Raw genomic sequence first — 115,343 nt, 5'->3', positions numbered from 1 at the left:
AAACCATGGAAGATATGATTGCAAAAAGGGAGAAAGGTAATTAATTATGTTTGAGACAAATGATCCCAAACAACCATTTTTCATTGCTAACAGGGTGGATATTTTTCCGAAGGATTTACGGGTTTTAATCAAATTATACCAGCCGCTCATAGGATCTCTGGCGCTGGCAGTTTATTTAAGCTTAAATGAAGACTACAATCCGCAAGCGATGCTCTCTGATGCCAAAGGTCTCTATTTTTTGCAGGAGCAAGCCGACTGCGATATCAAAAAATTATTTCCCGCGTTGCATAAACTTGAAGCTGTCGGTTTAATTGAAAGCCATTTGCTTGCTAACCAAATTATGGGTCAGGTTTTATGTTTTAAACTTAAAAGTGTTCCTTCCAGCAGTGAGTTTTTTACCACCGCACTTTTAGCAAGTTTATTAAAAGAAAAAGTGGGTGTTACAGCCTTTAATAAATTGAGCCATGAGTTTGCTAGAGAAACTAAGCAAAGTCAAAGCAGCATCAGTGGAATTAAGGAAGCACCTAACGTATCTGCATCCTTTATGGAAGTTTTTCATTTACCTGACCAAGAAGCAATTGATCCTTCTATTGATGTGAAAAAAGCTGCTAAAGAAAACAGTTCTGTTTCTAAAGCTTTTGCTACCGTCAATGATCAAGAGCATATTGACTGGGATTTTATGAAACAGCAATTTGAAATTTATCAAATCACGGGCAGCGAAATTGATCAGAATGAAGATGCTATTCGAGCTGTTATGCGCATGTACGGACTTTCCGAGCAAGAATTTGTTGATGAAGCAATACCTTGCTTACATGGTGATTATCATTTGAATATGCGTCAAATTAAGCAATCTATCGCTAACAGTATTCATGGAACTGATACGCGCCGGCATTTGCCAAAAAAAGAAGAACTAACAGACAAGCTTGTCAATAATAGTCACTTAAATGAAGATGAACAGCAGCTACTGCAGAAAGCTCAATCTGATACTCCAGCCCAGTTTTTGTATCATTTAAAAACTGAGCGGAATGATTTTGTTGATGCCAGTGAATATCAAGTGCTTGATAATTTATATAACGATAAGGGAATACCGGCAGAATTGCTTAACGTTTTGACTTATGCTTGTTTAAAAAGTGGTCCTAATATCTCTTTTCGCTTGGCAAATAAAATACTTCATGATTGGCTGCAACACGGGGTAAAGACTGCAAGTCAAGCCTTGGAATACATGGACAAGAGAAAAAGGGCACAAATGCAAAGAAGCAATCGGTATCATGCTTATACTGCCAGAAAAACGGTTGAAAAGGGCACTGACTGGAATAAGCAAAAGCCAAAGGTAAAATCGGATGTTTCCAGTGCAGAATTAAAAGAATTTTTCAAGAATTTTGAAGATCAAAACGGCATGAAGTAGGTGAAATAAAATGCAACCCATCAAAAAACTTATGGTTAAAGGACAAACAGCTAAAGCAGGTGAGGAAAGTACAGCTAAAATTAAGCAAAAAGTATTGGCTGAACCCAAAGTGCAACAATTTATCAGCCAGCACCAAGAGCAGCTTAACGACAGCATAATTGATAAAAGTCTGCCCAGCCTGTTTGAATTTTATCTTAGCCAACATAAAAAAGATCCGGTAACTCAAGGATACTATCCTGATTTAATTATGAATAAAAATGCCATTAGTCTCAAGTTTGTTCCTGAGGACAGTAAGCTGATTCATGATAGGGAAATTAGTATCAAGAAACACTTGCGCTTAATTAATTTACCTGAGGGATTGCATGATATTCGTTTGAGTCAAATTGAATTGACTCCGGCAAGAAAAGAAGTAATGACAGCTATTCAAAAGTTTTTATATCATTATGCGCGAGATATTCATCAAAAGGGCTTATATTTATCAGGTAATTTTGGTATTGGTAAAACCTATATATTGGCGGGACTGGCAAATCAGGTTGCTGCTATGAACAAATATGTTGTTTTTTTGCATGTTCCTACTTTCATTGCCAGTCTGGCAAGTCATTTTAATGATAATAGTTTGCAAGATGAAGTTCAAAAAATTGCAAATTGCGATTTATTAATACTTGATGATATTGGTGCGGAAAATTTGAGTCAGTGGTCACGCGATGAAGTTTTAGCGGTAATTTTACAAGCAAGAATGGATAATGTTTTGCCAACCTTCTTTTCGTCCAATTTTGCTATGAATGACTTAGAAGATCATTTTAAAGAGACCAAAAATGCCATTGAACCAGTAAAGGCTGCCAGATTAATGGAAAGAATACATTCTCTAGCCACTGAAATTGTAATTTCTGGGCACAACCGGCGGCATTAGTGATTAAAAAGTCTAGTTTGAATTTTTTTAATGAAAATATACTTGCATTAAAAAATTATTGGGTTATAATTAACTGCAATGAATGAACATGTTGTAATACGATTCAGAGAGAGAAGCATTATTCTGGAAGCTTCCATTAGTGTTACAACCCACTCATTCGTACCTGAAATTAAAAAATGGGTTGGATCCGTTATAATCTTGAACGAGATAGTCTGGAGTCCAGACTAAATTTTGGGTGGAACCACGTTAATTAACGTCCCAGTGCTTAACTGCACTGGGATTTTTTTATTTATTTGATTTTGGAGGAAAAAATGAGTTTTGCAATTACTTTGCCGGATGGTTCTAAAAAGGAATATGAAGATGCAGTATCAGTTTCTGCTTTAGCACATGACATAGGTACATCCTTAGGTAAGGCTGCTATTGGAGCAAAAGTAAACGGTCAAGTTGTTTCTTTGGACTACGAATTAAATAAAGATGCCGAAGTTGCAATTATTACAGACAGGGATGAAGCAGGCTTAAATATTTTACGGGCTACGGTAGCTTTTGTATTTGAAGCAGTTGCTAAAAAAGCTTATCCTGAGATTCATTTTGGTGAGCATGCGGCGAATGAAGATGGATTTTTGGTTGATACTGACAAGGAAAACCAGATTAAAGTTAACGAACTTCCGGAATTAGAGAAAGCAATTAAAAAGGTTATTAAAGCTGGAAATAAAATTGCATCTTCTTCCATGTCAAAAGCGGAATTATCTGAAATTTTTAAAGATGATCCGTATAAGAGTGAATTGCTAAAAGCAGAAAAAGATGAACAAATTCATGTATACAAGCTGGGAGACTTCATCGACTTTGGCTTCGATGCGTTACTGCCTAATACAGGAAAGATTAAGCAGTTTAAATTATTATCTGTTGCTGGTGCTTATTGGAAGGGCCAATCTTCTAACCCAATGCTTCAAAGAATTTCCGGTACAGCCTTCTTTAAAAAAGCTGACTTAGATGCCGATATTAAGCGTCGTGAAGAAATTAAAGAACGCGATCACAGAACAATTGGCCGAGATCTTGATTTATTCTTTGTAGATCCCAAAGTTGGAGCTGGTTTACCTTACTGGATGCCAAAAGGTGCCACGATTCGCCGAGTAGTTGAGCGTTACATCATTGATAAAGAGGTCGCTGACGGTTACCAACACGTTTATACCCCAGTGCTTATGAACGTTGACGCTTATAAAACATCAGGCCACTGGGCACACTATCGTGATGACATGTTTCCACCGATGGATATGGGTGACGGGGAAATGCTTGAGTTGCGTCCAATGAATTGTCCGTCACACATTCAAATCTATAAGCATCATATTCGTTCATACCGCGAGTTACCAATTCGCATTGCGGAACTGGGTATGATGCATAGATATGAAAAATCTGGTGCTCTATCTGGTTTACAACGCGTAAGGGAAATGACTTTAAATGATGGTCATACCTTTGTGACCTTAGACCAGGTTCAAAGTGAATTCTCTAAGATTTTGACTTTAATTCTGGATGTATATAAAGATTTTGACATTACCGATTACTACTTCAGACTTTCATATCGTGATCCGAAGAATACTAAGAAGTATTTTGCCAATGATGAAATGTGGGAAAGAAGTCAGTCAATGCTGAAAAAGGCAATGGATGATATGGGCCTTGATTATGTCGAAGCTGAAGGTGAGGCTGCATTCTACGGTCCTAAACTTGATATTCAGACTAAGACTGCTTTAGGTGCTGATGAGACCATGTCCACTATCCAACTGGACTTCATGCTCCCTGAACGCTTTAACTTAACTTATGTTGGTCAAGATGGTGAAGAGCATCGTCCAGTTATGATTCACCGTGGTATTGTTGGAACTATGGAGCGTTTCATTGCTTACTTGATTGAAATATACAAGGGTGCTTTCCCAACCTGGTTAGCTCCAGTTCAAGTTGAAGTAATCCCTGTTAACCTGGACGCTCATTCAGATTACGCTAAGAAAGTTCGTGATGAGCTCAATAAGAGAGGCTTTAGAGCTGAAGCCGACTTACGTAATGAAAAATTAGGCTACAAGATTCGTGAATCACAAACACAAAAAGTACCGTATACTCTTGTTTTAGGTGACAAAGAACTCAAGGACAACAGTGTTAACGTTCGCCGCTATGGTACTGAAGAAGAAGTAGCAAAGAGTTTTGACGAATTTATTCGTGAAATTGAACAAGATGTTAAATCATATTCACGCAATGAATAAAAGAGTAAAAGCTAATAAAAATAGTTTATATAGATGGCAGAAATAATTTGATAACTTAAACCATAATATAAAACCGCTAAAATTTGCACGTCGAGTAACAAAATGTAGTGTTGACGGGATGCACTTTTGATTAATTAATCAATTGATAAGAAATAGGTTGGATAGTTAAATTAAAACTGCTAAAAGGAGCATTAATTATGTCAATGGTAGAATTTCATGACGTGCAGAAATTTTATGGCAAATTTCACGCGTTGTATAATATCAATTTACAAATCGATAAAGGTGAAACTGTAGTTTTAATTGGACCTTCTGGTTCTGGTAAAAGTACACTTATTAGAACAATAAATCGGTTAGAATCAATTCAGGGTGGCAAACTGATAGTCAACAATCAGGATTTATCCAATCCCAAGACTGATTCAAACAGGTTGCGCCAAGATGTGGGAATGGTTTTTCAACATTTTAATCTCTATAAAAATAAAAATGTTTTGGAAAACGTCATGTTGGCGCCCAGAATTGTAAGTCATTTACCGGAAGACGAAAATAAAAAGCAAGCAATGCATCTGCTTGATATGGTTGGCATGGCAGATAAGGCCCAAAATATGCCGGCGCAAATATCCGGTGGACAAAAGCAACGTGTCGCTATTGCTCGGTCTTTAGCAATGCATCCCAAATTATTACTATTTGATGAACCAACATCAGCACTTGATCCGGAAATGATTGATGAAGTGCTACAAGTAATTAAAAAGGTAACATCAGCCAGCGATATGACTTCCTTGATTGTGACTCACGAAATGGGCTTTGCTAAAGAAGTAGCTAATCGCGTTATCTTTATGGATCAGGGTCAGATTGTGGAAGATGATGACAGTACATCCTTTTTTAAGCAGCCTAAAACAGATCGTGCTCAACAATTCTTAAGCAAAATAATAGCGCATTAAGATGGAGGGCATTATCATGAAAAAAATAATTTGCTCAATCTCACTATTAATAGGAATGTTCTTTTTATCTGGTTGCGGTAATAAAGTTGCCGATCAATCAGCTTTAAAAAATGTTCGTTCATCCAATACTATTACTTGGGCTGTTGAGGGTGATAAAAAGCTATTTAGTTTAATTGATATCAGAGATGATAAAGAAAAAGGTTTTGATATTGATATGGCTAAAGCTATTACCAAAGAAATTTTAGGTCCTAAAGGACAAGCTCGCTTTACTCTTGCCACTTCACAATCAAGAATACCTTTGCTGAAAAACGGAAATGTCGATGCGGTAATTGCCACCCTAACAATTACTCCAGAAAGAGCCCAAGTAATCAGTTTTTCTAAATCATATTTTCAGGCCGGTAAATCTTTTCTTGTTCCTAAAGGATCAGATATTAAAAAGCCCAGTGATCTTAATGGCAAAACTGTAATCGGGATCGTTGGCGATAACTCAGTTGAGGCTGTAAAGAAAGTTGCCCCCAGAGCAAGAGTTGTCGCTATGCAAGATTATGGTCAAGCAGTATCAGCTTTGAAATCTCATCAAGGCGACGCTTTGACCAGTGATAATGGTATTTTATATGGTCTAGCAGCACAAAGTCCTGATAGCCTTGAAGTAACTGGAGGAACTTATACTAAAGAACCTTATGGTATTGCAGTAAATAAAAATCAAGAACCTTTTCATAGAGCAATAAATCGAGCCATTGACAAGATTCAGAAAAGTGGAGAATACAATCGCTTAATCAAAAAGTGGTTCGGTCAAGTTCCTGGTTTTAACTATAAGGAGATGTATATTAAATGATTCGGATCTTCAATGATTTTAGTAGTCAACTATTCGCAGGGTTTGGCTGGACTATTTTATCAAGCTTGTTAACACTAGTATTTAGTCTGATTTTTGGTATTTTATTGGCTCTATTAGAAGTTATTCCGAATAAAATAACTAATAGGATTGGCAGGATTTACGTTGAAATCTTTCGTAATATTCCATTATTGATTATCGTAATGTTCTTTTATCTAATAGTACCTAAATATTTTGTTCAAATTGACGGTTTCACCGCTGGAACTATTGGTCTGTTCCTATATACCTCAGCTTTTATTGCGGAAATTATTCGTTCAGGTATTCAGTCGGTATCTCAAGGTCAAATGGAAGGTGCCAGGTCAACCGGTATGACTTATAGTCAGGCTATGCGTTATGTAATCTTACCTCAAGCACTTAAGATTGTTATTCCACCGCTTGGTAATCAATTTGTTAATTTAATTAAAGATTCTTCAATACTGGCTTTTGTCGCAGGTTTTGATTTAATGTATCAAGCCAATGCAATTGCATCTGTAACTTTTGATACATTTAACAGCTACTTTGTAATCGGCATATTATATCTGGTAATTACTATGCCACTAAGTTATTACATGCGGCACTTGGAAAAGAAAATGGCGTAGGGAGGCGACTTAAAATGCAAACATGGATTGATGCTCTATCATGGTTAAACTTTGGTTTTTTGTTAAAAGGTCTGGCTGTTACACTATTTATTTCGGTTTTTGCAATTGTATTGAGTTTCATTTTAGGTTCAGTCCTAGGAATAATTCGCTATGCTAAGATTAAATTTGTTTCGGCAATTGTAGGTTTTATTATTGATTTAGTTAGAAATCTGCCTTTATTATTAATTATCTTTTTTACATATTTTGGCCTACCAAATATTGGCCTCAGGCCAGGGGCAATTTTATCAGCAATTATTGCTATGACAATCTTTGAGTCCAGCATGATTGCAGAAATTGTCCGCTCTGGTATTCAATCAGTAGCAATTGGCCAAATTGAAGGAGCCAGATCAACCGGGATGACATTTGTGCAGTCATTATGGCATGTGGTTTTGCCACAGGCATATCGGCACATGATACCTACTATTATTGGACAGTTTGTTTCTTTAATTAAGGATACTTCTTTAGCAACTATTATTGTTGTCCCTGAACTTATGCAACATGCGCAAGTCATCTATGGTCAAAATGCTAATTATATTGTGCCAATGTTTGCGGCTTTAACGTTTTTATATTTTATCATCTGCTTTACATTATCTGTAATTGGTAATAAACTTAATAAGCGTTTAGTATAGATAAAGCAAAAACTTTATTTTGAGATTTATCTTATTGACACGTATACTGAAGACGAGTATAATCATTTTAGTTGAGAACAAGAAGAAGCTTCCCGCTTCTCGCCTAAGTTAAGTTGACCTCTAGGCTGATCGATATTTTCTGTTGATTAAGGGCGGGTAAAGTTTACCCGTCTTTTTCTTGTCCTCAGATTAACACGGAGGTGAAGAATTATTCCAAGGAATTTGATATTGAACGATCAAATTCGCGCTCGCGAAGTTCGTTTAATTAATGAAGATGGTGAACAAGTTGGTGTTGTTACTAAAACTGAGGCTTTACGCCAAGCAAGTGTTGCAAATTTAGATTTAGTTCTAATTTCGCCTAATGCCAAGCCACCTGTTGCTCGTATCATGGACTATGGTAAGTACCGTTTCCAGCAACAAAAGAAGGTTAAAGAGTCCCGTAAAAAGTCTAAAACGGTCAGTGTCAAAGAAATCCGTTTAAGTCCAACGATTGAGGGTAACGATTTTAACACTAAGTTAAAACATGCGCGTAAATTTATCACTAAAGAAGGTGCTAAAGTACGCGTTTCGATCAGGTTCAGAGGTCGAGCAATCACTCATAAGGAACTAGGTCGTGAAGTATTGGAAAAAATGGCTGAAGCTACATCCGATATTGCTACTGTAGTTAGCAAACCTAAGATGGAAGGCCGTTCAATGTTCTTAATGCTCGCTCCGAAGAGTGACAAAAATAATTAGTTAATTTGGAGGAATTAGAAAATGCCAAAAATGAAAACCCACCGCGCTTCTGCTAAGCGTTTTAAGAGAACTGCTTCTGGTCAATTAAAGCGTCATCACGCTTTTACCGGCCACCGTTTCCATGGCAAGACTAAGAAACAACGTCGTCATTTGAGAAAGGCTGCAATGGTTTCACGCAGCGACTTGAAGCGCATCAAACAGATGCTCTCTCAAATGCGTTAATTACATAAATCAAACGATATTTAGGAGGAATTTTAGATGCCAAGAGTTAAGGGTGGAACAGTTACACGTAAACGTCGTAAAAAGATTATGAAGCTTGCCAAGGGTTACCGTGGCGCAAAGCATATGCAATTTAAGGCCGCAAGTACACAGTTATTTGTATCTTACAGATATGCATTTCGTGACAGAAGAAGACGTAAGAGCGACTTCAGAAAGTTATGGATTGCCAGAATCAATGCTGCAGCAAGACAAAATGATATTTCATATTCTAAGTTAATGCACGGCTTGAAATTAGCTGGTGTTGATATTAACCGTAAGATGTTAGCTGATATTGCTTATAACGATTCAAAGACCTTTGCAAAATTAGCAGAAACTGCTAAGAAGGCTTTAAATTAACCAAAATAGCGCTTATGGCGCTGTTTTTTTATGTCAAAATTTAGCACTTGCAGCTGATAATTTGGTATATTAAACTAGTGCAATGGATATAGATGAAGGGAATTTTGCATGTTATTCAGACCACGCTACACGATTGATACAATTTATCATTTAAATACTGCTGAGCTGCATAAAATGGGCATCAAAGCTGTTTTTTCAGATTTAGATAATACTCTTTTGGCTTGGAACGAGTTTGAAACTGCAGAAAAAATGAATAGTTTCAATAAGAAGTTAGAGCATGCTAAAATTAAGCTTGTTGTGATTTCTAATAACAATGCTGAAAGAGTGGGTAAAGTATTGAATCCTTATCATATAGACTTTGTTGCCAAATCCCAAAAACCACTGCCTTTTGCGATCACCCGCAAAAGGAAAAGTATGGGTTTAAGAAAAGAACAAGTCATGATGGTAGGTGATCAGTTAATTACTGATATTCAGGCAGGAAATCTAGCTGGGGTAGAATCGGTGTTAGTAAAACCTCTTATTGAAACTGATAAATGGAATACCCGAATTAATCGTTTTTTTGAAAAAATTATTTTTTTCCTTTTGGGCTTGTCACATCCCGTTAAATTTAAGGAGACTATCAAAAATGGATGACCAAATTATATGTATTGGTTGTGGTGCTGTTCTTCAATCTGATAATGTAGAAGAAGCCGGTTATCTTCCGGCTGCACGTTTAAAGCAGGCAAGAGAAAGCAAAGATGAGGATAATGACGTTTATTGTCAACGTTGCTTTCGTTTGCGTCATTATAATGAGATTATGCCAGTCAAAGCGGACAATGATGACTTTTTAAAGTTATTGAATTCGTTAGCAGAAAAAAAAGCTTTGGTCGTTAATGTGGTAGATCTGTTTGATTTTACTAACTCTTTGCTTTCGGCTCTCAAGCGCTTTATAGGTAATAATGATTTTATTTTAGTGGGCAATAAATTTGATCTCTTTCCCCAGAATTCTCGTCAAAGCAAAATTAAAGATTGGATGAGGCAAGAGGCTAATAGAATGGGATTATACCCTAAAAAAATCTTTTTGGTCAGTGCTAAAAATAAAAAGAACTTGCCGGAATTAATAAGTTACCTAGATCATAATTCCCGAGATCAAGATGTCTACTTTGTCGGAACGACTAATGTTGGAAAGTCAACTCTTCTTAATGCTATTATTGAGCAAATGGGTGATATTCAAAATTTGATTACTACTTCACGTTTTCCCGGGACCACGCTTGATAAGATTGAAATTCCGCTAACGAATGGTCACTTTTTAGTTGATACACCAGGTATTTTGACTAAGAATCAGTTGGCCACGCACTTAAACACCCAGGAACTGGAGTTAATATCGCCTCAAAAACAGCTTAAGCCGGTTACTTTTCAGCTTAGTCCAGGAAACAGTTTATTTTTGGCTGGTCTGGGCAGAGTTGACTATTTAAAAGGAAAAAAAGCAAGTTTTACAGTTTATGCAGCACGCGGATTGTATATTCACAGAACTAAAACCGAAAACGCAGACAGCTTTTACGAAAAGCATATTGGTGAATTACTTAGTCCACCTGCAAAAAGTGATAAGCTGCCTCTTTTAAAGGGTCAGGAATATCATACTGGTAGTAAAAGCGACTTGCTTTTTGGCGGAATTGGTTTTATTACAGTTCCTGCAGATTGTTTAGTTAAAATTTATACACCTGGTAAAATCGGACTGGGTATTAGACGAGCTTTAATTTAGAGGATATAATGATTGCTATTGCAAAAAATTATCAAAAAACACCTACTGTGGCTGTAGCGGAAGAAAAATTGACACCTAAAAAGGGTCGCCAGATCGGAATTTTTGGTGGCACTTTTAATCCTATTCATATCGGCCATTTAATAGTGGCTGAACAGGTATTGACTAAATTACACTTAGATGAAATTTGGTTTATTCCTACTAATGTGCCCCCGCTAAAAAATGAACCCAGTGTTTCTGCTCAAGATAGGGCAAATATGTTGGAGTTAGGTACTCAAGACAATCCCCGTTTTCAGGTAAAACTGTTTGAATTATATCGTGGAGGAGTATCTTATACTGTAGACACATTAAGATATTTACGTGAAACTCAGCCTGAAAACCATTATTACTTGATCATGGGTAGTGACCAAGTCAATAATTTAGGTGAATGGAAGGAACCGACAAAGTTGGCTCAATTAGCAACCTTAGTGGGTGTTCAAAGGGCTGGTTATCCTCAGAAAGCAAAATTGCCGATGATTTGGGTTGATTCTCCAGCTATAGATATTAGTTCGACTTTGATTAGACAGACGATTGCAATTGGAGGTTCAATCAGATATCTGGTACCTGATACAGTTAGAAATTATATTCATAAAAAGGGTTTATATCATGACTGATTTAGTATTTAAGAAAACATATTCTTCTTTATCAAGTTCTGAAATTATTGCTAAGGAAAAGAGCAATATGACTGCTGACCGCTTTGAACACTGTATAGGAGTCAGTAAAACTGCACGTAAATTGGCCGAGCTTAACCACTATGATGTAGATAAGGCAGCTTTAGCCGGGTTTATTCATGATTATGCTAAACAAGTTGCAGTTGATGAATATCGTGAAGTGATTAAAACACAAGGCTTCGATCAGGACCTGTTAAATTGGAATCGGAGCATTTGGCACGGCATTGTTGGTACCTATTTTATCCAAAGAGATTTAAAGATTAATGATCCGGAAATACTAACTGCAGTCCGCAAACATACTACTGCTGACGTTGAAATGACAACTTTAGATAAAATTGTGTTCATGGCTGATTATATTGAACCAGGCAGATCATTTCCAGGTGTTGAAGAAGCGCGTAAAATAACTTATGCTAATATTAACCAGGGAGTTGGCTACCAGTTAGCACACACTCTTAAATTTTTAATTGATAAAAGGAATAAAATCTATCCCCGTACTTTAGACGCATATAACGTTTGGGGTATTAATGAATAAGGAGAAAAATGACTAGCAAAGAATTATTGACTTTTACTTTAAAAGCAATTAGCGACCGTCATGGAGAAGATACAGTAGCTTACGATATGCAAGGACATAGTATTTTAGCAGATTATTACGTAGTTACTAGTGCGGGCTCAAACAGACAGTTGCACGCAATAGCCAATGCAATTATTGACGAAGCTCACAAACATAATTATTATGATTACCGTGTTGAAGGTACGAGTGAATCCAACTGGCTTTTACTTGACTTGGGCGGTGTTGTCGTAAATGTTTTTACTGAAGATGCTCGTGATTTTTATAATGTTGAAAAATTATGGGTCAATGGTAAAAAATTAGAATTAAAGGAAGATTAGCTAACCATGAGTGTAGTTGGGATCATTGCAGAATATAATCCCTTTCACAGTGGGCATGAATTCTTAATGAATCAGGCTCGTTATATAGCTGGAAGCAAAGACCCGATCATTGTCGTCATGTCTGGAAATTACGTTCAACGCGGCGAAATGGCAATAATGGATAAGTGGACTCGCGCCCAGACAGCACTTGCTAGTGGCGCTGACTTGGTATTTGAACTGCCATTTTCCACTTCAGTTGAGCCTGCAGATTTATTTGCACTCGGCAGCATCGACCAATTGGTAAAAGTGGGCGTTACTGATTTAATTTTTGGAGTTGAAGATGCTACTCAAAATTATGCTTATTTGGGTAGTAAAATTGCGGAAATTCCTCAAAGTCACATGGACTTTAATGATTACAGTCAGACTTATTCAACTCAATATAATCAGATGGTAGCACGTGAAGTTGGTCATGAAGTTAGTGAACCTAATGCGATTTTGGCTTTAGCTTATGCAGTAGCCAACCATAATTTAGGTACTCCTCTAGTTTTACATCCAATTAACCGCATCGGAGCAGGTCATGACGATGTTTTACAAAGTAATAAGGTAGTTCAAAGCGCAAGTGCAATTCGCAATATGATTTTGCATAATGAAGTTAGTTCTACATTAGAAGAATGGATGCCTAAAAAAGAAGTAAAATTACTTTTTAAACAAAAAAATTATCCCAATTGGAATCTGCTGTTTCCATTTTTAAAATACAGGTTAGAATCCTCTTCAATTTCAGAATTGCAGAATATATATCAGATGAGTGAAGGCCTGGAATATAAAATGAAGCAGGAGATACATACTGCACAAACATTTACTGAGTTTTTACGTAGAGTAAAATCGAAACGGTATACGTATTCACGCTTGCGTCGACTAAGTTTATATACTTTGATGAATGTGACCCAAGAGGATATGATTGACAGCTTTAATCATGAATCACTTTTGCTATTGGGATACAGTAAAGTAGGTAGGAAATATCTTAAACGGATTAGAAAAGAAACACCTGCAGATATCATTTCTAAAGTTGATCAGAAAAATACTCAAAGTGGCTCAATGAGGCTGCAACTTCGGGTTGATCGCTTCTTTGAGCAACTGCTGCAAGTGGATCAAAACTTTGGCCGTCGTCCATTGGAGGTCTAAATGTTAAAACTGAATTATTCGCAGATCAAATATAGTAAGGAACCTGTAACTCATATTGAATGCGATTTGCAGGTAGCAGATGATTTTATTAAGCGAAGTCATGGTTTAGTCTATCGAGTTGATAGTGTTCTACTGACTGGAGATTTATTTTATAATCAACCATTTGTCACTGGCAATTTTCAGGTACAGGCAGATATTCTGGTACCATCCAGTCGCAGCTTAGATCCTGTTAAGTTTAAAGAAGATTTTCATTTTAGTGAAAATTATACAGATGTTGAGATAGCTAAAGAAGAGATTGATGAGAGTGATATTCCGATTGTCAAAGTCGAGCACGAAGTTATTGATCTGCAAAAAGCAATTGAGGATAACATTTTACTAAATATCCCAACAACAATTTTAACTACCAAAGAGCAAGAACAGGGCATTTATCCTGAAGGAAAAGGTTGGAGAGTCATTTCGGAAAAAGATTTTAATAAAAAGAAAGATGATCAAATCAATCCTGCTTTTGCTAAATTAAAAGATCTTTTTAAAGAAAATAATGAAAAGATTCATAACGGAAATAATGATAATTAAATTAGTTAAAAAATCAGTATTAGCAAAATGCTGGTTTTTAATCTTGTTTTAAAAGCACTTTTAAAGTATGCTTTACTTGTTAATAACAATATAAATTAAATTAATCAAAATTAAATTTTAAAAAGGATGAATAAAAATGGCAAGAATCTTAATTGTTGAAGATGAAAAGAATTTGGCACGTTTCGTTGAGCTGGAACTAAAACACGAAAAGTATGACACAGTTGTTGAAGGCAACGGACGCAAAGCTTTGGACTTAGCGTTAAAAGAAGACTTTGATGCGATTTTGTTAGACTTGATGCTGCCTGACCTGAATGGCTTGGAAATAGCACGCAGAGTGCGTCAGGTAAAGAGTACTCCTATCATAATGATGACCGCCCGTGATTCCGTCATTGATCGCGTTTCGGGTCTTGATCATGGCGCTGATGATTATATTGTTAAGCCATTTGCGATTGAAGAGCTTTTAGCTCGTCTGCGTGCAGTTTTACGCCGAGTAAAAATTGAAAAAGATGCTTCGGATGATTCGATAGAGAAAAAGGTTGTAAAGTTTAAAGATCTTACTATTGAAACCGCAAATAGAATTGTTCGCCGTGGTGATGGCAAAGCAGTGGACCTAACTAAGCGTGAATATAACTTATTAATGACTTTAATTAAGAATAAGAATAATGTTGTCAGCCGTGACCAATTGCTCGCTAAGATTTGGGGCCCCGGTTCAAATATTGAAACTAATGTTGTAGAAGTTTATGTGCGTTATCTGCGCAATAAAATTGACGTTCCCGGTAAGCAATCATATATCAAAACAGTTCGGGGAACTGGATACATGGTAAGAGATGAGGACGATGAAAAGGAATAAAAACCAAAAGAAAAAGGAGACCAAACACTCATCTCTGGTCGTGAGATGGGTAACTGTCGTGGCTTTGACAATTATGGTCTCTTTTGTTGTGTTTTCTGTAATAATATACTCATTTGTGGGCCAGCAATCCATGGTGCAACAAAAGCAGACTTCAAATGAAATGATATCTAAACTTAATAGTACTTTGACACGGATTCCAACTGAACTGCAGATAGCTAATGTTTCTTTTGCTCTCACACCGTCAGCTAGAGAAGTAATGAGAGGTAATCCTCCAATTAGATCTTACCAACAGGGCAATAGAGCTTTCAATGATGACCTATTATCTTCATTAACTAATCCTGATTTAAATGTAGTAGTTTATAATTTACACGGAGAAGATGTTTTTGATAATGGCGGTAAAATCCCTGCTTTTAAAAAGTTTCGGGATGATTATAAAATGTCACGTGTCACTAAAAGTCGCAAACAGGAACTACTAACTTATCAAAAAGTGAGATCAGCTAAATCCGGTAAAATCACAGGCTATATTATTGTTGAAAATAAAATGTCATACTATAACGGCCTAATGAAGGATTTGTTAAAGTGGATGGTACGGATTTCATTGATAGCCGTTGTATTGTTCACATTAGTTGCCTACATAATAGTGCGCGATATTGTCAAACCTGTTAAGGAAATGTCCCATGTTGCTTTGGAAGTAAATGATGATCCTAATAGTACTGCTAGGATCAGGGATTTTCACCGTCATGATGAATTGCAGGAACTGGCGGTTTCATTCAACCAAATGCTTGATCGTATGCAACGCTATATTGATCAGCAAAAAGAGTTTGTGGGAGATGTTTCTCACGAATTACGCACACCTGTTGCTGTTATTGAAGGACATCTAAATATGCTGAAGCGTTGGGGTAAAGATGATCCCCAAATTTTAGCAGAATCTATCGACGCTTCTCTGCAGGAAGCCAAAAGAATGCAGCATCTTATCCAGGAAATGCTGGATTTAACTCGTGCGGAGCAGATTAATGTTCAGTATCCTAACGCAGTTACCAAGGTTTCAGAGGTGTTAAAACGAGTGGTTGGTGATATGTCTTTGGTACACAAGGATTTTACTATCAGGTTAGATATGGATGATCTGCCTCAAGATACAGAAATTCAGATTTACCAGGGGCACTTGGAACAACTCCTTGTCATATTAATTGACAACGGTGTTAAATATTCTACGGATCGTAAAGAAATGAATGTGTCGGCTGGCTTGTCACAGGATGAAGTTCATATTATAGTGCAAGACTATGGCGAAGGAATTTCCAAAAAGGAACAAAGTAAAATCTTTAACCGCTTTTATAGAGTAGATAAAGCTAGAACCAGAGAAAAGGGCGGTAATGGCTTAGGTTTATCAATTGCTCAAAAATTAGTTACTAGTTATCATGGTAAAATTAGCGTCGATTCTGTTGAGGGACAGGGTAGTCAGTTTATGATGGACTTCCCGGCTCTTTCGAAATCTCAGGCTGAAAGGCTGCGCAAGCGCGAAGAAGCGGAAAAAAGCAAAAAATAAAATAAATAAAAAAGACCTGTAAGTCTGTTATAATGCTTGTCGAGTTACAAACATACCATGACATCTACAGGTCTTTTTTGCTATTTATCAGTTAAGGTCGTTTTTGTTGCTTACCTTTGTTACGATTACGTAAGGATTCATGCAATTCTTTGGTTTCTTCAGTTTGCACTGGAGAACTTACTTGTGAATTAAGCAATTCATTAACTTTTTCTTTAGTCACTACTTCAGTAATAGGTTCCCGCTTTAATTCTTCATCTACTTCTTTTTTAACTTTTGGCGTGATGATATATGTTACCAGCAATTGCTGAATAATAGAGAAAAAGTTGCCGGCAGCCCAATAGAGGGCAACGGAACCTGAAACGGAAAGACAGATAAAGAGTGTCATAATAGGGTTCATGAGCATCATTGACTGCATCTGCTTCTTTTGTTCTTGGGGAATTCCCACCAATGAAAGATATCCTTGTGCAAAAGCAAAAATTGTAGCAAAAATCGTAACTGAAATTGATCTGCTACTTAAGGAGATACCGAAAAATGACGAACTAGCCAAGCTCTTGGAATACATTACAGCATCATAAATACCAATCATAATAGGGAACTGGATAATCAGTGGCAAACAACCCATCCCACCGGTCAGAGATAAATGGTTTTTAGAGTAGAGTTCTCGCTGCCAACCTGCCAAGGTCATTTGTTGATCCTGATTCAGATCCTTACGTTTCATAGTATCCTGAATTAATTTCATCTGCGGTTGTAAACGAGACATTTTCTCTTGTTGTGTAGTTGATTTCTTTTGTTGATTAAGCATTAGAGGCAAAAGAATCATTCTAACTACAAGGGTCATTAAGATAATAGCCCAGCCAGCTCCATTTGCTCCACCTATGATATTGGAAAAGTAGAGCATGATATTTTGCATAGGCTTGCCGATAAACTTATAAATTGACCCATATATAAAGCCCGTCGGTGGCTTATTAGCTCCGCCACTCTGTGCACAAGCAGTGACAATTAGCATGACTGCCAAACAAATAGCAATTAATCCGATATATTTACGAAATTTTTTCATTCAACTCACCCAATTATTATTTTTTTGCCAATAACTAATATAATACATGAAAACCAGTTATTTTGCCCACTTTTATCAGTTTTTCTTTCTTGATAGTTGAAATTCGGGCAAATTGCGAAATATTTTTGGGTAATTCAGAGCAAAACTGATTGACTCTGTCCAGTTCAGCTTGTAAAGTAATTGTGACTGTTTCATCGCTGTTATTGCGCACGTTTCCATCTAATCCCATCTTTTTAGCAAGGTTTAAAACGCTCCAGCGAAAGCCAACTCCTTGAACGATGCCTGAGATAGTTAATTGCCAGGTTTCTCTTGCTTCATTGGTCGGATTGCTTTCTCTTTTAATTTTATGTTTGTTAAAAAATCCCATAATAATCCTTCCTATACTGCTTCCTTGATTTTAACATTTTAGCAGCTTCAAATTAAAAAATATATTGATAAAAACGAAAGAAGATTTCCAGATGCTAGAACAAATAAGTTCGGTAAACAATAATTTAATAAAAGATTTATCTAAATTAAAACAAAAAAAGTATCGCCAGAAAAACAATTTATACTTAATTGAAGGTTTTCACCTAATTGAAGAAGCACTCAAAGCAGGAGAAAAATACCTTTATCTGCTAGGAAGTGCTGCGGCAATCACTAAAATTAAAGAAAATTTTCCTGAAGTAATAACCAGTAAGAAAACTTTTATCATAAATTCGGCTATTGCTCATCACCTTTCTAGTACCAAAAATTCGCAGGATATTTTTATGGTCTTAAAAATTGCCCAACCTCATGACTATCAGGTTAATTTTGGCAAGTGGGTTCTTTTAGACCATTTGGCTGATCCTGGTAATGTAGGTACCATTATCAGGACGGCAGATGCTGCTGGCTTTGATGGTGTTGTTTTTTCTCCTGCAAGTGTTGATATCTACAATCCTAAAACTCAAAGGGCAATGCAAGGAAGTCAGTTTCATGTTAAATTAATTATGCAGGATCTAACAGAGGTTATTAAAGAAATGCAAGATAATTCGATACCTGTATATTCTAGTATGCTGGATAAAAATGCTAAGCAATTGTCTCAGTTTAATAAGGTGCCCCAATTAGGTTTGGTTATTGGCAACGAAGCTCATGGTGTTACTTCAGAAATAGCAGAAATGAGTGATGAAAAGTTATATATTCCTATTAAGGGCAAAGCTGAATCTTTAAATGCAGCCGTAGCTGCGGGTATTATAATCTATTATTTTGCTTAACTGCTAACACTTGTTTTTAGTAAGTATATTTAATATAATAAAAGACAAAGTTAAGCTTTCCTGTGGGAGGACGATATCATGACTCAAGGTATTAAGGACAAACGCTGTGCGGATTGTGGTGCTCCTAATTACGAATACTGCGAACATTTTATTAACGCATTCAAAATTATTGGCAAAAAGTGGAATGGACTAATCATTAGTTCTTTATGTGCTGGTGATTATATGCGCTTTAAAGACTTGGCTCAATGTGTATTGCCTTGCTCTGATCGTGTTTTGGTTGAAAGACTGAAGGAGCTGGAAAAGGAAAATATTGTTAATCGCTCCGTTGATAGCAAAACAAAGATTATCTCTTATAGTCTGACCAAGAAAGGGGCAGAGTTAAAACCTGTTTTCGATCAGATTCATGGTTGGGCTGATAAATGGGTTTAATTTCGCATATTCGCTTGCATGTTTTTCCAAAAAGTTATATTCTATTAACTAATTACAAAGAGTAAGACTAGTAGCAGCAATCATTTAGTCAGAGAAACTTTTTTATTGAGCTGAAAGAAAAGTTTAAACGGAACTGTGAATTTCATCTTACTAGTAGAATCTAATCCATTCCGGTATTCACCGTTAGCGAAATTGAAAGTGTGGACATTTTTGTGTCCAAACTAGGGTGGTACCGCGAAGCTTCGTCCCTTTTGGGATGAAGCTTTTTTGTTTGATTTGAAAGGAAAATTTTTATGGACTTGTTTGACAGGTTAAAAGAGCTGCGTGAAAAAGGTCTGGTAGAGATCGATAAGGCTAAGAACGAGGAAATGTTAAATGATGTTCGCGTTAAATTAACTGGTCGCAAAAGTGAATTAACTGAAATCCTCCATTCAATGAAAGATATTGATCCCAGTGATAGACGTGAAGTAGGACAACGTGTTAATAAATTACGTGATCTTTTTAACAGCAAGCTGGATGATGCTAAAACAGAGATAGTTGAGGCATTAGTAGAAGAGCAGTTAAACAAAGAAAAAATAGACGTTACGTTACCCGGACGGGAAATGCACCTTGGTATTAAGCACCCAATTAATATTATTTTGGATGACCTGGAAAAATACTTTATTGGTATGGGTTATGAAGTTGTGCAGGGACCTGAAATAGAAACTGACCACTACTGCTTCGAAATGATGAATTTGCCTAAAGACCATCCGGCAAGAGACATGCAGGAAACTTTCTACATTGATTCTGATAACTTATTGCGCTCTCAAACTTCAGGTGACCAAGCACGCGTTTTAGAAAAACATGATTTCACTAAAGGACCGCTTAAAATGGTTGGACCCGGAAAAGTTTATCGTCGCGATGATGATGATGCCACTCACTCACACCAATTTATGCAAATGGAAGGTTTAGTAGTGGACAAAAACATTACGATGGGCGATTTAAAGGGAACTCTAGAACTAATGGCCAAGCATGTTTTTGGTCAAGATCGCGAAACCCGCCTTCGTCCTAGTTATTTTCCTTTTACTGAACCTTCTGTAGAAATGGACGTTTCCTGCTTCAATTGCAATGGCGAGGGCTGTTCTATTTGTAAATATACAGGGTGGATTGAAGTTTTAGGTGCCGGAATGGTTCACCCTAACGTGATAGAAAATGCTGGAATTGATTCCGATGTATATGGCGGTTTTGCTTTTGGTGTAGGATTGGATCGTTTCGCTATTCTTAAATATGGTATTGATGACATTCGTGATTTTTACACAAATGATGTCCGTTTCTTAGAACAATTCAGTAGGGAGGAAAGATAATGCTAGTTTCATACAATTGGCTAAAGGATTTTATTAAGTTGGACCAGGATCCTAATGATTTGGCTGAAAAAATAACTCGGACAGGTGTTGAAGTAGCAGAAGTTAAACACCCTGAAGATGGTATGAAGAAGTTGGTAGTGGGTCATATTATTGACTGCAAACCAATTTCTGGTACGCACTTAAATTTAACTCACGTTGATGTAGGAGAAGCAGAACCATACCAAATTGTTTGCGGAGCTCCTAATGTGGCTGCCGGAGAAGATGTTGTGGTAGCTTTACCGGGAGCTAGAATTGCCGATAATGTTAAAATCAAGAAAACTAAATTGCGGGGCAATGAATCAAACGGTATGATTTGTGGCTTACAAGAAATAGGTTTTCCAGATAATTTGGTACCAGAAAAGTACACGGATGGTATCTATGTTTTTCCTCAAGATGCGGGAATAAAACCCGGAGATTCAGCTTTTGAACTACTGGGAATGGATGACTATATTTTTGACTTTGACATTACTCCTAACCGTGCGGATACATTGTCAATGGAAGGCTCGGCGTATGAAGTTGGCGCCATCACTGATGTACCGGTTAAAGTTGAAGACGTAGTTGTTAAAGAAGATGGCCCAAATTGGACCAACGATTTTACTGTCGATGTTGATTCCCAGCTTGCACCCAAATTTTACTTGCGCAAAATTAGTAATGTCAAAATTGCTGACAGCCCTCTATGGCTCCAAAGACGACTTTGGAATGCGGGAATAAGACCTATTAACAATGTGGTTGATGTGACCAACTATATTATGCTTTTAACCGGTCAACCGATGCATAGTTATGATGCGCGCGCTTTTAAAACAAACAAACTAGTAGTTAGAAAAGCTGCTAAAGATGAAAAACTAACTTTGTTAAATAACAAAGAAGTTGATCTTGATCCTAACGACATTGTCATCACCAATGGTGAAGATGTGGTAATGATGGCTGGGGTGATGGGAGGTCTTAATTCAGAAATTGAACCAGACACTACAGATGTATTGTTAGAATCTGCTATTTTTGATCCTACTTTAATTAGGAAAGCCGCTCTGCGCCATGCCAATAGAACAGAAGCCTCTAGTCGTTATGAAAAAGGCGTTAATTGGAATGCCACTACCAGGGCGTTAGATATGGCTGCGCTTCTTTTACGCAATGATGCTTCTGGGACAATTAATGAAGGCGTCATTACAGGCAGTTCTGAAAAACGTCAACCAACAAAAATTACTACAACAATCTCCTATATTAATAAAGTGTTGGGTACTGAGATCTCCTCTGCAGAAATTGCTGCCATTTTTGCCCGCTTGAATTTTAAAATTGAAATTAACGGTGACAATTTAGTTGTCGACGTACCCGCAAGGCGCTGGGATATTGCTATTCCTGCTGATCTGGTTGAGGAAGTAGGACGTTTATACGGCTATGATAATATTAAGTCTACCCAACCGGTCCTAGCAGAAACACATGGCGGCTATTCTAAAAAAGAAGAAACTATTAGACGTATTAAAAATGTAGTTCAAGGTCAAGGCTTAATTGAAGCTATTTCCTATTCATTAACCTCGCTTGAAAAAGCAATTGGCTTTTCCAAGGAACCTAAAAAGCCCGTTGAAGTCCAAATGCCTTTAAATTCCAATCGTTCAACTTTAAGACAAAACTTAATGACGGGTTTGGTCGATGCCGCGAGCTACAATATGGCACGTAAGCAAAATCAGTTAGCAATTTTTGAACAAGGACGTGTCTATGATTTTGAAAATAACAAATATAATGAGCATGAACATTTAGCTGCACTGTATAGCGGTAACGTTTATTTTGAAAACTGGCAGAATGATAATGAAAAAATTGATTTCTTTTATGTTAAAGGTCAATTGACTAATCTGTTCTTAGCTCTGGGAATTAATTTGAATGATGTTGAATACCGGGCTGAAGTAATCATGTACATGCATCCTACTAGAACAGCCGGCATTTACATTAAAAACAAATATGTGGGCATGATTGGTATGCTGGATCGTCCAGTGACCCAATCTAATAAGGCAATGAAAGATAGCGAAATTTACGGCTACGAATTGAATCTTGATGACATTATTCCGTTAATTCTTAATCCGCAGACTACAGCTCAAAGCGCTCCTAAGTTTCCTGCAGTTGAACGCGATCTGTCAATTTTAGTAGATAAAGAAGTAACCAATCAAGCTGTTGAGGATGTTATTAAAGCAAATGGTGGAAAATATCTCTATAACCTCCGTATTATTGATGTCTATCGCGGTTCTCACATTGCTGAAGATAAAAAGAGCTTTGCTTATCGTTTAACATTTCTCAATGAAAATGACACATTAACTGATGAAATCGTTAATAAAGCAATGAATTCTATTGATGCTAGCCTCGAAAAACAACTAAAAGTAGAAATACGTTAATTATTGACATTAAACGTTTAAGTGAATATCATAGACCAGTGCAAAAAGAATTTTAACTTTAAGGAGTACAAAGTTTTATGCCTGAAAAATCATATCCGATGACTGCTGAAGGTAAAGAAAAACTTGAAGCAGAATTAAAAAATTTAAAAGTAGTAAAGCGGCCAGAAGTAATTGAAAGAATCAAGGTTGCCCGTTCTTATGGCGATTTATCCGAAAACTCGGAATATGATGCAGCCAAAGACGAGCAAAGCCATCTTGAAGACCGCATTAGCGTTGTTGAAGACATGCTTAAGTACGCTCATGTTGTAGATGCTAATGCCAGTGATCCTGATGAAGTTGCTGTAGGTAAAACTGTTACCTATACTGAAGTTGGTGAAGATGAACCGGAGACATATACAATTGTTGGTAGTGACGAATCAGATCCAATGAATGGTAAGATTTCTAATGATTCACCGATTGCACAAGCAATTTTGGGTAAGAAAAAAGGTGAAACAGTAACTATTTCAACACCTGGTGGCAAATTTGATGTAGTAATCAATAAAGTTGAAGAAAAATAACTAGTTTGACAGAGTTATTTTAGCTAAGGCTTATAAAAACAAAAAGACCAGAACAGTTAGCCTTCCACAAGAGAAGCGGTAACCGTCCGGTCTTTTTTACTTTTAAATTTAATGACTAGTAAAGTAGCGGTAGTCCTTGCTTTTATCAAAGATAACACCACGAGCATTTTCACCGTTAGAAATTGAAAATTGGGCTTCTGGATATTTTTCATGAACTTTGTCTTCTAAGAAGTTACGCAACATTTGGTTATTGGCGAGTACAGAACCAGTCAGTGCAATTTTCATTGGCTTAGGTTCTTCATACCGGTCCATTCCGATTGTAATATCTCTTGCAAGCAGTTCAGCTTGCTCTTTTATTACAGCCGAAGCAAAAGGATCACCTTTATCAGCTAATTGTGCCACGCTCACAGCCATTGAGGCAAAATCAGAATTGCTGGTTTTATAAAACTTGGCAGTAGCATCATTTAAATTATCGACTTTAAACAGTTTATTAAACATGCCAATTAATTCGTTGTCTTCTCGTTTATCCCAACTAAGTAAAGCAGATTTTAAAGCACTTAGAGAGATAGCATAGCCTGAGCCTTCATCACCTAAAATGGAACCATAGCCACCCGTGGTGATAATGCTGCCATGCTGTAAGCCATTGAAAACGGAACCAGTACCAGCAATAACCAGACCACCATCTTCTCCTTCAAGGCCATTATAAAGAGCCAGGAGAGAGTCGGTAACTGCTCTGGTTGGCAGATTATCAACCTTGGCAGAGATTTCAGCGGCTACTTCTGGCGCGTGACCGATAACTGATAAACCAGCCATTCCACAGAGAATCCGTTGACAATCTCCATCAATTTCATCAACTAATTCGTTTATTGCTTTTGTGATGTTAGTAATGGCATTATTATAGTCCGTATTTACTTGTCCAGGACCGGCTTGAGCCTCTGCCAGTTTTTGCCCCTTTAAGTCATAAGCTATTGCTGTAGTATGCGTTCCTCCAGCATCAACTCCAATAAGATATTTAAGTGTCATAGTCTGATCTTCTTTCTATATTTTATCCCACTTTTATTTTATTACATTTAGAAAAAATACTGAAGATTTTTCGAAAAAGTATTTGTGTGCAGTTTTGGCTTTTCTGGTCAATAAGTATTCTATCTTAAAGTTTTTCCAAAACGTTACCATCTCAATAGATTTGTACTCTAGTTTTTGTTAAAATTACACTAGTTTAGTGAGGTTGAGGCTAAGTGAATTTTTTCAAGAAAAAACTGAAAACTAAAAATAATAATGCCAAAAAACAAGCTTCTACTCCAATCAGAATGAAGATAATTTTGGGTATCATTTTTGTTCTTTTTGCGGCTTTGATTGGACAGCTGGCTTATTTACAAATAGGTTATGGCTCACGCTTTAAAGCTGAAGTACAAAAATCTAATTCGGCTATAGTTTCCAGTCAAGTTCCCCGCGGTGTTATGTATGACAATAAAGGCCGTGTACTGGTAGGAAATAAGGCTAAAAATGCCATTACGTATACCAAAAGCGTTTCAACTACAACTGAGGATATCTATGCAATTTCCAACTCTCTTAGTCATTATATTTCTATCAAGGATGAGCAGCCGACTGAACAACAAGTAATTGATTATTATTTGGCAAATAAGGAAAATAGTGCAAAAGAATCTGCCAAAGTTCCTAAATCCGTCAGAGCTACTCAGGATGACAATTTAATTAATCAAAAAATCCAAGAACAGGTTACTGCAGAACACATTAAGCTGAATGCACGTGAGAAAACAGCAGCTTTAATTTATAATAAAATTTCTGGTGCTTATACTCTTTCTACAATCTATATTAAAAATAATCATTTAACAGATAAAGAAATTGCGCAGGTGGGTGAGCACCTTTCAGAGCTTCCTGGTGTGGGTATTGGAACTGACTGGCAAAGATCTTATCCTAATGGTTCGTCTATTCGCAGTATTATTGGTTCTGTATCAACAGAAAAAGCCGGCTTGCCTAGTGATAACTTACAATATTACTTAACAAATGGTTATTCGCGCAATGATCGGGTAGGCACATCGTATTTGGAAGAAAAATATGAACCCCTACTCAAAGGAACTAAATCAACCAGCAAAGTTTGGACTAAGAATTCAGGAGATATTGAACAGTCAAAAGCGGTTTATTCCGGGCAGGCTGGGGCAAGTTTAGTTTTGACCCTTGATGCTCAATATCAAAAACAGGTTCAAAGTTCATTAGAAAAAATCTATGCTTCTGCCATTGGGTCAGGTGCCGCTCACTATTCAAATGGTGCATATGCCATTGCTATGAATCCTAAAACTGGCGCAATTTTGGCTATGGCGGGAATCAGTCGTGACCCTAAGAAAAATAAAACTACCAATAATGCACTAGGCGTTATTAATCAATCGTTTGTCATGGGTTCGGCAGTTAAAGGCGCAATGGTAAGTGGCGGATTAATAAATAAAGTAATTACTCCTACCAATAATGTAATGCCTGATACCCCTGTTTATTTACCTAGTACGCCTGTCAAAAAGTCAGTATATCCAATTGGTACTTTTAGCGCTTTAGACGCTGAAACTGCCCTAGAAGTTTCCAGTAATATTTACATGATGCATTTGGCAATGAAATGGGTTAATGCGTCTTATGTTCCTAAAATAAAGATCACTATGCCTCAAACAGCCTTTGAAACTTTGCGCCATAATTTTAATATGTTTGGTTTGGGTCAAAAGACTGGAATTGATTTACCAGGGGAAATATCAGGTATTCAAGGTAGATCTTTCAACGATCAGGGATTAGTTCTTTCAGGTTCTGTACTTGACTTATCATATGGTAACTATGATGCTTATACACTTATCCAAATGGCACAATATGTTTCAACGATAGCCAATGGGGGCTATCGCATGCAGCCTTATGTGGTGCAGTCGGTTGGTAGAACCGCAAATAATGGCAAAAAAGTTTATATTGACTATAACAAAAAACCGCAGGTACAATTACGCATACCTTGGACTCAAGATGAGCTTAACATCATCAGGCAGGGCTTCTGGCGTGTTGTTCATGGTACAAATTCTTGGGGTACCGCTCATAAACTGAAAAAAGTAAAACCATCTATTTCGGGAAAATCGGGAACAGCCCAAACATTTTATTACGATCCTGATAATCCTAATCAGAAAAATCCACCAGAACTAGTCAATGCTACTTTTGTTGGTTATGCACCGTCAAATAACCCTGAAATTGCTACAGCTGTGATTTTTCCCGGGCTGGATCCCAAATTGGAAGGATCCTATACATTACAAATGACCAAAGCTATGGTACAGGACTACTTTAAATTACATAAAAAATAGAATTTTGTTAATATTACTGGTAATAATAATAGAAAAATGCTAAGATAATACAGTCAGAATAAAAGCGTAGGTGGTGAAAGAAATGGCAGATAACATCATTTTGGAATGCACCGAATGTGGCGATAGAAGTTACTTATCTAAGAAAAACAAGCGTAAGCATCCGGAACGTTTAAGTTTGAAGAAGTATTGCCCAGTAGAAAGACATACTACTCTTCATCGTGAAACTAAGTAATAAACTAATATAGTAGGAGCCTATGCTCCTGCTATTTTTTATATGGAAGAATCATGACAAAAAAAGAAATAAGACAACAACAAATTGAAAAGTTGAGCGAATTTGCTGAATCGGCAGAAAAAGATGCTGAAGATCAGGTTTTGCTTAAAAGTATTATGAACTCTGAGATCATTAGTAATTGTCAAAGCATTGGCATAACCTCCTCCTTGAGTTATGAAGTTGACACTTCAGGTTTGATTGCTCAGTTATGGGATCAAGGTAAGGACGTTTACTTAGCACGTGCAAATGATAATGCTGAACGTACTCAAGATTTTATCTATTATAGTTATATGACGAAATTAACCAAGTCAAAATTTGGTGTTGAAGAAGTAAATGAGCCGAATGCTCAAATCAACAATGATTTAGATTTGATTATTGTTCCTGGACTAGCCTTTGCATTGGATTCACATCAACGTTTGGGATTTGGCGGAGGTTACTATGACCGTTTTTTGTCAAAGCATCCTAATTCTAAAACGGTAGCTTTGGCCAATTCCCAGATGATTTTTAAGACAGCCTCCTGGAAAGTGGAAGCGACCGATATAGCTATTCAAACAATTATTACTCCGGAATCCATTCTAACGAATTAATTGAGGCTATAATGAATCAGCGACAAAACTTGAAAAGTTGTTACATAACCGTCAGTATATTAGCCGTCCTTTTACTAGTATTTTTAATTGAAACGGCCATTGGTGGTTCAGAAAATATTTATGTCCTCATGAAAATGGGAGCCATGAAGAATGATGCCGTGGTCATTGGTAATCAGTGGTGGCGTCTGTTTACTGCCCAATTTTTGCATATGGGAATTATGCATCTGGTTTCTAACGCGGTCATGATCTATTACCTTGGGATGTATATGGAAACCATTATTGGTCATTGGCGCTTTTTAATAATATACCTTCTTTCTGGTATAGGTGGTAACTTATTAAGCTTAGCCTGGGGCAGTGATAATGCTATTAGTGCCGGCGCTTCAACAGCCTTATTTGGATTATTTGGTGCTATGACCGCAATTGCTTTGCAAAATCGGTCCAATCCTATGTTGGTTTACCTTGGCAAACAATCATTTTGGCTGGCTTTAATTAATATAGTAATTGATTTGTTTGCACCTAATATTGATATACCTGGTCACATTGGCGGATTCGCTATGGGATTTTTAGTTGCAGTAATTCTGGGTGAAAAAACGTTAAGGCAATACTCAGTTAAAAAACGTGTTATCGCTCTTTGTTTACTAATTATTTATTGTGTAGCAACTGTCAGGATGGGCATGGTAATCAATTTATAATGAAAACTTTGTATGATGTGCAGCAACTTCTTGAAAAATATGGTATTTTTGTTCATGTAGGCAAAAGAATCTGGGACATTGAGTTGATGGCACTTGAACTTGACAACATTAATCATTCACACTTAATTGACCAGCATGATTATTTAGTCGCTAAATTAATATTGCGACGTGAATATGAGTATGAAGAACGCCACAATAAAGATAAGCATAAATATTAGATTGTTTATGTGCAGCAGTTTTTAAAATTTTAGTGGGAGAAATACAACTTATGTCATCTTTTTTACTTATTCTAGACGTAGTTTTAATTGTTATCATATTAGCTTTTGTGGCAGTTTGGCTATGGAATAAAATACAAACTAAACGCTTGGGTAATGGAGATTTAACCAACGAAGAATTTAATAAAGGAATGCGTAAAGCGCAAGTGGTAGATTTACGTGAAAAAGCTCCTTTTAAACGAAAACATATTGATGGAGCCAGAAACTTGCCTTACACAATGCTTAAATACCAATATACTGAATTGAGAGCAGATTTACCTGTTTATTTGTACTCCGACTCTTTATCAGTTACTTTACGTGCTGCCAGATTTTTACAAAAAAAGCATTTTTCTTCAATTAAATGGTTGAAGAATGGTTTTGATGAGTGGGATGGACGCACCAAGAAATCTAAATATTAAATAAAAAACATGTTTGTTGCACTGATCAAACGTGTTTTTTCTATGTTATTCATGAATGAGAATGTGATTATGCAAAAAGTTTTAGCTCTCGTCGGGCCGACAGCTATTGGTAAAACTGCTTTGGCAATTGAGCTTGCTCAGAAAATTAATGCTGAAATAATTTCAGGTGATTCCATGCAGGTCTACAGAGAGGTCGCAATTGGAACCGCTAAGGCAACTCCTACAGAACAAAAATTAGTACCACATTATTTGGTCGACACTCAAACAATTTTTAAACCTTATTCAGTAGTTGATTTTGTCACGCAAGCAGAAAAAGCTATTGAGCAAATAGTGCAGAAAAATAAAGTGCCTTTGTTGGTCGGTGGCACTGGCTTTTACGTTAATGCTTTGCTTAATAAAATGCAATTAGGTGAGCCGAGTAAAGAAAGTGCAGCTATATCAGATAAATGGCAGGACTACTTAAATAAAACTGATCAGGCGGAGCTTTGGCGAGAACTAAAAAAACGCGATCCAGTAGCTGCTCAAAAAATTCCGTTAAACAATTCACGTAGAGTTTTAAGAGCTTTAACGGTAATTGATCGTACAGGACATAAGTTTTCAGAACAACAGGATAAAATTGAACCGCGATACCAGTATTTTATTATTGGATTAAATTCTGCACGTCCAGAAATTTACTCTAGGATTAATAAACGTGTTGATCAAATGATGGACGAGGGCTTACTTGACGAGGCCCGTTTTGTCTATCAAAATCGTGACCAAGAATATACTATTTTACAGGCTATTGGCTATAAAGAATTTTTTCCTTATTTTGCTGGTCAGGATAAACTGGAAAATTGTATTAAAAATTTAAAAAAAGCTTCAAGAAGATATGCTAAAAGACAGCTGACATATTTTCACCACCAGTTACCGGTTTACTGGTTTGATCCTTTAGCTGATGCAAATTGTGTGCAAGAGATTTTACAGAAAGTTGAGGAATGGTTAAATGAATAATTGGCCAAAAGAATTACAAGAAATTGTAAGTGATATTGATAAAAAGATTGAGCCGCAGCTGGCAAAAATTGAGCAAAACATTCTTTTTAATCAAAATAAAGTTTTGCAGGCGTTTAAAGATAAAGCAGTAGCAGAATCGGATTTGATTGGCAGTACCGGTTATGGCTCCGATGACAGTGGACGAGATAAACTTGATCGTATTTATGCCCAAATTTTTCATACGGAAGATGCTTTAGTACGTTCACAGTTTGTTTCTGGTACCCACACTTTGGCTACAGCCATGGCTGGTAATTTATTGCCAGGTGATGAATTAACGTACTTAACCGGTATGCCTTATGACACTTTGCAACAAGTTATCGGAATTGCCGGTAATGGCAGAGGTAGTTTAAAAGCATATGGAGTAAAATTCTCTCACGTTGATTTATTACCTGATGGCAGCGTAGATTTTGTTTCAGCCCGCAAATTACTTGCAGATCATCAACCTAAAATGGTAGTCATCCAGCGTTCACGTGGTTATAATACTAGGCCTAGCTTCACTATCAGTAAGATTAAGCCGATGATTGCTATGATTAGGGAGGTTTCACCTAAGAGCATTATTTTTGTTGATAATTGTTATGGGGAATTTTCAGAAAAACATGAACCTACAGAATATGGTGCTGATTTAATGGCAGGCTCTTTAATCAAAAATGCTGGTGGTGGTTTAGCCAAAATTGGTGGTTATGTTGTTGGTAAACATGAGTTAATTGAAAACACAGCGGTCCGTCTTACAGCTGGTGGAATAGGTAGAGAAGAAGGTGCCAGCTTAAATAACAATTTGGATTATTTTGAAGGCTTGTTTATATCTCCGAGCGTTACTGGCAATGCCATTAAAGGTGCAATTTATGCGTCTGCACTTTTAGAAAAGATGGGCTTAGAAGTTTCTCCTAAATGGGATGAAGACAGAACCGACTTAATTCAGACTGTTATCTTTCATAATAAAGATAAAATGATTAGGTTCGCTAAAGCTTTACAGGAAAACTCGCCCATTAATTCATTTGTGGATCCGATACCAAGTAATGACACCGGTTATGAGGATCAGGTAATCATGGCAGATGGATCCTTCGTTGAGGGTGCCAGCATTGAATTTTCAGGAGATGGCCCAATCAGGCCACCATATGCTTTATATATGCAGGGTGGATTGACCTATGCCCATGTGAAAATAGCGATTACTAATGCAGTTAACGAATTATTTTTTCAAAACAAATAATAGATAATCATAAATGTAAAGTAAAACTTTGGTAAAGTTTTAATATTTTTTGTTAGACCACTTTACAATGATTTAATCATTTGCTAATCTTATATCTAGTTTTAAATGAGGAATATAATTCCAATTAAGACTATACCAATTATTGTATGATTTTTTTAGGTGGAGAAGCATGACAAAGAAAATTTCAGCAGACGACATCAGAAAAAGTGTAGCAGAGGAAGATGTCAGATTTATTAGACTAGCTTTTACAGATATTAACGGAACTCTTAAAGCGGTTGAAGTTCCAAATAGTCAGCTAGACAAAGTTTTAAGTAATGATGTCCGCTTTGATGGTTCTTCAATCGACGGATTTGTTCGTTTGGAAGAAAGTGATATGATATTATATCCTGATTTTTCCACTTGGTCCGTTTTACCTTGGGATGACAGCGCAGGTGGTAAAATTGGCTGTTTAACATGTTCAGTTCATACCACAGATGGTAAACCTTTTGCTGGAGATCCACGAAATAATCTCAAAAGAATCATTGGCCAGATGAAGGAAATGGGTTTTACGGCTTTTGACATTGGTTTTGAAGCGGAATTTCATTTACTTAAACTTGATCAAAACGGCAACTGGACTACAGAAGTTCCTGATCATGCATCATATTTTGATTTAACTTCAAATGATGAAAGTGCGAGCTGCCGTAGAGATATTGTTGAAACTTTAGAGAGTATTGGTTTTGAAGTAGAAGCTGCTCACCATGAAGTTGGAGACGGTCAGCAGGAAATTGACTTTAGGTTTGATGATGCTTTAACAACGGCTGATCGTGTTCAAACTTTTAAAATGATCGTACGAGAGATTGCCAAACGACATGGTTTGTTTGCGACATTTATGGCTAAGCCTTTACAAGGCCAAGCAGGAAATGGCATGCACACTAACATGTCATTATTTAAGGGTAATCAAAACGCCTTTTATGATGAAAACAACGAGTATCATTTATCAAAAACGGCTTTGTACTTCTTAAATGGTATTTTGGAACATGCTCGTGCAATTACAGCTGTCGGTAACCCCACTGTTAATTCTTATAAACGTTTAATTCCTGGTTTTGAGGCACCGGTATATATTTCTTGGGCTTCAAAGAATCGTTCACCAATGGTTCGAGTACCGGCTGCTGGTGAATTGAATACTCGTCTTGAAATGCGTTCAGCTGATCCTACTGCCAACCCATATTTGCTTTTGGCTGCTTGCTTAAGTGCTGGTATGGCAGGAATTAAGGAAGAAAAAATGCCGATGGAACCAATTACTTGCAACTTATTTACTTTAAGTGAAAAGCAACGTAATGAAATGGGGATTAAACCATTGCCTTCGACTTTGCATAATGCCCTTAAAGCATTTAAGAAAGACAAGTTAATTCAAGACGCTTTAGGAGAACATTTAACTCAAAGCTTTATTTATTCTAAAGAATTGGAATGGTCCCAATATACTCAAACGGTTTCTGACTGGGAAAGAAACCGTTATATGGGTTACTAAACTAACTTGCTCTAGTATAGAAACTATTTCTGAATCTGGGTAATAAATTAATTAAAGATCTTTATGTCAAGCTATGGTTAGCTTGGCATTTTTGTTTTGACAGTTTTTATAAGCAACCTGCTTAGCGGATGAATAAAAAAGCTAATAAACTAGCATTAAACGCAAAATAATATATTCATTATAAACTGTTGGAAAAATCAAATGAATTTAAGTGATAAAATAAATGAGTTAGGTTTTAAGTATAAGAGGTAAAAATGGTAAAAAGAAAAAGAATATATACTAAAGACGTAATATTAGTTATGGCAGCTTCGTTCTTTTTTATGTTTAGTACTATGTTTGTAAATCCTTTAATCAATGGTTACGCCAAAAGTTTAGGTGCTAGTAGTGCTTTTGCGGGGATAATTGTGGGAATTATGAGTATTGCTGCGATGTTTTTGCGCCCGATTGCTGGTAATTTAACGGATAGATTTTCCAAATATCGTTTATCCTTTGTTGGGGGAGTTTTAATTGTAGTCGGAGTAATTGGCTATGTGTTGGCGCCTACAAGCAGTTGGCTACTTCTTTTTCGTTTAATTAATGGTTCGGGCTACGTTCTTTGCACCGTTTGTATGACTACCTGGCTTGCTTTTTTGGTACCGCGTGCTCATGTCGGTCAAGCAATGGGATTTTACGGCTTGATGAATGCTCTGGCCATGGCTATCGCTCCAGCGTTAGCAATTAATATTTATCAAAAAACCGGGTATCGGTTAGCGATTATTGCTTCCGGCATTTCTGCCTGTTTGATGGTCATTATGATTCAGTTTGTAGGAAATAAAGCAAAACCGCAAAATATTAATAAATCTCAAACACAGAATTCATTACTGCACATTAAAATTATTCAAAAAAATGTATTGCCCATAGCAATGCTTACTACCTTATTTGCTTTTCCTTATTTCGCCACTCAGGCAGACCTTGTAACTTATGCTGAAGAGCAGCATCTTAATATAAATGTGGGCTCGTACTTTCTAATATATGCCGTAGTATTATTGCTTATTAGAATTACACTTAAAAATCTGTTTGATACTGTCAAATTCGGTACCTGGTTCTGGGTGAGTGTTGCAGCTACCTTGATATATCTTATTTTATTGGCCACAATGAAAAATAATTTTTTAATGAGTCTGGCGGCCGCTTTTATGGCAGTAGGATACGGTTTAATGTATTCTGTTTTGCAGTCAACTGCAATGCTTTTGGCACCAATTAGTGAGCAGGGCCTAGCAAGTAGTACATTTTACTTGGGTCTAGATATTGGTATGGCCTTTGGTCCGATAATCATGGGCTTTGTGAATGATTTGTTACCGGCTAAATATTTTTATTTGGTGCAATTAATCTTAGTACCATTTATGATATTGATCTATTTACATTACCGTACGCGTCTAAACAGTGCAATTAGGCATCATTAAGTTAAATTTTGAATAAAAAGAAACTGACTAAGCTTGTTTTTTGTGCAAACTTAGCCAGTTTTTAATGCATGTTAAAATATTGAAACTACTTTTTACTGAAACTTTTCACCCCATGCCCAAGGGTCTTCATGCCAAGTTTTTAAAGCTTCATATTCTTTGGCATTTATATAATTCTTTTCTTTTTCTTTTTGCAGCAGTTCTGGGTATGTTAATAGCGGACTATAATCAACACCGGCTTGAGCAAAATTAGCTGTGGTATCCTTTAAATAATAGGTGAATATTGAGCTTACCCCGATCACATGACCACCCTCTTTTTCAGTGGCTTTCACTGCGTTAATAACTGATCCACCGGTAGTAATTAAATCATCAATTAGAACAATCCGATCATTTTCAGTAAAAAGACCTTCGATTTGCTTACCCTTACCGTGATCTTTGGGCTTTGGCCGTACATAAATCATTGGTAATTTTAATTTAGCAGCAACCCATGCAGCATGAGGAATGCCAGCCGTCGCAACCCCGCCAATGATACTTACATCTGGATACTTTTCTTTAATAAGAGCTGCTAAATCTGAGGCAATCCAGTCGCGTAAATCTGGATAAGAAACCGTTAATCTTAAATCTGTATAAACAGGTGATAGCATTCCACTTGCATAAGTGTATGGCTTGTTAGGGGATATTGTTATAATCTTTTTCTCAACTAATTTGTTGATGATTTGATCTTGATACATTATTCAAACTCCTTTTTAATTTCATGATATATTTGAGCAGGATTTTTTGCTTGGGTAATCGGACGACCAACTACAATTGCGCTGGAGCCAAATTCTTTGGCTTTCTGTGGAGTTGCAATCCGCTTTTGATCATCATTAGATTTATTAGTTAATCTAATTCCTGGTGTAACGTATAAAAAATCAGAGCCTATTTTCTTTCTCAGATTTTTCACTTCAAGCGGTGAGCAGATCACGCCATCAGCTCCGGCTTTTTTGGCGGTTTGGGCTAAGCTGACAACTTGTTCAGGCATGGACAAAGAACAATTTTGCTCAGTAGACAGGACTTTTGCAGTAATTGAAGTTAGTTCTGTTACTGCTAGTAACTTTGGCACTTCACTACCTTGGGCTGTGCCATCTTTTAAACCGTTCTTGGCGGCAGTGATCATTTCACTGCCCCCTAAAGCATGAATGGTTGTGCAGTAGACACCCAAATGCGCTATCTGTCTTGCAGCTTGGTATACCGTGTTTGGAATATCATGTAATTTAAGGTCTAAAAAAATGTGGTAACCTTGTTTTACAAGGCTGGTAACTAAACCTGCGCCATAATGATAGTAAAGTTCCATGCCGATTTTTAGGTACGTTTCCTCGGGCCGACCCAGATTTGCCAGTAACTTTTGCACTTCTTTTTGGTTATCATAGTCCAAGGCCACAAATACTGCTTTTTTCATTAAAAACCTCCACGAAAAAAAGCCTATTTTGGTACGAGAGTGCATCAAAATAGACTAGCTAAAATTTGAGTCATGTTTTCAACTTGCGGTCTCTCTGTACCGTTTAAAGTTTATCATCATTGAGATTACCATTTTTATTTAAAAAATACAACCAAATTTTATTTTAAAAGGTTAAAAAATTGTGTAAAATATAGCCAAAATAATTGTACTGACAGAGAGCTTACATTTTGGGAGGATAAAATGACCAATATTAGTGTTAAATTACCCGGTCTTAACTTAAAGAACCCGGTAATGCCGGCAAGTGGCACATTCGGATTTGGTGACGTACCAGCAGCAAAAAAATTTGACTTGAATGAGTTAGGGGCGTTAGTTATAAAAACTACTACCCCGAAATCTCGCTTAGGTAATCCGCAACCGCAGATTGCGGTTTTGGATAAGGGCGTTTTAAATTCGGTTGGACTGACTAATCCAGGAGTAGATAATGTTATTGGTAATAAATTACCGGCAATCAAAAAACAATTTCCCCAACTTCCTTTGATTGCCAGTGTCGGTGGTGAAAGTAAAGAAGGCTATATTGAAGTTGCGCAAAAACTATCGCAGTCCAAAATGGTTGATGCCCTGGAAATTAATGTATCTTGTCCTAATGTTGCTCAGGGTGGAATGACCTTTGGAGTTCATCCCGAATTAGTTGCGGAATTAACTGCTGCTATAAAACAGGTTGTTAACTTGCCTATTTTTGTCAAGTTAACACCAAATGTAACGGATATAACCGCAATTGCACAAGCTGCTGAAGCAGGCGGCGCGGATGGCTTATCACTGATCAATACGATAACCGGAATGCGCATTAACATTGAAACGCGTAAACCTCTTTTGGGAAATAATTATGGCGGTTATTCTGGTCCCGCTGTTAAACCAATTGCCTTATACCAGATTAATCAGGTAAGAAAAAATACCCAGTTGCCCATCATTGGTATGGGTGGCATTAGCTCAGCCGAAGATGTAGTGGAATTTATGCTGGCTGGTGCTAACGCAGTCGAAGTAGGTAGTGCGCATTTTAAAGACCCTTTGGCTTGCCCGCATATTGCACACCAATTGCCGCAGCTTTTAGAGAAACTCGGAGTCAAAGATATCAATGAACTGGTAGGACAGGTTGAATTCAATTAATAAACCCGACTTGTCAATATGCAGCTTTACTATTGACAACTATTGCTTTAGCAAGTATATTTAAATAGATGTCCTTTTAAGTTAGTCCCGAGAGGCTAGTAAGGAAAGCTCAATTAAGTATTGACTTTTACGAAACGCTTAGTCTCAGGCAGATTAAGTGTTTTTTTATGGGCAAAGCACTAGTAGGAGAATAAAGATGACAAAAGAAATTTGGGACGCATCTGCAATGAAAAGAGCGCTAACCAGAATTACTTATGAAATCATTGAGCGCAATAAAGGTACTGAGAATTTAGTTCTTATAGGAATTAAAACTCGTGGTGTTTATTTAGCTCAACGAATTCATGATCGAATTGAAAAGCTTGAAGGTGTTGATGTACCACTAGGTCAGCTTGATATTACCTTATATCGTGATGATCGTCATGATGCATCATTGAAGCTGGATCCTGTTGTTAACTCTAAAGAATTAGGTGTTGAAATTAGTAATAAGCACGTAATTTTAGTTGATGACGTGATTTTTACCGGTCGAACGATTAGAGCAGCTATGGATGCTTTGATGGACAAAGGCAGACCTAGTTCCATTGCTGTTGCTGCTTTGGTTGATCGCGGTCATCGTGAACTGCCAATTCGAGCAGACTTTGTTGGTAAAAATGTTCCAACTTCTTCACATGAAGAAATTGCAGTCCATGTAGAAGAAATTGATAATAAAGACAATGTAGAATTAAAACCATTGCCGCAATAAGAAATCAATTCAACCGTTTAATTGGCTCCAGAGAGGGTCAGAAGGGTTTGAGTTTATTTTGTTGAGTCATCGACTGAACTAGAGACCCTTTTGTAAACCTGGAGCTAAAAAGCTTCAGGTTTATTTTTGTGGAAAGAGTAAAAAATGAAAAATAGCAATTTTGTAACCTTAAAATCATTTGTCAGTGTCGAAAATTTAACTGTAGCAGAAGTAGGGGCGCTTATCGAGCGCGCAGAATATTTTAAAAATGGTGGGGCGCGCCCGCATTTAACTCAACCGGTTTATGTTACTAATATGTTTTTCGAAAATTCAAGTAGAACACATACCAGTTTTGAAATGGCGGAAAGAAAATTAGGTTTGACGGTCATTCCGTTTGATGCTGCTCATAGTTCAACCCAAAAGGGTGAAACTCTGTATGATACTTCTTTAATTATGGCAGCACTGGGAATTGACCTTGAGGTTATCAGACATTCGGAAAATGAATATTATGAGAAATTAATACATCCAAATAAAAACCAACACCTTAATATTGGTGTGATAAATGCTGGTGATGGTAGCGGTCAGCATCCTTCACAGTGTTTACTTGATATGATGACAATCCACGAACATTTTGGTCATTTTAAAGATCTCAAGGTAGCCATAGTAGGAGATATTACTAATTCAAGAGTAGCTAAAAGTAACATGGAACTTTTAACCAGGTTAGGAGCAAAGGTATATTTCTCAGGTCCTGATTATTGGTATGACAAACAATATGACAAATATGGTGAATATCTGCCGATAGATGAATTAGTTGCTCAAATGGATGTAATGATGTTGTTGCGGGTGCAGCATGAAAGACATGCAGGAGATCCTAACGAAGCCAAATTTGATGCTAAAAAATATCATGACAAATACGGAATTAATCAGAAACGCTATAACGCTATGAAAGATGATGCCATTATTATGCATCCAGGTCCAATTAACCATGATGTTGAGCTTAGTGGCAATTTGGTCGAAGCTCCAAAGTGTAGGTTCGTGCGTCAAATGGAAAATGGGGTCTTTATGAGAATGGCAATGATTGAAGCTGTTATGCGGGGACGCAATTTAGGAGGATTATCCTAATGGCAACAGTTATTAAAAATGGTTACATATACACTGGCGGAGAAATAGTCCATAGCGACCTTTTAATCAAAAATGGTGTGATTGCCGCAATTGGCAATAATTTAACAGCTGAAAAAGAGATTAATGCACAAGGAAAACTAGTTAGCCCTGGTTTAGTTGATGTTCACGTTCATTATCGAGATCCTGGCCAAACTGAAAAAGAAGACGTCCGAACTGGCTCATTGGCAGCAGCACATGGCGGTTTTACTACAGTCTGTACAATGCCTAATGTAGACCCCGTTCCTAATACTCCTGATTTAATGGCAAAAATGGTCCAGAATAATCACAAAGCTGGTTTAGTCCATATTTTGCAATACGCACCCATCACAGTTGATGAGGATAGTAAAGAAATTCCTGATTATGCTGGGTTAAAAAAGGCTGGTTGTGTTGCGCTAAGTAATGATGGTAAAGGAGTGCAGGATGCGCAAACTATGTTTTTGGCAATGCAAAAAGCTCGAAAAAATAATTTGCTGATAGCTGAGCACGCTCAGGATGATTCTCTTTTTAATCATGGCGTTATGAATGATGGGCCAACAGCGCGGCTACTTAAACAGGAGCCAATTACTGAGCTGGCAGAGACTACTCAAATTGCGCGTGATCTTTTATTGGCAGAAAAGACTGGGGTTCACTACCACGTTTGTCACGTTTCCACTAAAACAAGTGTTGAATTAATTAGAATTGCTAAAAGTCATGGTATTAATGTTACCTGTGAAGTGGCACCTCATCATCTTTTATTGGGGGAAGAAAATATTGGTAAAGATGATAGCAATTTCAAGATGAACCCACCTTTAAGAACCAGGGAAGATCAAAAAGCACTAATAGCGGGATTACTGGACGGTACGATTGACATGATTGCGACTGATCATGCACCACATACTGCAAAGGATAAACAAGGTGGCTTCAAAAATGCTGCGTTTGGTATTGTAGGCAGCGAAACAGCCTTTAGTGAGCTTTACACCAAATTTGTCAAAACTGGTACTTTCACATTACAGCAGTTATTAAATTGGTTGACAATCGCTCCAGCCAAGGCCTTTGGTCTTAAAAAGGCAGGAAGAATAGCAATAAATCAACCAGCTGATATTGCCATTTTTAATCTTGATCAAAAAGCAGCTATAAATAGTTCTGACTTCAAATCCAAAGCAAGAAACACTCCTTTTAATCAAGATTTAGTATTCGGTCAAACGGAATTAACAATGGTTGATGGCAAAATTGTTTTTCAAAGGGAGGAAAGTAAATGAGATATTTAATTTTGGAAGATGGCAGCATTTTTGCAGGTGAAGGTTTTGGCGGAGATCGGGTAACCAAAGGTGAAGTCGTTTTTACCACTGGTATGACCGGCTATCAAGAAGCAATCACGGACCAGTCTTATGCCGATCAAATTCTGGTATTTACAAACCCATTAATTGGTAATTATGGCATTACGCTAGCTGATTATGAATCACTTGAGCCGGGAATAAAAGGGGTGATTTGTCACCAAGTTGCGCGCTATCCCGACAACTGGCGCATGCAGACTACTCTGCCCGCTTTTCTTAAGAGCTTAAATATTCCGGGAATTCAGGGAATTGACACCAGAAAATTGGTTAAAAAACTGCGCGCGCACGGCACAATGAAGGGTCAAATCTGCGATTCTAAGGAAAATGCTGCTGCAATTGCTGCTGATTTAAGAGCAAATAAAATTACTGCAGGAGTAGTTAAGCGCGTTTCAACTGCAAAATCATATCCTGTGCCGGGTTCAAAACGTAATATTGTTGTTGTCGACTTTGGCTTGAAAAACAGTATTTTACGTGAACTTAGTAAGCGAGACTGCAATTGTATAGTTCTGCCTTACACGACTTCAGCTGCAAAAATTTTATCTTTGCAGCCAGATGGAGTGTTATTGTCAAATGGCCCCGGCGATCCACTTGAAATGAAGGATGCAGCTAAAATGGTGCAGGAAGTTGAGCAGAAAATACCACTCATGGGTATTTGTATGGGGCATCAGGTTTTTGCTTTAGCCAATGGTGCTAAAACTTATAAAATGAAATTCGGTCACCGCGGCTTTAATCATCCTGTACGTGAAATTGCTACTGGGAATATTGGATTTACCTCTCAAAATCATGGTTATGCTGTTAGTCGTGATTCAATTGATCCTGAAAATTTAATGGTAACTCATGTAGAAGTTAATGATGGGACCATTGAGGGTCTACGGCATAAAAAATATCCCGCTTTTTCAGTTCAATTTCACCCTGACAGTACCCCTGGTCCGCACGACGAGGAAGGGATTTTTGATTACTTTATGCAAATGATTGATCAAAGAAAGGACAATGAAAGTCATGCCTAAAAGAACTGATATAAAAAAGATAATGGTAATAGGTTCAGGTCCAATTATTATTGGTCAAGCAGCAGAATTCGATTATTCTGGAACACAAGCATGTTTGGCTTTACGTGAAGAAGGCTATGAAGTGGTTCTGGTTAATTCTAATCCTGCTACTATCATGACTGATACTACGATTGCTGACAAGGTTTATATTGAGCCGTTAACTGTTGAATCAGTTTCCCGCATTATTCGTAAGGAATATCCTGATGCAATATTGCCTACTTTAGGTGGTCAAGTTGGTTTGAATATGGCCTTATCGTTAGCTAAAAGCGGCATTCTAGACGAATTAAATATTGAACTGTTAGGAACAAAACTTGATTCAATTGAACAAGCCGAAGACAGAGAAAAATTCAAGGAACTTTGTCAAAAACTGGGTGAACCAGTTCCGCCTTCAACCAGTGTTAAAACAGTCCAAGAAGCTTTAGATTTCGGAGATAAGATTGGATATCCCATTATTGTCCGTCCCGCCTTCACTATGGGAGGAACCGGTGGTGGAATTTGTAATGATCGCGCTGAACTTGCAAAAATTGCCAAAAATGGCTTGGAACTGTCTCCGGTTACCGAATGTTTAATTGAACGGTCGATTGCTGGCTATAAAGAGATTGAATTTGAAGTAATGAGAGATCATGACGATAATGCCATGATTGTCTGCTGTATGGAAAACTTTGATCCTGTCGGTATTCATACCGGGGATTCAATTGTTTTCTCACCATCACAGACATTATCTGACAAAGAATATCAGATGTTGCGTGATTGCTCCTTAAAGCTTATTCGGGCACTAAAGATTGAGGGCGGCTGCAATGTTCAATTGGCCTTAGATCCAAATAGTTTTAACTATGATGTCATTGAAGTTAACCCCAGAGTTTCACGTTCTTCTGCCTTGGCTTCTAAAGCTACTGGCTATCCGATTGCCAAGATGGCAGCCAAAATTGCTGTGGGTCTGACTTTAGATGAAATTAAAAACCCAGTCACTGGTACTACTTTTGCAGAGTTTGAACCAGCATTGGACTATGTTGTCTGCAAGATACCACGCTGGCCTTTTGATAAATTTGCCAAAGCTAATCGCGAACTGGGTACACAGATGAAAGCGACTGGGGAAGTGATGGCGATAGGGAGAACAGCTGAAGAAGCCTTTCAAAAAGCCGTTCGTTCCCTTGAAATCGATCAAAAAGATTTTTATTCAGTTGAAGCCCATAAAGCCAGTGATGAAGACCTCGAAAATAAACTGGTTAGAGCGCAGGATGATCGTCTTTTCTACTTAGCTGAAGCCTTCCGGCGGGGTTATTCAATGTCGGACTTGCATGAATTAACTAAAATTAATTTTTACTTTTTAGATATTGTTAAGCATATTGTCGATTTAGAAAAAGATATTGCCGCAAATCCTGATGATCTAGAGGTCCTTAAAAATGCTAAAAAGTATGGCTTTAGTGATCATACAGTCGCTAATTTGTGGCATGAAGATGAAGACAAAGTAAGAACTTTGCGCAAGCAAAATCATTTGCTGCCAGTATATAAAATGGTGGACACTTGTGCAGGTGAATTTGTTTCTCAAACTCCTTATTTTTATTCTACTTATGATACCGAAAATGAGAGTCAGAAAACTTCCAAGAAGTCAGTGTTGGTAGTTGGTTCAGGTCCAATTCGCATTGGCCAGGGTGTAGAATTTGATTATGCCACAGTTCACTGCGTTAAAGCCTTGCAAAAGATGGGCTATGAAGCTATTGTCATTAATTCAAATCCCGAAACTGTTTCAACTGATTTTTCCGTTTCTGACAAATTATATTTTGAGCCTTTAACTTTAGAAGATGTGTTAAATGTTTGTGATTTAGAGCAACCAGAAGGTGTAATTATTCAGTTTGGTGGTCAAACCTCGATCAATCTGGCAGCTGGTCTGGAAAAACATGGTATCAAGATTTTAGGTACTAGCGTAGAGGATCTTAATCGAGCAGAAGATCGAGAATTATTTGATCAAGTAGTAAAAGAATTAGGCTTAAAGCAGCCACAAGGAATAACCACTACCACACATGCTGGCGTTATTAAAGCAGCTGAGAAGCTGGGCTACCCAGTTTTAGTCAGACCAAGTTATGTATTAGGTGGAAAGGCAATGGAAATTGTTTACAATCAACCTGAACTTGAAGACTACTTGCACAACCATGTTGACATTGCCAGCAGTCATCCAATTTTGGTAGATGATTACCTCGATGGTCGAGAGTGTGATGTTGATGCTATTTGTGACGGAGAAGAAGTACTTATTCCTGGAATAATGGAGCATATTGAACATGCAGGCGTTCACTCTGGAGATTCTATGGCCGTCTATCCAGCCCAAACATTTTCACCTGCCATTAAGCAAAAAATCGCTGACATTACCAAAAAACTGGCTTTAAAGCTTAATTGCCGTGGAATAATGAATTTGCAGTTAATTGAGCGCGGTGGAGAAATTTATATTATTGAAGTTAATCCCCGTGCCAGTCGTACGGTCCCGTTTTTAAGTAAAATTACCAGTATTGAAATGGCTCAGGTTGCTACTCGGGTAATTATGGGTGAAAGTCTAAAGGAGCAAGGCTATAAAGATGGTCTGGCACCAGAAACAAAAATGATTAGTGTTAAAGCACCAGTCTTCTCGTTTAGTAAACTTTCAGATGTTGATAGCTACTTGGGGCCGGAAATGAAATCAACTGGCGAAGTCATGGGCAGCGACTTGAGTTTTCCAAAAGCACTTTATAAGGCTTTTTCCGGAGCCAACATGCAAATACCAGACAGTGGCAACATTTTGTTAACCATTGAAGACCGCGATAAACAGGAAATATTACCAATTGCTCAAAGATTTGCCCAAATTGGTTATCGTATTTTTGCTACCAGTGGTACAGCAAGCTTTTTAAAGCAAAACCATTTACCTATTACTCTGGTTGATAAGATTCATCAGCACAGTGAGACTAATATTTTAAATGAGTTTAAAAATGGGAAAATTGATTTGGTTATAAACACTATGGGACATGATTTGGCGAAAACTTCTGACGGCTTTATTATTCGTCAAGCTGCCATCCAGCAAAATATTCCTTTAATTACTAGTTTGGACACTGCCCGTGCACTTCTTACTGCCTTAGAAAACCGCTCGTTTTCTACAATAAGCATAAAATAAAATTTAATAAGCAAAAGAGCAACTGCGTAAACAACAGTTGCTCTTTTTGTACTTAAAAAGGTGCGTGCAGATAAATTTTATTTAATACTAAATTTAATAGCAGTTTCAGACAGATCTATTGTATAAGTAGTATTTTCAAGGGGTCTCTTGGTCATTCCCTGATCGGTTGAATAAATAATTAAGCAAAGTTTGCTGCCAACAGGCATTGTGTAGTATGTTGGCTGCAGCTTAAATTGTAAGTCGTAAAATTCACCGACTTTAATACTACTTGGCTTTTTCATATCCGCGTAATTTTGCAAATTCATATGAGCCTTGGTAATTAATTTAGCATGAGTCAGCTTATCTGGCATAAATTCTTGCAGGGAGTCTAATTGAAAATGAAAGCCTAATTCTTGGCCTCCTGGCATTAAGATTCTGGGAGTAGCTGTCAACCGTTTACGATCGCCGATTTCGACTAAAGCTACAGAAATTTGACCTCTGTTAAGACTGGATGCTACCCGCATTCTTATTTCTGGTCGACCAACTATTGTTACTGGATGAATAAATTCATCGGTCGTGAAGCGCAAACTTGTTTGAGCCCATTTCTTGTTGCCACAAATAAACTGGTATTGCCAGTCATTTTCTGAAATTTTGGTTTTTTTAAATTCGGTTCCGCCTACATCTGTGAAGGAAACTCTTTTTTCGCTACTTGTGTCCTTTGCTAATTCATTGTCATCAGCTGGGAAATAAACTGTTTCTTTTCCGCTGTCATTGCTCCAATCCTCTTCTTCATGCCACTTATCTGCTTTTAGATTGTCCTGAACTAAGACAGTTGGCCATTGCTGATATGCGTTGTTTTCAATACCTAAGAGTTCATGAACCAGCCACAAATTCATCAGGTCGGTAAAATCAATTGAAACTAAATTGTTCATGTTATAGTGGGGACCTTGATGCAAGAAAAGATGATGTTCTACAGGAAGATTTTTGACTTTTTGCCAAATTTTGTAAACATTTTTCGGCTTGACATTCCAATCATTGAGACCGTGGACACTAATCCAGGAACACTTAATATTATTGGTATGATGACGATAATTGCGTTTTTCCCAGAAATCAGAATACTGGCCGGTTTTACGATCAGCTTTGTCTAATAAAATCTTTTGCATTGCGTCAAATTTAGGTTTGATCTTTAAGTAGTCTCCTGCATCCCATAAGTTGGACTGACAAGTTTCTGCCAGCATGTCTAGGTCTTCTCCTTGACATTCTTCTGGCGCTATTACTAATCCATGCTCACGGTAATAATCATACCAGGAAGAAATGGCAGCTTCAGAAATAACCGTTTTTAAGCCGGCAACACCAGTAGTTGCAATAGCTATTTGCAAGGTTCCTAAATAAGACCGTCCTGTCATCCCAATCTTTTTGTTGCACCAGGTAGCTTTGGTTTCATGTTGTCTAGATCTATCAGTGTAAGCAATTCTGTCTCCATGTAACCATTCAATTATTTCTTTTGCACTTTCGGTTTCTTCCGGAGCACCGGTAATTCTGAGGCCATCACTGCCGCGGGTACCAATAGCGCCAGCAAAGACGCTGGCGAAGCCGCGAGCTAACATGTATTCGTTTAAGCCATAGGAAGATTTACCAACGGCTTGTTCGACTGGCTTATAAGACACAGTATCATTGTTTGGCTTTTGAGCTTTAACAATAGTAGCAGCTTGATATTGCGGATTTTCCCATTCAGTCGCATCACTCAAATTCTCGTCAACGTTATGGTTACGCTTTTCATTATCAATGATACCGCCAAAATAGGGACTAGCTGTATATAATGCTGGTACCGGCATATTTTCACTTTCAACTGGTCGAAAAATGGTTGTTTGCAAGAGATCGCTCTTGCCGTCGCCATCAGTGTCAAGGTCACTTTCAACGTAAACTACTTCTCTGATTATTTTGCTGGTATCAAAAACTGGCATACTTTTGCCATTAAAATAGAGAAACTTATTTTTGGTAAATTGGTTTTTGCGGTTATAAAAATAGCCTTCACCCGCCATCACATCAATTAAAAGTTGTCCGTTTTTAGCACGAGTATTTAGTAAACGATAAAAGGCGCGGATGAGTGCTTGCTTATCATTAATATCTGCAATATAGGGCAACGCCTGCTTTTTCATGAATTTTAGAGGATCTGCCAGTTGATAATCGTACCCAACGTGGTACCCTAAAAGTTGCAAGGCCACGTTATAGAATTGGGGAGACAGTATTTTTACCGGATTGCCGTCTAAAAATTGCTTGAGTGTTTGTGTTTCTGATACAGCAAACTCGGCTAATTTTGCCTTTCGTGCACCCGCATCATTGGGGTCGACTACTGCCACTGCATTTGCTGTGAGTTCAGCTAGCAGATCAGCAAAAGAAAGCTTTTCATAATCGGCTGGTAAAAATTTAATTTGTTGCAATTCTTTAACTTCTGTTTGGTAATCAGTTTTGACATAAGCGTATTGATTGTATTTCATAAAATTCTCCTTTTTGTATTATTTTACCTGTTATTAAGATCATTAGAAAGCCAGTTATTAAAATAAAAAAGAAAGAAGGTTTTAAAAAATCTTCTTCCTCTAATGTAAATCATAGCCAAACTTCTTGGTAGGTCTTTTCATTAAAACCGCAGGTCAGTTTTTCACCTTCAACCACCAATGGTCGTTTAATCAATTTACCATTTTTGGACATCATCTCTGCTGCTGCGGCAATTGACATAGCAGCTACCTGATCTTTGAGATGCAGTTTGCGGTAGTCTTGGCCGTGAGTGTTGAAAAAATACTTTAACCCGCGATCCTGATGTTGGGTAAGCCAATTAATTAAGTCAGCTTTCTCGGGTGGTTGCTCTACCAAATCCTGAAAATCAAATTTAACATTGTGCTCTGTTAACCATTTTTGAGCTGCTCTTGAAGTTGAGCAGCGCTTATAACCGTAAAATTTTATCATTTTCATGCTCTCCTTTGCTTAAATTATAGCAATGATAGAAAGCAAAAATACAATAATAAAAACATTTTTATAATTTAGGATGTATTATGTTAAACTCAGTGTATAGTTTTGAAATAAAATTTGGGAGTTGCAATTTTGCAAGAAATATTTGTTTATATTTATAATATTGCCTTTTTAGTTCTTTATTTATGGGTAATAAATGTTTCAGAATATGCTTATAAAACCACTAATAATAGTATTTTTTACTATGTGGGCCTGCTTTATGTAACGTTAATAATTGACAGTACGATAGCTTTTTCATCAGATCTGCTAAAAGTCACTAATAGTAATTACCAGATTGATACCAAAGCCTTTTATTTAATTAGAATTTTAGCATTTATAATAGGGGGAATTTGTTATGTTAAATTGATGTCCAGCATGATAAATAAGAAACCCAAAATTTTATACTATATACCTATTTTTGCTGTGTCCTTGTTAAATGTCGCTTTTGTGTTAAATTCTTATAGTGAACAAAATGCGGGAGTTCTCCAAAGGAGTACCCAGGATGCTAGTATTTTATTTCTTTGCATAATTTATTTTTGTAACACTTTTAAATCAGATTCTAAAGGAAAAAATAGCAAGAAAAAATATTACGATCGTGCTGTAATATTAACTGCTATTTTTATGACGTTGTCATGCTTAGAAGGAATCTTATTTTTATTTTTGAACGATTTAAATCAAAATAGTTTTGTCATTTTAACCAGTTATATGAGAGTTATCGGTTTTAATGAAGATCTTTTTTCAATTATCCTGTCTTTATTAATTATTTGGTTTGCTAAAAGGGAAGAGGAAGAAGCAAATAAAAATAACTTAGAAATTTTAGTGCAGCAAAAAATGAATCAATATCAATCTATGCTTCACGAAAAGGAGAATGCTAGCGAAGAAAGTCAAGTTGTTGAATTCTGTAATTATTACAATATGACAAAAAGAGAATCAGAAATATTAAGGCTAGTCTTAAAAGGTAAGAAGAATCAGGAAATAGCTGATGAATTGTATATTTCTGTAGGAACGGTGAAAACACATATATACAGTATTTATAAAAAATTAGCTGTTGATCGCCGCAGTCAGTTAATGCATGTTTTTATGGAATATAAAGAAAAATAAGCTAAAAATAATTGGCTAAATCTCAAGTTAAGCAAAGAGACTGGGAAATCATGTTACTGGTGTGTGATTTTTCAGTCTTTTTTAGTTTTCCCAATCATTTAAAGCACCGTTTTTAGTCTTTTTGGCATCTACTACTAAAGTTTAGTTTTAAAAAATACTTAGTTGCAGCACATTTTACGCCTAAAATACAACGAAAGTTGATTGTAACTTTACTCTTTTTTGATTAACTTGATCCATGAATTAATCCATAAATGGATCAAACAGAAAAGGAGAAAAAGTTATGGAGAAACAAAAATTACCTGCTTATCGCTGGGTGATTCTAACAATTGTTAGTTTGTTGTGTTTTATTGCTAATTATATTCAGTTTCAGGTTTCGGCGTTGGCCACAGTAATTATGCCTCAATTACATATTACGACTGCTGAGTTTTCGGCTCTCTTAATGGCGCCAATGCTAGTAGCCGTTGTGCTTAGTATTCCGGCTGGATCTTTAGGAGATAAATTTGGCTCTAAAAAGGTAATATCAGTGGGTTGTATTTTATCCATCATAGGTGCATTTGGCCGGTTTATTGCAGCGAATTTTGCCATGATGATGATAATGCTCTTATTATGCGGTATTTTTATTTCACTTTTAAATGCCAACTTAATTAAAGTTTTGGGTACCTGGTTTAAGCAGGATACAGATGCTGCCATGGGTGTATTCTACGCAGCTTCATGCTTGGGAATAACTTTGGCTCAAATCACTAGTTCATGGTTTCCGTCTGTTAATGCCGCTTACATGTTTTCATCTGTTTCATTATTAGTCTTAACTATTTGCTGGATAGTTTTTGTTCGTGATACTCCTAAAGGTGAATCATTACCGCCAGCAGAACCGACAATGAAATATTTAAAAGTTGCTATTAAAAGTAAAAATACCTGGATTGTCTCAATTTGTGCTGGCTTAGGAATCGCCTCAACAACTGCTTATGCTGGTTTTTTACCGCAGGCGCTTAATTTAGGTCAACATATTAATAATTCAACAGCCGGAATTATGTCTTCTGTAGTTACTGTCGGTAGTTTCTTTGGCTCTTTAATTGGTCCAGCTTGGTGCAACAAGCTTGGTCGTTACAAGATGTTTTTGACCGTAACGACATTAATTGGTGCGATCGTAATGTACTTTACCTGGTATACACCAGCTGGTTTCTTTTTATGGGCCATGTTAGTAATTAATGGTTTCTTTACTGCAATTAGTGGACCAATAGTTCAAGCTATGCCAATACAATTTCCAGAAATAGGAGAGAAATATTCTGGTAGTGCTGGCGGAATAGTTGGTACAGTTTCAATGCTGATATCATATTTTATTCCAATCATTGTATCTAAGATTGCTGGAAACGACTACGCTAAGAATCTGGGAATTGAGTCATTAATTTTTGGATTATCGATACTATGTATATTGGCGTTGCCTGAAGTTGGTAGTAAAGCAAAAAATAAATAGAAAGGCAAGAAAAAATGGAAAAAGCAGATTTCGTTTTAAAAGGATCAGCTATTTTTACTGGTGCTGGTGATAAGCCAATATCTGGTTGCGTTTTAATCAAGGGAAATCGCATCTTGAAGATCGTGCCGTTAGATAGAATGACAGGTTATATTGATGAAAAAACCACCGTGATCAGTTGTGGTGATCATTTGATTATGCCCGGCTTTAACGATTCTCATATGCACATTTCGCTAGGTTCTGTTCAAAATGATCCGGACTTTTGCATTCAAATGATGAATTGTAAGAGTGAGGAAGAATGTGTACAAATGGTTAAATCATTTGCTGATTCGCATCCTGATAATCCTTGGATATATGGTACAGGTTGGTATGCAGAAGTTTGGGATAATCCTCATACTCCCTCAAAAGAGTCACTTGATGCCTTAAATTTAGATCGTCCAGTGTGTTTAAATTCATTTGATCTTCACTCAGTTTGGTGCAATTCCATAGCCTTGGACAAGATTGGCATTAAAAAAGATACGCCTAATCCCCAAGGTGGAATTTATGGTCATGACAAGCAAGGTGAACTAAATGGTATTCTATACGAACCACCAGCAACAAAGGCCATGATGGACGAGGTTTTAAATGTGCCGACACTGAAACAGTCTCTGCTGAAATGTTTGAAGCATTTTCGTGAATTAGGTATTACCTCAGTCGCTGATGTCTATCCTTCAGGACTAACAAACGACAATATCCCGGAAATATTTGATGAATTAGAGCAATCTGGAGAATTAACTACCAGAATTACATCATTTCCATCCTTAACAGATATTGCTGGTGCTAAAGAACTGAAGAGAAAGTACCATACTAATAAACATAGGGTTGCAGGTTTGAAACAAGTTCTTGACGGCGTGGTTGAAGCTCATACTGCCTTTTTGAGCAAAGAATATGATAATGATCCTGGAAAATTTGGTGATACTTCTTTAACTCAGGATGAGCTCAACAAATATGTTCTAGCAGCGCAAAAAGAAGGGTTCCCTGTCAAAATACATACTATTGGTGATCAGGCAAGTACGATGGCCCTAAATGCATATGAATATGCTAAAAGTAAAATTGGCAAGTTAACTTTGCACAATTCCTTAGAACATATTGATATGATTAGACAAGATGATATTGCCAGATTAAAGAGTCTAAACGTGATGTGTGCAGTTCAACCACAACATTGCATAGGAGACTATATGAGTGGAGGATATTTGCCTTGTATTGGTAAAGAGAGGTTGTCACACACGTGGCCATACCGTGAAATACTTGTTGCGGGAAGCCATTTGGCTTTTGGTTCAGACTTTCCAGCTGTATACTCTGTAAATCCAATTTGGACAATTTATGCGGCTGTAACGCGTTGTGAACCAAATGAAGGTAAGCCAGATGGAGGTTATTTCCCAGAACATGCAATTACTTTAACTGAAGCTTTGCAGGCTCATACCAAGTGGTCGGCCTATGCTGAATCTTTTGAAAATGAACTGGGAACTTTGGAACCCGGCAAATTGGCTGATGTCATCGTATTAGATAGAAATTTATTTGACATTGATCCGCAAGAAATTCGCTTTGCTAAAGTTAACCTAACATTTTCTGATGGCAAGCTGGTTTATAAGCGCGATAAGTAAATTAAAACTAAAAAACTGATAGTTACCGATCATGATTGATAACTATCAGTTTTTGTTTGTTTTGAAATTAATTGAAATCTAGTTCAAAGTCTTTACTTGTAAAAAGATGTACTTTGCTATTAAAGAGGTAGTTCATCAATATGCCCAATGCAATTGGCAAAAAGAAGAAAAGAATCGCGATTAAAAGAATATTGAACAAATTTGCGGACCGATTAGCCATTGCCGCTATGGGACCGATTAAACCAGAAAAACCAAAGCCCGCACTCATTGGTGTTCCCTGAATTTGAAAGACTGCTCCTAAACCACCCATGATACCGGCATTAATTAAAAGTGGAATAAGTAATTTAGGATTAGTCATTAAATTAGCCATTTGCATTTTAGGAGAACCCAAGAAGTGAGCAATTGATGTCCCGAAATTATTGGATTTCCATCCAAAAACTGCTAATGCAAAGGAAACGGCAGTAATACCGAGATTAGCAGAGCCAGAAGCAATACCGGAAATGCTGATTGCTGTGGCGATACCGACTGAAGAAATCGGAGAAACAATAAGTAGACCGAATACTATTCCCATCAGCATGCCCATAATAATTGGCTGCAAGTCTGTGAGTTTTTGGACTCCTAAACCGATTAAACTGGTGAGTTGACCAACAGGTATGCGCGTCAGACAGCCGATTCCACCTGCTATTAGTAAAACTAAAAGGGGAACCAGTAAAATCGTGTATGCCTTTAATTTTTTACCAAAAAACAATACTAGTCCGTAAGCAATCATAATCGTAATCGCGGTATTAATAACATCACCACTGCCTGTTACAGTGACTTTACCCTTATTCATCATGAAATTGCCAGCGCCTGCTGTTGCTGCTAAAGCGATAGATGACGTTTGGATAGGTGTCAATTTACCAGTCATGCCGACACATACTGCACTAATTGCTGGTAATAACGCCGAAGCAAAGGTAGTTAAGGCTAAGATAAAACTCAGTTGCGGCATACTGGGTAAAAGAGCTTTTACCAGCTGGTTAATTAAGGCTCCGGGAATTAAAGCTACAACTATACCAGTTGACAAGCCGTTTAGGGTATCTAGCGTAATCTTTTTCAAAGTATTCATTTTACTCTCCTAAATAAAAACTCACACAGATGACGACAACTGTGTGAGTCTTCAGAGAAGAAAGTACTTAAGTCTTTGAACACACAATTGTCATGAAGATTGAACTGTGTGTCTAAGACAATGACAAACCAGGCACTCAGATCAAATAGCTGAAGTACCAGAAATAATATTTAACTTGCGGTTGATTAATTTTTTTAATTGTCGTCATAATCTTTACCTCTCATAAATATTTAAGCAATATCATAACTTAATAATAAATAAAAAGCAAGGCCTAATTTAATTTAATTTGAAAACAGCTGATACAGCAGTTAATTAAACAATTTGAAATCATCCTGCTTAAGTAATACAAGTAAGCAAAATATTAAAATGCTGAACTGACGTGATCTTATCTTTTTAATATTATCCGCACTAAAAAGCCCAAAAAATTAAAAATAAATGCTTTGAATAACTCTTTAGTAACGACTAGAATATTCTCAAGTAAAATATAAATTTATTCTATTGTAAAAGAAAGAAGTGTTTATTATCACACTGTTTATTAACTGTATCAGTTTTTTGGGTGACTGGTTGCTATTCGCGTTTCCGCTTTATCAGGGATTAATGGAGCTTTATGACTATGAATGGTTTTTAAAAGAATTTAATCAGTCAAGCAAAGCACAGCCTAAAATTTCTCCTCTTTACTGGATTATACCTATTGTCAAAATATACCTTGAAAAAAGACGAGCAGTCAAAATTTTGGGCAGTATTATCAAAAATGAATCAGATTTACGGACAGCTATGAGTTTTATTGACAAAGCAACTGCCTGGTATTTTGTTTCTCTTGGTGGTTGGTTAAAGATGGTATCTTCTTTATATGAATTTATCGGAGAACTTCACGAAGACAGCATATTGCTGCTAGTTGGCGGAACTATAGTTTTAACATTTTTAGGTATTTTTTCAGGGTATTACCGCTTGAATCCGAAGAGACAAAGAGTGTTGATTTCAAAAATTAAGAAGAACTAGCAAACAAAAAGAACTATAACAATTCAGTTATAGTTCTTTTCTGTAAGAGTTCAAACAAGTGTTAACTATTTACAACTAAATGATCCGGGTGAGATTCGAACCCACGACCCACGGTTTAGAAGACCGTTGCTCTATCCAGCTGAGCTACCAGACCGTCAGTTTTGCGTATTCCTGCGCAAGAACAGTAACTATTATAGAAAAAAATTTAAGTAATTGCAACCAGAAATTGCGATTTTGTTTAATTAATTTTAAAGCAAGATTGATGTTGGCAAAGAAGAGATTATAAGATTAATATGTTAATTGTAGTTTGTAATCGGTATAATTAAAATAATTATTTTAAATGATTGGAAAAATTATGAAACATAAATTACTGAAATTTATCTGTCTCTTAGGCATGCTTCTAGTTAGCTTAAGCCCTGTACAAAAAGTAAAAGCCGATGTTGATTATGATATTGCTAAAAATATCACAAGTGCCAAAGTTAATCCTGATGGTTCTTTGTCAATGAAAAGGGCAATTACCTACCAATTCAATAGTCGAGCACATGGCGTTTATTACCGGCAAGCTTTAAATTCAAATCAAAAAATTGAAGACGTAAAAGTACAGGTAAAAAATGAAAATCAAAAGAGACAAACAATTAATAACTATGTTCTTAAAAAAATGAAGCGCGGATATCGCTTTAAAGTGTTTTATCCTATAAAAAATCACAGCCATTTTACTGTGACGTATTTTTATCGCATAACCAACGCCATTACTAATTATCGCGACATTGCTGAACTTAATTTTAAGATTATTGGTAATGGCTGGGATACTGACTTAGACTATGTCAAGGCCAGCGTTATTTTCGATAGACCAGTTAAAGGACTGAAAGCCTGGGCTCATGGGCCACTTGATGGCTACCTTAAAGTTAATCCGAAAAAAGGAAAAATTGTTATGATAGCTGAGAATCTTGCTGGCGACACCGGTATCGAAGTTCATACTATTTTCCCTGTGAGTATCACTGCCAAAAATAAAAATGTTAAAAACAAGAATCACCGCCAAGCAGTTATCAAGCAAGAGAAAGAATTAGCTCAAGCAACTATTAGAAATAGGCAGAAAAAAGAAAGAAGAAGTATTTGGTTAATAGCATTAGGTTTGATTGTCGGACTACTGGGAATTATTAAAGGCTTCAGGACAAAAGCAGCTGGTTTGAAGCCGCGCAAGAGTCGCGAATTGGCTCATAATTATGAAATACCTGATGTAGATCCAGTATTAGCGCAAATTTTGGATACTGCTAAAAAGCCCGATAATAAGGCCTTTACGGCATATTTAATTAGCTTAGCGGCTAAGAAAAAGATCAAGATCGCAGATTTTAAGGTTCATCGTAAAACTTATTACCAGATAACATTGCTAGACAAAGGTATTCTTGATAATGATATTTTAATCAAAACTCTATTCAATAGCGTTGGTGATGGTAACCAATTCACGACGCAAGAGTTGAAAAAGTACCATGGTAAAAAGCTTGGAAACTCTTTTGATACCTGGGCAACTAATTATTTTGACAGTAAAGAAAAACAAATATATTTACCTGATACGTTGACCAATAGTCGGGCTAAAGTTAGCGGTATTATTATTTTGACGATGGCAGTGAGCTTTGCGTCTGCGGTAATTGCATTAACAAGTTCTTTAAAATATCTTTTGATAATAGTTATAGGTGAAGCTTTAATTCTGCTATTGAGTCTTCTTGCTTTAGTTTATAGTAATAAAAAGATTGGCATATACTCTGAAAAAGGCAAAAATGAAACTGAAAAAATACGCGGTTTCAAGAAAATGCTAAGAGATATCGGCAAGTTTAAAATGAAAGATGTCGGTGATCTCATACTATGGGAAGATATTATGCCTTATGCCGTTTCTTTCGGTTTAGCAGACAAAGTCATGAAAGAAATGAAAATCGAATTCAGTGAGGAAGAGATTAAAAACAGTAATTACTTCTATTATGGTTTTATATCAAACACGGGAAAAGACAGTTTTTCTTCCAACTTTGATTCTTGTTTTAGTGACGGTATATCTTCTGGCTCTAGCAGTTTCTCCAGTGGTTCATCCGGCGGTTTTGGTGGAGGCTCTGGTGGAGGGGCTTTCTAGTTTAATTATTTGACTTAAAACCTGGCCTGAAGTTTGGCTTTTGTCTTTGCTATAATTAAGTAAATTTCTAAAAAGATAGGTAAAATGATGTTCGATTATCGCAATAATTTAAAAAGAATTCTTAATCAGACGGCGGGAGATGATAAGAGCTTAAAGAATGGGATAGCAGCAATTAAATTAATTTTGGGCATGACTGATGAGCAGACTGCAACAGTAACAGCTAAAAATAATATCGAAGTTGATCTAGAGCAACTTAATTTACTATTAACCAGCTTAGCCCGGTTAATTAAAAATCCTGGAGATATTGCCAGTAAGAACACAGCACTTTCGGCAATTCAAAAACTAACGCTTGCTCCAAATATTAATAAAAAATATCGCCAAAATTTAGTCAACCTAAAGCAAGCAATTAATCTGCTGCAAACGCCTAAGGATATGATTGATAAAAAAGTTTTCGAAGAAGCCCTTGAAATTCCCCAAAAGAGTAAGAGAGATTATCGGAAAGGAAAACGCTATACAGTAATTCGTTTGCTATCTGGCTGTGATTTGATTAATGATAGTAATAGAAGAGTGTATACGTTGAAAGAGTCTCAAATTCATTCTTTAAACTTAAAAAGTGGTGATATAGTAGAGGCCGTTCCTGAAGATAAGAATTCCCATTATGAAGCAACTATTTTACGCGTTGTTGGCTTTCGTGAATTGCCGTCTATGGAAGTTGATTCAATCTCAACGTTTAAATATGCGGTAGTGCAAGGACGCGCGGGTCATTTAGCTATTACTCGCAATGCTCAAGGAAAGAAATTACGTGTTAATGGTAAGGCGGTTCTTCTTCCTGTTGATTCGAGTAAGTATTGGGATGAAAACATTAGATTAGTTGATGGCTCAATTGTTGACTTAGCTTGGTATGATGGCGATGTTCGTTTGAAAAAAAATCCGGAAGAAGCAATTCAAATTCGCTGGATTTATGAGCTTGAGCAACCGCAGAAGCCTAATAGCGCTAAAAAGAAAAGAAGCACTACTGCAGAAAAAGATGAGAATTTAACTAAGCTGGCATTGGATTTACATTATCAACGAGTAGGCATTGCTATTGGCAATAACCAGAATGAGGCGATGTTGGAAGGAATAGTCAAAAGGTATAATGGCATACCTATCCCCATTGATGCTTTCCAGGGCAAGAAAAAAATCATGGAAAATCAGATCAAGGATCTGGATATTGTAATCCTGGTAACGGCATTTGCGGCTCATGACAGTACTTGGAATATCAGTGAATTTGCCAGTAAGTATCACATCAAATTTGCAGTTAGTTCAAGTAAAGGCTACCAAGCGTTTGAGCGAGCTTTATACCGTGCTGAAAAGGGTTTGCCAGCGTATGAAGGTAATCAAACAATCGATTATCAGGTTGCTGACTGATAGTCATAATGATTTTCTTTATAATTTCTTAATAATTTAAGAAATAAAGGTCAGCTTTGTGTTTTTGCTCATGCAATTTTACTGCAGGTTAAATAGGAAAGCCCATATTTCTTGCATGATTTGGCTTTTTTCCTGTACAATATTAAATAACAATTTTATGGAAGGAAGATGAGATGAAAACAAAAACGCAAAAGCATACCTGGCAATATTGGCTTTTTTTCTTAGCTGGTTTAGAAATAATTACAATATCAATAAATTTCTTTTATGCTCCTATTAATGTTGCTGCAGGTGGTTCTACAGGTATTTCAATATTGATTGATGCTGTTTGGGGAATTAACCGCTCTCTTTCGGTATTTGTGGTCAATGCTCTGATGCTTATTTTAGCTGCCGTTTTTTTAGGTAAAGAAACTTTAAAAAAGGTGGCTTTAGGCAGCCTTTTAGTACCTGTGTTAATGGCAATTACACCTAGTTTTAAATTAACTTCGAATAATATGCTCGCAGTTATCTACGGCGGAGTCTTAATGGGTGTTGGTGTTTCAATGCTATATCGCATTAACGCTTCGTCCGGTGGAACTACCATTCCGCCTTTGATTATAAAAAAGTATTTTTATATTGATCCCGCATTATCATTAATGGTTATTGATATGTCTGTCATTTTTTTGAATATCTTTGTTGATGGTACTGAAGCCTTTCTGCTGGCCGCTTTTTCTCAGGTAATTACTACAATGACTATGCGTTATACAGAAACTGGTTTTGATAAAAAATATCAGGTGCGCATTATGAGCAACAATAAGTTGGAAGAAATTCGTCAAATGTTGCAACAGGATTATGATGGGCTGACCGTTTACAATGTCGTAGGTGGTTATAGTGATCAGGATAAGCAACAGCTGGTGATTGTTGTTGATACTAACGAATATGGTCAGCTAGTTGCTAAAGCTCGTAAAATTGATAGCGAAGCATTTATCGTCACTGAAAACATTGCCAAAGTGCACGGTGGTAAATGGCAAATTTAAACTTAATTTAGCAGAGAAAGAAGACATTTTTTATTGCTAATTGAACTTGATAGTAGTATGATGTAGTAGTTGTATTTGTGGGTTCCTCCACATCTGCAACCGCACATTTTGAGGTAATAAGTCTTGGTTAGAGCACCTCAATTGGCGAGTCTAAGTAATTTTTGGAGGGTAGTAAATGTACGCAATTATTAAAACCGGTGGAAAGCAATATAAAGTTGCTGAAGGCGATAGTGTTTTTGTTGAAAAGCTTGATGCTGCAGAAGGTAAAGAAGTTACTTTTGATGAAGTAGTTCTTACTTCAGACGGCAAGGACGTTAAAGTTGGTACACCGTTAGTTAAAGGTGCTAAAGTTGTTGCTAAGGTTGAAAAGCAAGGTAAGGAAAAAAAGGTTGTAACCTTTAAGTACAAGCCTAAGAAGCACTCACATTCAAAATATGGTCACCGTCAACCTTATACTAAGGTTACAGTTGAGAAAATTGAATTAAACTAGAGGTGAAATAATAATGAATATTTTAAATCTTAAATTATTTGCCCACCACAAGGGTGGAGGTTCTACTGCCAACGGACGTAATTCAGCAGGTCGTCGTTTAGGCGCTAAGGCTGCTGATGGTCAAACTATTCACGCTGGCTCAATCATTTATCGTCAACGTGGCACAAAGATTCACCCTGGTAAAAATGTTGGCCAAGGTGGAGATGACACTCTGTTTGCTTTGGTAAATGGTGTAGTTAAATTTGAGCGGAAAGACAAGTACAGAAAACAAGTTTCTGTTATTCCGGTTGAAGAAGAAGCTAAGTAATTTAGTTTTTAAACCAAAAGACGAAAAGCATATGCTTCTCGTCTTTTTTCTGTTTTATTAAAAAAAGTAATGATGTGATGGTATTGTATATCCCTTTGGGGTTAAAATTGAGGTAAAAGTTTGATATACAGGAGAATACAAGCATGACTGAACAAAATGATTTATTAACATTAATCAACAGGCGCATACAGAAAGTAACCGAACTAATTAAAGAGCGTGATGCCGATGGCTTGCTGATTTTTAATCAAGCTAATTACCGTTATCTTACTAATTTTACCGGTGAAGAAGCACAATTAATTTTAACTGCTAAAGGGGAGCGGATATTACTGTCGGACTCACGCTTTAATGACCAGATTAAGGCTGAAGCTCCAGGCGAAATTGACGTGGTAATGAAAACGAAAGATCAAGACGTTGAAATTACTAATCAATTGCAAAAAGCTAACTTGCAAAAAGTTTTAATCGAAGGGGAGTTCGTTTCAGCGGTTGAATTTACGAAATTGCAAAAACTAAACCCGCAAGTTGATTTTGAGATTTGTCAAGAATTAGTCGAACAAGTTCGCAATATCAAAGACTCCCTTGAATTAGAAACATTACGTACAGCCATTAACATTTCGATGGATAGTTTCAATGAAATTTTGCCTTTAATTAAACCGGGAGCTGTTGAAAGGAAAATAGGAGCTAAATTAGATTACTATTTCAAAGTCAATGGCGGAGATGGACCGAGTTTTGATACCATTATTGCTTCAGGTGTACGTTCTGCCTGGGCTCACGGGGTTGCCAGTGACAAAATGATTGAAAATGGTGACATGGTTGTAATCGATTTTGGTGCATTTTATCATGGCTATGCGGCTGACATTACCAGGACTGTTGCGGTTGGCAAAGTTGACCAGGAAATGCATAAAATTTACAAAATCGTCCACGAAGCGCAAAGACGGGGCATTGAAGCTGCAGTTGCCGGCAACCACGGTTCTGATGTTGATCGAGCAGCCAGAAGCTATATTACTGAACAAGGATACGGCCAATATTTTGGCCACGGAATAGGTCATGGTATAGGACTTGAGATACATGAACTTTGTCAGCCGGCTCTGCCTTTTGGTAAACAAGAACTAATTAATAACATGGTTCATACAGTTGAACCAGGAATTTATTTGCCAAATAAGGGTGGTGTCAGGATCGAAGACGACATCTTAATCAACGATAACTGTCCTGAAACACTATCAACTTTACCTAAAGACGACTTAATTTCTTTGTAAAAGATAAATAATAATTATAGTAAAATCGCTTACTAATTGGTAAGATAATATTATGGAGATGAGGTACTCAATATGACAATGATTTCAGTTAATGAGTTTAAGAATGGTTTAACTATTAAGTATAATAATGACTTATGGCGAATTGTTGAATTTCAGCACGTTAAGCCAGGTAAAGGTAGCGCCTTTGTTCGTTCAAAGCTAAAGAGCTTGAACACTGGTGCAGTGCAGGAATACACTTTCCGCTCAACCGCTAAAGTTGAAACTGCAGAAATAGAGACCAAGGCTATGCAGTACTTGTATAATGATGGTTCAAGTTACGTCTTTATGGATACAACAACCTACGACCAGCTGGCAATTCCTAATGAACAAGTAACAGACGAAGCTAAATTCTTAAAGGAAAATATGAACGTAAGTGTAATTATGCATGATGGTAAAACATTAGGAATTCAATTACCGAACACTGTTGAATTGACGGTTACCAAAACAGAGCCTAATATTAAGGGAGATACCTCATCAGGTGGTGGTAAGCCCGCAACAATGGAAACGGGTCTTGTTGTTAACGTACCTTTCTTCATCAATGAAGGAGACGTTTTAGTAATTAATACGGTCGATGGTACATACGTATCTCGCGCAAATAAATAATTTTTCGAGGTAAAAAAATGGCAGATAGTTCAAAAATTGTCTTAGATGATAAAAATAACGGTGAAGAAATTGAAATTGATCCTAGTGTTCTTGAAGTTATTATGGGGATTGCTGCCGAAAAAGTGGATGGAGTTGCCGAAATGCACGGTAACGTCAAATCTGGAATCAATCGCGTTTTAGGTAGAGAAAACCATGGCAAAGGCGTCTCTGTTAACATTGATGACGAACACAATTTAACCGCCGATGTTTACGTTAGCATTGAGGCAGGAAAAAATGTGCCTCAAATAGCAACGAACTTGCAGAAGTCTTTGAAACAGCAGGTTTTACAGATGACAGATTTAACTCTTAGCGAAATTAACGTGCATGTTACCGGTCTAGAATTCCCAGATGAGGAAGAAGAGGATGGTAGTGGTACTTCACAACTGTTTTCTGACATAGATGAAAAGGGTAAAAATGAATCAACACGAAAGTCGTAGAGTCGCAATGCAGGCCGTTTATTTAGCAAACCAAGATCTTAAATATACGGCCAGTGAAGTTGAAGCCAAAACTGTTGCAATGCTTGATTTGAAAGAACTTCCTGCTTATTCTAAAGAAATAATTGAAGGAGTAATTGAAAAGCGGGATGAGTTAAAAGGTGAATTAGCCGGTTTTTTAAAGAAAAACTGGCGGATTAACCGTATTAACCAAATTTCGCTGGCCATCTTGGAAGTTGCTCTGTATGAAATAAAATACAGTAAAGAAATTGAGCCAAAAGCTGCAGTTAATGAAGCTTTGAACTTGTGTGATGAGTTTGCTGATCCCAAAGATAAACCATTTATTAATGGTATGTTAGCAAACTTTATCTAAAAATATCTTATAGTCGGCTTTATGCCGACTATTTTTTTAGAAAAGGAAATGACAAAAATGGGGCAGCTTTTAGATGGCAAGCGCTTGGCTGATATTCGTGCTCGAAAATTGCAAAAGCAAGTCTGCGAATTAAAATCGCTGGGGGTGCAGCCACTATTTTGCGTAATTAATATTGGTGACGATCCTAGCAGTAAAATTTACCTTAAAACTAAAAAGAGCAGAGCAGATCAGATTGGCATAGAGCAAAAACTGTTTCAATTGCCAAAAACGGTACCGCAGCAAGAGCTATTAAAATTAATTAAACGTCTGAATAATGAAAAAGCGGTTAATGGCATCATGATTCAATTACCTGTACCAAAGCAGATTAATTTAAATGAAGTTTTAGCAGCTATTGATCCTGAAAAAGATGTTGATTGTCTGACACCTGCAAACATAGGACGTTTATGGCAAGGGGAACATTTTGTTGAACCCGCAACAGCACATGGCATTTTGGCTTTACTAGACTATTATCACATTACTTTAAAAGGTAAAAATGCGGTGATTATAGGTAGAAGTAGTATTGTAGGCAAACCCTTAGCTGCATTAATGCTTGAAAGGGATGCAACAGTTTCAATTTTACATTTAAAAACAAAGAATTTGGCAGAATATACCAAAAGAGCTGATATTCTGGTGACAGCAACTGGACAAGCTAACTTAGTTACTGCTGATATGGTCAAAAAAGGTGCAGTTATCATAGATGTGGGCATCAGTCGCGTAAAGGGTAAAACTGTCGGTGATGTCGCTTTTGCTCAGGTTGCACCGCTAACCAGCTTTATTACTCCGGTGCCAGGGGGAGTGGGGCCACTCACAGTTGAATCTCTTATGGAACAGGTTGTCCAGTTGACAAGGAGAAAATATGGAAAGTGCTAAATATCTCACAGTTTCGGACCTAAATTACTATATAACTCAAAAGTTTAAAAACGATCCCTACTTACATAAAGTATTTCTTCAGGGTGAATTGTCTAATTTCCGTTATCGCCGCAACTCTCACCAGTATTTTTCACTAAAAGATGAAAAATCTAAAATTAATGTAGTAATGTTTCGGTCATATTTTGATAAAGTAAAGTTTAAGCCTGAAGAGGGGATGAAAGTCTATGTAACGGGTTACGTTAGTGTTTATGGGCCACAGGGTTCTTACCAGTTTTATGCAGAATCGATGGAACCGGCAGGACTAGGAGCCTTATATGAACAACTGAAACAGTTGCAAAGAAAACTTGCAAATGAAGGATTATTCGACCAAAAATATAAAAAGCCCTTACCTCGTTTTCCTGATTATATTGCCGTTGTAACCAGTGCTTCTGGCGCTGTGATCCATGATATTTTAGTGACGGTTAACAGGAGATTTCCTCATGCAGAAGTTGATTTGTTCCCCGCTCAAGTCCAGGGAGATTCGGCTGCCGATTCATTAGTATCTGCGATGAAGCAAATAGCTCAGTTTAAAGATAAATATGATGTTATGATAATCGGTCGTGGCGGTGGTTCGCTTGAAGATTTATGGCCCTTTAATGAAGAAAGTGTAGTACGACAAGTGTTTGCTATGAAAATACCGGTTATTTCTTCAGTAGGTCATGAAACGGATACTACATTATGTGATTTAGTTGCAGATGTGCGCGCTGCTACTCCCACAGCAGCTGCTGAATACGCTACTCCTAATTTGGCAGATGAATTAATTAATATTCGTCAAATGCAGAATAGTCTTGTTTCTAGTATGCAAAATACAATCAGAATTCGGCGTGATACTTTAAATCGTATTAATAATTCCGTTATCATGCGAGAACCTACACGACTGTATGATGAACAGGCACAAACATTAGACCTTTTGCGAGATAATTTACATAATAATATGGTGCGTCAATTAGAACGCAGAAGACAAAGTTACCAGTTGGAAAAGCAAAGACTGCTTGCAGTCAGTCCTGGTAAAAAAATTGCAGCGTTATTGCAGCAATCAGATTTTTATTATCAGAGGTTAGTCGCCAATGCGAAGCAATGTTTACAAGTAAAACGCAATGCATTGAGTCAGACAGGGCAGCAACTTAATGATTACAGTCCTCTCAAAACTTTGGACAGAGGTTATGCTTTTGTTACTGATAAACAAAATAAAACTGTTAGTTCTATTGCTCAAGTTAAAATAAAAGATGAAGTCAGACTGCATTTTAAAGACGGACAAGCGACAGCAATAATTGGTTCAACTAGGAGAGAAAAAAATGGCCACTAAGAAAAATAATTTTGAAGCAGAATTAAAAGAATTGCAGACAATTGTTAATAATTTGGAAAACGGTGATATTCCACTGGAAGATGCTCTTGAGCAGTTTCAAACAGGTGTCAAATTAAGCCGCAATTTGAATAAAAAATTAACTGAAGCTGAAGAAACAGTAGCAAAATTAATTGAGAGTGATGGTACTGAACGCAAGCTTGACCCCAATGATGCTGCTGCACCTGAAAAATAAAGAAGAGTAAAAATGACATTTAATGAATTCAAAGCAACATGGACTCCAGTAATAGATAACTTTTTAAGAGAACATCTTGAAAGTGAAGTTACAGATAAAAAGATAAGTCAAATCATGTCATATTCAGTTATGGCTGGTGGTAAAAGGCTGCGTCCCTTACTATTTTTAGCAACTTTAGCTGCACTAAAAGTGAAAATTAGTGACAACGAGATAAGGATTGCGTGTGGAATTGAATTAATTCACACATATTCATTAATTCATGATGACTTACCCGCGATGGATAATGATGATTTTCGTAGAGGAAAATTAACAAGTCATAAAAAATGGGGTGAAGCTGAAGCAATTCTTGCTGGGGATGCACTATTACCAATGGGAATTCAGTGGATCGCTCAAGGAAGCAACTCAGCAAATTTAGTGAATATTATTACTAAAGCAGTGGGTCCCAATGGTATGGTTGGCGGTCAGTATTTAGATATCGACTCTACAAACAATGAAAGTGTCGCTCATAATTCTGAATTTATAAATAAGATGGAATGGTTAAAAACGGGCTGTTTGCTCAGAGCGTGTGTTGAAATGGCAGCAGATTATGGTCATGCAAATATGTCCCAAAGAAAGCAACTTCTCCATTTTGCTCATGCTTTTGGTCGTTCATATCAAATTTATGATGATTTAGTTGATGTGATCGAAACTAGTGAAGAAGCAGGTAAGAAAACGCATAAAGATTCCGAAAATGGTAAGAATAATACCCTAACTTTACTTGGAGTTGCCCAAAGCCGTGAAGAGTTATCTGCTCTAATTAATGAAGCTCAGCAATCTTTAAAAAATATTGACTCACATGTTTTAGCAGGATTTCTGGATTTATATAAAAAGGTATTGTAATGGTAAAAAAGAGAGCGGATATTTTATTAGTTCAGCAAGGATTATTTCATTCGCGGACTCAGGCTCAACGGGCTATTATGGCCGGATTAGTTTCTGATCATAATCACCAGAGAATAGATAAGAGCGGTACCAGTTTTCCCGTTGATGAAATATTTTATATCAAAAAAAGTGATAAGAAGTATGTCTCTCGTGGAGGTTTTAAGCTTGCCAAAGCCTTAAAATCTTTTCAGATTGATTTATCAGATAAAATCTGCCTTGATATTGGTGCTTCTACTGGCGGTTTTACAGATGTGGCTTTACAAAATAAGGCTAAACTCGTTTACGCACTGGATGTTGGCTATAATCAACTTGCATGGCAGCTGCGAGATGATCCTCGTGTAATTGTGATGGAAAAACAAAATTTTCGTTATAGTCAGCTAAGTGATTTCACTCACGGACAGCCCGAATTTGCGATGACAGATGTTTCTTTTATTTCGCTTGATTTAATTATGCCGCCGATGTTTCAGATCTTAAAATATGGCTGTGATGCAGTTTGTTTAATAAAACCGCAGTTTGAAGCAGGTCCACAGCATGTCGGCAAACACGGAATAGTCCACGACCACGCTGTTCATTGCGCTGTCATTAAGCATACAATTGAAAAAGCCAGAGCAATTGGATTTAATGTTCTTAATATTGACTATTCACCGATAAAAGGTGGCAAAGGTAATATTGAATTTTTAATACATTTACAAAAAGAAGAAAAAGATGGCGGAAAATTGTTATGGTCTGGGACCCCGGAAGAAGTGGTTGCTCGGGCTGTTGCCGATCTTTAGGAGAAAGAAATGTTAGTTGAACTGGATATTAAAAATTTTGCCATTATAAAAGCATTGAAGGTTCGCTTTCAAGAAAATATGACTGTCTTAATTGGTGAAACTGGTGCTGGGAAATCTATTATTATCGATGCAGTTTCTTTATTAATGGGCAGCCGTGGTCAAAAAGAAATGATTCGCAGTGGTGAGAAAAAGGCTGTTGTTACAGGCTTATTTGAAGTTGACCATGTGACTAAAAAAATTACTGAAATTTGTGAAAAATATGGTATTCCCAATACAGACAACCAATTGATTATCAGCAGGGAATTAGCTGTTAAAGGACGCAATATTGTTCGAATAAACGGTCAATTAACCACAATTAATGTTTTACGAGAGCTGGGTAATTATCTGGTTGATATTCATGGCCAAAATGACCAGCAGATTTTAATGGATCAGGATAGACAAATCGATTTAGTGGATAATTACGCGTCAAATGATTTTAAACAAGAACTCTCACTTTACCAATCAAATTTTAAAAAGTGGCAAAAATTAACAGCGCAAATTAGTCATTTGCATAAAAATGCACAGGAAATGGCACAAAAACAAGATATTCTGTCCTTTCAAAATGACGAACTGTCTAAGGCTGACTTGAAAGATCCTCATGAAGATGATCAACTTGAAGAAGAATATAATGAATTAAATAATTATCAAAAAATCGTTGATACTGCAAATTATTTAATGCAATTATATGATGACGAGGATCACGGTATTGAAACTTTAATAGGTAATGCTCAAAGCGCCGCAAATGAACTCACAGAGTATGGTGCAAAATTTAAAGATATCGCCAAGACAATTGATGATGGGGTTTTTGCTTTAAGTGATGCGCGCAGTGAATTATCAAATGTTCTTGACGAAATGGACTTTGATGAGGAAAGATTTCAATATGTTTCCAGCAGGTTAGATTTGCTTAATTCACTCAAGAAAAAATATGGTCCTTCGTTAGAAGATGTTTTTGCTTTTTATAACAAAATCCAGACTGAATTGGGTCAATATGAAGCTGGCGGACTTGATGAGGAAAAACTGCAAAAGCAGCTCAAAAATCTTGAACAAGAGCTTCAGGCTGAAGCAAAAAGTCTGCATGATATGAGAAAAAAAGTAGCTGCGAGTTTGGAAAGCAAAATCAAGCAGGAATTAGCAGATTTATATATGGCTAAGGCCCGCTTTAGTATAGATTTTGCAACGACCAAAACTTTTACTAAGAATGGGACAGATAATATTGTCTTCTTAATAGCACCAAACCCGGGTGAAGAATTAATGCCTTTGGTCAAGATTGTATCAGGTGGAGAACAATCCCGTTTGATTTTGGCTTTGAAGGCAATTTTCAGTAAAGTTGAACCAGTAGGAACAATGATTTTTGATGAAATTGATACTGGCGTCTCCGGTCGCGTTTCCGCGGCAATTGGTCAAAAATTGCATTCAATTGGTGAAAATAAACAAGTTATTGCAATTACACATTCACCGCAAGTAGCAGCTGCGGGAGATCAGAAATATTTGGTAGCCAAGAAAGTCAAAGATGGTGCTACTTATACTCAGATTGGGCCTCTAACTCAAGAAGAAACAATTACTGCAATTGCAGAAATGATGGCTGGTAGTGACGTGACGCAAGCAGCTAAACAAAATGCTAAGGATTTGATGAGGAGCTTTAAAAGAAAAAAGAAATAATAATAGTGAAAGGGAAAAGAATGGAAGTTGTTGAAAAAGTTACTTTAAATAACGAGGAGACTAAACAGGCTGCTGGCTTAAATAAAAGAATAAATAAAGCTGATAACACCTATTCAAATATTTATTTAAGCAACAAGTACAACTATTTCAGTGATATGCCAACATTTGTCTTGGCTTATGAAGGGCAAAAGTTAATCGGTTTAACAATGCTTTATGCTGATGACGGTCCTGATGAAGAAGTCGAAGTCAACTTAGTAGTTGATCCTGAATTTCGCAGACACCACGTTGCTAGCAAAATGTGGAAACGTGCCAAACATATTTTGTTGCAATATGGTTATCATAAGTGGGAATTTCCAACAGAAAAAGTTTTTTTAGCAAAAAATCCAGACTTTTTAGCGAATTGCAACTTAACTGTGGTCAAAGAAGATTCTGATTATTATATGCGGACTGAACGACCTTTCTCACTTGATAAAGCAGATAGATTAAACCAAATTTTAGCAGTTAAACTTTTAACCGAGAAATATGTTGATCAAGTTGCTAAGGCTCACAGTTATGCTTTTGGAGATGAGATTGCGACATCTACAAAATATGTTAAAAATGCATTGGCAGATAAAGATACTACAAGCTTTTTGTTGTTAACAGGTAATGAAGTTGCTGGCTATTGTGCTGTTGATCATGGCGATAACGAAGATTACTTTTTTGGCTTGTTTGTTGATAAGCCATTTCGGGGACAAGGCTTTGGGACATTTTTTATCAAAAAGATGATTGCAATTTTGCAAAAGGAAGGCAGCAGAGTTTTTGCTTTAAATGCTGACATCACCAATAAAACGGCAATTCACATTTATGAAAAAGCTGGTTTTAAAATACTAAGTGAAACACTGTATTTAAAAAGCCAAGAATCAAATTGATTCCTGGCAATAAATTATTTTAGTAAAATTGACTATTCAAGATCAATTCTGAAAATATTATCAATATCAATAATCTTTATAATCTTTTTATTTACTGAACGCAAAATAAAGCGCCCTGCAGAAATACGGTTGATAATTTGGCCGATTTCACTTGTTCCGTCCTGATAACTGATTAGCACATATGAGCGGCCAAGTAGAGCTCTATTGAGTTCAGCTAAAATTTCATAATTATATTGGCTGTAAATACTTAATTTTTCATCATCATAATCGAAAAAATAGTGACAAAGTTTTTTTAGTGAGTTTTTCATCAAACCATCCCTTGTATTTAATCGAACATTTGTTTGACAATTTATATTATAAGAACATCTGTTCTAAAAAACAAGTATTAAATTTAAATTTTTTTGTTGGTTAAAAATACCATGACTTGAAAATATTATCATTTTAGTGCAAACTAGATACAATAGCTTTTCATAAGGGAGTTTGGCATGACAGAAAAAGGTTTGTTACTTGTCCTTTCGGGTCCCTCGGGAGTAGGTAAGGGTACCGTTAAAAGTGCAATTGTGAAGAATAAAGTTTTTCCATTTGAATATTCCGTGTCCATGACCACCAGACAGCCACGGCCTGGAGAGATCAATGGTAAAGATTATTTTTTTGTTACTGAAGAACGATTTAAGCAGGCAATCAGTCAAAATGAACTTTTGGAGTATAATCAATATGTGAACCATTATTATGGCACTCCTAAGGCACCAGTTGCAAAAATGCTTGATGAAGGTAAAGATGTTCTGCTGGAAATTGACGTTAATGGTGCCCAAAAAGTTAGACAAGAAATGCCTGATGGAGTGTTTATTTTTCTCACGCCACCTGATTTGCATACATTACATACCAGGTTGGAAAATCGTGGTACTGAATCAGAAGATGTGATTATGGGCCGGATAAAGCAGGCTCGTCAAGAAATTCTGGTGATGCAGGATTATGATTATGCTGTTGTTAATGATACAGTTGCCAATGCAGTTGATCATATCAAGGCGATTGTCGAAGCAGAACATGTTAGTGTAAAACGTGTCATTGATACTTATCGCAAAATGGTTAAGGAGGACTAAAATGAGAGTTACATATCCATCTATTGATAAATTGTTGGCACAGGTTGATTCAAGATATTCTTTATCAGTTCTTGCGGCCAAAAGAGCACATGAATTGGAAGACGGTGATCCTGAAGCTTTAAAAAGCTACAAATCACAAAAACCAGTTGGTAAGGCTTTAGAAGAAATAGAAGCTGGTAAAGTTACCGTTGATCCCAATCATCGCGAGGTTAATCAGTAATTAATAAAATTTATGACCTCCATCCTAAAAGAGATGGAGGTCATTTTTTGAAGGTGATTAAATGATTGCACAAGTAATCGTTGATGTTGCGGCTAAGCAAACGGATCGAGTCTTTGAATATCATGTGCCCAAGGAACTTGGTAAAGTTGAAATAGGCTCAAGGGTCTTTGTCCCATTCGGTCCACGCAAATTACAAGGTTTCGTGGTCGGATTAAGTTCAACAAGTCAATATCAGGGTAATTTAAAAGATTTACTTTTAGTGGTAGATGAAATGGCGCCGCTAACTTCGGAATTAGTAAAGCTGTCAAAGGATTTAGCTGATAATATTTATTCTTATCGCATATCAATTTTAAAAACGATGCTTCCAAGAATTATGCGGGCCAACTATCGTAAAATTTTGGTTCCTAATTCTGCAAAGGCGCAAAAAATGGGTCTTTTCCAGGGAGACCCATTGGATTTAACTAAAATAACCGACAATAAGCAAATTGCCGCCATACGTCAATTATTGCGTTCAAATGATGCCAAGGTGGAATACCTTGTTGAAAATAAAGCCCGGGTTAAAACTGAAAACGAATATTCTTTATGCAAAACTAAGAAAGAATATGTCAGTATCTACGAGTCATTAAGGAAAAATGCTGTCAAACAAAAGCAGCTCATTATGTATTTAATCGAAAATTTTAATAATTTTCCTTTAATGCAAAGTCAAATTGAAAATAATACACACCTCAATACAGTTTCATTAACCAATGCTGTCAAAAAGGGCTGGCTTAATAAGAAGCAGATTGAAAAATATCGTGATCCATTGACAGACTATAATCGCTCCAAAGATGAGTCTAAAAAAATTAAGCTAAACAAGGATCAAAAAGAGGCACTTAACCATATAGTACCAGCAATTAAAGTAAAAAGGTCACGTATCTTCTTGTTGGAAGGTGTGACTGGCAGCGGTAAAACTGAAGTCTATTTAAATGCTATCAGCGCTACGCTAAAAGAGGGCAGAAATGCTTTAATGATGGTTCCAGAAATATCTTTAACTCCACAAATGGTTGACCAAGTCAAAAGCAGATTTGGTCAACAAGTTGCTGTTTTGCATAGCGGCTTGTCTGAAGGTGAAATGTATGATGAGTGGCGCCGCATACGACGTAATGAAGTTCGTGTAGTTGTTGGTGCCAGAAGTGCAGTTTTTGCGCCCTTAGAAAATATTGGCTTGATCGTGATTGACGAAGAGCATGAATCATCGTACAAGCAGGAGGACAATCCGCGCTATCATGCTCGGGATGTTGCAATTTGGCGCAGTAAGTATCATTCTTGTCCCCTGATATTAGGCAGTGCAACTCCGTCTCTTGGAAGCAGAGCACGCGCGCAAAAGGGCGTTTATCAATTGTTGAGGTTACCACATCGTGCTAATAAACAAAGTTTACCCCAAGTTAACATTGTGGATTTAAAAAAGGCAAATTATACTGGTGGACAGTTCGACCTTTCTACTGAGATGGTTAACGCAATAAAACAAAGAATTGCCAAAAATGAGCAGGTAATTTTAATGTTAAATCGACGGGGCTTTGCTAACTTCATGCTTTGTCGTGAATGTGGCTATGTCATGAAGTGTCCTAATTGCGATCTTTCATTGACTATGCATAAAGATACAAATAAAATGCAGTGCCATTATTGTGGTTATGCGACGGCAATTCCTGAAAAATGCCCAAATTGTCAAAGTAAAAAAATACGTTTTTTGGGAACTGGTACCCAAAAAGTGATGACAGAACTAAATCAATTATTACCAGGTACTCGCGTCTTACGGATGGATGTAGATACTACAAGAAGAAAGGGTGCATTTAAAAAAATTCTGGATGCATTTGGCAACCATGAAGCTGATATATTGCTGGGCACGCAAATGATTGCTAAGGGACTTGATTTTCCTAATGTGACACTGGTAGGAGTTGTTAATGCTGACACAGGTCTTTGGCTGCCAGATTATAATGCTTCTGAACGTACTTTTGAATTACTCACTCAAGTGGCAGGCCGAGCCGGTCGAGCTCAAAAAAAGGGAGAGGTAATCATCCAAACATTTAATCCAGGTCATTATGCGGTTAAACTAGCTAAGACACAGGATTATGAACGTTTTTATCAATACGAAATGCGTGTTAGACATGCTGGTAATTATCCGCCATATTTTTATACTGTTTTGGTTTCAGTAGCTGCGAAAAAAGAACAAAATGCTGCCAGAGAGGCTTTTAAGATAAAAAAATGGTTACAGCCAAAATTACACCAAGCAACAATAGTTTTAGGTCCAACACCTAGTGCAATTTCTCGTCTAAAAAACAAATATTATTATCAAATACTGGTAAAATATAAAAAAGAAGATAATCTTAACCAGTTGTTACATCAAATCCAAGATTCGGCACAAAAAATGAAAAAATATGGCTTATCTGTCTATATTGATAATGAGCCTGAACGCATAATGTAAAGGGGAATGTTTAATGACATCAATAATTTTTTTAGGAACACCTAAATTTGCCGTGCCTATTTTAAAGGCGCTTGCAGATGAAAAATATGAAATCAAGGCAGTGGTTACTCAACCTGACAAAAAAGTTGGTCGCAAGCAACAAGTTACTGAGTCTCCAGTTAAGGTTTTAGCCCAAAAATTAAATTTACCAGTTTTTCAACCTGCTCATTTGGCAAAATCAGAAGAAGTAGCTGCACTAACAGCGATGCAGGCAGACTTGATTATCACTGCTGCTTATGGTCAATTTTTACCTAGTAAATTTTTGCAATCAGCTAAAATAGCTGCAGTTAATGTTCATGGTTCATTATTGCCGAAGTATCGTGGTGGGGCGCCCATCCAATACGCTCTGATCAACGGAGATAAGCAAACTGGGGTAACAATTATGGAAATGGTTAAGCAAATGGATGCTGGTGCCATATATGCTCAAAAAGCAATCGCCATTCAAAAAGATGATACAGCAGGAACCGTGTTTGAAAAATTGTCTTTTTTGGGACGTGACTTGTTGCTTCAAACCTTGCCTCAAATTATTGCAGATCCTCAGAAGAAAACGGCTCAAGATGAAACTAAAGTAGTATTTTCCCCCAACATCAGCAAAGAGCAGGAACAAATAAAAATAAGCATGACTGCGAGGAAAGCCAACAACTTGATTCGCGGTCTTAATCCCGCTCCCGGAGCTTATTTGCTGGTTGATAATAAAAGGTTTAAAGTATGGCGAGCCGAAGTGGCTCCAGAAACTACCACTCTACCAGCTGGAACAGTAGTTGCTAATAAAAAACGTTTTGCTATCAGTTTTGCCAATCATACGGTTTTAAATTTACTTGAGGTTCAACCAGCAGGAAAGAAAAAAATGACTGTAAAAAGCTTTTTAAACGGACAAGGAAAAAGCTTTGCTATAGGTGATAAAATTGTCGGCTCTTAAAAGCGCCCGGTCAGTGGCTCTGTCTACTTTAATTCGTGTATTGTGTTCAGGTTCCTATTCAAATATTAGTTTTAATAATAGTTTGCGTGAGGCTAAGCTTACTCAAGCTGATCAAAATTTAGCAACCAGAATTGTTTACGGCACTATACAAGAAAAAATTTATTTGGAGTATCAACTTCATGATTTATTAAAGACAGAACTCAAGGAAGATTACCTCTGGCCATTATTATTGCTGTCTGCTTACCAAATCTTGTTTATGGACAGCATTCCCGCTAGAGCGGTCCTAAATGAGGCTAATAAATTGGCAAAAGAATACGGTAAGAGGCATTCTGCTGGATTTAAAATTGTCAACGGTATCTTACGTGCTTTGTTAAGAAGAGGCTCAATTTTGCCAGATAAAAAAGACAAAACGCTTTATCTTAGTGTCAAAGAAAGCACACCTAAATGGTTAGTTCAGTACTTGATTAGTCACTGGGGTGAAGATAGAACCGCTGCCATATTAGCTAGTATTAATAAACCGTCTAAAAATACAGTGAGAGTTTCAAAATTGGCTGATTATAATTCGGTCAAAAAAGAGTTATCAAATTTAGGATTTCTTCCTGCTGATTCTCAAATTGCTTCAGATGAACTGATTTTAGCACATGGAGGAATCTTTAAAACTGCTTTATTTAAACAAGGCAGATTGACAATTCAAGATGAAGCTGCTAGTTTGGCGGTAAGTGCTTTTTCTTTTAAGGGTAATGAAGAAGTTCTTGATGCCTGTAGTGCACCAGGAGGTAAAACTGTTCAGATCGCTGAAAATTTGAACCAGGGTCATGTTACCGCCCTTGATATACATGAAAATAAGCTGCGTTTAGTTAAAGAGAATGCCAGCAGAATGCATGTGGCATCAAAAGTAATTGTCAAGCCACTTGATGCTAGAAAAGCAGATCAAGAATTTAAAAAAGAGCAATTTAATAAAATTTTAGTGGACGCTCCTTGTTCTGGATTGGGTCTTATTAGGCGGAAACCGGAAATCCGTTATACTAAAACATTAAATGACTTAACTAAATTGCAACAAATTCAATTAAATATTCTAGATCATGTAAGTTCCTTATTAATTCAAGATGGAGAATTAGTGTATTCGACATGCACTATCTCCCAAGAAGAAGACGAAGACGTAGTTAAAGCTTTTTTAAAAAGGCATGATGAGTATGAATTACAGCCTTTTACAGCGGGTAAGCTAAAAGCCCCAAAGGGGATGCTTAAAATCTTACCGGATAGTTATGGTAGCGATGGCTTTTTTATTGCTAAGTTTAAATTGCGAGGTTAGGATTTTGATAAAAACAGCATTTGCTTCTAGTATTGGACGAATACGCAAGAGCAACCAGGATTCTGTACAGGTTTTTAAAAATAAAAAAAATGCTTTATTGGCTATTGTTTGTGATGGCATGGGCGGACATCAAGGTGGAGATGTGGCTTCGACTATGGCTGTGAGTCATTTGGGTCACAATTTTGGTGTCACCGACTTTTACGATTCAAACAGTGCACGTAAATGGCTGAACGTTCAACTAAGTAATGAGAATGAAACAATTTTAAGAACTGCTGACCGTTTTCCAGATTTAAATGGCATGGGGACAACAATAGTATTGGCTGTGGTTTTTAACGATGAAGCTTTAATTGCCCATTTAGGAGATTCAAGGGCCTATGGCTATTCAGATGGCCAATTCGTCCAACTTGTAGAAGATCATTCTCTAGTCAATGAATTGGTTAAACTAGGTCAAATTACTAAGCAGCAAGCTAGAAATCATCCTCAAAAAAATATCATTACTCAGTCACTTGGAGTTTCCAGCACAATTGATCCGGAATATAAGCAGATTGCTTTAAATGATAATGATATTATTTTGCTTTGCACTGATGGCTTAACTAATTCATTAAGTGATCCCCAGATTCAACAGATACTTGCGACAAAAGATTTGTCTTTAAAAAGTCGTTGCCAAAAGCTGATTGACGAAGCTAATCGTTTGGGTGGTGAGGACAATATCACTGCTTGTTTAATTCTAAATGAGGGTGGTGACAAGCAATGATCAATAAGGGCTATTTGTTAGGCGACCGCTATCGTATAATTGATACTTTAGGTGAAGGCGGCATGGCAAATGTTTATCTAGCTGAAGATATTATTCTGCAGCGAAAAGTCGCCGTTAAAATTTTGCGGCTCGATTTACAAAAAGAACCTCAGACCTTGGCCCGTTTTCAAAGAGAAGCACTTGCTACCAGTGAATTAAGTCATCCTAACATAGTGATGGTTCTGGATGTTGGCACTGACCATGGTCTGCCGTACATGGTTATGGAATATGTAGATGGTCCTGATTTAAAAGAATATATTAGAGCAAATTCACCCTTGAATTTAGGTAATATTATTAAAATCATGGACCAAATACTGAGTGCAATGTCTTTGGCTCATAAGCATAATGTTATTCACCGGGATCTAAAACCGCAAAATATTTTAATGGACAAGCATGGCAATATCAAAATTGCCGATTTTGGTATTGCTGTGGCCTTAAATCAAAATTCTGTCACCCAAACCAATTCCGCAATCGGATCTGTTCATTATATGTCCCCTGAGCAAACTAGAGGTGGACTGGTAACCAAACAATCTGATATTTATTCTTTGGGGATTATTTTATATGAATTGATTACAGGAAATGTGCCTTTTAATGGCGATTCCGCCGTTTCAATTGCTTTAAAACATGCTCAAGAGCCAATTCCTTCAATCAGAAAACAAGATCCTAATATTCCGCAACCACTGGAGAATGTAGTTTTAAAAGCAACAGCTAAAGATCCGCGCGACCGGTATAATTCTGCTAAGGAAATGAAAGATGACCTTGATACCAGTTTGGAACCGGGTCGGGCTAATGAGCCAGTTTTTAAACCCACTCATGGCAATAATGATGATGAAACCATTATTTTGCCGAATTTCAAACCTAATCGAGTAGTCGAAAAGACTGATGCGGAAAACAGAACTCAAGACAAGACTGCTGACTATCACAAGAATCGTTCCAGCTTTACGCAAGCTTTGCGTAAATATAAATGGTGGTGGCTTTTTGTAGGCTTTGCAGCCATCTTAATAATTGGCTTGATGTTTTTTGTGCTCAATAATAACAAAAATAGTGATATCCGTGTTCCCGATGTGACAAATCTGAGTGAGAAGAAAGCTAGAAATAAACTTGAAAGTGTTGGCTTAAAGGTTGGCAAAATAAAGCATAGAAATTCTGATAGTATTGATCGTGGCAAAGTAATTGAAACTGCACCTGTTGCTGGCTCGGAAATAAAACGAGGTCGCTATATAGACCTGTATATTTCTGATGGAGCAGGTATGGTTCAAGTACCTGATGTTACTGGTGATGAATATGGTATTGCTGTCCAAAAACTTGAAAAATTAGGTTTTGAAGTGATTCGTGAGAATCAATTTTCATCAAGTGTTCCACCTGATCACGTCATTTCTCAGAGTGTTGCTGCCGACGTTGAAGTGAAGCCGGAACAAACAACAATTACGTTAGTAATATCTAAAGGAAAAAATCCGCGTTCGAAGCATCATATGATTAAATTACCTGATTTAAAAGATTATTCTTTAAAGCAGGCACAAGAATTTGCACATAAACACGGCTTAACACTGCAAGTTAGCTCTGCATATTCCAGCAAAGTAAAGAAGGGAATGATTATTTCCATGAGTCCGGCTGCAGGTACACAGGTTCCTCGTGGAAGTACAATTTCTGTTAATGTTTCAGAAGGAGCAAAAAAGAAACGCGATTTAACGGCAATTAAAAACTTTACGGTTAGCTACGAAGATAATGATGAAGATGATTCTGATAATAAGCGCGGTAATCATGTTCAAATATATATTGCGGATGATAATCACTCAATTGATAATATTTACCGGGATTTATATATCAAAAAAGATATGAATTTCTCAATCCCATTCGAACTTAGGGACGGCCCTGGCCAACTGAAAGTAGTACGCGATGGCCAGGTAATTTTAAATGAGAAGGTCAAAAATGATTAGAAAGGATCAGGGAATTGTTATTGGTCTGATTGCAGGCTTTTATGACGTTCAAACTGCTAATGATATTGTAAGAACTCGTGCCAGGGGAGTTTTTCGCAAGAATAAATTAAAACCAACTGTTGGTGATCACGTTAAAATCCAAATTGATGACCAAGGCACAAATTACCTGGTGGAAGTTTTACCTCGCAAAAACCTGATTGGTCGACCTGCTTTAGCAAACGTGAATCATGTTTTACTAGTAATGTCAGCAGTTCAACCCGATTTTTCTTTGCAGTTATTGGATCGCTTTTTAACTTTCTTTTCATGGCAAGGCGTTGCTGTAAGTATTTACCTATCAAAGAGCGATTTACTAAGTAGTTCAAAGCTAAACAAGATTCACGAAGACTTGCTTTACTATAACGCTATAGGATATCGAATTTATTATAGCCAAGAAGAGGTCGCCAATAACCTGATTCATGAAATTGCTGCTGAAAACATCTGGACTCTTGCAGGACAATCAGGAGCAGGTAAATCCACTCTAATTAATTCACTTCAAAGTGACGTCAAGCAGGAAACAGGCGCCATTTCTAATTCCTTGAATCGGGGTAAGCATACCACCAGAACAGTTAACCTTTTTCCTTTAGGAAAAGGCTTTCTTGCAGATACTCCAGGCTTTTCAGCAATTGACCTTACGCCAATTAAAGTAAAAGAGTTATGTGATTATTTTATTGAATTTAGAAAAGCCAGTAGCAATTGTAAGTTTCGTGGTTGTCAGCATTTAAACGAACCCAGTTGTGAAGTAAAAAGATTAGTTGAAGCGGGAAAAATTAAAAAAAGCCGCTATGATGATTATTTGTTAATACGCAAAGAAATAGAAAACGGCAGGCTGCCCGAGTATTTAAAGTGAGGAGAAAAATAGTGATTGCACCGTCAATTTTAAATATCAATAATCTAAATTTGGAAAAAGATATTCAAACGGCGATTGATTGCGGCATTAGCCGCTTTCATATCGATATTATGGATGGACATTTTGTGCCAAATTTATCATTTGGTCCGCAGCTCGTATCTGATTTTAAAAAGACTTTTCCGACAACTGAAGTTGAAGTTCACCTAATGAGTAATAACCCTGATGTATTGGTACCTGCTTTTGTCAAAGCCGGTGCACAGATAGTGTTACTTCACTATGAGGCAATGAATGAGAATAAACTCAATTATTGGCTGGATTATTTAAAAGAAAACAATGTTAAAGCGGGTTTAGTTCTTAATCCAGATACTGCTATTTCTGTTTTACAGAAATTTCTTGGTAAAGTTGATCAAATTTTACTAATGACTGTCTATCCCGGTTTTGGCGGCCAAGAATTCATTCCGGAATCTTCTTCAAGGATTAAGCAGGCCGTTAGTTTAAGCGCTGGCAAAGTACCAATTGAAGTTGATGGGGGAATTAACAAACAAACTGCTAAAATTGCTAAGGATGCAGGAGCAAAAATCTTCGTTGCTGGCTCTTATTTATTTTGTCAGAATAGTATTAAGAAGCAAATTACAGAGTTAGAAGGCATACTGCAATGAAATCCTTTGCACTGTTAGGAGCGCCTAAACAGTTATGGCCTGACGATCTCAAAGAGCAATTTCTAAAAGCTAATAGAACTGGTGATTTAGTAATAGGTGTCGATCGCGGGTCGCTTCTTTTACAAAAAATGGGCATTAAGGTAGATGTGGCCGAGGGAGATTTTGATTCACTAAAAAGAAATGAATTAGCAGAAATCGAAAAAAATGTTGCTGATATTAGATATTCAAATCCAGAAAAAGATTGGACTGATGCTGAGCTGGCTATTCGCTGCGCCTTTTTAGATTACCGTGTTTCTCATTTGACTATTTTTGGTGCCACGGGTGGACGCTTGGATCACTTTTTGTCTAATTTATTTATGGTTCTTAAGCCCGAATTTAACCAGTTTGCAGAAAAAATAACACTTATTGACCAGCAAAATTCAATTAAATTTTATAATGCTGGAAAACATTTAGTTAAAAGGCAGCTAGGTTATCAATATTTTGGAGTAGAAACCTTAAATAAGGTACTGAATTTAAATATAAATGGAGCTAAATATAATTTGGCCAATTTTAGGAGTGCAAATCCCGTCTCATTTAGCTCCAATGAATTTTTACCAGAAAAAGATACATTTGAACTTTCATTTTCAAGAGGAGTAGTAGCGGTCATCCAGTCTAAAGATATTAATCGTTTTCAAAATATTTAAGCAACAAAAAAAGCAGAAGATTTCTTCTGCTTTTTTAAACTTTTTATTTAGGCACGGGTAACTTTACCAGATTTTAAAGTCTTAGTTGAAACCCATACACGCTTTGGTTTGCCATCAACAAGAATACGAACTTTTTGAAGGTTTGGCTTCCACGCACGACGGTTTGAATTCAACGCGTGTGAACGTGTGTTACCAAAAGTGGTCTTTTTGCCAGTGATATAGTCTTTTGCCATTTGCTAAACCTCCTTTATTGTGTTTTCATACTAAGTTAAGATAGCATAAGTTTAAGATCATTGCAACTCCAAAAGTATTTTTTATGAAGGGAATTTTGTATTTAAACTTGATTACTATGATAAAATAGATTCATAATATTGAGAACAATGATACGGAGGTAAACATGGCTGTAAAAATCAAAACAAAGAACGGTTTGATTGATATATCAAACGGAGTGATTGCAACTGTTGTCGGAAGTGCGGCTACATCCAATTACGGCGTTGTTGGCATGGCTTCAAAAAATGCTATCCGTGACGGTTTCGACGGAATTTTAAATCGAGCAAATTATAAACGTGGTGTCGTTGTCAGGTCTGAAGATAATCGGATTACAGTTGATGTCTATATAATTGTCGGCTATGGTCTAAAAATATCTGAAGTAAGCCGCAATGTCCAGGATAGTGTTAAATTCAATTTGAAAAATCAACTTGGAATTGAAACTAAAGCTGTCAATGTCATCGTTCAAAGTGTTAAAGTGCTTGACGAATAACTCAAGCGGAGGTTAAAAATATTGGTTTTAAAGGAAATAGACAGTAAAAAATTTAGAGATATGGTTCGCGTTGCCACACACAGACTTGGACGCAATGCAGAGTTTATTAACTCTTTGAACGTTTTCCCGGTTCCTGATGGAGACACTGGAACAAATATGAATTTAACTATTGAAAGTGGTGCAAAGGCTGTTGCTCAAAATAATAGTGACAGCGTGGGAGACTTGACAGAAAGCCTCGCAAAAGGAATGCTAATGGGAGCTCGAGGTAATAGTGGAGTTATTTCTTCTCAGCTATTTAGAGGGGTCTATAAAGCCACTCAGGGCATGAAAACACTTAATGCACAAGAATTAGCCAACGCTTTTTCAAATGGAGTTGCCACTGCATACAAAGGCGTCATGAAACCCGTTGAAGGAACAATTTTGACTGTTGCCCGAATTGGTGCTCAGGAAGGTGCTAATAAAGCCAATGAAACCGATGATGTTGCAGAAGTCATGAAAGCGATTGTTGAAGGCGCTAAAAAAGCGTTAAAATCAACTCCTGACTTACTACCGGTTTTGAAGCAAGTTGGAGTAGTCGACTCAGGAGGACAAGGACTTTTATTTATTTATGAAGGATTTCTTGAAGGACTTCTAGGCGAAGAATTTGCTGATCGTTACCAGCCTGACGAAGGGGAAATGGATGAAATGATTAATGCAATGCATCATCAATCTGTCCAATCTCAGCTTTCCACTAAAGATATTGCTAATGGTTACTGTACTGAAATTATGGTTGATTTAACTGCTGACGTTCCTGCAAAGAAAACCTTTAATTTAGATGAATTTAGAGAGCATTTGTCTAAACTTGGTGATTCTCTTTTAGCTGTTTCAGATGAAGAAGTAGCAAAGGTTCATATTCATACAGAGCAACCTGGAGCTGTTTTTGCATATGGCAGTCAGTTTGGTCAGTTAGGAAAAATAAAGATTGATAATATGCGAATTCAACATGAAACTATTGTCAATAACAATGAAGAGAATCAAGAAAGCGTTGATTTTGCTGTTATTGCCGTGGCGTCAGGTAATGGTATTCGAAAGCTGTTTGAAAGTGAGGGAGTTAACCGGATAATTTCTGGTGGACAAACTATGAACCCTTCAACTCAAGATATTATCGATTCAATCAAAAAATCTGGTGCCAAAAAAGCAATTGTAATGCCAAATAACGGTAATATTATTATGGCGGCTAAACAGGCTGCAGAAGTTAGTGATATTCCTGTTGGTATAGTTCCTACTAAAACTATTTCACAGGGTTTGACGGCGATGCTTTCGTTTGATCCGGATGATTCTCTTGATGACAATGTTGCTAACATGACTGATGCACTTGATACTGTTGTTTCGGGAGAAGTTACTAAAGCTAACCGTGATACAACGATTAATGATATAGCAATTCATCAAGGTGACTTTTTAGGAATAATTGATGGAGATATTAAAGTAGCAGCTTCTGATCTAATTGTTGCTGCCTCCTCTATGATAGAAAAAATGCTGGATGAAGATTCAGAAATTATCACTGTAATGTATGGACGTGATTCTAATAAAAAAGAAGCCCAAAAGCTTGTCGATGAATTAAAGAAAAAGCATGATGACCTTGAGTTTGAGCTTCATGATGGCGGTCAGCCTGTATATAATTTCCTGATTTCCGTTGAGTAATTATGATAGCAAAAGAACTTTTTGCTCCAGTAACCGATTTGAAAGGTGTGGGAACAAAGACTGCTGCTGCTCTTGGAAGTTTGGGAATTTATAGCGTTTATGATTTGTTGTATTATTTTCCATTTCGTTATGATGAGCTTCAAACGATTCCTCTTGATCAGATCATGGATGGTCAAAAGGTAATGCTTAAGGGAATTGTTGCAACAGATGCTTTTGTAACCAGGTTTGGTTATAAAAAAAGCCGCCTTAGTTTTAAGTTAAGAATTGACCATGATGTCATCATGGTCAATTTTTTTAATCAACCATGGTTAAAAGAAAAAATTGCAGTTGGCAAAGAAGTAGCAATTTACGGTAAGTATAATGCTGCTAGACAAAGCCTGGCTGCCTTTAAGTTCGTTGCAGCAAAAGAAAATGACAGTGGTATGGCACCCATTTATTCAGTAAACCGGCAGATTAAGCAAAAAAAACTAATAGATTTAATCAATCTTGCCTTAGATGATTATTTAGCTGAAGTTGATAATGTAGTTCCTACTAAGATAAGGCAAAAATACCGCTTGCTACCTGAAAGTAGTATTGTACAAGAAATGCATCATCCACAAAATGCTACAGAATCTCAGGTTGCTAAAAGAAGTGCCATTTTTAGAGAGTTTTTTATATTTCAAACTGAACTAGCCCAGTTGACTGAATACAATCCGCGTAATAAGGGGATTGCTAAAAAGTATAACTTAGATGAAATTGCCAAGCTTACTAAGTCACTACCATTTGAACTATCTGCAGATCAAAAGCATGTAATTAACGAAATTTTTACTGATTTATTTTCTTCAGTTCAAATGCAGCGACTGTTGCAAGGGGATGTGGGTTCTGGAAAGACAATAGTCGCTGTTTATGCACTTTTTGCGGCAGTGACAGCCGGCTTTCAAGCTGCACTGATGGTTCCAACAGAAATATTAGCAACCCAACATTTTAAAAAGATTGATGAGTTGCTGAAACCTATGGGAGTTCGCTGTGCTCTTTTGACGGGTTCTACCAAAACTTTGGAGCGTAGAGAAATTTATAATGAACTAACTGATGGTACTATTAATGTTGTGATAGGTACTCACGCTTTAATTCAATCTAGTGTGATTTTTAAAAAATTGGGATTAGTTATTATTGATGAACAACATCGCTTTGGTGTTAATCAAAGACAAGCCTTAGTCAATAAGGGAAATTTGCCTGATGTTTTAGCAATGACAGCCACACCAATTCCGCGAACTTTAGCTTTAACAGTGTATGGCAACATGACTATTTCCGAAATACACCACCTGCCGGCAGGACGAAAAAAGATAGTTTCCTGGTGGAAAACGAGCACGCAAATGGATCAAGTATATCAACTAATGCGTGAGCAATTAGAGCAGGGATTCCAAATATATGCTGTCACACCTTTAATTTCAGAATCGGAAGACTTAGATTTAAAAAATGCTGAACAGCTTTACTACAAGCTAAATCGTGACTTTCCTAATGAAAAGGTTGCTTTACTTCATGGGCAAATGCCAGGAAATAAAAAAGACGACATTATGGCTGCTTTTGCCGCAGGTGATATTAATATCTTGGTTACTACTAGCGTAATTGAAGTAGGAGTAGACGTTGCTAATGCTAATATGATGGTCATTTATAATGCTGATCGCTTTGGTATTAGTCAACTGCACCAGTTGCGTGGACGAATTGGTCGGGGAAAAACTCAGAGTTACTGTATTTTTTTAGCTGATCCCAACACCCAGGCCGGTAAATCCCGCATGAAAATAGTGGCATCAACAACAGACGGATTTAAGTTAGCAGAAGAAGATTTAAAGATGCGCGGTGAAGGTGATCTGTTTGGTAAGGCACAATCTGGTTTACCTGAATTTCAGGTAGGAGACGTTGTTAACAATTACAATACCATGGTAGTGGCACAAAAAGAGGCCAAAAAATTGATTAAAAATGATCCTCTCTTGCAAAAATCTGAAAATAAAACTTTAAAACAAGTGTTAGAATATAAGCAATTACAACAAAAAAGAACTTAGTAAAGGTTGAGGATAAGATGAGAACTATTGCCATTGATGCAATGGGCGGAGAAAATGCTCCTGAAGCAATTATTCAAGCAGTATTGCAGGCAAAAAAAGAACTGCCGCAAACGAAATTTATACTTTTTGGCGATCAAGCGAAAATAACGCAACTATTAGGCGAGGATAAAAGTCAGACAGAGGTTATTAATACCACTCAGATAATTAATGATGAAGATGAACCAGTTAAGGCAATTAGGTCTAAAAAGGATTCATCACTTGTCGTGGCGGCGCAATTTGTGAAGCAGGGCAAGGCAGATGCACTTTTTTCACTAGGAAATACGGGTGCCATTTTAGCTTGTGGTATATTTATAATAGGACGAATTAAAGGAGTAACTCGTCCGGGTTTTATGCCGACCCTGCCAGTAAAGAATTCTGATGATGGTTTCAATATGATCGATGTTGGTGCAAATGCCAAAAGCAGACCGGAATATTTGCTGGCTTGGGCTAAAATGGCCTCATATTATGCTGAAAAAGTCAGAGGAATAAAAAACCCCCGGGTTGGTCTGCTTAATAATGGGTCTGAAAATGATAAAGGTGATGATGTTCATCAGCAAGCCTTTCAATTATTGCTGAATAGCAAGCTTAATTTTATAGGTAACATTGAGGGCAACGAATTATTGGACGGTAAAGCTGATGTAATTGCGACAGACGGTTTTACAGGCAATGCAGTTTTAAAAAATATTGAAGGCACTTCTGGTGTTTTAATCCATCTGTTAAAAGATAGTTTGCTCAATAATGGACCTTTTGTTAAATTAGGTGCATTGATGATTAAAAAGGCACTAAAAAGTTTAATTTCAAAATTTGATGTAGCTAAATATGGTGGTGCTGTTTTACTCGGAGTTAATGCTCCTGTAGTTAAAACACACGGTCGTTCAGATCAGCGTGCTGTATATTTTACAATTAAGCAAATTGATAAAATTTTACAGGAAAAAATAATTGATAATTTTAAAGCAGAATTTGCTAACGAAAGCAAGTAACAACAAGGAGTAGCAACATGAGTAAAGAAGAAATTTTTAATAAAATCAGGGATATTTTAGCAGATAATTTTGAAGTTGATAAAGACAAAATAACCGATGAAACTAATTTCACTAGTGATTTGGACGCTGATTCCATTGACTTAGTGGAATTCATTTTACAATTAGAAGATGAATTCGGCGCCGAGATTTCTGATGAAGATGCAGAAAAAATTAAAACTGTTGGTGATGCTGTTAATTACGTTGCAAATCATCAAAACTAATTAAAAAAATTAATTATTAGTTTGCATACAATTTGTTTCACGGTTATAATTAGAAATTAAATAAATTTATTAAATATCTTTAATAAATTCATTGAAGATTTGAGAGGGGAAATGACCTTTGGAAAAACAAAGTGATCTCTTGCTAGATATCCAGCATTTACATACAGCATATCGTTTAAATGGGAAATTTTATGATGCTGCAGATGATATTAATTTAACTTTGAAAAGGAATGAAATTTTATCAATTGTAGGTGAATCTGGTTGTGGTAAGAGTACAATCGCATCTAGTATTATCGGTTTGTACGACCATAAAAATACAAAAGTAACAGGTGATATTCTTTATAATGAATTGAACTTGGTAGGCCTGAATGAATCACTGTTCGATAAAATTCGTGGGAATAAAATCGGAATGATTTTTCAGGATCCTTTGGCCAGTTTAAATCCACTAATGAGAGTTGGTGATCAAGTAGCAGAAACTTTGTATTACCATACAGATATGGATGAGAAACAACGTCATGCACGTGTAATTGAGCTTTTTAATCAGGTGGGTATGCCGAAACCTGAAGAAACATACGCCATGTATCCATTTGAATTATCTGGTGGATTAAGGCAACGTGTGGTTATTGCCATGGCTGTTGCATGTAAACCTGAAATTATCATTGCTGATGAGCCGACAACTGCCCTTGATGTAACTATTCAAGCACAAATTTTGGACTTGCTTGAAGATATCCAAAAGCAGTCTCAATCTGGTATTATTTTAATAACTCATGACTTGGGAGTAGTTGCTGAAACAGCTGATGAGGTTGCTGTTATGTATGGTGGTCAAATAGTAGAAAAAGCTGATGTCAAAACAATTTTTGAACATCCACTTCACCCTTATACCCGATCTTTGTTAAATTCAATGCCTCAATCTGAAGATGAAGAAGAAGATTTACATGTTATTCAAGGAACAGTTCCATCATTGCAAAATATGCCTAGAAAAGGTGACAGGTTTGCTGCTAGAATACCGTGGATACCTGCAAGTGCCCATGAGGAAAATCCAGTAATGCATGAAGTTGAACCAGGGCATTGGGTTAGATGTACTTGCTGGAAGACGTTCCACTTTCAAGATGAAGTGAGTGGGGAGTAGTTTATGGCTAAAGAAATTATTGAAGTAAAAAACTTAAAAGTTCATTATCCTATCAGATCTGGTTTTTGGAATCGTATTACCGATTATGTTCGTGCCGTTGATGATATTAGTATTACTATCAATGAAGGAGAAACATACGGACTTATAGGTGAATCAGGTTCAGGCAAGTCGACTACAGGCAAGGCTATTGTTGGGGTTGAACCTGTTACCAGCGGCAGTATTATGTATAAGGGTGTCGATATTACCAAATCCAAAAATCGCCGCAGACTCAATTACAATAAAGATGTCCAAATGATTTTTCAGGACTCTCTGTCAAGTTTAAATCCGAGAAAACGAATTGAGGATATTATTGCAGAGCCAATACGCAATTTTGAAAATTTAACAACTGATCAAGAGCGTGATCGTGTGCAAGAATTACTTGATATCGTTGGAATGCCTAGTGACTCAATATATAAATATCCGCACGAATTTTCAGGCGGTCAAAGACAAAGAATTGGCGTAGCCAGAGCGGTTGCTACTAATCCACGTCTGGTTGTCGCTGATGAGCCAACCAGTGCCTTAGATTTATCAGTTCAAGCACAGGTGCTGAACTTTATGAAGCATATTCAGCAGCAGTACAATATTGCTTACCTCTTTATTTCTCATGACTTAGGTGTCGTTAAGCATATGTCTGAGAATTTGGCTATTATGCATCGTGGTCGTTTGGTTGAAATTGGTTCAAGAGAAGATATTTATCAGCATCCAATGCACATCTATACGAAAAGGCTGCTTTCCGCTATTCCGCAAGTAGATGTTGAACATCGAGATGAACATAAGAAACACCGTCAAGAAGTTGAACAAGAATTTCAGAATGATCAAAGTAAGTGGTACGACAAAGATGGACGAGTTTTTCCACTTAAACACGTATCAGATAAACATTTAGTCGCTTTACCTGAAAAAGAAATAGTCGAAGAAGAAACAAATGATAAGGAGGGAGCATAATCATGTGGAAAACTGTTTTAAGACGTGTTTTAATTATGATCCCACAATTGATCATTTTAAGCATTTTAGTCTTTTTCTTGGCAAAAATGATGCCGGGAGACCCATTTACGGGACAAATTAATCCTAATACTGACCCTAAGCAACTAGAGGCTCTTAAAAGAGCTGCGGGACTATATGATCCAGTCCCAGTACAATATGCTCGTTGGGTAGGTAATATTTTTAAAGGTGATTTGGGTACCAGTTACATTCAGCACGTTCCGGTGACATCTTTAATTGCTGATAGAGCTGTAAACACTTTTTGGCTTTCGCTGTTAACAACAATAATCAGTTACAGTATTTCAATCCCTCTTGGTGTGATTGCTGGTAAACATCAAGATGAATGGCAAGATCAAGCTGTACAAATTTTTAATTATGTTACTTTTGCTATTCCTCCTTTTGTATTTTACATTTTAGGTATCTGGCTGTTTGGCTTTCTCTTAGGCTGGTTCCCTATTTCAGGTTCGGTTTCTCCTAATGCTTCTGGTTTCTGGGGTACATTAGGCAGTCAGCTTTACCATATCATTTTCCCAGCTATCCTGAGTGCGTTGATAACGACTACTGGAATCGTGCAATATTTAAGAACAGGAATTGTCGATAATAAAGTTGAAGATTATGTTAGAACAGCCCACAGTAAAGGAGTTCCTGAAAAAGTTGTGTTTAATAAACATATTTTACGTAATTCCTTGTTACCTATAGCTTCTTCATTTGGTACAGTTATAACTGGTCTGTTAAGTGGTTCAATGATTATTGAAACTGTTTTTAGCTATCCTGGTATGGGAAAATTGTTCTTAGACTCAATACAACAGCGTGACTATACTACGCTAACTGCATTAATTTTAATCTTTGGTTTTCTTACTCTACTCGGTAATTTATTATCAGATATTATAATGAGCATTGTAGATCCAAGAATTAGGATAAAGTAAAGAAGGGGAGACAAATGTTGAAAAAAAATAAAACCACTTCAACTGATAAAGCCAAGAAAGTGCGAGTTTCTTCTCCTGCTTCAAGTTTTAGAGTAGTTGTACGAGAAGTTGTTAAGGACAGGAAAGCTTTAACTGCATTCATAGTGGTAGTCTTAGTTTTACTATTAACTTTTGGCGGATCACTATTCTTAAACTCTGATAAAGTTACTGAAGCAAATATAATCGATGCTTATACAGGCTGGTTCACTGATGGTCATATTCTGGGAACTGATGATGGTGGACGAGATATTCTTAACTTATTAATTATGGGTGGTCGTAATTCTATCCTTATCGGACTTGGGGTTACTGCTGTTTGTGAGACCGTTGGTTTAGTTGTTGGCCTTGTTTCAGGATATTATGGTGGCTATGTTGACGCTGTCATTATGAGAATAGTTGACTTTGTGCAGGTTTTGCCAACAATGCCTATAGAAATTGTCTTGGTAACTGTTATACCACATTACAGCCCTATTACTTTAGTTTGGATAATCTCGATGTTTGGCTGGACAGGTACGGCAAGATACTTTAGGGCATTTGTTCTTTCTCAAAGAGGAAGAGACTATGTGCTGGCATCAAAAACTTCTGGTTCATCAGACTTGAAAATAATGTTTAGAGAAGTCCTACCAAACATTGGCTCTATGCTAATTATTGATGTGGTACTGACAGTTGCCGGAAACATCGGTATTGAAGCAACTTTATCCTTTATTGGCTACGGCTTACCGCCTACAGTTCCTTCCTTAGGTACTTTAATTGGATTTGCCAATGATCCGGTTAACGTTGTCAACAGGCCTTGGTTATGGCTGCCGGCTACAATACTGCTACTAGCTATTTCTTTAAGTATCAATTATGTTGGTCGTGCTTTACAAAGGGCTGGAGATGCGCGGCAAAGAGAAAATTAAAACTTAGTTTTATCATTAATATTTTAAAATCTCTGCTAATGGATAATTTTGAAAAATTACTAAATTATTCATTAGCAGTTTTTTCTTTAATTTCTCTATCACTAACTTTTATGACAAGAAATTCAAAAATTAAACTGTTTAATTTCTACCCCATAAAGACTGATAAAGTTGGTATTAGGTATTTACGGCAACATTTAACATCAGAAATTGCTCTTTTTGAAATAAATATCTATTAAACAAAAATGAATAAACCGTTGCTTTTTTAATTTTATGTGGTAATATTTAATTATTAACTTGTTTTGAAAATTAAATTTTCCTGATAATAAAAAGGAGTTATGTAGAGATGAAAAAATCTAATTTATATAAATCATTGGGGGTAGTAACAGCAGCTGCTTTAACGCTGGTAGCTTGCGGTAAATCTAATAATAAGGCCAATGACAATTCTAATGCTAAAACAGCTAGTAAGTTTCCGGTAGCAGTACCCAAGAAGGAAGCTAAACAGGGTGGAACTGTTAAAGTTGCCTTAGAAACAGATACACCATTCACAGGAATTTTTTCTGATGAGTTAGCTATGAGTGCTATTGACAGTGAAGTTGCATCTCCTGGTGAAGAATCACTTTTTGATACTGATGATAAATATAGAATTAACGATAAAGGTCCAGCTACAATGAAGTTGGATAAAAAGAATAAGACTGTCACCATCACTATCAAGAAGGGTGTTAAGTGGTCAGATGGCAAGCAGGTTACTGCTAAAGACGTGGAATATTCCTATGAAATATTCGCTAATAAGGCCACACAATCAGAAAGATATACTAGTCAGTTAGCCACTATTAAAGGTTTACAAGCATATCATGATGGTAAGGCCAAGACGATTTCAGGTATTGAAATGCCTGATGGTCCTAACGGGAGAACAGTTGTGCTTCATTACCCTGAATTGAAACCAGGTATGAGCAACAGTGGTAACGGTTATTTCTGGGAATCAGCTGCACCATATCACTACTTAAAGAATGTTCCTTTTAGTAAGCTAAAAGAGTCTGATCAAATTAGGAAAAAGCCGTTATACTTTGGCCCATATGCTGTCAGCAAGATCGTTCGTGGGCAATCAGTAACTTGGACACCAAACAAATATTATTGGCGTGGTAAACCAAAATTAGATAAGGTCATTTACCAGGTTATTAATCCTAATTCCGCTAGTCAAGCAATTAAGAGTCACAAATTTGATATTATTCAGGTTATTAATTCACAATGGGATCAAGTTAAAAAGACTAAGAATGTAAATTTTGTCGCTCAAATTCCTTTGTCATATAGTTACATGGCATTTAAAGTTGGTAAGTGGGATGCCAAAAAGGGCAAAAATGTCATGAATCCTAATGCCAAAATGAATCATAAGCCACTACGTCAGGCAATGGCTTATGCGATGAATATTGACCAAGTTTATAAACACTATACCAAAGGGCTTTCTTTCCATGTCCCAACTTTGATTCCGGCACAGTTTGGTGATTACTATGATAAGAGCATTAAGGGTTATACTTACGACCTGAAAAAAGCAAACCAAATTTTGGATAAAGCTGGCTATAAAAAGAAGGGTAAATGGCGTGCTAAACCAAATGGTAAGCCGTTGAAAATTAATCTGTTGGCAATGTCAGGGAGTGCTGTACAAGAGCCACTTATTCAGAATTATTTGCAACAATGGCATAAAATTGGCTTGAATGTGTCCTTAGTCGGTGGTCGTTTGACAGAATTCAACTCATTTTATGATAAGGTTCAACACGATGATCCTTCAGTAGACTTGTTCTTAGCAGGTTGGAACCTTTCAAGTGAACCATCTCCAGCAGACCTTTACAAAGAAGCAACACCATCTAATTACTCACGTTTTGTAACTCCAGAGAACAGTAAACTACTTGATGAAATTGATTCTCAAAAGGCTTTAGACCATAAATATCGTGTTCAAAAGTTCCACGAATGGCAAAAATACATGTTTGACCAGGCTTATGTTGTTCCAACAGTAAATGCTTATAAAATTTATTCTGTAAATGACAAGATTACTGGATACTCCTTGAAGCCATCACAAAATAACAATGGTCACCAGCTATGGTACCAAGTTGGTTTTGTTAAATAATAGAATTTAAGTAAAAATACCAGGCTAGCAAAATAGTTTGGTATTTTTTATTTTTGCTTTTTAAAGTTTTTCCTTAATACTTGTAGTGTCATACTGATATATATGAATCATTTATATCTTTTAAAATATAAATTTAATTCTTTATGATATTTATTACTCAAAACATTTGAAAGAATTTTTATTATTTGAATAATATTTATTTTTTAATTACTTTACTATTTATAGACAGTATAATTTCTGGATTTGCCTTGCTTTTTTAATGATTAATGTTAACATTTATCTGTTAGCTTGTTTCCAAAATACTATTAACTTTGCATATAAAGGAGACATGTATGATGAGAACAAGAAAAATTATAGGCACAGTCGGAATTGTAACAACAGCTGCGTTAACTTTAGTAGCTTGTGGTAAAAGCAATAAGAGCACTAGCAATGAGGGAGCTAAGACTGCCAGCAAGTTCCCAATTGAGACACCGGTTAAGACTGCCAAGAAGGGTGGAACAATTAAAGTTGCTGAAGTAACTGATACACCATTCACCGGAGTCTTTAATGAAGAACTGCAAATGGATCAACCAAGTGCTGATGTCGCAAGTCCAGGTCAAGAATCATTATTTGAAACAGATGATAATTACAAGATAAATGATAAGGGTCCAGCTACTCTCAAACTTGATCGTAAAGCAAAAACTGCAACTATTACAGTTAAAAAGGGCGTTAAATGGTCTGACGGTAAGCAGGTTACTGCCAAGGATATAGAATTCGCGTATGAGATAATTGCAAATAAAGCAACTAAATCTCAAAGATACGCCAATCAACTCAATATTATTAATGGGTTGAAAGAATATCATGAAGGCAAGGCCAAAACAATTTCAGGAATAGAAATGCCTGATGGTCCAGATGGACGAGTAGTAGTGTTACACTGCAAAGAATTAAAACCTGGTATGTATTATAGTGGTAACGGCTATATTTGGGAGGCAGCCGCACCATATCACTATTTAAAAGATGTTCCTTTCGCAAAACTGGAATCATCAGATAAGTTGAGAAAGAATCCTTTGTTCTTTGGTCCCTATAAGCTTGATAAAATTGTACGTGGTCAATCTGTTACCTGGGTTCCAAATAAATATTATTGGCGTGGTCAGCCGAAATTAGATAAAATTGTTTATCAAGTTGTTTCCCCGAACTCTGCTTCACAATCAATTAAAAATCATAAATTTGATATTATCAGGGTTACTAACAGCCAGTGGAAACAAGTTAAGGATACCAAGGATGTCACATTTGTTGCTAAAATTCCTCTATATTACAGTTATTTAGCTTTCAAGGTTGGTAAATGGGATAGTAAAAAATCAAAGAACGTGATGAATCCGAAAGCCAAAATGAATAACAAGGCATTACGTCAAGCTATAGCTTATGCAATGAATACTGATGCTGTTTATAGACACTATACTGATGGCTTAAGCTTCCAAGTTCCAACTTTAATTCCAGCAGAATTCGGTGATTATTTTGATAAAAGTGTTAAAGGGTATACCTATAACATTAAGAAAGCCAATCAAATCTTAGATAAAGCTGGCTACAAGAAAAAAGGCAAGTGGCGTGTACAACCTAATGGCAAGCCATTAACTATTCATTTCATGGCTATGTCTGGTAATTCAATTCAACAACCAATCATGCAAAACTTTATTCAACAATGGAATAAAATTGGTTTAAATGTTAAACTGGTCGGTGGCCGCTTGACAGAATTTAATTCATTTTATGATAAAGTTCAACATGATTCACCTGACGTTGACATGTTTATGGCTGCATGGGGTCTTTCGTCTGAACCTTCTCAAGAACAAATGTACAGTGAAGGGACAATGTCCAACTATTCACGTTTTGTCACTCCAGAAAATACGAAACTAATCAAAGAGATGGATTCTCAAAAAGCGTTTAACCATAAGTATCGTGTAGAAAAATTCCATGAATGGCAAAAATACATGTTTGATCAGGCTTATGTTGTTCCGCTTTACAATGCATATCAAATTGATGCCGTTAACAGCAAACTTACCGGTTATTCACAAAAGCCATCTAAGCAAAATAACGGACATCCACTTTGGTACAAGGTTGCTTATACAAAATAAAAGTTAATATAGAATAAAAATTAGAAGGCTATTGTTTTTTTGAAACAATAGTTTTCTTTTTTACACTCAAAAACTGGTATAATTTAGGTTATTAAGGAGATGATAGAATGGTTAGTACCAAGTTTATTAATCGATTAGATAAGAAATATAAAATTAAATTTAACGATCAGAAGTTATTAGAAGAAGCCTTTACCCACTCTTCATATGCCAACGAGCATCCTGGAGACGGCATTCGTGATTATGAAAAGTTGGAATTTTTGGGTGATGCAGTTTTAGAATTAGCAATATCTGATTACCTTTATCGTAATTTCTCGAGTCTCAATGAGGGTGAATTAACCAGAATGCGTTCTAATATTGTTGATACTGAAGGCTTTGCGGAATTTGCTCAGAAATTTGGCTTTCCGGCTGAAATTAATCTAGGTCATGGTGAGGAAAAAGCTGGTGCACGTTCTCGTAAGACACTGCTAGAGGACGTTTTTGAAGCATTTAATGGAGCGCTTTTTCTTGATCAGGGCATGGAAGCAGTCGAACATTTTTTGAGTTTAACAGTGTACCCGTTAATTGATGCTGGGAAATTTGATGCTTCACGTGATTATAAGACTGATTTACAAGAATTATTGCAGCAAAACGGACCAGTAAAGATTGAATACGAAGTCTTAAAAGAAGAACAGCTGCCGTCTAGTTTTACGGTCCAGTTAGTTGTCAATGGCAAAGTATTGTCTCAAGGGCAAGGCCATAATAAAAAAGCTGCAGAGCAAGAGGCTGCGAAAACTGCTTTAAATAAGCTTAATTAGGGAGATGAGTGTGTGCCACTAACTGAACTAATAATTGACGGCTTTAAATCTTTTGCCGAAAAAACAAAAATAGAATTCGATACTGGTATTACTGGCATAGTGGGTCCTAATGGTAGTGGTAAAAGCAATATTACTGAAGCAATAAGATGGGTCATGGGTGAGTCAAGCGCCAAGTCTTTGCGGGGCTCAAACATGAAAGATGTGATATTTGCGGGTAGTGAATTTCGTAAGCCGGCCAACCACGCTGAAGTTTCCCTTATTTTTGACAACAAAAAAGGTGAACTTAATTTTAAGGATGACCAGGTAATTGTAACTCGGCGAATTTTACGGTCGGGAGATAACGAATATTTAATAAATAAAAAAAGTGTTAGACAACGAGATGTCCGAGCCTTGTTTCTGGATTCTGGCATTTCACAAGAAAGCTTAGCCATCATTTCACAGGGACGGGTTGATCAAGTATTAAATTCCCGTCCTGAAGAGCGGCGCTCACTGTTTGAGGAAGCAGCTGGAGTATTACATTTTAAAAAGCAAAAAGAAGAAGCAAAAGTTCAATTACAACAGACAACAGATAACTTGGTGCGCATCAATGATTTAGTCAAAGAACTGGAGCAGAGAATTGAGCCACTTCATGAACAAAGTTCTCTGGCAAAGGAATATCAATTTCAGAAAAAAGGTCTGGATCATGAACTAAAAACTTTATTAGCTTTTGAGATTCAAGATTTAGATAAACAAAAACAAACAGTGCAAGAAAAAGCTGACCAAAATCAAAATCTGTTAACAAAATTGGATCAAGAAGTTAAAGCCTCTCAGGGTGCGGTAGCTGACAAAAGAAAAGAATTTCAGACTTTAAATGCTCAAAAAGATCAAATTCAAAATGACTTATTTTCGTTGACAAAAAAGCTTTCCGAAATAAATACGCATTTGCAAGTTTCCGAGCAGAGCAAACAGTATAATGAAGCTACTAAAAAAGAATATCAGTCCGAATTAAGCGACTTAAAAGAGCAGGTAGTGAGTAGCAGAAAGGAAACAACTAATCTGCTTGAAGAAGAAAGCCATCTAAAAAAAGAACAAGAGGAGCTAAATAATAAGAGAGTAGGGCTAACGACACAGCTTAAAGAAAACCCGGAACAACTGAACCAAAATTTAGAGCGGCTGCGGTCAAATTATATTCAGTTGTTACAAGATCAAACTTCTAATAACAATGAAATTGTTTATCTTAATTCTGAATTGAAAAAGCTTAGCGATAATACCCAACTGCAAACAGAAAATGTTTCTGACGAACTAAAAACAGAAAAAGATGAACTTAATAGACTTCAGGTCGAAGGCAAAAGGCTTAAGCAAGATTATCAAAATAAGAAACAACAGGTAAAGGAGCTATCTGAAGAGCAAGAACTAACGCAAAATAATTTGTTGACTTTGCAAAATTCTCTTTCTACAGCAAATCAGAAGTTCAGTCAATTAAGGGCACGCCATGATGCACTGGAAAATATCCGTAAACGTCACGAAGGGTATTTTTATGGTGTTAAAAATGTGCTAAATAATTTAGCAGATTACCATGGTGTTATAGGTGCTGTGGGTGAATTAATTACTTTTCCTGCAAAATATGAAATTGCCATGGCTACGGCTCTAGGTAATGGAGTTCAAAATTTAGTAACTGCAACAAAACTGGATGCTCGGGATGCCATTAACCAGTTAAAAGAAAATCGTGCTGGACGAGCTACTTTTTTGCCCCTTGATGGCTTGCGGGAGTATTCGATCCCTTCTTCGACGATTAAGACTATTTCATCTTTTTCTGGCTTTCAAGGTATTGCAAGTGAAATAGTTAAAAGTTTGCCTGGTCAAAATATTACGCCTGCGATTAACTATTTGCTTGGAAATACTATAATAGTTGATACCATAAATAATGCGCTAAAAATTAGGCAACGCGTTTCTCGCTATCGTATTGTTACGCTTGATGGCGATGTTATTTCACCTGGTGGTTCAATGACAGGAGGAGTGCGCAATCAAAAAAGTAATTCTCCGCTTCAAACTACAGCAGAACTTGGTGAACTAAAGCAAAAAATTGGCAAATTACAGCTGAAAATAAAAAATAGCGAAGCAGATTTAGCTGTTGTCAATAAGAAAAATAATGTTCTGCTCAAAAAAGTAAAAGATGCACAAGCAAAGCTCCAAAATCTGAAACAGAATTTAGGTGAGACAGCACTTTCGTATCAAAATCAGGAAAAAGAAGTTAACAGGTTAAAGGCTGCTAATAGTTTATTTGAACAGCAAAAAGAAGAACGCAATCAGGAAATTGATTCCACTAAGCAAAAGATTATGCAAGCGGAAAAAGAAAAGAAGAGATTTCAAACAGAAATTTCTCAGCAAAAGCAAAAAATTAGTGATCTGCAACTGCGGATTAAAAACTTTACTGAACTAAATCATGATATTCAGTCCAAATTGAACGAGCTTGATCCGCAGATTGCTGTTTATGCCAACAAGTTGGAAAATATTACAAAACAAATATCTGAAAAAAGGCGGGATGCAAACCAGCAGCAAAAACAAATTGCTACTTTAGAGCAAAAATTAAATGAACTTAAACAGAATGATCTTCTTGATCATAAAAAACAGACAGCTTTTGAGCAGGAAAAAAATGATGGCGCCGTTAAGAAGCAGAAATTACAAAAGCAGCTTAATAGTTTGAGTTCTAAACTAGGCCAATATGATGCACAAATTAACCAGCTTGATCAGGTGGCAAGCCGAAATTATGATCTGCGTAAAGATGCGGCTGCCGAGCAAAAAGAATATTCTGTCAAAATAGCGCAATTAAATAGCCAGATAGACCAGCGTTTAGATACCCTGAGTTCTGATTACTCGTTAACATATGAAGCAGCTTTGAATCAAGCAGAAAAGGAAAATACCGAAGCAAATCGTGCCCAACTGCAAAAAGATGTGAAATTGCATCGTATGTCTATTGCTGATATCGGGCCAGTTAATCTAAAAGCAATTGAAGAGTATGATAATGTTAAGAAACGGTATGATTTTCTTAATGCTCAACAAAATGACTTGCTAAAAGGGCGAGATAATTTAGAAGAATCAATGTCAGAACTTGATCAAGAAGTTTGTAATCGGTTTAAAACAACTTTCACTGCTGTAGCTAAAAGCTTCAATGAACTATTCCCAGTTGTTTTTGGGGGCGGTAGTGCCAAGCTAGTCTTAACTGACCCGGATCATTTATTAGCTACCGGTATCGAAATTATAGCTCAACCACCAGGAAAGAAACTGCAAAGACTCAGTTTACTTTCTGGTGGGGAACGGGCGTTGACCGCAATCACTCTTCTTTTTGCCATGCTGAAGGTTAAGCCAGTGCCATTTTGCGTGTTAGATGAAGTCGAGGCTGCGTTGGACGACTCTAATGTTACTCGCTTTGCCAACTTTTTAGAAGAATATGACATGCATACCCAGTTTATTGTAATCACACATAGAAGGGGCACAATGGAAAGAGCAGACCAGCTTTATGGTGTTGTAATGCAAGAATCAGGAGTTTCACAAGTATTATCCGTTTCTTTAAAAGAATTAAAAAACGAGGTGAAATAAAATTGGGTTTATTTGATAAAATTAAAAAATCATTGTTTGGTGAAAATGACGAAACCAAAAATAACGAAAATAATGATCAACCTAAAAACGAAAGTCCTAAAGAGGATCAAGACGTTTCCGCTGACCAAGCAGAAGATGAAAAAACAAAAATTACTAAAGACGGTAGTAACGAGTCAGCTGCAATAGAAAAAGATTCTGCTGAGACAGATGAATCTGAAAAGCAAAATGAAGATTTTACTACTTCATCGCTGGAGCAGACTCCAAATGAAGAAGCTGAGGACGAAACAGCTAGCGAAGATCAGGAGGATGAAACTGAGTTATATGAAAAAGGCTTGGAGAAAACGAATCAAGGTTTTGGTGCTAGATTAAATCGCTTTTTCGCACAGTTTAGAACAGTTGACGAAGACTTTTTTGACGATTTGGAGGAGCTACTAATTGAGTCTGATGTTGGCTATGAAACAGCTGAAGAACTGACAGACGAACTGCGTGATGAAGCTAAATTGCAAAAAGCCAAATCTCGAGACGATTTAAAAAAGGTGATAGTAGAAAAATTAGTTGACCTTTATGATGAAAGTGGTAATTCAGAAAATGAAAAGCTAACTGTTCATAATGACGGTAAACCAAATATCTATCTCTTTGTCGGAGTCAATGGCGCCGGTAAAACCACTACAATTGGCAAATTAGCAAAACGCTTTAAGGACCAAGGTAAGTCTGTTCTTTTAGCTGCAGCTGATACATTTAGAGCTGGTGCAGTTGAACAACTGTCTGAATGGGGAGAAAGAGTTGGTGTTTCTGTTGTAACTGGCAAGGAACAAGCCGATCCGGCTTCTGTTGTTTATGACGCCACGACAAAGGCTCTGCAAGAAAATTATGATTTTTTACTTGTTGATACAGCTGGTAGATTGCAAAATAAAAAGAATTTAATGAACGAGCTGGAAAAGATTGAGAGAACAATAAAAAAGCAAGCTCCAGAGGAACCTACTGAAACTCTTTTAGTACTTGATGGTTCAACGGGGCAAAATGCATTATTGCAGGCCAAAGACTTTGATAAAACTACCAAACTGACAGGTTTGGTGCTCACTAAGCTAGATGGTTCCTCAAAAGGTGGGGTAGTCTTAGCAATTAGAAATGAAATGAAATTGCCGGTAAAATTAGTTGGTCTAGGTGAAAAGGCAAGTGATTTGGCAGATTTTGATGCTGCAAATTATGCAGTCGGACTATTTCATGATTTAATTTAAGAATAAAATTTGTGCAAAAGGAAGATACTTAATGAAAGAATACAGTGCGTGTACAACAATTTTAGTAGGTAAAAATGCGTCGGTTGATGGTTCAACTATGATTGCTCGTAATGATGATACTTTTCGTCCTATTACGCCGCAAAAGTTCATTATCAGACCTGCAGCTAAAAATGAATCTGGGCGAAAAATTAAGTCTTGGTTGAATAATTTCAAATTAGACCTACCAGAAAACGCTCAGGCGGTTCCAGCTGTACCTAACGTTGACTATAAAAATCGCGGCTATTACGATGAGAGCGGCATTAATCAAAAAAATGTTGCTATGTCCTGTACTGAATCGACATATGGCAATGAACGTGCACTGGCTTTCGATCCCCTGGTAAAGGACGGGCTTGACGAAGATTGCATGCAATCTGTTGTGCTGCCATATATTGATTCTGCTAGAAACGGAGTTGAATATTTAGGAAAACTGATTGCCAAATTCGGTTCGCCAGCTGGTAACTCAGTTCTCTTTAGTGATAAAGATGAAATATGGTACATGGAAATAGTTACGGGCCATCATTGGGTTGCTCAGCGTATTCCAGATGATGCCTATGCGATAGCAGCCAATCGGGTTTCAATTGAACAAGTGGATTTTGATGATTCGGACAGCTTTATGTGGAGCGAAGGCATTCAAGAGTTTGTGGCGCAACATCATTTAAATGTTGATCATCAAGGTTGGAATTTCCGCCACATTTTTGGCACTTATAGTGAACAAGATCGTTACTATAACACTAATAGAGTTTGGTACGGTCAAAAATATTTTAACCCTGAAATTGAACAAGAGCCGACTGACGGTGATTTACCATTCATTCGGCGTGCGGCGAAGAAAATAACCAGAGAGGATATTGAATTTGTCCTCGGCAGTCATTACCAAAACACACCTTATGATCCATTTGGTAAAGGAACAGAGGAGCAAAAACACCGTTTTCGGCCAATTGGATTAAACAGAACCCAAAATTCTCATATCTTGCAAATTAGAAATGATGTTGATCATGATAAAGCTGCTATTATGTGGTTGTGCATTGGTGGTCCAACTTTCACACCATTTGTACCATTTTTTGCTAATATGAAGGACACGGATCCTTCATACAATAATACTTCAATGGAATATAATCTCACTGATGCTTGGTGGTACTATAAATCACTGGCGGCTTTGGTAGAAACCCACTATTCACAATTTGTGCAATTGGATACAGATTATCTAAATGAATTGAACCAATATTATCGTCGCCGGGTTTATGATGTTATTAAAGCAGCAGGAGCTAAAAAGGGCAGTGAATTGACTACATATTTAACCAAAGCAAACCAAGAAACAGTTGCTTATACCAGAAAACGGTCTGAGAAATTATGGGCGCAAATGATGATTGACTCAATTAATATGTCAAAATTAACTTTTAATATGGATGAAAACCTATAAATTCAATTCTGGTTTAAAAATATTTAAAAAAGTCTGGAAAATTTTTCCAGACTTTTTTGTTAACTATAGCTAAATGATTCAATTTTTGTTGATTTTGTTCATGGCTGAGTGACGAATACCATAAACAAAATAGATGACAATCCCTATTAGTGACCAGATTAACATGTATTTCTTTGCTTGCAGATCTAATCCCCAAAAAACAGCAAAAGAACCTAAAAATGCCAGAAGCGGAAGGACCGGATACCAGGGCATTTTAAATGCCGGGTCGGCGATATCTTTTCCTTCACGTGGTCTCAAACGGTAAATGCCAATTGAAACAAACATGAAAGCTATCAAAGTACCGGCAGAAACTAATTGTGTTAAAAATGAAAAGGGAATAAAAGCTGAAATAATAATCGCAATTATTGCCACAGTCCATAATGAGTTTGCGGGACGGTGATTATTATTTAATTTACCCAGTTTATTAGAAATCATACCATCACGGCCAAATGAATACACTAAGCGGGAACTTGCCATACATAAGCCGATCAAAGCTGTAAACATCCCTAAAATAGCAACTGACTGTACTATGGTGGCTATGTGAGTAAAACCAGCTGTTCTCAAGGCATATCCGACTGGTTCAGCAGAATTTAAATATTGCTGGTAAGGAACCATACCCACTAAAACCAAGCTCACAGCCACAAAAAGCACCACCGCAATTAATAAAGAGCCGATAATTCCACGCGGCATAGTCTTTTGGGGATTAACGGCTTCAGCCGAGTTTGAAGCGATTGTATCAAAGCCTAAAAAGGAGATATAAATCATGGAAACTCCGGCATAGATTCCTTGCCAGCCACCAAAAGGACCGTGACTTGTGGCGCGATAATGAGGTATAAAAGGAATAAAGTTAGCTTTTTTGATAACTGTTAAGCCAACAACGACAAAAAGTAAAATAGCGAGCACTTTGACAACTACCAGGATGTTTTCAACTCTAGAGGCTTTAGAAACGCCAAAACTAACTAGAAAGGCTGCTAATAAAATAGCTAATAGAGCGACCAAATCTAATAAACCGCCATTGACACCTAATGGATTAGCTAAACTAGCAGGTAGTTTCCAGCCGAGTGGAGCAATTAGTGCACGCAAATTGGCTGACAAACCGGAGCTAATGAAGGCCATTCCTATCAAATACTCTGCTAGTAAAGCCCAGCCTGAAAACCAGCCCCAAAATTCACCGAAAATGACATTAATCCAAGAATAAACTGAACCTGCAAAAGGCATAGCTGCAGCCATTTCTGCATAAGCAAAAGCTACCAGACCGGCGACAATAGATGCTATCACACATGATATGGCTACGGCCGGACCGGTGTGTAAAGCCGCAACCTCTCCAGGCAAAGTAAAAATTGAAGTAGAAACAATTGTGCCTACACCAAGTGCCAGGAAGTCACGCACCTTGAGCGTTCTAACTAAATGACCGTCTTTTTCTTGATAAATGCCTGGATCTTCTTTGCGATTCATTAATTGCCATAAATTCACATTAAACTACCCCTTAACTTTAGTTTATAATTTGTTTGAAAATACACTGCGTTTTTAAAAGCACTTGCTAATATTTAAATGCAAACGGGTTAAACAGTTGTTACTAACTTACCTCATTCAGATATTTTGGCAGAGATTCCAAATAAAAAACGGTACGAAATTATATAATAATATGTACCGTTTTTAGAATTTTAAGGGATAATTTATTCAAAATTGACATAGGTATCCCCAAAACCAAATTAAAAATAATGATACAGATTTACATTTCAGAAAGCAAGAATTTATATTTTTTATTTACTTAAATTTCGGCTTTCAAGATCGTCAACTTCTGACATTTTTGCTATACTGGTTCAAGGTGAGAGTAATGGACGAACTTGAAAAAAATGAAATGCTAGGCGATCTATACGCATACTATGGTAGTCTTTTAACCAAGAGTCAACAAGATTATTTTGAAGATTATTATTATAATGACTTATCTTTAGGAGAAATAGCTATAAACCATCAAGTTTCTCGTCAAGCCGTATACGACAATTTGCGTCGTTGCCGGCGCCTGCTTAAAAAATACGAAGATAAATTGCACATGCAAAGAGATTACAACATGATAGAAGACAAATTGCTTAAAGTTACGACTGCACTTCGGAAAGACAAGTCAGACCTGGCTTTGCAAATAACTACTGATTTATTAAACCAACTGAGGGGAGAATAATTCTATGGCATTTGAAAATTTAAGTGAGAGAATTCAAAAAGCTTTAAAAAATTTAACCGGTAAAGGGAAAATATCTGAAGAAGATATCAACAGCGCTAGTCGAGAAATCAGACTGGCCTTACTTGAGGCTGACGTCAACTTTAAGGTTGTTAAAGATTTTATCAAAAAGATTAAACAAGAAGCCTTGGGTAAAGAGGTTCAGGAAAGTCTTAATCCGGGTCAACAAGTCATTAAGATTGTTAACGATGAATTAACCAAAATGATGGGTGAAAGCGCCGTAACCTTAAACAAGTCTAAGCACATTCCCACTATTATCATGATGGTAGGATTGCAAGGTACTGGTAAAACTACCACAGTTGGCAAGTTGGCTAGCAGATTAATGCAAAAAGAAAAAGCGCGGCCGCTGTTAATTGCAGGCGACGTTTATCGTCCAGCCGCCATTGACCAGCTTGAGCAAATTGGTGATCAATTAAACGTTCCTGTTTATAGTGAAAGAAATGAAAAAGACGTTGCTCAAATTGTCCAAAATGGGTTAAACCAAGCTGATAAAAATAAAAATGACTATGTCATCATTGATACGGCTGGTCGTTTGGAAATTGATGAACCATTAATGGCAGAACTTGAGCAAGTTAAAAAGGTGGCGCAGCCAGACAACATCTTGCTGGTAGTGGATGCCATGACTGGTCAAGCTGCAACAGATGTTGCCAAAGGCTTTGATAGCCGCTTAGATATTACGGGAGTGATTTTAACCAAACTTGACGGTGATACTCGTGGTGGTGCTGCACTGTCAATCAGAGCTGTAACAGGTAAACCGATTATCTATACCGGACAGGGTGAAAAATTAACTGACTTAGAGCCGTTTTATCCTGACCGGATGGCATCAAGAATCTTGGGCATGGGCGACATGCTGACTTTAATTGAAAAAGCCCAGCAGGATTATGATGCCAAAAAGGCTGAAGAAGTTGCTGAAAAGATGAAGGAAAATACCTTCGATTTCAACGATTTTGTCGATCAGATTGAACAAGTTGAGAAAATGGGTCCTCTTGATCAATTGATGAAGATGATTCCCGGAATGGCTAACAATCCCCAGCTTAAAAATGTTAATTTTGATAAAAAACAAATTGTCTACATAAAAGCGATCATCTCATCTATGACTAAAGAAGAACGAGAAAATCCCGAATTGCTCAATCCAAGTCGCAGAAGGAGAATCGCAGCTGGTTCCGGTCGGCCAATTGTTGAAGTCAACAGAATGATTAAGCAATTTAAACAAGCTAGGGATATGATGAGTAAAATTACCAAGGGTAATTTTAAGGGAATGGATAATTTGCCCGGAATGAATTCACCAATGGGACGAATGGCTATGCGTCACATGGGGAAGAAATTTAAGAAGAATAAGAAAAAACGGATGAAGGTCAAGAGGTATCATTCATAAAAAAAGCACCTGTTAAGTAAAAACACTTTACACCTTTAAAAATACGTGCTATATTATTTAACGTAACTTTTAGGAGGAAATAATTTTATGTCAGTAAAAATTCGTATGCGCCGTATGGGTGCCAAGAGAAAGCCATTTTACAGAATTGTTGTCGCTGATTCCAGAATGCCACGTGATGGTCGTTTTATTGAAGAAGTTGGCTATTATAATCCAGTTTCCGTTCCTAAGGAATTGAAATTAGATGAAGATAAAATTTTTGAATGGCTAAAGAAGGGTGCACAACCTTCAGATACTGTACGTTCACTACTTTCAGGTGCAGGCTTAATGAAGAAGCTGCATGATTCAAAGTTCAATAAATAGTGAATCGTTTATTAAAAGTTTGAAGTCAACTGCTTCAAGCTTTTTTCTTTGAGTAGGAGAAACTATGCAATTTTATGATGTTGCGCGTATATTGTCTACCCATGGACTAAAAGGAGAGGTAAAAGTTGCTCTGATTACTGATTTTCCTGAAGAACGCTTTGCCTCAAACCAAGAACTAGCTTTAAAGGATAATCCGCAAACCAAATTAACTGTTAAATGCGGTAGACCTTTTAAGCAATTTTGGCTAGTGCAATTTAATGAAATAACTGATATTGATAGCGCTGAAAAATTGCTAGGAAAAACGCTAGTTGTCAGCAAGCAAAATCAACATGACCTGCCTGATGGCGCATATTATTACCGCGATATTTTGGGTTGTGCAATCATAGATAATCAGTCAGGCAATGATTTAGGTAAAATAACTGGTATTGAGACTCCCGGTGCAAACGATGTCTGGGAAGTTACCGAACAAAATGGTAATGAATATTTAATCCCCTATATTGATGAAGTAGTTAAGAAAATAGATATTGCACATAAAAAGATATTTGTAGAACTTTTGGAAGGATTACGCAATGAAGATTAATGTATTGACGCTTTTTCCTGACATGTTTACCCCGCTCACGACTTCGATGCTTGGGCGTGGGCTAGATGATGGCAAATGGCAGCTCAATTTAGTCAATTTTCGTGATTTTACCACTGATATTCACCATCACGTTGATGACAGTCCTTATGGTGGGGGTGCTGGCATGGTTTTGCAAATTATGCCGATCAAAAAAGCACTCGACTCAATTAAGAATAAAGGTAAAGTAATCATTACCGCGCCGCAGGGTAAAACTTTTAATCAAAAAATGGCGCAGGATTGGTCTCAAGCAGAAAACCTGACATTTATTTGCGGTCATTATGAGGGTTTTGATCAACGCGTTTATGATTTGGCTGATGAAATTGTTTCAATCGGTGATTATGTTTTGACAGGTGGTGAACTGCCAACAATGAGTATGATAGACGCTACAGTCAGGTTAATTCCCGGAATTTTAGGTAATGATGCTTCACCAGTAGAGGAAAGCTTTGCTCATGGGTTACTGGAATATCCCCAATACACTAGACCGGAGAATTTTCAAGGAATGAAAGTTCCTGCGGTTTTAACCTCAGGCAATCACCAAAAAATTGCGCAGTGGCGTCATAAAGAAGCATTGCGTGCAACTTATTTACGCAGACCAGATTTACTTGAGCAACATGCTTTAAGTGCAGAAGAAGAAAAAATGCTGGCAGAAATAAAACAAGAAGAAGATCAAACTTGATTTTACCTGGTATTTTTGCTAGTATGATTGAGGTGTAAATTTATTTTGCACTAATAGTTAGGGGTATTCCGCTGACGTAGAAAACGCTAATGAATGCCGCAGAAGGAGAAAATAAAAATGGATCCATTAATTCAAGAATTAACTAAAGAACAATTACGTGATGATATACCTGACTTCCGTGCAGGGGACACAGTTCGTGTTCATGTGCGTGTTGTCGAAGGTTCACATGAACGTATTCAGATGTTTGAAGGCGTAGTTATCAAGCGTAAGGGCACTGGCATTGGTGCCAGTTACACAGTGCGTAAAATGGCATCTGGTGTCGGCGTAGAACGTACTTTTCCTGTAAACGATCCCCGTGTTGCTAAAGTTGAAGTATTGCGTCATGGTCGTGTACGTCGTGCTAAACTTTACTACTTACGTGATCGTCACGGCAAGTCTGCTAGAATTGCAGAAAAGCGTCGTTAATTTACGCTTAAGTGAAAGAGAATCATTTCCAAAAGGGATGATTCTCTTTTTTGTTTATGTTAAAATCTTTAGCAATATATTTTTATTGAGGAGGAGAATTATGAAAGAACCATTTTTGTTAACTTTTGATACTGATCCGAGGGCTGTTTTAGCGCCCGATCACGAACAAGAAATTAATAACTTTCATTTTCAGCCCAAGCTGCTGTTTGCATTCTTAACTCCTGCTGTAATCAGTGATTTTTTGGCTCGTTATCCTCATAAAAAGCTTGGATTCTTTGACTGCTTCGAAGGAGAAACTCCAATTTATGAGGTTGATTTAGACGGACAAAAAATTACTTTTTGTCAGGCAAAGATAGGTGCTCCAGCTGCTGTAGAGCTATTAGATTGGTTAATAAGCTATGGTGTTAAACAAATTTTAGCAATCGGATCAGCAGGCTGCTTAGTTGATTTACCAGAGAACTATTTTCTAGTGCCTACAAAAGCTATTAGAGACGAGGGCACATCCTTTCATTATATGAAACCAGGAACGTATATTGACTTAAAGTCAGAGTTTTTAACTAAGACCAAAAAATTGCTGAAAGAAGAAGGTCTTAAGGTTGAAGAAGTAACTACCTGGACAACTGATGGCTTCTTTAGGGAAACTGTCAAGAAAGTAAAGCAGGCTAAAGAGTTGGGAGCCTCTTGTGTAGAGATGGAATGTGCAGCAATGGCTGCGTGTGCACAACTTAGAGAGGCAGATTTTGCACAAATATTATTTACAGCGGATTCTCTTAAAGACCTAGAAAAGCATGATGACAGAGGCTGGGGCAGGGATGCTCATGAGACAGCCATCAATTTGGCAGCAAATATTATTAAGGAAATTTAACCAAGTTTGTGAAAAAATACTGCTGTGGAACCAAAGTGAAACAGCCACACAATTCACAAGCAAATAACATAAAAGCTTTAGAAGCAATATTTTGAAGTATATTTTCAATATAAAGTTTGTGAATAGATTTAAAGCATTAGTTGTGGAAAGTCAATTTCTTGCCATCATGACAGTATTTTGAGAAGTTACGCTTGACTATTAACAGGAATTTTGCTAGATAAATATCTAAAAATACTTAAAGTTCAAGCAAATCAAAATAATAGTCAAAATAAGTCTGATAAACCAGTGAGACCAAGTGATTTGTCCGTAAAGAAAAATTCCATTTGCTAGAGCGGTAAGTAAAACTGCTACTAGAAATATAGTAGTTAAAAGTGGTTTTTTTAGAAAACTTCCGGCAATAATTCCTAATGCGGACAAAACGTTGATCATGATTAGCCAAATTGGCAAACTAGTAAAAGATAGAAAGCTGGCGCTGATCATGATAACACCATATATAATATTAAATAAGATTGTAAGATATGACATTTTAATACCTCCACAAAAATTTAACCATCTGGGGTCGACCCAACGTCAAGGAAATAATTATGTATTTGAAAGAATTTATTCAAAAGGAAAATACTACACCTGATACCGTTAGACATTATATCTATTTAAAATTATTAAATCCTGGTCGTAAGGGAAAAAACTATTGGTTTACTGAAAACGAAACTGATACTTTTGAAGCAATTAAAGAGTTCCAAGGCTTAGGCTTTTCACTTCAAGAAATAAAGGACATAAAAAAACTACACGATGAGTCGTGTAGTACTGAAAAGCAGCGTAAACAAAACCTAAAGTTAATTAAGGATAAAATAGCTGTTATAAATGCAAAAATAAACAAATTAAAAATGCAGAAAAAAGTGCTGGAAGAAGTAGGAGAAATTTTGCAAATAAAAAGCATTATTGAAACTCGTAAAAAATAATTTTTATTTATCCCAATAATGCTATAAAGTTCTTTTGTTAAATAATAGTATTACGGTATAGACCAACTACCTTACCTAAAATGTGAACACTTGACAATATAATCGGTGCCATCGTATCATTTTCAGGCTGCAATCGATAGTGACCTTTTTCCTTGTAAAACCGTTTTACAGTTGCTTCATTTTCATCGGTCATAGCCACTACAATTTCTCCGTTGATTGCTGAAGACTGCTTACGGACAATGACATTGTCTCCGTTTAAGATACCAGCGTTTATCATACTTTCACCATGAACTCTCAACATGAAAAGATCTCCGGCATCGTTTGCCAGATCTGGAGGTAAGGGAAAGTAATCTTCTATATCTTCAACAGCCAAAATCGGTTGACCAGCTGTGACATCACCAACTACGGGAATTTCTTTCGGCTGGACGCCAATTGCTTTTTTACCTTCATCTGTTATTTCCAGAGCTCTTGGTTTGGTGGCATCCTTGATCAGTAGACCTTTATTTTCTAGCCTAGATAAATGGCCGTGTACAGTTGAAGTTGAAGATAAATCTACAGCATGACAAATTTCGCGTACAGTAGGAGGGAATCCTCTGTCCTCAACTGTTTCATATATATAGCGTAGAATTTGCAACTGCTTAGTATTTTGTTTAGTTGTCATAATTATCTCCAGTATTATAAACGTTTTCTTATATATTTAATTTTAGCAAAATATTTCGTATAATGCAAACAAACGTTCTGAAAATTTATACTTTTTTTCGTTGCCAAAATAAGGTAGAATTTTTTAATTGAGAGGTGCAAAGATGAGTGAAGATCCCGAAAAAAAATTAATCAATCGTATTAATGAGCTTTATCACAAAAAGAAATCCGTAGGCTTAACTGAAGCTGAAGAGAAAGAACGTAAGGAATTACACCAGGAATTTATCAAAAATTTTAGAGCTGGCTTCAAGCAAGATGTTGAAAATTTAGTCATAATTGACAAGAATGGTAAGGAAATTACGTCTGAGAAAGCAAAGCGAGCTCAAAGAAAAAAAGGTTTAAGAAAAGATTAACTTTGATCTTTAATTTTCCTTATTTTTTAGGTAAGATATAACTATTGGACAAATTGAGGTGATTTTTTATGAATTTAGGATTAGCGATTTTTCTGATTGTGATTGCACTATTATTGGGCCTTGTAGGGGGCTTCTATGGTGCTAGATCATATATGAAAAAATATTTTAAAGATAATCCGCCAATCAGTGAAGATATGATTGTTGCTATGATGTCTCAAATGGGCCAAAAGCCTTCGGCTAAGAAGGTCAACCAAGTGATGAACATGATGAAGCACCAAAAATAACAATTTTACTAGATTGAATTAGTGCTGCGGAGAATAATTTCTCCGCTTTTTTACTGAATTTTAAGGTGAATAATGGGAATATTTTTTAAATTAGGATGGTTCTTTAAAAAAGAGAAAAAGCGTTACCTCATCGGTATTACATTTTTAGCACTTACATCTGTTGTAAATTTAGTACCACCAAGAATATTAGGCTTAATGGCAGATCAATTGGATAAGGGTCACATTAGCTGGCAAAAATATAGTCTGTTAATTTTAGCTATTATTTTCTCCGCTCTTTTGCTTTATGGCTTTCGCTATTTTTGGCGTAGACAAATATGGGGTGGAGCTGCTGAACTTGAATTGCAATTGAGATCGAAATTATTTGATCACTTTATGGCGATGGATCGTACTTTTTATCAACGTCACAGAACCGGGGACTTAATGGCTCATGCCACAAATGATGTTTCAGCTGTCCAGGAAGTTGCGGGTGAAGGCGTTTTAACTTTGGTGGATTCTCTTATCATGAGTGTATCGACTATGGTTGCAATGATTGCATTTGTTGATTGGCGCTTGACGATTGTTGCTCTTTTGCCATTACCATTTCTAGCTTGGGGAGCTTGGAAATTAGGTGACAGGCTTCACGATGCATTTGACAAATCCCAAGCGGCTTTTTCAAGGCTGAATAATAAAACGCAGGAATCAGTTTCAGGTATTAAAGTTTTAAAAACATTTGGTCAGGGTCAAGAAGATACTGCCGCTTTTGACCAGATGGTTGAAGACACCATTAAAATTAATAAACAAGTTTTTAAATGGGATTCACTTTTTGATCCTTTAGGAACATTGCTTATTGGTTTAACCTATACTATTACCATTATTTATGGTGGTCTTTTGGTTTTCAATAAAGCTCTTACCATTGGTCAATTGGTTTCTTTTATTGCATATATTGGCAATATGGTTTGGCCGATGTTTGCGATTGGTTATCTTTTTAACATCTTAGAGCGTGGTAGTGCCAGTTACGACCGTATAGAAAAGTTGCTGGAAGAAAAATCAGAAATTACTGATAAATTTGCAGATCAAAAGATTTCGGCTAAGGACATAGCAGGGGATCTTGATTATCATGTTAAATTTTTCGCATATCCGGATGAACCAAATGTTCAAGTGCTGAATAATATTAATTTTACTCTAAAAACGGGACAAACTTTGGGACTTGTTGGTAAAGTTGGAGCCGGTAAAACAACTATAATTCAGCTTTTGCTGAGAGAATTTGACAAGTATGATGGCCAGATAACTCTAAATGGGTATGATATTAGAGAAATTCCACTTAATGTTTTATTGCGGCAAATTTCTTATGTACCGCAGGATAATTATTTATTTTCTACTAGTATTCAAAAGAACATTGCATTTTCAAATGCAGATAGTGATAAGGATGCAATTATCACTGCCGCAAAAAAGAGTGATTTACACAATGACATTTTAGAAATGCCGGGTGGCTACAACACCCTGGTTGGTGAAAATGGTGTTTCACTTTCTGGTGGGCAAAAGCAAAGGATGTCGATTGCGAGAGCTTTACTTAAGCACAGTCAGATATTAGTTTTAGATGATGCTCTCTCTGCTGTTGATGCCAGAACAGAAATGGCTATTTTGCATTCTTTAAAGAAAGAAAGACAAGGCAAGACAACTTTAATTGCTACACACAGACTTACTTCTGTCATGAATGCCGATTTAATTTTAGTATTAAAAGACGGCCGCATTGTTGAAAGAGGTACTCACGATCAGTTACTCAAACTAGATGGCTGGTACGCTGATATGTGGCAAAGACAGGAATTAGAAGACAAGGTGGGTGAATAAGATGGATGATGAAAACTCATTTCAATCTGTTTGGTCTCAAGAAATACCAGTAAAAGAACAGCTCAGCATTTTTAAGCGCCTTTTGCGTTTTGTAATGCATTTTAAGAACGAAATGATTATTGCCGGAATTGGAGCGCTTTTAGTAAGTATAATTAATGTTCTCCTGCCATATGGCTTACAGTATTTTTTAGATAACTTTTTGGTAAAAGCAGATGTAACCACTCAAATAATATTATTTGCTGGTTTTCTCTATGCTTTTGGTTCAGTTGTCAAAGGAATTTTACAATTCACATACGAGTACTTCTTTGCCCTAGGTTCTGAAAAATCGCTTGAAGGCTTGCGTGCGGAATTGTATCAAAAATTACATACTCTGGGAATGCGCTACTTTGATCAAACTCCGGCTGGATCGATAGTTTCAAGAGTAACTAATGATACTATGACATTGAGTAATTTTCTTACCGTTTTATCTAGTGTTGTAATGTCGTTTTTCTCAATCATTTCAGCCATGGTGGCAATGTTTTCAACAAATGTGATGGCTGGGCTGATTGTGTTGGCTTTTCTGCCCTTACTCTTGGTAATAATATGGCAATATTCTAAAAGAAGTTCCAAACTTTACCGCAGTTACCGTGAGCGATTGAGTCGCATTAATACTAACCTGAATGAGTCAATCGAAGGAGTTTCGTTAATCCAGCAATTTAAGCAGGAAAAACGTATGACTAATCATTTTGAAGATGAAAATACAGCTTTAATGAAAACAAGATTTAATATGATAAATCTTAATTCTCTTTTGCTTTCCCCTTTGACTAGTTTACTGTATTCACTCGCCCTTGCTTTAACTTTAATGTACTTTGGTTTTCCATTAAGGGAAACTTTTGTACCAGCTGGTGTGGTTTACGCATTTTCACAGTACATCTCACAGTTTTTCAATCCAATCGCTAATATGATGGATCAAATGACTTTCTTCCAGGACGGTATAGTTGCGGGCAAGAGAATTTTCCGGATTTTAGATAATACTGATTATGAACCTAAACAAAATGCTGAAAAAGGCCTGACAATAACACAAGGAAAAATTGAATTTAAGCACGTCAGTTTTTCATACGATGGTAAAAACGAAATTTTACATGATATTTCATTCACCGTTAATCCCGGTGAAACTCTCGGTATTGTAGGTCATACTGGCTCAGGCAAAAGTTCAATTATAAACGTGATGATGCGTTTTTATGAATTCTATCAGGGTGAAGTCTTAATTGATGGTGTAGATATTAAAAAGTATCCTAAAGCTGAATTGCGTAAAAAACTTGGCCTGGTATTGCAGGAGCCGTTCATGTTTTATGGGGATATAAATTCAAATATCCGTCTTTATAATAAAGATATTACGGATGAACAAATAAAAGAGGCTGCTGAAACTGTCCAAGCGGACGGCTTTATTGAAAATCTTCCTGGTAAATATCATGCAAAAGTGGGTGAAGGAGGAAGTGAATTTAGCCAAGGACAAAGACAACTGATTTCATTTGCTCGTACATTAGTTACTGATCCTAAAATTTTAGTTTTAGATGAAGCTACAGCAAATGTTGATACTGAAACCGAAACACTTATTCAACAGGGCTTGAAACGGCTTCGTAAGGGTCGTACTACTCTTGCTATTGCGCACAGACTTTCAACTATTGTGGATGCAGATCAAATTATTGTATTAAATGACGGCAAAATCGTTGAAAGGGGTAATCACGAAGAGCTTCTTTCACAAAAGGGTTATTATTATAACTTGTATACATTACAGAACAGTCAAAAGTAAAAACGTTAGTCGATAAAAACTTTGATAAAACCTCCAAATTATTTCAATTTGGAGGTTTTATTGTGTCTATTTTTAATAAAAGAAACCAAATTAAAAGCTTTTATTTTTTATTTTCTAGGATTAAAGAAGTGTAATTGAAACTTTTAATGGACTTTTAACTTGGAAAATATTTATATACGTTATAAATATATACACTATTGACAGCGTTTGCAGTATAGGGTAAATTAATTTATAAGCATAGGATACTATGCTTTTTAGTAAGAAGGGAATTATAATGGAATATCATAAAATCAATGAAACTGATTTGGAAAATTTAAGAAAATTTATCTCAGATCCAGAAAGATTTATTACTAATCCCACAAAGCACTGGGATCATGACCAATTTCGTACTGTGAGGGCAATGCCAGATTTGGTAATTCAACCGACAACTAATGAAGAAGTCATGAACGTTGTTAAATATGCAAGTGACCACTCAATACCTTTAGTTCCAAGAGGTAATTCCACCGGTTTAATGGGAGCTAACTTGACAGTTGATGGCGGAATTTCACTTGATATGATCAAGATGAATAAGATTTTAGAATACGATCCTGAAAACTTGACAATGACAGTTCAAGCAGGAATCAGGTTGAAGGACCTAGACGAGTTTTGTGCTGATAAGCCATTTGTTTATATGCCAGCACCTGCTATGCATTGGGCTACAATAGGAGGAAATGTTTCAACAAACGCCGGTGGTCTTAAGGCTATAAAGTACGGTGTAACGAGAGAGCATATTCGTGAGATCAAGGCTGTTTTGACAAATGGCAAGTTATATAAATTTGGCTCCAAAGCAGTTAAATCATCGTCAGGTTATTCGTTAAAAGATTTGTTTATCGGTGCTGAAGGTACTCTTGGGGTTATAACGGAAGTTACAATCCGGTTATATCCAAAACCTCACAAGTCAATAAATGCTATTATTCCATTTCCAACTCTAAATGATGCAATTAAATCCGTTCCGGCTATTTTAAGATCAGGTGTTGTGCCAACAACTGTTGAATTTATGGGACGTAAAGTGATTAAATTATGGGAATCATATGCTAAAGATGAATTTCCACTTAAAAAAGGTGATGGCTTCATTATGATTGGTATTGATGCCTTTACTGAAGATGAGTGGAAGGCTGAGCTGAAGGAAACTTTGGAAGTAGTAAAGCCGTTTAAAGCTGAAAAAGCTGTTGTCCTGGGTGCTGATTCCGAAGAAGCCAAGAAAATATGGCAATGTCGTGAAGAATTGCTTTTAGCTATTCAAAAGTCCACTCCAAAAATGGACGAAATTGATGTTTGTGTACCAATAAATCACATTCCTGTAGTTTTGGATCGTATTGAAGAACTTGAACAGGAACTAAATATTCGCATTCCAAACTTTGGCCATGCTGGTGATGGTAACCTGCATATCTATCTTTGCTCTGACAATATGACAGATGAAGAATATGTCAAGACTAGCAATAAGGTTATTTCTGAGCTATATAAGACTGCTAAATCTCTTGATGGTAATATGTCAGGTGAACACGGAATTGGTTATGCCAGAGCAAATTACTTTGAAGACTTTTACGGCAAAGAATATACTGATTTGTTACGTAAAGTTAAAAAGCTATTTGACCCTAACTATGTCATCAACCCAGGAAAAATTTTTGAGCCTTAAAAATATTTTCTGCTTTTTACAAATAAAAAAAGCTGATAAATTTCGTTTTATCAGCTTTTTTGTATATGATAATTTTTTACTTGTTTAACATATATTTCCTCGTCATAGGTAAATTTTTACCAGATGGTCCTTTGGTGATGAGATATTGCACAACATCAATATTTCCCGATTCAAAGGAAGCAGCACAAGCCTGTAAGTATAGATCCCACATTCGGGTAAAACGTTCGCCCATATTCTTTTGAATTTGATCTCGTTTGCTGTTGAAGTTATGATCCCAAATTTCCAAAGTTTTTTGATAATGCCTTCTTAGCATTTCGATGTCTGCAATTTGCATATTATTTGCAATAATATGATCAATATTTTCTGCTAAGCCAGGAATATAACCACCTGGGAAAATGTACTTATTAAGCCAAGCATTTTTAGCACCACCCTGTTGACGAGTAATGCCGTGAATTAAAGCGACTCCGTCCTTCTTTAAGTATTTTGCAACATCTCCGAAGTATTGGCCTAAGTTTTCTTTACCAACATGTTCAAACATGCCGACAGAAGTTACATAGTCCCACTGCTGATTGCCTAATTCGCGATAGTCCTCTAATTTAACTTCAGCAACATCCTGTAAGTTTTGATCATAGATTTTCTTTTGCACTAACTTGTATTGTTCTTCACTTAGGGTTACACCAGTCACCTTTAGGCCGTATTCT

Annotated in this window: 113 protein-coding genes, 1 tRNA gene and 3 other annotated features (2 of these 117 cut by a window edge); of the genes, 99 read left to right on the top strand and 15 right to left on the bottom strand. The window is 36.7% G+C overall.

The features are described from left to right. The 20 genes from nrdR to H3R29_RS04405 all read left to right on the top strand — a co-directional run. Positions 1–44, top strand: partial view of a transcriptional regulator NrdR gene (nrdR, locus tag H3R29_RS04500; protein ID WP_046325124.1) — the final stretch only. The gene continues 424 nt to the left of window position 1, outside the view; only the last 44 of its 468 coding nucleotides appear in the window; its start codon lies off the left edge, out of view; its stop codon occupies positions 42–44. Between the two features lie 2 nt (positions 45–46). Continuing rightward, positions 47–1,405: a DnaD domain protein gene (locus H3R29_RS04495; protein ID WP_198202112.1), complete on the top strand. Its 1,359-nt coding sequence runs from the start codon at positions 47–49 to the stop codon at positions 1,403–1,405. 10 nt (positions 1,406–1,415) lie between these two features. Continuing rightward, a complete protein-coding gene (gene dnaI, locus H3R29_RS04490) occupies positions 1,416–2,315 on the top strand; it encodes a primosomal protein DnaI (protein WP_198202113.1) in 900 nt (299 codons plus the stop codon). Positions 2,316–2,626: 311 nt separating this feature from the next. Then, positions 2,627–4,561 carry a threonine--tRNA ligase gene (gene thrS, locus H3R29_RS04485; protein ID WP_187157451.1) on the top strand — a complete coding sequence of 645 codons (1,935 nt, stop codon included), beginning with the start codon at positions 2,627–2,629 and terminating at the stop codon, positions 4,559–4,561. 197 nt (positions 4,562–4,758) lie between these two features. After that, complete coding sequence (locus tag H3R29_RS04480; protein ID WP_305067109.1) at positions 4,759–5,496, top strand: amino acid ABC transporter ATP-binding protein; 738 nt, start codon at positions 4,759–4,761, stop codon at positions 5,494–5,496. Positions 5,497–5,512: 16 nt separating this feature from the next. Then, positions 5,513–6,331: a transporter substrate-binding domain-containing protein gene (locus H3R29_RS04475; protein ID WP_198202114.1), complete on the top strand. Its 819-nt coding sequence runs from the start codon at positions 5,513–5,515 to the stop codon at positions 6,329–6,331. Beyond that, complete coding sequence (locus H3R29_RS04470) at positions 6,328–6,966, top strand: amino acid ABC transporter permease (protein ID WP_198202115.1); 639 nt, start codon at positions 6,328–6,330, stop codon at positions 6,964–6,966. Before H3R29_RS04475 ends, H3R29_RS04470 begins: the two co-directional genes overlap by 4 nt. Before the next feature lie 14 nt (positions 6,967–6,980). After that, a complete protein-coding gene (locus H3R29_RS04465) occupies positions 6,981–7,634 on the top strand; it encodes an amino acid ABC transporter permease (protein ID WP_187157453.1) in 654 nt (217 codons plus the stop codon). 73 nt (positions 7,635–7,707) lie between these two features. After that, positions 7,708–7,819 (top strand) — a sequence feature (ribosomal protein L20 leader region). 37 nt (positions 7,820–7,856) lie between these two features. After that, positions 7,857–8,369, top strand: a complete 513-nt coding sequence (gene infC, locus H3R29_RS04460) for a translation initiation factor IF-3 (RefSeq protein ID WP_046325116.1) — start codon at positions 7,857–7,859, stop codon at positions 8,367–8,369. Positions 8,370–8,390: 21 nt separating this feature from the next. Then, entirely contained in the window at positions 8,391–8,591 is a 201-nt protein-coding gene (rpmI, locus tag H3R29_RS04455; protein ID WP_034980158.1) for a 50S ribosomal protein L35, read from the top strand. Positions 8,592–8,627: 36 nt separating this feature from the next. Next, a complete protein-coding gene (rplT, locus tag H3R29_RS04450; protein WP_034980161.1) occupies positions 8,628–8,984 on the top strand; it encodes a 50S ribosomal protein L20 in 357 nt (118 codons plus the stop codon). 108 nt (positions 8,985–9,092) lie between these two features. After that, entirely contained in the window at positions 9,093–9,617 is a 525-nt protein-coding gene (locus H3R29_RS04445; RefSeq protein ID WP_198202116.1) for a YqeG family HAD IIIA-type phosphatase, read from the top strand. Further along, positions 9,610–10,725: a ribosome biogenesis GTPase YqeH gene (gene yqeH, locus H3R29_RS04440; protein ID WP_046325114.1), complete on the top strand. Its 1,116-nt coding sequence runs from the start codon at positions 9,610–9,612 to the stop codon at positions 10,723–10,725. The genes H3R29_RS04445 and yqeH overlap by 8 nt, the downstream gene beginning before the upstream one ends. An 8-nt stretch (positions 10,726–10,733) precedes the next feature. Continuing rightward, entirely contained in the window at positions 10,734–11,375 is a 642-nt protein-coding gene (locus H3R29_RS04435; RefSeq protein ID WP_046325113.1) for a nicotinate-nucleotide adenylyltransferase, read from the top strand. After that, a complete protein-coding gene (gene yqeK / locus H3R29_RS04430; protein WP_046325112.1) occupies positions 11,368–11,964 on the top strand; it encodes a bis(5'-nucleosyl)-tetraphosphatase (symmetrical) YqeK in 597 nt (198 codons plus the stop codon). The genes H3R29_RS04435 and yqeK overlap by 8 nt, the downstream gene beginning before the upstream one ends. 8 nt (positions 11,965–11,972) lie before the next feature. Next, on the top strand, positions 11,973–12,320 hold the full coding sequence (rsfS, locus tag H3R29_RS04425; RefSeq protein WP_198202117.1) for a ribosome silencing factor: 348 nt from the start codon (positions 11,973–11,975) through the stop codon (positions 12,318–12,320). A gap of 6 nt (positions 12,321–12,326) precedes the next feature. Beyond that, complete coding sequence (locus H3R29_RS04420; RefSeq protein ID WP_110446273.1) at positions 12,327–13,481, top strand: nucleotidyltransferase; 1,155 nt, start codon at positions 12,327–12,329, stop codon at positions 13,479–13,481. Then, a complete protein-coding gene (locus H3R29_RS04415; protein ID WP_187157457.1) occupies positions 13,482–14,054 on the top strand; it encodes a DUF177 domain-containing protein in 573 nt (190 codons plus the stop codon). It begins immediately after the preceding gene. Between the two features lie 136 nt (positions 14,055–14,190). Further along, positions 14,191–14,904 (top strand): response regulator transcription factor, encoded by a 714-nt coding sequence (locus tag H3R29_RS04410; protein WP_046325108.1) that lies wholly within the window; start codon positions 14,191–14,193, stop codon positions 14,902–14,904. After that, positions 14,891–16,447, top strand: coding sequence for a HAMP domain-containing histidine kinase (locus tag H3R29_RS04405; RefSeq protein WP_198202118.1), 1,557 nt, complete (start codon positions 14,891–14,893; stop codon positions 16,445–16,447). The genes H3R29_RS04410 and H3R29_RS04405 overlap by 14 nt, the downstream gene beginning before the upstream one ends. A gap of 91 nt (positions 16,448–16,538) precedes the next feature. Here H3R29_RS04405 and yidC read toward each other — a convergent pair whose 3' ends face one another. Together yidC and H3R29_RS04395 are read right to left on the bottom strand one after the other, a co-directional pair. Then, the gene (gene yidC, locus H3R29_RS04400; RefSeq protein ID WP_122037759.1) at positions 16,539–17,504 is read right to left on the bottom strand and encodes a membrane protein insertase YidC; all 966 of its coding nucleotides are present in this window, start codon (positions 17,502–17,504) and stop codon (positions 16,539–16,541) included. Positions 17,505–17,538: 34 nt separating this feature from the next. Next, positions 17,539–17,871, bottom strand: coding sequence for an acylphosphatase (locus H3R29_RS04395; RefSeq protein WP_122037758.1), 333 nt, complete (start codon positions 17,869–17,871; stop codon positions 17,539–17,541). Positions 17,872–17,962: 91 nt separating this feature from the next. Between H3R29_RS04395 and H3R29_RS04390 the strand changes: the two genes are divergently transcribed. The 5 genes from H3R29_RS04390 to greA all read left to right on the top strand — a co-directional run bounded on the left by H3R29_RS04390 (position 17,963) and on the right by greA (position 23,479). Further along, positions 17,963–18,733 carry an RNA methyltransferase gene (locus H3R29_RS04390; protein ID WP_198202119.1) on the top strand — a complete coding sequence of 257 codons (771 nt, stop codon included), beginning with the start codon at positions 17,963–17,965 and terminating at the stop codon, positions 18,731–18,733. 78 nt (positions 18,734–18,811) lie between these two features. Further along, entirely contained in the window at positions 18,812–19,162 is a 351-nt protein-coding gene (locus H3R29_RS04385; protein ID WP_046325103.1) for a helix-turn-helix domain-containing protein, read from the top strand. A 48-nt stretch (positions 19,163–19,210) separates the two neighbouring features. Next, positions 19,211–19,415 (top strand) — a binding site (T-box leader). Between the two features lie 40 nt (positions 19,416–19,455). Further along, positions 19,456–20,505, top strand: coding sequence for a phenylalanine--tRNA ligase subunit alpha (pheS, locus tag H3R29_RS04380; protein ID WP_187157461.1), 1,050 nt, complete (start codon positions 19,456–19,458; stop codon positions 20,503–20,505). Next, positions 20,505–22,922, top strand: coding sequence for a phenylalanine--tRNA ligase subunit beta (gene pheT / locus H3R29_RS04375; protein WP_198202120.1), 2,418 nt, complete (start codon positions 20,505–20,507; stop codon positions 22,920–22,922). Before pheS ends, pheT begins: the two co-directional genes overlap by 1 nt. 77 nt (positions 22,923–22,999) lie before the next feature. Continuing rightward, entirely contained in the window at positions 23,000–23,479 is a 480-nt protein-coding gene (greA, locus tag H3R29_RS04370) for a transcription elongation factor GreA (RefSeq protein ID WP_046325100.1), read from the top strand. A 108-nt stretch (positions 23,480–23,587) separates the two neighbouring features. Here greA and H3R29_RS04365 read toward each other — a convergent pair whose 3' ends face one another. Continuing rightward, on the bottom strand, positions 23,588–24,502 hold the full coding sequence (locus H3R29_RS04365; RefSeq protein ID WP_110446266.1) for an N-acetylglucosamine kinase: 915 nt from the start codon (positions 24,500–24,502) through the stop codon (positions 23,588–23,590). A 284-nt stretch (positions 24,503–24,786) separates the two neighbouring features. Here H3R29_RS04365 and H3R29_RS04360 point away from each other — a divergent pair, with 284 nt between their 5' ends. The 10 genes from H3R29_RS04360 (at position 24,787) to H3R29_RS04315 (ending at position 34,219) form a co-directional block, all read left to right on the top strand. Next, on the top strand, positions 24,787–26,814 hold the full coding sequence (locus tag H3R29_RS04360; protein ID WP_232352223.1) for a penicillin-binding protein 2: 2,028 nt from the start codon (positions 24,787–24,789) through the stop codon (positions 26,812–26,814). 82 nt (positions 26,815–26,896) lie between these two features. Next, positions 26,897–27,046 (top strand): 50S ribosomal protein L33, encoded by a 150-nt coding sequence (gene rpmG, locus H3R29_RS04355; RefSeq protein WP_081945351.1) that lies wholly within the window; start codon positions 26,897–26,899, stop codon positions 27,044–27,046. Positions 27,047–27,099: 53 nt separating this feature from the next. Beyond that, positions 27,100–27,672, top strand: coding sequence for a 5-formyltetrahydrofolate cyclo-ligase (locus H3R29_RS04350; protein ID WP_110446264.1), 573 nt, complete (start codon positions 27,100–27,102; stop codon positions 27,670–27,672). 11 nt (positions 27,673–27,683) lie between these two features. After that, entirely contained in the window at positions 27,684–28,364 is a 681-nt protein-coding gene (locus H3R29_RS04345; RefSeq protein ID WP_198202122.1) for a rhomboid family intramembrane serine protease, read from the top strand. Next, entirely contained in the window at positions 28,364–28,582 is a 219-nt protein-coding gene (locus tag H3R29_RS04340; RefSeq protein WP_046325095.1) for a YqgQ family protein, read from the top strand. The genes H3R29_RS04345 and H3R29_RS04340 overlap by 1 nt, the downstream gene beginning before the upstream one ends. A gap of 50 nt (positions 28,583–28,632) precedes the next feature. Continuing rightward, positions 28,633–29,037 (top strand): rhodanese-like domain-containing protein, encoded by a 405-nt coding sequence (locus H3R29_RS04335; protein ID WP_046325094.1) that lies wholly within the window; start codon positions 28,633–28,635, stop codon positions 29,035–29,037. Between the two features lie 69 nt (positions 29,038–29,106). After that, entirely contained in the window at positions 29,107–30,027 is a 921-nt protein-coding gene (gene miaA, locus H3R29_RS04330) for a tRNA (adenosine(37)-N6)-dimethylallyltransferase MiaA (protein ID WP_198202123.1), read from the top strand. Then, positions 30,020–31,273: a methionine gamma-lyase family protein gene (locus tag H3R29_RS04325; RefSeq protein WP_198202124.1), complete on the top strand. Its 1,254-nt coding sequence runs from the start codon at positions 30,020–30,022 to the stop codon at positions 31,271–31,273. The genes miaA and H3R29_RS04325 overlap by 8 nt, the downstream gene beginning before the upstream one ends. A 169-nt stretch (positions 31,274–31,442) precedes the next feature. Then, on the top strand, positions 31,443–32,780 hold the full coding sequence (glnA, locus tag H3R29_RS04320) for a type I glutamate--ammonia ligase (protein WP_198202125.1): 1,338 nt from the start codon (positions 31,443–31,445) through the stop codon (positions 32,778–32,780). A 254-nt stretch (positions 32,781–33,034) separates the two neighbouring features. After that, complete coding sequence (locus H3R29_RS04315) at positions 33,035–34,219, top strand: MFS transporter (RefSeq protein WP_198202126.1); 1,185 nt, start codon at positions 33,035–33,037, stop codon at positions 34,217–34,219. 92 nt (positions 34,220–34,311) lie between these two features. Here the strand turns inward: H3R29_RS04315 and pyrE are convergent, their stop codons facing one another. Further along, entirely contained in the window at positions 34,312–34,947 is a 636-nt protein-coding gene (gene pyrE / locus H3R29_RS04310; protein WP_198202127.1) for an orotate phosphoribosyltransferase, read from the bottom strand. Further along, positions 34,947–35,654: an orotidine-5'-phosphate decarboxylase gene (gene pyrF, locus H3R29_RS04305; RefSeq protein ID WP_198202128.1), complete on the bottom strand. Its 708-nt coding sequence runs from the start codon at positions 35,652–35,654 to the stop codon at positions 34,947–34,949. The genes pyrE and pyrF overlap by 1 nt, the downstream gene beginning before the upstream one ends. 240 nt (positions 35,655–35,894) lie before the next feature. Between pyrF and H3R29_RS04300 the strand changes: the two genes are divergently transcribed. The 6 genes from H3R29_RS04300 (at position 35,895) to carB (ending at position 44,192) form a co-directional block, all read left to right on the top strand. Further along, positions 35,895–36,818 (top strand): dihydroorotate dehydrogenase, encoded by a 924-nt coding sequence (locus H3R29_RS04300; protein ID WP_198202129.1) that lies wholly within the window; start codon positions 35,895–35,897, stop codon positions 36,816–36,818. A 196-nt stretch (positions 36,819–37,014) separates the two neighbouring features. Further along, the gene (gene pyrR, locus H3R29_RS04295; RefSeq protein ID WP_046325086.1) at positions 37,015–37,557 is read left to right on the top strand and encodes a bifunctional pyr operon transcriptional regulator/uracil phosphoribosyltransferase PyrR; all 543 of its coding nucleotides are present in this window, start codon (positions 37,015–37,017) and stop codon (positions 37,555–37,557) included. Between the two features lie 144 nt (positions 37,558–37,701). Next, positions 37,702–38,658 carry an aspartate carbamoyltransferase catalytic subunit gene (locus H3R29_RS04290; protein WP_187157577.1) on the top strand — a complete coding sequence of 319 codons (957 nt, stop codon included), beginning with the start codon at positions 37,702–37,704 and terminating at the stop codon, positions 38,656–38,658. Further along, on the top strand, positions 38,658–39,935 hold the full coding sequence (locus tag H3R29_RS04285) for a dihydroorotase (protein WP_198202130.1): 1,278 nt from the start codon (positions 38,658–38,660) through the stop codon (positions 39,933–39,935). The genes H3R29_RS04290 and H3R29_RS04285 overlap by 1 nt, the downstream gene beginning before the upstream one ends. Further along, positions 39,932–41,017 (top strand): carbamoyl phosphate synthase small subunit, encoded by a 1,086-nt coding sequence (locus H3R29_RS04280; RefSeq protein ID WP_198202131.1) that lies wholly within the window; start codon positions 39,932–39,934, stop codon positions 41,015–41,017. Before H3R29_RS04285 ends, H3R29_RS04280 begins: the two co-directional genes overlap by 4 nt. Beyond that, positions 41,010–44,192 carry a carbamoyl-phosphate synthase large subunit gene (carB, locus tag H3R29_RS04275; RefSeq protein ID WP_198202132.1) on the top strand — a complete coding sequence of 1,061 codons (3,183 nt, stop codon included), beginning with the start codon at positions 41,010–41,012 and terminating at the stop codon, positions 44,190–44,192. The genes H3R29_RS04280 and carB overlap by 8 nt, the downstream gene beginning before the upstream one ends. Positions 44,193–44,269: 77 nt before the next feature. On the opposite strand, the gene H3R29_RS04270 is transcribed toward carB, so the two are convergent. Together H3R29_RS04270 and H3R29_RS04265 are read right to left on the bottom strand one after the other, a co-directional pair. Then, entirely contained in the window at positions 44,270–46,669 is a 2,400-nt protein-coding gene (locus H3R29_RS04270) for a Xaa-Pro dipeptidyl-peptidase (protein WP_198202133.1), read from the bottom strand. A 109-nt stretch (positions 46,670–46,778) separates the two neighbouring features. After that, positions 46,779–47,135 carry a Spx/MgsR family RNA polymerase-binding regulatory protein gene (locus tag H3R29_RS04265; RefSeq protein WP_198202134.1) on the bottom strand — a complete coding sequence of 119 codons (357 nt, stop codon included), beginning with the start codon at positions 47,133–47,135 and terminating at the stop codon, positions 46,779–46,781. 135 nt (positions 47,136–47,270) lie between these two features. Here H3R29_RS04265 and H3R29_RS04260 point away from each other — a divergent pair, with 135 nt between their 5' ends. From H3R29_RS04260 to H3R29_RS04250, 3 genes are all read left to right on the top strand, one after another. Beyond that, the gene (locus tag H3R29_RS04260) at positions 47,271–48,278 is read left to right on the top strand and encodes a LuxR C-terminal-related transcriptional regulator (protein WP_174795499.1); all 1,008 of its coding nucleotides are present in this window, start codon (positions 47,271–47,273) and stop codon (positions 48,276–48,278) included. 280 nt (positions 48,279–48,558) lie between these two features. Then, on the top strand, positions 48,559–49,749 hold the full coding sequence (locus H3R29_RS04255) for a nitrate/nitrite transporter (protein WP_046325080.1): 1,191 nt from the start codon (positions 48,559–48,561) through the stop codon (positions 49,747–49,749). A gap of 14 nt (positions 49,750–49,763) precedes the next feature. Beyond that, entirely contained in the window at positions 49,764–51,389 is a 1,626-nt protein-coding gene (locus tag H3R29_RS04250) for an amidohydrolase (RefSeq protein WP_198202135.1), read from the top strand. A 67-nt stretch (positions 51,390–51,456) separates the two neighbouring features. Here H3R29_RS04250 and H3R29_RS04245 read toward each other — a convergent pair whose 3' ends face one another. After that, positions 51,457–52,494 carry a PTS transporter subunit IIC gene (locus H3R29_RS04245; protein WP_198202136.1) on the bottom strand — a complete coding sequence of 346 codons (1,038 nt, stop codon included), beginning with the start codon at positions 52,492–52,494 and terminating at the stop codon, positions 51,457–51,459. 513 nt (positions 52,495–53,007) lie between these two features. On the opposite strand from H3R29_RS04245, the gene H3R29_RS04240 reads away from it, so the two are divergent. Then, positions 53,008–53,493, top strand: coding sequence for a hypothetical protein (locus tag H3R29_RS04240; protein ID WP_052724654.1), 486 nt, complete (start codon positions 53,008–53,010; stop codon positions 53,491–53,493). Positions 53,494–53,573: 80 nt separating this feature from the next. On the opposite strand, the gene H3R29_RS04235 is transcribed toward H3R29_RS04240, so the two are convergent. Then, positions 53,574–53,647 (bottom strand) — tRNA-Arg (locus tag H3R29_RS04235). Positions 53,648–53,848: 201 nt separating this feature from the next. Between H3R29_RS04235 and H3R29_RS04230 the strand changes: the two genes are divergently transcribed. From H3R29_RS04230 to H3R29_RS04155, 16 genes are all read left to right on the top strand, one after another. Further along, a complete protein-coding gene (locus H3R29_RS04230; protein WP_198202137.1) occupies positions 53,849–55,612 on the top strand; it encodes a DUF2207 domain-containing protein in 1,764 nt (587 codons plus the stop codon). Between the two features lie 87 nt (positions 55,613–55,699). After that, positions 55,700–57,019 carry a DUF2325 domain-containing protein gene (locus H3R29_RS04225; RefSeq protein WP_046325233.1) on the top strand — a complete coding sequence of 440 codons (1,320 nt, stop codon included), beginning with the start codon at positions 55,700–55,702 and terminating at the stop codon, positions 57,017–57,019. Between the two features lie 173 nt (positions 57,020–57,192). Beyond that, positions 57,193–58,032, top strand: a complete 840-nt coding sequence (locus H3R29_RS04220; RefSeq protein ID WP_110446243.1) for a YitT family protein — start codon at positions 57,193–57,195, stop codon at positions 58,030–58,032. Between the two features lie 87 nt (positions 58,033–58,119). Further along, positions 58,120–58,194, top strand: a sequence feature (ribosomal protein L21 leader region). A 13-nt stretch (positions 58,195–58,207) separates the two neighbouring features. Continuing rightward, complete coding sequence (rplU, locus tag H3R29_RS04215; protein WP_046332289.1) at positions 58,208–58,522, top strand: 50S ribosomal protein L21; 315 nt, start codon at positions 58,208–58,210, stop codon at positions 58,520–58,522. A 13-nt stretch (positions 58,523–58,535) separates the two neighbouring features. Beyond that, positions 58,536–58,829, top strand: coding sequence for a 50S ribosomal protein L27 (gene rpmA / locus H3R29_RS04210; protein WP_038523172.1), 294 nt, complete (start codon positions 58,536–58,538; stop codon positions 58,827–58,829). A 143-nt stretch (positions 58,830–58,972) separates the two neighbouring features. Then, complete coding sequence (locus H3R29_RS04205) at positions 58,973–60,082, top strand: Xaa-Pro peptidase family protein (protein WP_110446242.1); 1,110 nt, start codon at positions 58,973–58,975, stop codon at positions 60,080–60,082. A gap of 72 nt (positions 60,083–60,154) precedes the next feature. Continuing rightward, positions 60,155–60,724 (top strand): elongation factor P, encoded by a 570-nt coding sequence (efp, locus tag H3R29_RS04200; protein ID WP_046325073.1) that lies wholly within the window; start codon positions 60,155–60,157, stop codon positions 60,722–60,724. Positions 60,725–60,741: 17 nt separating this feature from the next. Beyond that, complete coding sequence (locus tag H3R29_RS04195; protein ID WP_046325072.1) at positions 60,742–61,200, top strand: Asp23/Gls24 family envelope stress response protein; 459 nt, start codon at positions 60,742–60,744, stop codon at positions 61,198–61,200. Next, on the top strand, positions 61,178–61,570 hold the full coding sequence (gene nusB, locus H3R29_RS04190; RefSeq protein ID WP_110446241.1) for a transcription antitermination factor NusB: 393 nt from the start codon (positions 61,178–61,180) through the stop codon (positions 61,568–61,570). Before H3R29_RS04195 ends, nusB begins: the two co-directional genes overlap by 23 nt. Positions 61,571–61,627: 57 nt before the next feature. Then, on the top strand, positions 61,628–62,479 hold the full coding sequence (locus tag H3R29_RS04185) for a tetrahydrofolate dehydrogenase/cyclohydrolase catalytic domain-containing protein (protein WP_046325070.1): 852 nt from the start codon (positions 61,628–61,630) through the stop codon (positions 62,477–62,479). Next, a complete protein-coding gene (xseA, locus tag H3R29_RS04180) occupies positions 62,466–63,824 on the top strand; it encodes an exodeoxyribonuclease VII large subunit (protein WP_198202138.1) in 1,359 nt (452 codons plus the stop codon). Before H3R29_RS04185 ends, xseA begins: the two co-directional genes overlap by 14 nt. Beyond that, entirely contained in the window at positions 63,814–64,056 is a 243-nt protein-coding gene (locus H3R29_RS04175; protein ID WP_046325068.1) for an exodeoxyribonuclease VII small subunit, read from the top strand. Before xseA ends, H3R29_RS04175 begins: the two co-directional genes overlap by 11 nt. Positions 64,057–64,068: 12 nt before the next feature. Next, positions 64,069–64,935, top strand: coding sequence for a polyprenyl synthetase family protein (locus H3R29_RS04170; RefSeq protein WP_198202139.1), 867 nt, complete (start codon positions 64,069–64,071; stop codon positions 64,933–64,935). Continuing rightward, positions 64,935–65,747 carry a TlyA family RNA methyltransferase gene (locus H3R29_RS04165; RefSeq protein ID WP_198202140.1) on the top strand — a complete coding sequence of 271 codons (813 nt, stop codon included), beginning with the start codon at positions 64,935–64,937 and terminating at the stop codon, positions 65,745–65,747. The genes H3R29_RS04170 and H3R29_RS04165 overlap by 1 nt, the downstream gene beginning before the upstream one ends. Positions 65,748–65,756: 9 nt before the next feature. Next, positions 65,757–67,445, top strand: a complete 1,689-nt coding sequence (recN, locus tag H3R29_RS04160; RefSeq protein ID WP_198202141.1) for a DNA repair protein RecN — start codon at positions 65,757–65,759, stop codon at positions 67,443–67,445. A 20-nt stretch (positions 67,446–67,465) separates the two neighbouring features. Then, positions 67,466–68,353, top strand: coding sequence for a GNAT family N-acetyltransferase (locus H3R29_RS04155; protein ID WP_198202142.1), 888 nt, complete (start codon positions 67,466–67,468; stop codon positions 68,351–68,353). 32 nt (positions 68,354–68,385) lie between these two features. On the opposite strand, the gene H3R29_RS04150 is transcribed toward H3R29_RS04155, so the two are convergent. Beyond that, on the bottom strand, positions 68,386–68,661 hold the full coding sequence (locus tag H3R29_RS04150; RefSeq protein ID WP_046325063.1) for a hypothetical protein: 276 nt from the start codon (positions 68,659–68,661) through the stop codon (positions 68,386–68,388). A 177-nt stretch (positions 68,662–68,838) separates the two neighbouring features. Between H3R29_RS04150 and gmk the strand changes: the two genes are divergently transcribed. The 10 genes from gmk to H3R29_RS04100 all read left to right on the top strand — a co-directional run bounded on the left by gmk (position 68,839) and on the right by H3R29_RS04100 (position 79,362). Next, positions 68,839–69,453: a guanylate kinase gene (gene gmk, locus H3R29_RS04145; RefSeq protein ID WP_110446233.1), complete on the top strand. Its 615-nt coding sequence runs from the start codon at positions 68,839–68,841 to the stop codon at positions 69,451–69,453. 1 nt (position 69,454) lies between these two features. Beyond that, positions 69,455–69,673 carry a DNA-directed RNA polymerase subunit omega gene (rpoZ, locus tag H3R29_RS04140; RefSeq protein ID WP_046325061.1) on the top strand — a complete coding sequence of 73 codons (219 nt, stop codon included), beginning with the start codon at positions 69,455–69,457 and terminating at the stop codon, positions 69,671–69,673. Between the two features lie 61 nt (positions 69,674–69,734). Then, positions 69,735–72,134, top strand: a complete 2,400-nt coding sequence (gene priA / locus H3R29_RS04135; RefSeq protein WP_198202143.1) for a primosomal protein N' — start codon at positions 69,735–69,737, stop codon at positions 72,132–72,134. 13 nt (positions 72,135–72,147) lie between these two features. Then, positions 72,148–73,092 (top strand): methionyl-tRNA formyltransferase, encoded by a 945-nt coding sequence (gene fmt / locus H3R29_RS04130; RefSeq protein WP_198202144.1) that lies wholly within the window; start codon positions 72,148–72,150, stop codon positions 73,090–73,092. Next, the gene (gene rsmB / locus H3R29_RS04125) at positions 73,079–74,404 is read left to right on the top strand and encodes a 16S rRNA (cytosine(967)-C(5))-methyltransferase RsmB (RefSeq protein ID WP_198202145.1); all 1,326 of its coding nucleotides are present in this window, start codon (positions 73,079–73,081) and stop codon (positions 74,402–74,404) included. The genes fmt and rsmB overlap by 14 nt, the downstream gene beginning before the upstream one ends. Before the next feature lie 4 nt (positions 74,405–74,408). Further along, complete coding sequence (locus tag H3R29_RS04120; RefSeq protein ID WP_110446716.1) at positions 74,409–75,158, top strand: Stp1/IreP family PP2C-type Ser/Thr phosphatase; 750 nt, start codon at positions 74,409–74,411, stop codon at positions 75,156–75,158. After that, positions 75,155–77,134, top strand: coding sequence for a Stk1 family PASTA domain-containing Ser/Thr kinase (gene pknB / locus H3R29_RS04115; RefSeq protein ID WP_198202146.1), 1,980 nt, complete (start codon positions 75,155–75,157; stop codon positions 77,132–77,134). Before H3R29_RS04120 ends, pknB begins: the two co-directional genes overlap by 4 nt. Further along, positions 77,127–78,020 carry a ribosome small subunit-dependent GTPase A gene (rsgA, locus tag H3R29_RS04110; RefSeq protein WP_046325056.1) on the top strand — a complete coding sequence of 298 codons (894 nt, stop codon included), beginning with the start codon at positions 77,127–77,129 and terminating at the stop codon, positions 78,018–78,020. Before pknB ends, rsgA begins: the two co-directional genes overlap by 8 nt. Before the next feature lie 8 nt (positions 78,021–78,028). Beyond that, on the top strand, positions 78,029–78,679 hold the full coding sequence (gene rpe, locus H3R29_RS04105; protein WP_198202195.1) for a ribulose-phosphate 3-epimerase: 651 nt from the start codon (positions 78,029–78,031) through the stop codon (positions 78,677–78,679). Next, positions 78,676–79,362: a thiamine diphosphokinase gene (locus tag H3R29_RS04100; RefSeq protein ID WP_198202147.1), complete on the top strand. Its 687-nt coding sequence runs from the start codon at positions 78,676–78,678 to the stop codon at positions 79,360–79,362. Before rpe ends, H3R29_RS04100 begins: the two co-directional genes overlap by 4 nt. 47 nt (positions 79,363–79,409) lie before the next feature. Here the strand turns inward: H3R29_RS04100 and rpmB are convergent, their stop codons facing one another. After that, positions 79,410–79,595 (bottom strand): 50S ribosomal protein L28, encoded by a 186-nt coding sequence (gene rpmB / locus H3R29_RS04095; protein ID WP_046325054.1) that lies wholly within the window; start codon positions 79,593–79,595, stop codon positions 79,410–79,412. A 164-nt stretch (positions 79,596–79,759) separates the two neighbouring features. On the opposite strand from rpmB, the gene H3R29_RS04090 reads away from it, so the two are divergent. The 15 genes from H3R29_RS04090 to H3R29_RS04020 all read left to right on the top strand — a co-directional run bounded on the left by H3R29_RS04090 (position 79,760) and on the right by H3R29_RS04020 (position 100,418). Then, on the top strand, positions 79,760–80,122 hold the full coding sequence (locus tag H3R29_RS04090; RefSeq protein ID WP_046325053.1) for an Asp23/Gls24 family envelope stress response protein: 363 nt from the start codon (positions 79,760–79,762) through the stop codon (positions 80,120–80,122). Between the two features lie 21 nt (positions 80,123–80,143). Then, complete coding sequence (locus H3R29_RS04085) at positions 80,144–81,802, top strand: DAK2 domain-containing protein (protein WP_198202148.1); 1,659 nt, start codon at positions 80,144–80,146, stop codon at positions 81,800–81,802. 2 nt (positions 81,803–81,804) lie between these two features. Further along, complete coding sequence (gene recG, locus H3R29_RS04080; protein WP_198202149.1) at positions 81,805–83,841, top strand: ATP-dependent DNA helicase RecG; 2,037 nt, start codon at positions 81,805–81,807, stop codon at positions 83,839–83,841. A 17-nt stretch (positions 83,842–83,858) separates the two neighbouring features. Beyond that, positions 83,859–84,860: a phosphate acyltransferase PlsX gene (gene plsX, locus H3R29_RS04075; RefSeq protein WP_198202150.1), complete on the top strand. Its 1,002-nt coding sequence runs from the start codon at positions 83,859–83,861 to the stop codon at positions 84,858–84,860. A 17-nt stretch (positions 84,861–84,877) separates the two neighbouring features. Then, the gene (gene acpP, locus H3R29_RS04070) at positions 84,878–85,120 is read left to right on the top strand and encodes an acyl carrier protein (protein ID WP_046325049.1); all 243 of its coding nucleotides are present in this window, start codon (positions 84,878–84,880) and stop codon (positions 85,118–85,120) included. A gap of 118 nt (positions 85,121–85,238) precedes the next feature. Then, positions 85,239–86,249 carry an ABC transporter ATP-binding protein gene (locus H3R29_RS04065; protein ID WP_046325048.1) on the top strand — a complete coding sequence of 337 codons (1,011 nt, stop codon included), beginning with the start codon at positions 85,239–85,241 and terminating at the stop codon, positions 86,247–86,249. A 3-nt stretch (positions 86,250–86,252) separates the two neighbouring features. After that, entirely contained in the window at positions 86,253–87,230 is a 978-nt protein-coding gene (locus tag H3R29_RS04060) for an ATP-binding cassette domain-containing protein (RefSeq protein WP_187157488.1), read from the top strand. A 2-nt stretch (positions 87,231–87,232) separates the two neighbouring features. Beyond that, a complete protein-coding gene (opp4B, locus tag H3R29_RS04055) occupies positions 87,233–88,192 on the top strand; it encodes an oligopeptide ABC transporter permease (RefSeq protein WP_046325046.1) in 960 nt (319 codons plus the stop codon). 14 nt (positions 88,193–88,206) lie between these two features. Beyond that, on the top strand, positions 88,207–89,127 hold the full coding sequence (locus tag H3R29_RS04050; RefSeq protein WP_046325045.1) for an ABC transporter permease: 921 nt from the start codon (positions 88,207–88,209) through the stop codon (positions 89,125–89,127). 343 nt (positions 89,128–89,470) lie between these two features. Beyond that, on the top strand, positions 89,471–91,246 hold the full coding sequence (locus H3R29_RS04045) for an oligopeptide ABC transporter substrate-binding protein (RefSeq protein WP_046325044.1): 1,776 nt from the start codon (positions 89,471–89,473) through the stop codon (positions 91,244–91,246). A gap of 335 nt (positions 91,247–91,581) precedes the next feature. Then, positions 91,582–93,354 (top strand): oligopeptide ABC transporter substrate-binding protein, encoded by a 1,773-nt coding sequence (locus H3R29_RS04040; RefSeq protein WP_187157513.1) that lies wholly within the window; start codon positions 91,582–91,584, stop codon positions 93,352–93,354. 107 nt (positions 93,355–93,461) lie between these two features. Continuing rightward, positions 93,462–94,148: a ribonuclease III gene (rnc, locus tag H3R29_RS04035; RefSeq protein WP_046325042.1), complete on the top strand. Its 687-nt coding sequence runs from the start codon at positions 93,462–93,464 to the stop codon at positions 94,146–94,148. Between the two features lie 12 nt (positions 94,149–94,160). Continuing rightward, complete coding sequence (gene smc, locus H3R29_RS04030; protein WP_198202151.1) at positions 94,161–97,724, top strand: chromosome segregation protein SMC; 3,564 nt, start codon at positions 94,161–94,163, stop codon at positions 97,722–97,724. 2 nt (positions 97,725–97,726) lie between these two features. Continuing rightward, a complete protein-coding gene (gene ftsY / locus H3R29_RS04025; RefSeq protein ID WP_198202152.1) occupies positions 97,727–98,962 on the top strand; it encodes a signal recognition particle-docking protein FtsY in 1,236 nt (411 codons plus the stop codon). Between the two features lie 31 nt (positions 98,963–98,993). Beyond that, positions 98,994–100,418 carry a C69 family dipeptidase gene (locus H3R29_RS04020; protein WP_198202153.1) on the top strand — a complete coding sequence of 475 codons (1,425 nt, stop codon included), beginning with the start codon at positions 98,994–98,996 and terminating at the stop codon, positions 100,416–100,418. Between the two features lie 78 nt (positions 100,419–100,496). On the opposite strand, the gene H3R29_RS04015 is transcribed toward H3R29_RS04020, so the two are convergent. Further along, the gene (locus tag H3R29_RS04015; RefSeq protein ID WP_198202154.1) at positions 100,497–101,930 is read right to left on the bottom strand and encodes an APC family permease; all 1,434 of its coding nucleotides are present in this window, start codon (positions 101,928–101,930) and stop codon (positions 100,497–100,499) included. Between the two features lie 364 nt (positions 101,931–102,294). Between H3R29_RS04015 and ylxM the strand changes: the two genes are divergently transcribed. The 7 genes from ylxM to H3R29_RS03980 all read left to right on the top strand — a co-directional run bounded on the left by ylxM (position 102,295) and on the right by H3R29_RS03980 (position 107,053). After that, entirely contained in the window at positions 102,295–102,636 is a 342-nt protein-coding gene (ylxM, locus tag H3R29_RS04010) for a YlxM family DNA-binding protein (protein ID WP_046325038.1), read from the top strand. Between the two features lie 4 nt (positions 102,637–102,640). Further along, on the top strand, positions 102,641–104,068 hold the full coding sequence (ffh, locus tag H3R29_RS04005) for a signal recognition particle protein (RefSeq protein ID WP_198202155.1): 1,428 nt from the start codon (positions 102,641–102,643) through the stop codon (positions 104,066–104,068). 87 nt (positions 104,069–104,155) lie between these two features. Continuing rightward, positions 104,156–104,428 (top strand): 30S ribosomal protein S16, encoded by a 273-nt coding sequence (rpsP, locus tag H3R29_RS04000; RefSeq protein WP_038523039.1) that lies wholly within the window; start codon positions 104,156–104,158, stop codon positions 104,426–104,428. 64 nt (positions 104,429–104,492) lie between these two features. After that, on the top strand, positions 104,493–105,008 hold the full coding sequence (gene rimM / locus H3R29_RS03995) for a ribosome maturation factor RimM (protein WP_198202156.1): 516 nt from the start codon (positions 104,493–104,495) through the stop codon (positions 105,006–105,008). Further along, positions 104,998–105,723, top strand: coding sequence for a tRNA (guanosine(37)-N1)-methyltransferase TrmD (gene trmD, locus H3R29_RS03990; RefSeq protein WP_046325035.1), 726 nt, complete (start codon positions 104,998–105,000; stop codon positions 105,721–105,723). The genes rimM and trmD overlap by 11 nt, the downstream gene beginning before the upstream one ends. A 117-nt stretch (positions 105,724–105,840) precedes the next feature. After that, positions 105,841–106,188, top strand: a complete 348-nt coding sequence (rplS, locus tag H3R29_RS03985; RefSeq protein ID WP_034981588.1) for a 50S ribosomal protein L19 — start codon at positions 105,841–105,843, stop codon at positions 106,186–106,188. A 97-nt stretch (positions 106,189–106,285) separates the two neighbouring features. Next, positions 106,286–107,053, top strand: a complete 768-nt coding sequence (locus tag H3R29_RS03980; RefSeq protein ID WP_198202196.1) for a nucleoside phosphorylase — start codon at positions 106,286–106,288, stop codon at positions 107,051–107,053. A gap of 225 nt (positions 107,054–107,278) precedes the next feature. On the opposite strand, the gene H3R29_RS03975 is transcribed toward H3R29_RS03980, so the two are convergent. Then, positions 107,279–107,578, bottom strand: a complete 300-nt coding sequence (locus H3R29_RS03975) for a hypothetical protein (RefSeq protein WP_122037699.1) — start codon at positions 107,576–107,578, stop codon at positions 107,279–107,281. Positions 107,579–107,637: 59 nt separating this feature from the next. On the opposite strand from H3R29_RS03975, the gene H3R29_RS03970 reads away from it, so the two are divergent. Next, the gene (locus H3R29_RS03970; protein ID WP_046325033.1) at positions 107,638–108,012 is read left to right on the top strand and encodes a MerR family transcriptional regulator; all 375 of its coding nucleotides are present in this window, start codon (positions 107,638–107,640) and stop codon (positions 108,010–108,012) included. 37 nt (positions 108,013–108,049) lie between these two features. Here H3R29_RS03970 and lexA read toward each other — a convergent pair whose 3' ends face one another. Further along, a complete protein-coding gene (gene lexA / locus H3R29_RS03965) occupies positions 108,050–108,673 on the bottom strand; it encodes a transcriptional repressor LexA (RefSeq protein ID WP_046325032.1) in 624 nt (207 codons plus the stop codon). 142 nt (positions 108,674–108,815) lie between these two features. On the opposite strand from lexA, the gene H3R29_RS03960 reads away from it, so the two are divergent. The 5 genes from H3R29_RS03960 to H3R29_RS03940 all read left to right on the top strand — a co-directional run bounded on the left by H3R29_RS03960 (position 108,816) and on the right by H3R29_RS03940 (position 114,642). Beyond that, positions 108,816–109,064 carry a DUF896 domain-containing protein gene (locus tag H3R29_RS03960; protein ID WP_046325031.1) on the top strand — a complete coding sequence of 83 codons (249 nt, stop codon included), beginning with the start codon at positions 108,816–108,818 and terminating at the stop codon, positions 109,062–109,064. Positions 109,065–109,132: 68 nt separating this feature from the next. Beyond that, positions 109,133–109,348, top strand: coding sequence for a YneF family protein (locus H3R29_RS03955; protein WP_046325029.1), 216 nt, complete (start codon positions 109,133–109,135; stop codon positions 109,346–109,348). Positions 109,349–109,420: 72 nt separating this feature from the next. Then, the gene (locus H3R29_RS03950; RefSeq protein WP_198202157.1) at positions 109,421–111,175 is read left to right on the top strand and encodes an ABC transporter ATP-binding protein; all 1,755 of its coding nucleotides are present in this window, start codon (positions 109,421–109,423) and stop codon (positions 111,173–111,175) included. Position 111,176: 1 nt separating this feature from the next. After that, positions 111,177–112,967 (top strand): ABC transporter ATP-binding protein, encoded by a 1,791-nt coding sequence (locus H3R29_RS03945; protein WP_198202158.1) that lies wholly within the window; start codon positions 111,177–111,179, stop codon positions 112,965–112,967. Between the two features lie 274 nt (positions 112,968–113,241). Further along, a complete protein-coding gene (locus H3R29_RS03940) occupies positions 113,242–114,642 on the top strand; it encodes an FAD-binding oxidoreductase (protein ID WP_110446203.1) in 1,401 nt (466 codons plus the stop codon). 76 nt (positions 114,643–114,718) lie between these two features. Here the strand turns inward: H3R29_RS03940 and H3R29_RS03935 are convergent, their stop codons facing one another. Continuing rightward, positions 114,719–115,343, bottom strand: partial view of a cyclopropane-fatty-acyl-phospholipid synthase family protein gene (locus H3R29_RS03935; protein ID WP_046325023.1) — the 3' portion only. Its footprint extends 551 nt past the window's final position; only the last 625 of its 1,176 coding nucleotides appear in the window; its start codon lies off the right edge, out of view; its stop codon occupies positions 114,719–114,721.

The sequence above is a fragment of the Lactobacillus sp. M0393 genome, assembly GCF_016102025.1.
In the GTDB taxonomy this organism is placed as follows: domain Bacteria; phylum Bacillota; class Bacilli; order Lactobacillales; family Lactobacillaceae; genus Lactobacillus; species Lactobacillus melliventris.
The sequence above is the reverse complement of the archived record's forward strand: the minus strand, read 5'-3'. Positions and strand labels throughout refer to the sequence as shown.

Excerpts from the sequence above, each read along its gene's own strand:
- H3R29_RS04495 (WP_198202112.1), top strand. The coding sequence starts at position 47 with ATGTTTGAGACAAATGATCCCAAACAACCATTTTTCATTGCTAACAGG.
- dnaI (WP_198202113.1), top strand. The coding sequence starts at position 1,416 with ATGCAACCCATCAAAAAACTTATGGTTAAAGGACAAACAGCTAAAGCA.
- thrS (WP_187157451.1), top strand. The coding sequence starts at position 2,627 with ATGAGTTTTGCAATTACTTTGCCGGATGGTTCTAAAAAGGAATATGAA.
- H3R29_RS04480 (WP_305067109.1), top strand. The coding sequence starts at position 4,759 with ATGTCAATGGTAGAATTTCATGACGTGCAGAAATTTTATGGCAAATTT.
- H3R29_RS04475 (WP_198202114.1), top strand. The coding sequence starts at position 5,513 with ATGAAAAAAATAATTTGCTCAATCTCACTATTAATAGGAATGTTCTTT.
- H3R29_RS04470 (WP_198202115.1), top strand. The coding sequence starts at position 6,328 with ATGATTCGGATCTTCAATGATTTTAGTAGTCAACTATTCGCAGGGTTT.
- H3R29_RS04465 (WP_187157453.1), top strand. The coding sequence starts at position 6,981 with ATGCAAACATGGATTGATGCTCTATCATGGTTAAACTTTGGTTTTTTG.
- rpmI (WP_034980158.1), top strand. The coding sequence starts at position 8,391 with ATGCCAAAAATGAAAACCCACCGCGCTTCTGCTAAGCGTTTTAAGAGA.
- rplT (WP_034980161.1), top strand. The coding sequence starts at position 8,628 with ATGCCAAGAGTTAAGGGTGGAACAGTTACACGTAAACGTCGTAAAAAG.
- H3R29_RS04445 (WP_198202116.1), top strand. The coding sequence starts at position 9,093 with ATGTTATTCAGACCACGCTACACGATTGATACAATTTATCATTTAAAT.
- yqeH (WP_046325114.1), top strand. The coding sequence starts at position 9,610 with ATGGATGACCAAATTATATGTATTGGTTGTGGTGCTGTTCTTCAATCT.
- H3R29_RS04435 (WP_046325113.1), top strand. The coding sequence starts at position 10,734 with ATGATTGCTATTGCAAAAAATTATCAAAAAACACCTACTGTGGCTGTA.
- yqeK (WP_046325112.1), top strand. The coding sequence starts at position 11,368 with ATGACTGATTTAGTATTTAAGAAAACATATTCTTCTTTATCAAGTTCT.
- rsfS (WP_198202117.1), top strand. The coding sequence starts at position 11,973 with ATGACTAGCAAAGAATTATTGACTTTTACTTTAAAAGCAATTAGCGAC.
- H3R29_RS04420 (WP_110446273.1), top strand. The coding sequence starts at position 12,327 with ATGAGTGTAGTTGGGATCATTGCAGAATATAATCCCTTTCACAGTGGG.
- H3R29_RS04415 (WP_187157457.1), top strand. The coding sequence starts at position 13,482 with ATGTTAAAACTGAATTATTCGCAGATCAAATATAGTAAGGAACCTGTA.
- H3R29_RS04410 (WP_046325108.1), top strand. The coding sequence starts at position 14,191 with ATGGCAAGAATCTTAATTGTTGAAGATGAAAAGAATTTGGCACGTTTC.
- H3R29_RS04405 (WP_198202118.1), top strand. The coding sequence starts at position 14,891 with ATGAAAAGGAATAAAAACCAAAAGAAAAAGGAGACCAAACACTCATCT.
- yidC (WP_122037759.1), bottom strand. The coding sequence starts at position 17,504 with ATGAAAAAATTTCGTAAATATATCGGATTAATTGCTATTTGTTTGGCA.
- H3R29_RS04395 (WP_122037758.1), bottom strand. The coding sequence starts at position 17,871 with ATGGGATTTTTTAACAAACATAAAATTAAAAGAGAAAGCAATCCGACC.
- H3R29_RS04390 (WP_198202119.1), top strand. The coding sequence starts at position 17,963 with ATGCTAGAACAAATAAGTTCGGTAAACAATAATTTAATAAAAGATTTA.
- H3R29_RS04385 (WP_046325103.1), top strand. The coding sequence starts at position 18,812 with ATGACTCAAGGTATTAAGGACAAACGCTGTGCGGATTGTGGTGCTCCT.
- pheS (WP_187157461.1), top strand. The coding sequence starts at position 19,456 with ATGGACTTGTTTGACAGGTTAAAAGAGCTGCGTGAAAAAGGTCTGGTA.
- pheT (WP_198202120.1), top strand. The coding sequence starts at position 20,505 with ATGCTAGTTTCATACAATTGGCTAAAGGATTTTATTAAGTTGGACCAG.
- greA (WP_046325100.1), top strand. The coding sequence starts at position 23,000 with ATGCCTGAAAAATCATATCCGATGACTGCTGAAGGTAAAGAAAAACTT.
- H3R29_RS04365 (WP_110446266.1), bottom strand. The coding sequence starts at position 24,502 with ATGACACTTAAATATCTTATTGGAGTTGATGCTGGAGGAACGCATACT.
- H3R29_RS04360 (WP_232352223.1), top strand. The coding sequence starts at position 24,787 with ATGAAGATAATTTTGGGTATCATTTTTGTTCTTTTTGCGGCTTTGATT.
- rpmG (WP_081945351.1), top strand. The coding sequence starts at position 26,897 with ATGGCAGATAACATCATTTTGGAATGCACCGAATGTGGCGATAGAAGT.
- H3R29_RS04350 (WP_110446264.1), top strand. The coding sequence starts at position 27,100 with ATGACAAAAAAAGAAATAAGACAACAACAAATTGAAAAGTTGAGCGAA.
- H3R29_RS04345 (WP_198202122.1), top strand. The coding sequence starts at position 27,684 with ATGAATCAGCGACAAAACTTGAAAAGTTGTTACATAACCGTCAGTATA.
- H3R29_RS04340 (WP_046325095.1), top strand. The coding sequence starts at position 28,364 with ATGAAAACTTTGTATGATGTGCAGCAACTTCTTGAAAAATATGGTATT.
- H3R29_RS04335 (WP_046325094.1), top strand. The coding sequence starts at position 28,633 with ATGTCATCTTTTTTACTTATTCTAGACGTAGTTTTAATTGTTATCATA.
- miaA (WP_198202123.1), top strand. The coding sequence starts at position 29,107 with ATGCAAAAAGTTTTAGCTCTCGTCGGGCCGACAGCTATTGGTAAAACT.
- H3R29_RS04325 (WP_198202124.1), top strand. The coding sequence starts at position 30,020 with ATGAATAATTGGCCAAAAGAATTACAAGAAATTGTAAGTGATATTGAT.
- glnA (WP_198202125.1), top strand. The coding sequence starts at position 31,443 with ATGACAAAGAAAATTTCAGCAGACGACATCAGAAAAAGTGTAGCAGAG.
- H3R29_RS04315 (WP_198202126.1), top strand. The coding sequence starts at position 33,035 with ATGGTAAAAAGAAAAAGAATATATACTAAAGACGTAATATTAGTTATG.
- pyrE (WP_198202127.1), bottom strand. The coding sequence starts at position 34,947 with ATGTATCAAGATCAAATCATCAACAAATTAGTTGAGAAAAAGATTATA.
- pyrF (WP_198202128.1), bottom strand. The coding sequence starts at position 35,654 with ATGAAAAAAGCAGTATTTGTGGCCTTGGACTATGATAACCAAAAAGAA.
- H3R29_RS04300 (WP_198202129.1), top strand. The coding sequence starts at position 35,895 with ATGACCAATATTAGTGTTAAATTACCCGGTCTTAACTTAAAGAACCCG.
- pyrR (WP_046325086.1), top strand. The coding sequence starts at position 37,015 with ATGACAAAAGAAATTTGGGACGCATCTGCAATGAAAAGAGCGCTAACC.
- H3R29_RS04290 (WP_187157577.1), top strand. The coding sequence starts at position 37,702 with ATGAAAAATAGCAATTTTGTAACCTTAAAATCATTTGTCAGTGTCGAA.
- H3R29_RS04285 (WP_198202130.1), top strand. The coding sequence starts at position 38,658 with ATGGCAACAGTTATTAAAAATGGTTACATATACACTGGCGGAGAAATA.
- H3R29_RS04280 (WP_198202131.1), top strand. The coding sequence starts at position 39,932 with ATGAGATATTTAATTTTGGAAGATGGCAGCATTTTTGCAGGTGAAGGT.
- carB (WP_198202132.1), top strand. The coding sequence starts at position 41,010 with ATGCCTAAAAGAACTGATATAAAAAAGATAATGGTAATAGGTTCAGGT.
- H3R29_RS04270 (WP_198202133.1), bottom strand. The coding sequence starts at position 46,669 with ATGAAATACAATCAATACGCTTATGTCAAAACTGATTACCAAACAGAA.
- H3R29_RS04265 (WP_198202134.1), bottom strand. The coding sequence starts at position 47,135 with ATGATAAAATTTTACGGTTATAAGCGCTGCTCAACTTCAAGAGCAGCT.
- H3R29_RS04255 (WP_046325080.1), top strand. The coding sequence starts at position 48,559 with ATGGAGAAACAAAAATTACCTGCTTATCGCTGGGTGATTCTAACAATT.
- H3R29_RS04250 (WP_198202135.1), top strand. The coding sequence starts at position 49,764 with ATGGAAAAAGCAGATTTCGTTTTAAAAGGATCAGCTATTTTTACTGGT.
- H3R29_RS04245 (WP_198202136.1), bottom strand. The coding sequence starts at position 52,494 with ATGAATACTTTGAAAAAGATTACGCTAGATACCCTAAACGGCTTGTCA.
- H3R29_RS04230 (WP_198202137.1), top strand. The coding sequence starts at position 53,849 with ATGAAACATAAATTACTGAAATTTATCTGTCTCTTAGGCATGCTTCTA.
- H3R29_RS04225 (WP_046325233.1), top strand. The coding sequence starts at position 55,700 with ATGTTCGATTATCGCAATAATTTAAAAAGAATTCTTAATCAGACGGCG.
- H3R29_RS04220 (WP_110446243.1), top strand. The coding sequence starts at position 57,193 with ATGAAAACAAAAACGCAAAAGCATACCTGGCAATATTGGCTTTTTTTC.
- rplU (WP_046332289.1), top strand. The coding sequence starts at position 58,208 with ATGTACGCAATTATTAAAACCGGTGGAAAGCAATATAAAGTTGCTGAA.
- rpmA (WP_038523172.1), top strand. The coding sequence starts at position 58,536 with ATGAATATTTTAAATCTTAAATTATTTGCCCACCACAAGGGTGGAGGT.
- H3R29_RS04205 (WP_110446242.1), top strand. The coding sequence starts at position 58,973 with ATGACTGAACAAAATGATTTATTAACATTAATCAACAGGCGCATACAG.
- efp (WP_046325073.1), top strand. The coding sequence starts at position 60,155 with ATGACAATGATTTCAGTTAATGAGTTTAAGAATGGTTTAACTATTAAG.
- H3R29_RS04195 (WP_046325072.1), top strand. The coding sequence starts at position 60,742 with ATGGCAGATAGTTCAAAAATTGTCTTAGATGATAAAAATAACGGTGAA.
- nusB (WP_110446241.1), top strand. The coding sequence starts at position 61,178 with ATGAATCAACACGAAAGTCGTAGAGTCGCAATGCAGGCCGTTTATTTA.
- H3R29_RS04185 (WP_046325070.1), top strand. The coding sequence starts at position 61,628 with ATGGGGCAGCTTTTAGATGGCAAGCGCTTGGCTGATATTCGTGCTCGA.
- xseA (WP_198202138.1), top strand. The coding sequence starts at position 62,466 with ATGGAAAGTGCTAAATATCTCACAGTTTCGGACCTAAATTACTATATA.
- H3R29_RS04175 (WP_046325068.1), top strand. The coding sequence starts at position 63,814 with ATGGCCACTAAGAAAAATAATTTTGAAGCAGAATTAAAAGAATTGCAG.
- H3R29_RS04170 (WP_198202139.1), top strand. The coding sequence starts at position 64,069 with ATGACATTTAATGAATTCAAAGCAACATGGACTCCAGTAATAGATAAC.
- H3R29_RS04165 (WP_198202140.1), top strand. The coding sequence starts at position 64,935 with ATGGTAAAAAAGAGAGCGGATATTTTATTAGTTCAGCAAGGATTATTT.
- recN (WP_198202141.1), top strand. The coding sequence starts at position 65,757 with ATGTTAGTTGAACTGGATATTAAAAATTTTGCCATTATAAAAGCATTG.
- H3R29_RS04155 (WP_198202142.1), top strand. The coding sequence starts at position 67,466 with ATGGAAGTTGTTGAAAAAGTTACTTTAAATAACGAGGAGACTAAACAG.
- H3R29_RS04150 (WP_046325063.1), bottom strand. The coding sequence starts at position 68,661 with ATGAAAAACTCACTAAAAAAACTTTGTCACTATTTTTTCGATTATGAT.
- gmk (WP_110446233.1), top strand. The coding sequence starts at position 68,839 with ATGACAGAAAAAGGTTTGTTACTTGTCCTTTCGGGTCCCTCGGGAGTA.
- rpoZ (WP_046325061.1), top strand. The coding sequence starts at position 69,455 with ATGAGAGTTACATATCCATCTATTGATAAATTGTTGGCACAGGTTGAT.
- priA (WP_198202143.1), top strand. The coding sequence starts at position 69,735 with ATGATTGCACAAGTAATCGTTGATGTTGCGGCTAAGCAAACGGATCGA.
- fmt (WP_198202144.1), top strand. The coding sequence starts at position 72,148 with ATGACATCAATAATTTTTTTAGGAACACCTAAATTTGCCGTGCCTATT.
- pknB (WP_198202146.1), top strand. The coding sequence starts at position 75,155 with ATGATCAATAAGGGCTATTTGTTAGGCGACCGCTATCGTATAATTGAT.
- rsgA (WP_046325056.1), top strand. The coding sequence starts at position 77,127 with ATGATTAGAAAGGATCAGGGAATTGTTATTGGTCTGATTGCAGGCTTT.
- H3R29_RS04100 (WP_198202147.1), top strand. The coding sequence starts at position 78,676 with ATGAAATCCTTTGCACTGTTAGGAGCGCCTAAACAGTTATGGCCTGAC.
- rpmB (WP_046325054.1), bottom strand. The coding sequence starts at position 79,595 with ATGGCAAAAGACTATATCACTGGCAAAAAGACCACTTTTGGTAACACA.
- H3R29_RS04090 (WP_046325053.1), top strand. The coding sequence starts at position 79,760 with ATGGCTGTAAAAATCAAAACAAAGAACGGTTTGATTGATATATCAAAC.
- recG (WP_198202149.1), top strand. The coding sequence starts at position 81,805 with ATGATAGCAAAAGAACTTTTTGCTCCAGTAACCGATTTGAAAGGTGTG.
- plsX (WP_198202150.1), top strand. The coding sequence starts at position 83,859 with ATGAGAACTATTGCCATTGATGCAATGGGCGGAGAAAATGCTCCTGAA.
- acpP (WP_046325049.1), top strand. The coding sequence starts at position 84,878 with ATGAGTAAAGAAGAAATTTTTAATAAAATCAGGGATATTTTAGCAGAT.
- H3R29_RS04060 (WP_187157488.1), top strand. The coding sequence starts at position 86,253 with ATGGCTAAAGAAATTATTGAAGTAAAAAACTTAAAAGTTCATTATCCT.
- opp4B (WP_046325046.1), top strand. The coding sequence starts at position 87,233 with ATGTGGAAAACTGTTTTAAGACGTGTTTTAATTATGATCCCACAATTG.
- H3R29_RS04050 (WP_046325045.1), top strand. The coding sequence starts at position 88,207 with ATGTTGAAAAAAAATAAAACCACTTCAACTGATAAAGCCAAGAAAGTG.
- H3R29_RS04045 (WP_046325044.1), top strand. The coding sequence starts at position 89,471 with ATGAAAAAATCTAATTTATATAAATCATTGGGGGTAGTAACAGCAGCT.
- H3R29_RS04040 (WP_187157513.1), top strand. The coding sequence starts at position 91,582 with ATGAGAACAAGAAAAATTATAGGCACAGTCGGAATTGTAACAACAGCT.
- rnc (WP_046325042.1), top strand. The coding sequence starts at position 93,462 with ATGGTTAGTACCAAGTTTATTAATCGATTAGATAAGAAATATAAAATT.
- H3R29_RS04020 (WP_198202153.1), top strand. The coding sequence starts at position 98,994 with ATGAAAGAATACAGTGCGTGTACAACAATTTTAGTAGGTAAAAATGCG.
- ylxM (WP_046325038.1), top strand. The coding sequence starts at position 102,295 with ATGGACGAACTTGAAAAAAATGAAATGCTAGGCGATCTATACGCATAC.
- ffh (WP_198202155.1), top strand. The coding sequence starts at position 102,641 with ATGGCATTTGAAAATTTAAGTGAGAGAATTCAAAAAGCTTTAAAAAAT.
- rpsP (WP_038523039.1), top strand. The coding sequence starts at position 104,156 with ATGTCAGTAAAAATTCGTATGCGCCGTATGGGTGCCAAGAGAAAGCCA.
- rimM (WP_198202156.1), top strand. The coding sequence starts at position 104,493 with ATGCAATTTTATGATGTTGCGCGTATATTGTCTACCCATGGACTAAAA.
- trmD (WP_046325035.1), top strand. The coding sequence starts at position 104,998 with ATGAAGATTAATGTATTGACGCTTTTTCCTGACATGTTTACCCCGCTC.
- rplS (WP_034981588.1), top strand. The coding sequence starts at position 105,841 with ATGGATCCATTAATTCAAGAATTAACTAAAGAACAATTACGTGATGAT.
- H3R29_RS03975 (WP_122037699.1), bottom strand. The coding sequence starts at position 107,578 with ATGTCATATCTTACAATCTTATTTAATATTATATATGGTGTTATCATG.
- H3R29_RS03970 (WP_046325033.1), top strand. The coding sequence starts at position 107,638 with ATGTATTTGAAAGAATTTATTCAAAAGGAAAATACTACACCTGATACC.
- lexA (WP_046325032.1), bottom strand. The coding sequence starts at position 108,673 with ATGACAACTAAACAAAATACTAAGCAGTTGCAAATTCTACGCTATATA.
- H3R29_RS03960 (WP_046325031.1), top strand. The coding sequence starts at position 108,816 with ATGAGTGAAGATCCCGAAAAAAAATTAATCAATCGTATTAATGAGCTT.
- H3R29_RS03955 (WP_046325029.1), top strand. The coding sequence starts at position 109,133 with ATGAATTTAGGATTAGCGATTTTTCTGATTGTGATTGCACTATTATTG.
- H3R29_RS03950 (WP_198202157.1), top strand. The coding sequence starts at position 109,421 with ATGGGAATATTTTTTAAATTAGGATGGTTCTTTAAAAAAGAGAAAAAG.
- H3R29_RS03945 (WP_198202158.1), top strand. The coding sequence starts at position 111,177 with ATGGATGATGAAAACTCATTTCAATCTGTTTGGTCTCAAGAAATACCA.
- H3R29_RS03940 (WP_110446203.1), top strand. The coding sequence starts at position 113,242 with ATGGAATATCATAAAATCAATGAAACTGATTTGGAAAATTTAAGAAAA.